The following is a 115,343-nucleotide window of genomic DNA, read 5'->3' on the forward strand; positions in this document are numbered from 1 at the left end:
AAACCTTCTGTCACACAGTTTCTTGAAGGATTTGGAGAAATTAGCCAACATTGCAGGTGGTCCGGTTGCAGACCCCATTAGTAGAGACTTTAAGAAAAAGTACCAGCGAAGATTTACCCAAAAAGAAAGCCCAGAGCTCCCATTATCAAAGATTTACGAGATGTACGGCTGTGGTTACCTGAACAAGAAGAAGCCAGAGAAATAATTTGCACAGCTACATGTGTATGTTTTGGTGTGTATGTTTTCACCAAAATATACACACTGTATTACATGGGTTGATCAAAAGTAAATCGAAGAAGGCTATCGGCGTATTAAGCAGCAGGGGCAGCACCTCACAGTTAAGACTAATTCAACTCTTTTATGAAGACTGATATCTTCGATTTATGGTTCATAAAGCGTTTCCAGGAAACAACAAAATACGAACTAAACAGGATAAAGATAATTCCATAAACGAAACCATTTAGTACCACTTCCTTCTCACCAGGCTGGCCTAACAGTTGTAATGCAATATAAAAAACTAAAACACCTCCGACGAGATACAGGATGTGTAGGTCTAATAACATCGAAGTATAGGGATTTCTTCGTTGATAATTGGTACGCCAAGACAGCAAAATGTAAGCAGATACCTTTTTTAATTCTGGCAATAATTTTCTGTCCAGAGTCTTATGTCCTACAATGGGAAATGACGCGAAGCTAGGAACAAGCTTACCATTCACTTCCTGCACATCAATTGAGAAAGCGCAGCCAATCCCGTGATGGGTGTCGAAAGGATTGTGTATCTCTTCGATGACTAGTGGCTGGGACAACAATACCTGTTTCCTCCTAGACCTGATAAACACCGCAAAATCGCTAAACTTAAGCTGGCCATTAATGGCAACCTGCAGGTAATCATAACAGCGGTAAAGATTTCTAGCTAGGTGCAGGTTGACTTCATTTAGACCAATCATTTTCGAAACCGTATAAGGCGCTCCGAAAACATGCGAATTGGTAGTAACCCTACCTAAGTCACACCTGAAAATCTCTGTTAATTTTTGAAGAATAATCATTACCTCTGTGGCATTAAATAACTTCCGCCTCGCTTTAAGCTGACATGACTTTCCCGAATCTGATAAAAACTCAAGTCCATAATATTTAGAAACAATAATGAACATCACCAGTAGTATATCATAAGTCCATAATGGTGATGGTATGGTCGCTGGTCGTTCCAGCCAGACCTTAATACGGTTTTCCAGGTCGGGCAAATTTTCTTTAAACACTGCACACGATTCCCTGATTAATGGGGCATCAGAAACGGACTTCACAATAAACGTGTGTCCAGTAGCAGTCTCCATAGCAAGAAATTCCGTCAACTTTTTCAGTTCATCTTCAACAGCTTTATCTTTCGCCAGTAAAAACATAGACCTTCTAAGTGCCTCGAGTTCGATGGTAGCAGAAGATATAAGTAACCATTTTGTGAAAGTGATGTCCTCTTTGATACCTAGGTTTTGACGATAAGTCACTACAAGGTCGTCAACCCGTTTGGAAATGGCAGTGGCCTGCACGGTTGCCAGGTGCCTGTCATAGTGCTCACCGTATCCGATCAGCTGCCAACTGTCAGTAAATGGTGCTGCCTGATGAACCTCCTTGTCAGCAAGCATATCAACTATCCRACGCTGCATTTTCAGCCCATAATTGAGTAAGCTCTCACTGGCGTGGTATTCTCTGGCTGCGATCCGGTTGATTTTGATTTCAATGCTCCAAAGCGTATTCACTAATTTTTTATCTGCCTCTAGTATATTTTGGTTTGCTAGGAAGGCAGTCTGAATTTGAGTCCAGATAGCGACATCTTTCAAAAAGTAATCGACCAGAGCATACCTGTTTGCGGGTGTAAATTGAGTCGCTTTATTAATTATAGACCAAAAAATTAGTCCATGACTATCTTGTAGCAATGACAAGTTTTCTTTCGCTATTTTCCCTGACCTGACAAGTTCCTGCACGGCGCACTTGGATGTATCTAATTCATACAATAACAAACCTAGTATTTCAACCAGCCAGCGGTCCGATTGCAGTTTATAGTCCATGTTTTGTTTACCTACAAATCTGCGTTCGGAACCTATCGTCAAGCTATTGAGGCCAAAAATCATTTTACCGCTTGTATGGATAAATACGGTGTGCAAGGTTGGAACCGGCACCAACACTGTTTCAGAAATTGGCGAGAGAATCTGCATACACTGTTTCACAAGTTCATTTATCTTTTGTAGCAGATCCCAAATTTGATTGGGAGACAAGGTTTGGGTACTTAAAAAATCATTCAGGCTTTGATACTCAGCTGGAACAATTGTGGCCATTAAAAGAAATCCCTCTTGCGTATTGATGGAAGTAAGGGATTGTAAAGTCAAGGAATGGGCCATCAGCGCATTCATAGCTTTAAGATAATCAGACACACTTTTACCTACCTTCATCAATTCATTATCATTGAGCTGTTCATGAAACAATGCCTTCCCGTCAGTATTACTCCCAAAATGAATGTATCTGTAGAATGGAAAAACAAGTTCTCCCAGAACAACCCCGGGGAGGCAAGGTTCAGTCTCTAACTGATATTTGATCGGATCATGCTCTTCAACGTTCCCAGGATTCGGAAGCGAAGTGTTTGCAGCAAGTAATCTGCCTGAACTGGCAAACAAGAATAATTCCCGGTAAAGTAACGTTTGATTTTCCCCAGAAAGAAACGTCAGCATTTGCTGTATTTTTACAGGGGCGTCCTGATCAGCGAAAATAAATTCGACAGTCTTTTCTGCAATGTAGTAACTGGATTTCTTTTTATCCTCGTCATTGAGTATTTCAAACAATTGTACTCCAGCAGCATTCTGGAACAAAATCGCCTTAAGTACAACTCTTGGCAAACATAAAATTGCAAAAGGAAGGATCTGAATTGCTTTAATTAGCTCCTGAAATATTCCACCGGAAGAAAAACGGAGCAAAGATCCCATCAACTCTATCTCAAACAAAGTTTCTGGCAGCGCTCTCGCCAAATAGGTCTCATTAACTAATTCCTGTCGGTCAAGCCAGGCTACCACACGCATTCTCAAAAATATCCCGGAACCGACTCCAATAGCCTTAAATTTGTTAATATTTTCTTCGTCTAATCGAAGTTCCTGTATTCTGATTAATGTATTTATCGCCGCAGCCGCAGCAACGGGAGCTGACCCATCAGCAGCCAATTGAATCAAAAGCTGGATAATTTCTTCACTAAGGTTTTGTAACTGAGACACCTCATACAATTTGCCTGCTTCTTGGGCAACAATAATCTTAAAATATTCATCTGTCCTATTGTCAAGCAATCCTTTAAACAACTGCCAGTTTGTTTTTTCAGGCTCGCTACAGGATTTGATCAGGGAGCTTACCGCAATGCAGGTAGCACTGTGTTTTGGTCTGTCTTCTTCCAGCAGGAAAGTAGCAATTTTGAAAACCTTATTTTCCAGTTCCGCATTTCTTAGGTGCTGCGAAAAACGTACATAAAAGCCCAGGGATTTTGTTAATGTACGGATATCCTGGTCTACGTTCCCGGCAACCTTATTCAAAGTCTCAAACAATTCTTCCTGTTCTTCCCTATTAAGGTCGGCTGTTGAAACGTTTGACCTTACAAAATCATACCGGATTTTATCCAAAAAATTATGTAGCTTCTCACTTTTGGTTACCGGATGTGGCCCTTCCTTTTTATCCAGGTTAAGGTTTAACCCGTACTCCTGGTTAAGAGCTTGTTCATATTCGGCAAGTGCGCCCTCAGCCATTTCAACATTTTCAAACAAGATCGCCAGATCGTCAACATATCGAACGAAGTCTATGCTATTTTCAGCAAGCCAGTAATCAAGTTCATTTAAATACAAATTTGCCAATAAAGCAGAAAGTGCTGGTCCTTGCGGTATTCCAACCGTTCTTCGATGACCTTCATACTCATGCTCGACGCGATCAAATGGAGCTTCAATATATTGTTGGATCAAATCTAAAATTACCTGGTCTTCTACGAACTGTCGAAGCAGGTTCATGAGCTTATCATGCCTGATAAATTCGTAAAACTTAGTTATATCCAGGAGCAAGTAATGATTGTGTGGTTCAAATAACGAGAAACTACTCTTTTTAAATTCTCTAATCCCATTCTGGATTTTCCAGTCCTGAAAAATCTGATTGTCCGATTTAGGTGAAATCGCCAGTCTGTTACCAAGTGAACGCTTATGAAACCGGGAATCAATTTTTGGGCCTACCACATTAAGTATTGCCATTTCAACAACCGCTTCACGAGGGCTTACAGAACAAAATGGGCGCAACGAAGTGTTTAATTTATCTTTTGGAATTTCTACCAGCAGAAAGTTGTTGTGTCTCCACTTACCTTCTAGTAGTTGCCGGCGTAGCATCACAAGATTATTCCAAAGATCAGATTCAAACAGGTCAAAGTTCATTTTATCTTGAAATACGTCACGTTCAACGACCTGCTGTTTCGCCTTTTTCCAGGCTAAAGATAAGTTTCTGAGCGATGCAACCTCCTGAATCGTGCCCTGAGTGACTTGATCTGTTTTTAAATCGATAGATGCAGTGTTAAGATCTGAAAACCAAACAGGTGAGGGATATTTGCCCGACAGTGCAGCCTCTTCCAGGGTTGAATTACACCATCCTTTACAAATACCATACTCTGTACTCTGCAGTTTTTTACAAGAGATTGAACAGGGATCAATCGTCGCGAGCTGCATGCTAGACTTCTCTAAGTCATAATTTTCGCAGGACGACAAAATTCCATGCAGGACTGGTTCACCATCCTGAAAGTTTTTCAAAAGTGCGGCCAATGCAAAGCGTTCATGGTGTTTCAAGTTCCTTTCATTCTTCGCCTTTACTGCAAGGCTATTAATTGCAGGGCAGCGTGAAATCAACTCCCCCACCTCACCGAGATTTTGCGGAATAACACCTTCATGTTTGAGTTTTTGACCTCTTTTTATAGCCTGTATCTCTTTTTCGCCTATGATAGCACCCAATCTAGCATTGGCTTCTTCAATCGCGCTTTCCGGTACAAACTCAACTAAGTCCAGGTGATCCAAAACCTGACTTAGAGTGATTCTTTCCAGCGATCCAGGGTGCAGAAAAACACTTCGGGAATTATTATATTTTCGATGCACACCCAATGGTAATCTGACCAGGGACTTACTAAAACCTTTTCTTCCATGAGATCCCTTAGGTGGAAAAATTTCAAGATCAGGATATCCGGCACCTTGCCGAATTTCATTTAAAAACCCCACCACTTTAAGCCCCGGCATAGGTTGCTCTAGAAACATCCAAATGTGATATCCCCTACCACCGGTATCTTCTATCAGTAAGCAATTCTCTGATAAATTATAAGAGGTAGTTATATAATCCATCAAGCTGCGCACCACCGGAAGAAATTTATCTCTTTTCACCTCTTCCCGAAGATTTGCACTGTCAGGAATATCCATTTTAGGAATATCTATATCCAGACAAAACGTAGAACAATAAGAGTTTTGATCCAAAAGATATATCGCATTACTTACACTTCCACTTAGATGATTGGCCAGATCATTTAAATTTAAGGGGCCGGAATGCGAATCTACGTAGGCATTTTGCGTCTGCCTCATTACCCGTCTGTTATCGCCTTTGAATAACGTTAATAATTTATCACTTATAGTTGAAAGCATGAGTCTGTTTGGTTGCTATAAAATTAAACTATTTTATGTTATGTATGCAAATACCATATTTTGAATGACTTTCGTTAATTTCGTGTTATGTACAGAAGCATTGAATACTTCATTAAGGATTTGGAGGCTGAATCGATGGAACGGCTAACAGTGATGCGCGGAAATGAAATGCTGGTCCCAGCATAATGTTATAATCTGACCCGTGGCTCTCAAGAAAAAACAACATTTCGTGTCCCAGTTCCTGATCAAGAAATTTGCCATCGACCAGGAGCGCAAATTTGTACACCTGTACAACAGGAAAACCGATACGGTCGTCAACCATGCGCTGATCAAAACTCAGGCGCAGGAAAATTACTATTACGGAAATGATCTCACCTTTGAAGAATTCTTGAGTGTTACGGAGGAAAGGGCAGCACCGGTAATCGCAGAAATCTTGGAAAGCGGTTTGATCCCAAAGATCGGCGATAAACGATACAGCTACCTGTTACATTTTGTCATGCTATACCACTCCAGGACAAAAGCGCAGGTAGACCATACTGAAGAAAACCTGAATGCTACGCTCAAAGCCTTATCGAAATACGATTCGAGTTTGCAGCAGCTCAACTTGGATGAACTCAGGCTCAAGCATCCTGAACCGGCAGCTTTTAACTTGGCTTGCTTTATGGATGATTGGGTAGTGACTGCAGATCTCCACGCCTTTCTGTTGACCAATCATACCGGGAAAGATTTCTTCCTATCAGATAATCCCCTGATCACATTTAACCCGTTCATGCAAAAGCGAAAATACTACTGGGCCGCCAACAGCCATTTGAGCAAGGGCCTAATCCTGCTATTCCCGCTTTCTCCTGATCATTACCTGATGCTGATCGATCCTTATAGCTACGATGTCAAATGCACTGCTGAAAACCGGATTCATGTGGACAAAGCTTCAGACCTTTACAACATCAACTTATTGCAATCGGTTTCTGCCGATAAAAACCTGTACTACCGGATCGCCCAGGAAGAAGCCTATATAAAAAGCCTGGCCATGGAAGGTTTAAGGAACAAAAAATCCAAACTCATCAGTGAACTCGTCCCATGTCCGGGAAAACCTGAAGCCAAATGCCTTTTCAGTTATCATCTGGCACACACCTTAAACCTTTCTTTTTCTTTTATCCGCGAAAGCGAGGAAGCAAAAGCTTATGATGTCACTAAGCAGCGGGATCACCCAAGGAACCAGGAAATCGTAGACTGGATGAAACAGGTAAGACTAAAAAGAAAACAGGATGTGGCAGATAGCTAACCTACCGCTTCATCACTACTACCTGGTATAGGTTATTCAAATTTAGATTCACTCCGTTCAAAGGTTTATACGTTTTCACCTCATAGCCGGAAAAACGGTACCGGTAGCCAATTTCGCTGGTACCTGTATCAAATTTCACAGGCTTTGCCTGCTTTTTCAGCTCCGACAGCACACGCTCCCAGCTTGTTTTGTCTGCGGTGGCAAAGGTAATATTGGAATAACTGCCAAGCTGGTTCACGTGCAGCCAGTGCTTTGGTTTTTTCGGCGTGAGCATCGTGTTGGAAATGTATATGCCGTTGAACTTTCTGTGGTAGCCCATTGCGCTTAATTTAGTTTCAATGAGAGATGTTTGGTCGATGTTAGCCAAGAACTGCTGAAGGTCTTTAAAGCCCATTGGTTTTTCTGATTGTGCCAGTGTATTCGTTGAGATTACAAACAAGAGGAGTACTACGTTAAGAAACAGTTTTGTCATTCTATTCATCATTAGATATGTTTTTTGTAATGGTTTTTATTCAGCCACKCAATAAGCCCAGTAATGAGGCGACAGAAAATGATTCATTCTTTTTTTTCAAGTTGCATTTGAATTTCCAAGATTGCAAGTTTGCTAGCAAAGTATCAGTGAGCAACGCATCCTTACCTGGAATATTAAAATAGAATTCATTGAGCTTAAACTGGTCGAATATGGATTTTAAATAATCCACTAAAAGAGAAATCATTTCCCTTGCGTCCTTATCTTTAATACTCCAGGGCAACGAAACCCGACTATTCACATCTATCCCTCTTTTCATCCTATCAAGTCCCACGTAAATGGATTTTTGCTTTTTAAGTTCAAGGCTCCCACTTTTTATGAACTCAATAAAATCAGGTGCGTAGTCACGCTCCAAGCCCCAGCCGAAAAAAGCACTTTGCTTCTTAGGATGCAAATACAATAGGGACAGCCATTTTTGCTCGAAGGTTTTATCTGGAAAACCAGTATTTGTAATCGATGCATAGTAATAATGTTCAACCCAGTAAGACTTACTAAACTCTTCCAGCGCAAGTACAGAGAGTTGAAATGCCGATGGGTATGAGCCGTTGTTATACAGCAATGAAGCATCCAACAATAACCGGGCACCATTCTTAAATGACTCAATCGAAATTTTTTTGAACTTATACTTGGAGAGTTTATCGCGCATACATGGCAATTTAATCTAATTTCATTATAAAATTCTTCCAATCGGAGCTAAATCCGTTTTTTAAATCCCTAAAACTATAGAGAAATAAACACTTTATCACTTTTAAGATCAGCAACTGCATAAACCGGAAGCGGCGTATCCTTAATGTACCGGGTGGGAAGGATATGTTTGGTCAGCACGAAGGACTTTATCCTGTAATCGTCAGAAAGCCCCAGCTTTTGTCTCACCACTGTACTGTTTTCTTTTAGCCACAAGTCTCTTTGGACATGTTTCTCTATCATCCCCGGCTTGCCCTTCAGCCCGATATAATTACTGATCTCAGTGTAGATATCGTAAGCAATCTTCGCCTGAGAAGTATTTTTGCATTCAATCGCGTAAAGCACCTGGTTTTTATGGTCTAGGCAAAGGATGTCCACATCTCCTTTATCCACCTGGGCAGGAAAGAAACCCCTGGGCTTGATTTTTACCTCAAAGCCCACCACCTCAAAATCCGTGTGTTCTACCAGCCATTTGCACACGAAATTCCTGAAGTTCGTTCCTTTGATGTGGTTGCGCTCTGCCAAAAGGTTATTGATCTTCAAATGATTTACGGCAACTTTCAGCGTTCCGTCCATAAAACGGGATAAAATATTTTCAGCCGCAGTCATCAGGTGTCTGGCACTGATCAGGTAATATGTCTTACCCAGTCTTTCGATTTTCAGGAGCGGCCGGAGCATGTACGATATCCGCCGGTTATACCGCCATGGATAGGTTTCATGGATGTCCTTAGGATCGATATTCATTACGCCAGCCCTATTCACAAAAGTAAGCAACTGTAAAAAAGCCAGGGTTTCAGCCTCCGGCTGGGCTGTCCGGTCCGCAAATAATTTTAACAAGYCTTCTTCAGTGATCATCAGAACAGATTTTTCTAGGGCATATAGCTCCAAGCACAGAAACTTAGCTGAACCCAGCATATCCCATAAAGTGATCCCCCACTCTTCCATGAAAATATCATCGACCCGGTCATAATAAGGGTCATCACCGCGCTTCGCTTTCGGCTTTCTGGGTTCCTCATTAAAGTAACGGCCAAAGGAAGACTTATTTTCCTCATATTCTTCCCGGTGAATGTCCTGCTGAAAACTCGTCATGGAGGCATCATTGAAAGTACGGTCAATACCAATCCTTCCTGAAGCAAGCATCCCCATGTTGGGGTCAGCGATTCCAAAACGGATCATATCAGACAATGCGCCGTAATTGATCAGCTCGGACATATGCGCCAGCATCAAATCTGCATCTGCATCATTGACCGGCTCCATTCCAGTGGACTTCTCGCAGGCCACAAACTCAATCAGCGTCCTCATCGAAAGATTTGCCGTGACCATATCCGCTTCCTTTTTACTGAACTCGACAAATACATCGTAATAATGTCCAAAACAGGCCTCCAGTGCCGGGTAAGACAGTTTTCCCATTGCCCTGGACTGGATCATGCTTTCATGCCGCTGCATGAGCAAGACCAGCAAGTCGGCGGTCGGAAAACGCGAAATCAACTCAATCAGCCGGTCAAAATGAACCTTCACCAAATCGTTGAGCAAGGTTGTTTTTTCTTTAGCTGTAGCAATCTTCTCCGGAATAGATATATTATATTTCAACCAAGTTACCTGTTTACTCAGCACATAGGAAATATCCGCCAGAGGTATAGACCGCGGCTTTTCTATGTCTATATTGGAAAATACCGGGTGCTGGGTAGAGTCACTGATCAGGATCATCTTTTGCATCCCTTGAGGCATACACATGCTCAACAGTTCATCGAGTTCCACAGCCGTTATTTTTCGTCCCGCACCTGTCAATTCTATAAAGTCTCCAATCGCATCAATCAGACCTGTCATTAAGAATTTCTCTCCCCCATTGCCGGCATTGGTCAGGTGGCTGACCAGCTGTACTGGTACGCTCAGTTCTATACCTCGGCTTTCAGGAACCAGTTTGCTGGTAAACTTAAATTCCTCTGTACTGCCTTCCAGATCCCAGGTTTGCTGATCTTTAAAATCCTTATCCATCATCAATGTAATCACCAGGGGTTCCGTTCCTAACTGATCAAGATAGGTTTGAAGATAAGAATGGCAGTGGTTCAGCCAGTAAAGGACTCCATTCATATAGACACTTGCTGTAAAATCCCTCAGTGTGTCACTCTGCACCCATATCGGGCAACTGTACCGCAGCAGGCAGTGTCGGAAATAACCTTTTTTGACTTCATCTGAGAGGTATACAGGCATGTGTTCTTCCTGTTTATGGCAGCTAACTTGTATTGTGCCCCTTTCGGCTGGAAAAGGGATACCAATGCGGTCTTCTTTAAGTTTGGCAGCCCGGTTGACATTTCCCTCAATCTCAAATTCGAAAAATAAGCCATTCATTGGGGCGCGGTCAGATTCAAAATTCCACTCATGGTTGTCTTTATACCATTTGAAACGGGATAAATGGGAGTTACTGGGCATAAATTGAACCTGGTGTTTGGTGTCTTCGATGTGCCGGGCATATTTCCAAAGGGTCAGGGTATCGAATTCCCAGTGTACTCGCAGTACATTCAGTTCTTTCATGGTCAGTACCAACTGATAATTCATGCCACGGAATTTGCCCGTATCAATCCTTCCTGCTTCAAATATATCTGCTTTGTTGTATAAAACCAGCAGCAATAGTTTGCTCCTGCTGTACTGCGCTTTGAGCTCGGCGCACCGATCTGATGCCTGCCGGGTAATGAGCATGCTTAGTGCGTCGATATCAGTTTGGTACTTTCTTTTTCCAGAAGGAATAGGGGTAACATGGAATACATAGACCAGTTTATCCGAATCACACTGGTAAAGGCCTTCGCTGAATATAGCCCGGCCCGAATGCTGTGGCTCATGGAATGTATACTTGATCCGCTCCCACCCCATACTTCTGAACCGGGTGTCAGCTTCAGTCATGGAGTGTTCGGCCTGAATACCACTGAAATCCAATAATTGACCTCCGCTTTTTAATTTCTCCAGAATGAAATCGTTCAGGGCACCTAATTGTGCACTTGGCATCGCTAGAATGTAAGTTTCTTCCAGCAGCACAAATGGCTTCTGCAACAGCGGATTATCATCCAAGTTCTTGATTCCGATCCGTTTTCCTTTAAAAGGGTAAACAAAGGCATCGATCACCTGCTCCGGCACTATCAGATGTTCACAAATCCGGCTGAGTTCTTGCTGGCTGAAGGCCACCAGTTTCTGCTGATCCTTCATCTCCTTAGCATCAGGCAAGTACAGTTCATCGGGTAGGTCTKGTATCGCCATGCGCCGGGAGTGCCCCAACTTGAATGCAATTTCCTGATGGATGTATAACATAAACAATATCCCCTCATAAATCTCTTTCCTCAGGGACAGACGCAAGCTCTGCATTGCCGCCATTGCATTGACCTGGCTTTGCAGGATCTCCTGGGCCWCTATAAAAATTCCGGGATAGACGGTATTGTTCCCATTGACAAACAGGATGTTTTCGGTGAAAAAGTCTTCCACCGGATCTTCATGCACGTGCCGTGGGCAAAATTTTAATATATCTGCCTTTAATGTATGGTAATCCAGTTTTTCGGATTTATTGTATTGGTTGAGTGCAGAGATCACCAATGATTCCAGCCTGATGTTTTTACCGTGGTTTTCAGGTTGCAGTTGCATGACTGAAAAGATTTGCAGCAATTCTGCTGTATTGTACTTCCGGGTAAAGTTCTCATAATTTGGCAGTTCAGGGCTGTAAGCATGGGATGGTAAAATGCTTTCTTCCGCCTGTTCTTTGTGGATACAGCATTTTTTGTATTTCTTGCCGCTACCGCAATAACAAGGGTCGTTTCTATTTAGTTTTGTCATGGAGTGAGCAAGCTAAGGATTTGATTGAGCCTGTTTAACCAGCATTTTTTTTGCATTTTTATAAAAGGTAGAGATCCGTCCTCCAGGCTCGATATGGATGGTATAAAAATCTCCTTCAAAGTAAACACTCTCCCGTCCGTACCTGCTGTACTCAACCCCAGGATTTTTCTCGAAGAATTCCTGCACTTCCTCGTCAATACTAAGGATCATTTCTGTCATCACCAGAAGGACGTCAGACTCCTCCCATTGAGAATCATCTTTATGCTGAAAATGGCCATTGAACTTCAACTCTTTGACATGGCGCATGTAGATGTGCAGGTAACCTTCAAGATCCAGGTATACAGGAATTTTTCCCATTGCATTTAAGCGCCTTTCCTTGAATTTCTCGACTTTATACATCAGCTTGGCCAGCTGGTTAATATCATGCCTACCCAATCTAACGAAGCTGCTGCCCGCTTCCTTCAGGTATTGGTCCAGAACATTCTTTTTGGCATTRATGCGATCCTGAATGAGCTGGGCAGCGTCAAGGTTTTCTTCGTCAGTGAGCTCCTCGCTACGAACAATTTTGATCTGTAAGAAATGAAAACGTATTTCCGGCCTGAAGCTATCTCTGACACCCTTCATCTCTAAAAGCTCTTCCTCAGTGAGTTCATTGGGTTCAAAATAGTATTTCTGGGCTAAATAAGATTCACGTTCTTTAGGAGTCAAGCCTATGCCCTCCCTAACCATTTTTGCATTAAAACCATACATCCACTCTAAATCACCACCATTGGCCTTCGGTTTGGCATCAATCTCTATTTTCTTTATGGTGCGGGTATCCTGTGAATGATATGTATTGACTGGATCTGCTACAAAATAACTGATGTCTAAAATATCATCCGAGCAAATTCCGGTTTTTAACAACTCTTGTTCAACCTTCTTGTCAAAAGTCAGCAGGTCTTTTGCCTTCAAATATCCGTTTCGGCTAAAGGGTTTGGTTTTCACTGCCTCATCCATTTCTTGCCGCTCATATTGGTTATATACAAAAACAACGGATAAACTCAGCCCATAATTTTGGTAGGCCTCACTGCCAGGAATAAATGTAAGGTGTGCGGTTTTATCCTTTTTGCCCACCAACTCATAAATCTCTTCTGAAGTATATTTTTCCATAAGCAAGATTAAATGAAGTTGATATCATAAATCCATTTTCCCTGATCTGAAAAATGATAGCATTTGGTAAAATTAAAAGCATTCCAGACTTCATCAAACAAAGGCTGCAATAGCTCAGGAACGTTTTGATCAAAATCACTGATCCGGAGCACAGGGAACTCCAGAACATCCCTATCCAAGTTATTTTGCTCATTAAGTCCGTATAAAACCTTTTCTGAATAAAGGTGATACCCCCTTACACCGGAAAGCACTAGCCTTATATATACAGGTAATTGCACCTCCAATCCTTTTAAAAATTTAAGGTAGTTCATCAGTTCCCGCATTACATAACCTTCCAGAAGCCGAGCGTTGAGCATGTCTTGTCGATATAAAATCGTATGGTTTAGTGTTTCCATTATGCCATTCTTATACACCTGCAGGTAATTGGGCGCAAAACTAAATCCAGGCATATTGACAGCAATTCTTACTCCTTCGAAGTTTGCCTTCGGTGTGCGGCTTCCACCACCCAAAGGCGCCAGATCAAACGCTCCATATTGAGCATCCAGTATAGGGTAACGAACGTCCGGGTTTGAGACTGAACCGGGAATCATTTGCAAAACCGCAACCGGTAGCTCTTTGAATGTAGCGTCGTTTAGCATGCGTTCCAAATGTTGCTCAGAAAGTTTGTTTACCATTGTTCGCAGCTCATTTTTCTGTCTCAACATGGCTTCGATCTCCTGAATATCCAGTTGATATTTACGATTGGAGGTCCTGGAATAACAAACTTTGCTCTTATCGATCTGGACCTGGTGAGGCTTGTCAGCACTTTCTTTGACGGCAATCATCAGCAGATAATTTCCGGTATCCAATTTCCATATCCGGATCTCCACTGGCATTCTCGGACTAATGCTGTCCAGGATCAGGCTGTCTATCTGCCTGAGGGTTTGATCGAGATTGTCAATAGGAAAGCCGTCAGCCGAAGTAGGCACGCCCTTAGTCTCCCCTATCCCATAAATGATGATTCCTCCTTTGCAGTTCGCAAAGGACGAAACGTCCTGCAAGAATTCCTTCTTCTCGCTTGCAATTTTTAACGACAATAAACTTTTGTATTCCAGGTTTTGGTCTTCAGGCACCTGATTTGTCACCAAGGCAATTAGATCTTCTACAGTGATTTGAGCTGGCTTGGGTAATTTCATATCCATTAAATGCTTTAATTATGTCTCATTTTACTAAGCAACTATCAGACAGCGTGTTAAAAACTGAAAGACAGCGCATGATCAATTTATTTGCGGAACTTGATGTGATGCTCCAGACTGAAACTGGGCACCTCCTTTAGAATCTGGTCAACATGCGACTTGGATAGCCATATGTTTCTTGTGAACTCAAAATAATCTGCGTCACCATGGAGGTAATAATACCAGTAATATCTTCCACCACCTGAATTCTGTGCAGAAATGGTGTTGTGAATAAGCTCATTGGACACCACCACCCAAGTGCTCCTTTCTTCATGAACAAACTCAGTCGCATCGATGTCTTTTAATATTACCGTCTGAAAGATGGGATTCTCCAAACCAATCTGGTCAGGTGCTAAAAACTTGAGAGCGTAGGTCTGATCAGCCTTTTGTTCGTACCGCACTGTCTGCTCAGCCATTTTAAATTTAACTGAATAATTATGTTTTGGAACATCTGAAGGAAGAAGTTCGCGCCCTTCTGCGCTGAGTGGCGTTCCATCCTCGTCCTCATGCCATTCGGGGTTTCTGACTTTAATGCTAATGACTATATCCATGGTTTAATTGGTTGGCCTTAAAGATAATTTTTTATTTTTGGATGCCCTATGTCAAACCCAATCCCCTTTGAAACGACAATTACCTAATCCGTTCGTTTTGGGCGCATATGGACCCGTTATCAGACAACCACTGTAATCCTTTAATTACTATATTAGCCTAAACTAAATATCTAATGGCAAAATTTAAAGGCGGGCTCTCAGCGCTGCAATCTCTCCTAGGAGAACATAAAATTGATGGTACATGGTCTGAAATTCCTAATGGCTATAAATTCATTACCCCTGATGGTGCAGTTTTATCACTATATAATACAGAAACCATATTAAGTCAGGGTAAAGGAACTTCAAAAGGAAAAATCGACGCCTTAATCAGAAATCCGGGAGCTGGAGAGGCTAAGTTGATCCCGACTGAAAGCAAACCAGAAGTTGCAAAATCACCACAACTGTTTGTAGTGTATGGTCATGATCAAACCAGCCGTGATCAGTTGGAACTTATCCTCAGCAAATTAGGAATAGAACCTTTTATACTAGCAAAATCAAGTGGAGAAGGATTGACAATCATTGAGGCCTTAGAAAGGCATCTGGGCACAGAAGGGACGGCAAACGTTGGCATCGTTTTATTGACACCTGATGATTTGGGATATGCAAAAAGAGATGGGGAGGGAGCCATCAAAGAGCGGGCAAGGCAAAATGTCATTCTTGAAATGGGCATGTTAATTTCAAAATTAGGGCGGCAGAACACCTTGATTCTTGTGAAAGGCCGATTAGAAAGACCTTCCGATACAGATGGGATTATCTACCACTCCTTTACTGACCATGTAAAAGAAGTTGGCCTCGCACTTGTGGAGAGACTGGAGAGATCAGGATTTCCAATCGATCATAAACGTGCACTGGATGCTATAAGATAGTGTACGATGGCAAAAGAAAAGCAAAAGTATTATACGGTATGGGTAGGTCGTAAGCCAGGCGTGTACCTCTCATGGGAAGATTGTAAAGCACAGATACATCAATTTGAAGGTGCGGTATATAAAAGCTTTTCCAGCTTAAACCAAGCTAAGGAAGCATTTGCGAGAGATAGTGCAACATTCATTGGTAAGACCAAAGGCCCAAATCATTCTTCAGATCTTTCCAAACATTCAGCTCTTCCGGAAGAGAATAGCCTTTGCGTGGACGGAGCCTGGAACACAAAGACCAATGCGATGGAATATCAAGGCGTCCTTTTTCCTGATGGCGAAAGAGCTTTTCACGCAGGACCATTTCTTACCGGGACTAATAATATCGCCGAATTTCTGGGTATTGTACATGCACTGACCTATTGCAAAGAGCATCCTGAAATTACACTTATCTATTCGGATAGCCAGACCGCAATAACTTGGGTAAAAAACAAAATGGCTAAAACTAAAATCGCCACAACTGATATAAACTTGCCCATTATCGCTATAGTACGCAGAGCTGAAAACTGGCTCGTGAATAATAGCTATGCTACCAAAATAAAAAAGTGGCAAACCAAGGAATGGGGCGAGAACCCAGCTGATTTCGGCAGGAAATAGATATTACCAGCACACCAATCCAACGTGTTGATGCAGTACCTACGAATTTTGAATATAGACTCGATGAAACTTTCCAAATTCGTGCAGGTCATCCCGGTTTTTTCTTAAAACTGCTACAAAATAACCTGAGTGGAAAATCCAAAATGATTAACTCCTCTTTGCCAATTTCAAAAACTAAGATAACAACTTGATATCTAACAGAAAAAGGGGGTATCCTAATTTTGGCAAGTGGGGTCAGTATACCTTGGTTTATCCAATTATTCATCCTAATCGGAAATATTGAGTTGGAATATCTCTTTTAGGTCATAATAGATTTGCTCTTGGGGCAGAGTGAATGCCCCAAATTTATCAATGGCATACTGGTCAAAGCTGGTCATCGATCTGATCAGGTTCTGCGAAGTACCGTCTTTTTTAAACCGTTGCTTTTCGCGCTTCAGGAAATAGTGGTACTCGTTGATAAGTTTTTTAAGCATCGTCTTGTCCTTGGACAGCAACGAAATATTATCCACGAAGAAATCAGCCTGGATCATCGTTAGCGGCATTACCTTTTTAAAATCTGCCTCGAACTTCGAAAATACCTCATCTGCCTTTTGGCCGACATAATCATTGATCCCATAGGTGGCCGCCTTCGGGTCGGTGCAAATAATGACCGGATAGATATTGAGTTTATGAGAACTATTGCGGATCTGCAATAGCTTTTTATCGTCCTGTTTGATGTAAGTTATATACCTATCAAGTTGTGATATCCCCTTTTTGCCTTCCACATAATTTTTATCTACATGCTTTTGGAGTTCTTCAGCACTTTGCTCATCAAAAATACGATAGTGCTGTGCCACCGATTTTATCTCAAAGACAAAGACTTCAGTCTCATTAACAATTAGGGTAAAGTCAGCCAAAAAAATATCGTCGGATTCAAGCAGCCTTACCCCTTGCTTCTCCAACGACCTCAATAGGGTTCCCATGAGAAACTCTTCATAGTACTTCTTGCCAAAATGCGCTAGCAGTCCATTCATATTCTTAAAACCTGCTAATTTCTGATAATTGGTTTTATAAAACAGCAGGTACATAAACGCACGTTCGGAAATCAGGGAAAAGTTACGATGGTCAATAACGTATATGGTACCTGCTGAAGTTTCAAAGAACGGCTTTGACAGCATCATCCCCATGTTGAAATTCTCTTCGCTCGCCACCTTTTTATTAATAAGTAGTTCCATTGGTTCCAGATAGGACAGCGAGGAATCCTGCCGTTGAAGCTGAGGAACCAATGCCCCACTCCTTTCCAGGAAATCGAAGATGTGCCTTAGGGACATGATGAAAAAATAAATGGTTTCAAGACCTGTCCTTTCTCTAAAGCTTTTTTGTAGCGCTATGAAATCAGCGCCCAGTGATTTTTGCAAGAAATCCAACATCAAGAGGTGCTTGATCAAGCCAGTCCGGACAAAATCAACTTTGGATACACGGCTTACACCCTGCATCATCACCAGTGTCCACATCAATTCATGGTTCGTAAAAGATCTGTCCAAGATCCCGTTATCGTAATAGTGCTCATTATAACTGAGCAGTACGTCAAATATGCGCTGCTCGTACTGCCCGTCATTGAGTTCCCTGGTAATCTGGTTGTCCTTGAGACTTTTAAATAGATCCAGCACAATCTTATCGATCACAGCGGATTGAACAAAAGTAAAGCTGTGACCACTTCCAAGAAATGCTTTGAGTCTTCTGGCCTTTTCTGGTGGAAGGTTTCCGATGATATTTTCTACGGCCCCATCTTTTTGATGCTGGTACCGGTTCCTGTCCAAAGAGTTCCTAAGTCCTATCATAGTTAGGACCACCATTTCAAGATCATATCCTTTGATTATCTCTAGTGGTTCTTTTGGAGTTTGATGACCCGGATAAAAGGTGCTGTAGTCGAGAACAGGTGTCAGTCTTTTCATCTTGATTAGAATTTTAGGCCATCTTTAACCTTTTAATTTCATTTAAACTTAAAGAAATAAAAATTTAACCATACCCTCACTCACCTTATCCATCACTTGCCGTCGGCTAGTAAGTTGTTGCAATTAGGATTATTGTTACCCCTGCTTCATTGGTTCAGCAAAGATGATTTTCAGATTTTCGAAATAAATTCTCATGTATCCGTAATCATCTGGGATTTTTATTTAGGTTTTCTTAAGTTCAGGGAACTGGTTTATAAATAGCTAAAAACAACTGTACATCAGTCAAATAGCTCATCGAACTGGGTGCCATTTTTAAATAGTTAAAGTTTTGGAAATCCTAACAATAATCCACTAACCTATACATGAAGTGAAGTATTATATGTAATTTTACTGATCGCAAATAACAATAATTTTATTCACCAGTGTATAGAGGATGTGTGTATGTTTTCACTAAAAACTATACACTGGTGATTTTTGAATCGATGTCTTAGGATAGTAAATATCTCAAAAACAAAAGTAACACAATTGACGTGGATATGATAGCGAGTAAAGAATACTGATTCGTCCTCACGATCTTCTTACCCCATAATTCTATTTCATGTGGCGGCTTTTTTGTGATTTCCGATTCAAACCGACTCTTTTCCATCATTTTATATTCGATGTAGAGCAATACCACAAGATTTGCGATTGGAATAAGAATTGTTGCTAGGGAAATTTCCTTTTCTAACTTGGAAAGTGCAAAATATCCTGCGATTAGTATATTATTAAAGTTGAATAGCTTATCATGGATTCTATCAAAATGCTTCAACATATTTTTCAGAGCTTCCTCTTCGGTTTTTTTCCATCTCTGATCCATATCTGCCAGTTCTTTGTCAGTCATTAAGCCGTGCTCCTTTGCAAATTCGTCGTCCATTCTAATTATTTATTTTAATAAATTTAACTATTCCACAATACCGCCAGTAAGGCGATCTACAAATGAATTATAAATTCGCTCACCTAGTTCATCATTATACTCATCCGTAATATATTCAGAAGGGTCAATATTTCTAAGTTCCAGATTTACTGTAATATGACCGCTTTGCGCACCAATTTCCCGAAAGGTTAAATCAATATATCCCTGAAAGGCTTTTAACATAGTTTCCGCAATAGCGATGTCACTATATTCATCTTCCGGAATTAAAAAGTGGACTAATTTTGGCATATAAGCTAGCATTACTTCTAATATTGTCTTTGGTACTGCTAGGTCTTCATTAGTCTTTCCGTAAGCTACAATGGCTCTGTTAAAAGCGATACCGAAAATCAAATCTAATAAATTGAAGAAACTGGAGCCGATTGAGAAATGCTGCGAGATAATATGGTCCAAATATCGTGTGGTTGGATATTTGACACGAAAATCCATATAGTAATCCAGTTGCAAAAGCATAACCAATAAATCATCGAGCGTAATACCGATGATCTGCAGTTCCTCGTACACCAGTCCTTTATATAAATTTGACTTATCCTTTACCAGATTCAAAGCCGCTGCTAAGTCATGTTCCTGAATAATAATCAAATGATATAAACTTCGGAAATCATTCTGTAGTTCGATCCGGTACTCAAAGAACTCTATTGCCTTTTCTTTTAATTCAGGATTGAGGCGCCAGTTCTTTCCCAATAAATTAGATTTAAAATTCAAAAAATACGGATTTGAGCCCTCGTGGTTTAATCCCCTGTCTACCCAAAATAAAGCTTTGGTCAAATCACCAATTTGTTCATAGCAGTATGCAACCCAAAACAGACCATTTACATATTCAGCAAACAAACTATTGTCTACATCCAAAACATGATGAAACAAAGCAAGTGACTCCTGATATTTTTTATAGTGTTGTGCCAGTGTGATGCCTTTGCTAAATAGTGCTTGCGGTAAGTCCGGATCGATTTCAAGCGCCTTATCATAGCAACAAATTTCCTGGTCATGCTGACCTAAGTTACAATAGGTTGTTCCCAAATTCTTCCAACACTGCGCATGGTTCGGTTCCTTAGCCAAACTAAATTTATACTGCTCAATCGCTTCATTAAAGTTGCCAAGTGCATTTAGTGTATTTCCGTAATTAAAAAGCATCAAAGCACTATCTCCGCCCGTCGAAAATCTTTTGAAGAGATTTCGGGCCTGAATAATTTTTCCTTTGTCATTCTCTCTGAAACCTGCCTCAGCAAGTATGCAGGCTTTTGTTTTTAAACCATTGTCTGTTTCTCGAAAATCAAGCAACAGATTGATTGTATTTAACGCTTCATTATACTGATAAGTCTGATATAAACTCCAAGCTAACGCCTGATAGAGATTGTATTCGGTATTTCCACTGCTAATTAACCTCCTGAAAAGATAGATTGCTTGTTCATAATCGCCTTCGTAATATGTTTTCCAAGCGGCCAGTTCTATGTTGTCTTCAATTTTCAAAATATCAAAGTCACTTATAAAAGACTTTGCATTGAAAATGCGCTGTACATGGCCRGTTACCTCCGCCCAGTTTATTTCACTTAGTTTATTGGTTTTTGAAATCGAAAACTGAAATGTTTTATTGTTCTTGGCATAGTCTATATCATGATCATTAATCCACGACCAATATGCCTCATTAGCATCTGCATCGTAGATAATCAACATTACGGGCTCCAAGCGAACCCTATAATAATTTAGCGTTGTTCTCTTCAGTGCGACTTTAGCAAAGTTACCTACCTCTGTATTTTCTGTACTCTTTAATTGGATTGAAAAATTTAGACCCGTTACCTGCTCATTTAAGGAAATTTCAACCTGATAATCAATTCCGTAATCATTATTAGGTACATTATAATGCCAATCATTCGGGATATGTCCTTCCAGAAATTTTGAAGATTTTGTAGCTAGAACATGACTTACTGGGCGTTTTGGATTATTCATTCAGAAAGGGCTTAATCAATATTTTAGGGGTATTTTTTTCAGTTGCATTGTCTCGCCATCGATAGTCATCTGAGAAAGCAGTATACCTTTATATCGCAATTTCTTTAATGCTTTAATAGTTACTACTATTTCTGACTGCTTAACATTACATCCGAAAATCACTTCTCTTACCGCATCCTTCGGATAGACTATTATGGATTTTCCATTTTTAGAAACTGCTCTTATTTCTCTTTCATATGACCAGCGGGCTGCTTTAAACGTAGCCCAATAATAAAAGACATATGGTGTGTTCGCCATACCATCAATCTTCTGAACTTCATCAATATAATTTACCGGATACAGTACATAATCAGGACAAATGAGATTTAAATCAAACCCGATACACATTCCTTTATGTTTATCAGCATAATGTGACCACATCAAAACATCATCAGAAATTTCCGAAAAACAGCTAACCTTGAAGTCCTTCTTTTTCTCCTTAAGTACCTTATGATAATGAGAATTACCACCAATCTTATTGAAATGTTTACGGATTTCCTTTCTTGGAAGTCCATGTTTTGCGCCTGCTTCTAGAATAAATTGTTTTTCAATTTGCGGTGAAATGACCACATCTATCATCTTTTCATTACAGTCAAAAGGATCATTAAATTCGCCTGGATGGGTAAATTTAAAGGTGTTTGTCTTTAACACGTATTCTAAGCCATCGTGCAAATTGACGTATTTGAAATGACGGTCAGCTGATAACACTTTTTTCAGACCCTCATCCCCTAACTGTTTAAATTCAGTATCAGTTAGCATCTTTATTTTTTTCTTTTATTGAATAGCTATACCCCATCTTTTATAAGCTTCATCGCTATAAATGCCGACTGATCCACCTTTTGGAGGATTATTGTGCGTAAAATAGCTTGCCGCGTCATGGATTGGCTCTTTTTTGAAAGGGATATGAATTAACATAGCCGTCCCGTTATCAATTCTCTTTGTTAAAGCAGGTGGCCATTTACTGGACATTGCACGTACATTCCTGATACCCTCAGCGCCCAGATAAGCAACAATTATTGGGATTTTGCAAATGTCCACTGCATATTCGATTTCGAAAGGTACCCAGTCCAGGTCGTCATTGGTCGTATCTCCGATAATCAAAATCATGTTTTTACTATTGTTTAAACGCACTTTAAGGCTAGCTCTTAAAGTTTCCTTTGAACTGCTATCCCGAACTGCCGCAGTTTTATCATGGCTATTTACAATACTAAAACAGTCATCATCCTTACCGCACCATGCTTTAATCAGGTTATAATATTTAATGTCCGATTCTATCGGCACATTCGTTCCATTTGCATGGAAGGCAACGTATGTTCCGTTTCTATATGCCATAATTTGTATTGTGGTTTATTGGTTTAAGCTAAATAGTGATTTAAAAGGTCTTTTACTTCAAACAAATTAATATCGAAGTTCTCGACATCCGTAGGATGAATCACAACGATTAATTTATTACTGAAAATATTTTGTTCTGAAGCTTTAATAAACGATTGGGAAATTTGGGCTATTAAATTCTTCCTGTTCGTAGATATCCGGCCTCGGCCAGTTCCGATTAAAGGCAAAACAATAGGCTCGTTTTCACCTTTTGCAATGATAAATTGCCAAAGTTCATTTGTAGAAAGGAGTACGTTATCCAGCGTAGTTTGGGCGGTATTATTAAAATTCAAATCCGACATAGCTAGCAAATAAAATATCTCTGTGCCAATATTTATTCTTACAGTCGTCCCCATAGGATATTTTTTGTCCTTTCCACTTATTTTAGGATAGTGGGTACTTGCAATATTCACTAATGAATTGTCCAAAATCTGATCCAAAGCCTGAATCTGTTGCGGATAAAATGTATTGGTAAATTGACCCTGTAAACTGCCGGCAGCAATTACACCATTTGCGATATCTGTATCGAAAGTTGTGTTCGTACTGATAACTTTTTGACCTTTATAATCAAAGAGGTTTCCGATTCTAACTTCAATTTGCAAATCTTTACCCGAGACTTTGTATCTTATCCTTGAGATAGGCCTCCTGGTGCAAATAACTAATACCAATGAAACAAAAATCAAAATAAAAAAACTGTAGACTGGTAATTTTTCAGGATCAAAAAGCTTGAAAAAATCCATCATTTCAAACAACAGCCAAACTGCACCTAAAACAGCAAAAAAAGTTTTAACTGCATCGGTAGATAACAACGCATATTTCCAATAAGAACGCGTCTTGATGGATTGCCAGAAATAATTCATATTAATTCCAAGTGTTTGATTTTAGATAATGCCCGTTAACAATTGGAATATATCACTTCGATAGATAGAAATCACGATACCAACAGTACAAATATACTAAGTATTTCGCTTAACAACATGTTGTATCGTGCACTTACAAAACACTTAACGCCCCGTATCGATAAAATACATTACCTCTTTCAAGTCCAAAATATCTGCGTACCGAGCGTCAGCAAAAAAAAATACTTAAAACAGCACTTTCAGCTATTGCAAATCCCGCGGTAACACTAGCAATAATGCCTGAATTGGCAACAAAACCCACCAAGAACTTCTGAGGCTGAGTAACATGATCACGCATCCTTCAAATAATCAAACTCTATCCCTATCCTACTATTCAAAATTATTTAAGGATATTTTTTACCGAAAGAAACCGTTAAGTATAACAATAACTCATAATATTTGGAAAAACAAGGGAAGCGTTCAAATGACAAGAGCTTACTTATATATCCGCGTAAGCACGGATGAACAAAAAAGAAAAGGATACTCCCTTCCTGAGCAGGAAGACCATTTGCTGAAGCACTGTAAGTTTAATAACATTGAGGTTGCTGGCATCTATCAGGAAGATTTTTCAGCGAAGAATTTCAACCGCCCAGAGTGGAAAAAATTATTGACAGCAGTCAAGAAAGATTCGAAAAAAAAAGAGACCAACATTCTTTTCGTAAAATGGGACCGATTTAGCAGGAATATTGAATATGCCTACGAAATGATCGGCATACTCCGGAATTTCAATACAACTGCAATGGCAATCGACCAACCTATAGATTTCACTGTACCTGAGAGTACGGTAATGCTTGCCATATATCTATCAATTCCTGAAGCTGAAAATAACAGAAGATCATTGAATACATCAAATGGCATTAAAAGGGCAAAAATGATGGGAAGATACCCAAATAAGGCGCCTTTGGGGTTCATAAACTGCACGGCTTTTGACGGAAAAAAAGAAATTGTACATGTCCAACCTGCAGCTGATATCATAAAATGGGCTTTTAAACAACTGGCAAAAAATTCCTTCACTATAGAAACTGTCAGAAGAATGGCCTTTGCAAAGGGATTGAAATCTTCAAGATCTGCCTTCTGGAAGCTGGTACGAAACCCCGTGTACTGTGGACTAATCCCTATATCAGCAAAAGATCGGCCACAKGAACTAATTAAGGGAATACATGAACCATTGATTTCCGAATCGTTATTTAATGAGGTTCAAGCAATCATCAATACCCGAAGGAAAATCACATGCAAATCCGATGAGCTGAACAATTTTTTCTTCCTAAAGGGTTTCTTGGTTTGTCCATCCTGCGGTAGAAAATTACGCGCTAGTTTTTCAAGAGGTTCCACAAAAGCATATCCATACTATCATTGCTCGGACGACTGTAAAATGAGGATAAAAGCGGAACTTTTAAATGATAGCTATTGCAAGAGACTGCAAGAACTACAGCTTTCAGATGAGACAACAGAATTGTTTGGGCTTATTATGGAAGATTTAAATATCCGTGTACAGAAGATCGAGTATTTAAACAACAGAAGATTATTAACCAGGCAGCTCGAAGAGCAGCAATCAGCACTCTCAAAGGTTCGGAAATTGTTCGCCGAAGACAGGCTAGATTTTGATGACTTTAAAGAATTAAAAAAAGAGTATCAGACAATCAGCAATAATATCGGAATAGAGTTAAATAGTAATTCGGGGAAACTAAGGTTACTTGAAAAACAATTCCAAGTAGCAGATAGATCCTTCACTAAGATATTCCACAGTTATTCTGAACTCGATATCGTTGACAAAAAATATATTCTAAATCTGATTACTCCCACTATCAGCGATTTCAGGAAGGGTACAGTTTCTATACAGTTAAACAGAGCATTATTAAACATACTATCTTTCAAAATGCCGGTGAATACATTTGAGGCATTGAGCTTAAATACTGAACTAAAGAGCTTTACAGAGAAAAAAGTTCCAGTAAAACTCGCAATTGCAACAATGGCAAAGAACAATATCCAGATAAGTGAAACATACGCTGTAATAATTTTGGACTTTCTATATCGTATCGCAAAAACATACGATTTTAGAAGTACGGAAAACAGCAGAACCATAAGTAGAAATCGAACTAATACAAAACTTCGCAGAGACCACCATAAACCACCATTCTAGACCATATCTAAAAGAATCTAAGTCTTATCCGCAGTAAAAATCGAACTAATAATGGCCAGACACTAATAATCTGTCTTACAGATGTTTATTGCCATAAAAAAAGGAAACAACTCAATAGAGCTGTTTCCTTAAGTACCCGAGAGCAGATTCGAACTGCCACGCCGTTGCCAGCACCAGCCCCTCAAGCTGGCGCGTCTACCAATTTCGCCACCCGGGTATCTTGCTGCAAATATATATTTATTCGCAATATAATGTTAACCCATCATAGGCTAATTTAATATTATCTGGCAATTCTTTTTMAACAACCTGATGAAGCCCCATATTATGGCTTATATGCGTAAAATAGGTTTCCTTTGCCCCTATCTTCCGGGCAAAGTCAATTGCTTCATCTAATGTAAAATGAGATATATGCTGCTCTTTTTGCAAAGCATTTACAACTAGTATTTTAGCGCCTTCAATTTTAGAAATAGTTTCTTCAGAAATAGTTTTTGCATCCGTGACATAAACAAAATCATTTATCCGGAATCCCAAAATAGGAAGCTTATAATGCATTATATCAAGAGGGATTATCGTTGTCTCGCCAACAGAGAAAGCATCGTTAGCTATAGTATTTAAATCAATTTGTGGTAACCCCGGATAGTGTGCTTCAGCGAAAATGTAAGAAAATTCCTTTTTTAAAGCATGCTGAACACGTTCTGTTGCATATATCTCTATATTCTTTTTCAGCAGATAATTAAATGGTCTGATGTCGTCTAAGCCAGCAACATGATCTTTATGTTCGTGGGTAAACAAAATAGCATCCAGATCTTTAACATTTGCCCTAAGCATCTGGTATCTGAAATCCGGTCCACTATCAATAACAATGGTTCTATCCCCCGTTTCTATCAGAACTGATACCCTTAAACGCTTATCCTTATGATCGGCAGACCGACAAACTATGCAATTACATGCGATAACAGGAATACCCTGCGAAGTACCTGTTCCTAAAATCGTGATCTTCAAAATAGAGGAGTTACTGTCATACCACCAAACTTAGAAAAAATTGTTAAAAAAATACAATCTTACCTCAAGTCTACCACCTCTACACCCGGATACTTCTTAGCATCAAAAGCAAATGTAGATTCGGGGACCTTAACATTAGGCACAAAAGATTTTATAGAATAAGCATACTTGCTTCCATTCTTATCAAAGATCAGCACATTGGAAATCTGCTTAGCTACCTTATCAATACTTAATCGGATCTTGAAAAAAGACTTTTTAGTATCTATAGGCGATAGGTCGATCATTTGATAAACCTTGCCACCAACCTTACTATCTCCTGTATATAAGTACTTATACCCTTTTTCGTAAAGTGTAAAAATCTTTGCGGGGTTTATCACATCATCACTGTTGTCAACATTCGTAAGTTGTACTTCTTTATCATCCTTCAAATAAGTCCACTGGCTTTTACCATCACTTATTAAATCCTGGCTAGTCATGGCAACCTTGTATTTATTGGCACTGGCCTTTGCATACAATGTGCCTTGCTGCGTTTCTTTAATTTTTGCTTGCTGATTATCTACAGTAAAAGTGAAATCGGCTTTAACAACATCGTATAAACGATATTTTTTACTTACCTCTGCCAATATGGCTTTCGCCTTGGCATCGGTTTGAGCGTAAGAGGACAAGGTAACTCCCAACACAAACATCAACAACACTATCTTCTTCATCATGTTCTTTAATTATTTATTAAGCTCATTCAAGAACTGTTCCAAAGCGTAATCATCAGGTATTAAAACTTCTCTTGCCTTACTTCCTTCAAATGGGCCAACCACTCCTGCAGCCTCTAGTTGGTCAATAATACGGCCTGCTCTATTATAACCAAGCTTTAATTTTCTTTGTATTAAAGATGTAGAACCTTGCTGATGCATAACAATTAATCTGGCGGCATCTTCGAACATAGAATCCCTATCGTTCGGATCAAAATCAAGCTTAGCTGACTCTGCTGCCTCATCGATATATTCTGGCAGCTGATAAGCTTCCGGATAACCACGCTGAACACCGATAAATTCAGAGATCCTATCAACCTCCGGTGTATCAACAAATGCACACTGCAACCTGATCAGGTCATTTCCGGTAGACAATAGCATATCCCCCCTACCAATTAGCTGATCTGCACCACCGCTATCCAAAATAGTTCTTGAATCTATCTTAGACAATACCCTGAACGCCAAACGTGCCGGGAAGTTGGCTTTTATGGTACCTGTAATAATGTTTACTGAAGGACGCTGGGTTGCAAGTACAAGGTGAATACCAACCGCACGTGCAAGTTGCGCCAATCGGGCAATAGGCGTCTCTACCTCTTTACCAGCGGTCATCATCAAATCTGCAAACTMATCAACTATCAGCACTATATATGGCAAAAATCTGTGCGAGTTATTCGGATTTAATTTCCTTTTAATGAATTTCTCATTGTATTCCTTTAAATTCCTAACCTGTGCATCTTTTAACAGATCATAACGCTGATCCATTTCAATACAAAGAGAATTTAAGGTATTAATTACCTTTTTGGTATCCGTAATAATGGCATCAGCCTCACCAGGCAGCTTCGCCAAAAAGTGACGCTCAATTTTGTTAAATAAGGTTAACTCAACCTTTTTTGGGTCGACCAACACAAACTTAAGTTGCGAAGGGTGCTTTTTATAAAGTAACGACACCAAAATTGAGTTAATACCTACCGATTTACCCTGCCCGGTAGCCCCGGCAACAAGCAAGTGAGGCATTTTGGAAAGGTCAGCAATATAAACCTCATTAGAGATGGTTTTACCCAGTGCAATAGGTAAATCCATTGTAGTTTGCTGAAACTTCTCTGTAGCCAGAATACTTCTCATTGAAACCATTTCCGGGTGCATATTAGGCACCTCAATTCCAATGGTACCTTTACCAGGCATTGGTGCAATAATACGTATACCCAAAGCAGCTAAACTTAAAGCAATATCATCCTCCAGATTTTTGATCTTCGAAATACGGACACCAGGTGCCGGGATAATTTCATAAAGTGTAACCGTTGGTCCTATTGTAGCCTTAATCTTATCAATCTCTATATTATAATGATTTAGGGTCTCAACAATCTTATTCTTATTGGCTTCCAACTCATCTGCATTAACAGATATTTTATTAGAACCATAGTTTTCCAATAAGTCCAGATGAGGATATTTATAACTGGCCAGATCTAGCGTAGGGTCGTAATTACCGAATTGTTCAACAAGCTCTTCTGATTTCTTATCTTCTTCAGTTTTTTCAATAGTTAATTCTGGCTCTGCCTTGGGAACCTCCAGAATAGGGGATTTAGGTCGTTCATCAACTGATGGCGAAAGCACAATTGGTGGATGCATAACATTTACCGCCTGAGTAAATACTGGTGGTTTTTCCTCTTCAACTTCCCTTTCTTCAAATCTTGACGGAGTAACTACTATATTCTGCTCCTTTTTACGCTGATTACCTAGTTTATCATTAAGTGTAAACTCAACAGGCTCAGAGGGCATTTCGTTTTCCAGTTCAATATTATCAGGTGTTTCAGGAACAATTCCGCCATCCTGTTTACGCAGGGGTAGTTTAAAATCTATGTTATAGGCAATTATTAAAATCGTTAACCCTAAAAAAGCAATTAGCACCCCTACTCCTGCAGTCCCAATCTGGGCGGTCAGCAGTTTGTTAGTCCAATAGCCAAACTCACCTTCTAAAAAATGAGGGGCATTGGAAAAGAAAGCGTGGCAAAACCCGAAAGTTAAAGAGATAAACAGCAAAAAGAAAAGGCTATAACCCAATGTTTTTTCAAGGGCGAATATTTTTACCTTAAACAGCAATCGGTATCCAATAACAAAGAATACAAATACAAAAAGAAAAGAGGCCACACCAAACCATTCGTAAATAAATTGATGAGATAGCAATGCACCTATCTTGCCAAGCCAGTTCTGCACTACTGGAGGGATATTTACCTGCTGCAGTTCCTCGTAAGTTTTAAACAAATTACTCCAGCCACCATTAGCATCAATTACATAGCTGTGATCTTCTTGCCAGGTAAATAAGTATGAAGTAAAAGCTATAAGAAAGTATAGTGAAAGAATGACAAAAAACAAGCCTATGATCTTAATCGCCCGTCCATTCTGAAAATCCAGACGGGGCAATATTTCTGATCTCTCCCTGAATTTCTTTGTGCCTTGCGATCTGGAGCCCTGCTTATCAGCTTGATCATTTTTAAAAGAATTGGACTTAAATTGGTTTCCCCTTACCGACATTTTTCTTACGAATATTAATAATCAACAAACTTAAATAATATTATTGCCATCTATGCTAAGATATTACAAATACCGCTAAACATCGTCTAATTCAACAAATTTATTCAATGTAAAAACGTTTATTTCTTCAAAAACTTTTACAAAACAAGTATCTTCTTAAAATAAGTTCCTCGAGTATTTTAAACCTTCTCGCTTAATTAAAGTCATAGATACAAAGCGTTTAAGTTTTGATTTTTTAGATATAGTTTTGTTTTAGGGTGATCCCGTTTAGTATTCCGCTAGGCGGGATTCTTTTTTAGATAAAACATTTTTAGCTAAGTTTGTTAATTTTATTAAGCATTTTTAATTTAAATTTAACAATGGACATTGCTCATCTTGAAAGTTTAATCGAAGCCGATAAGAAACAAGAGATATCAGATCTTTTAACCAAACAGCCGCAGCTTGCCAGTCAAAAAACAAGCCACGGGATATCCCCTGCATTATTGGCATGCTATTACAGAAAACCTGGAATTGCCTTATTAATTGCAAGTTTTGTGGCAAACCTTACCATATTTGAAGCCTGCGCACTAGGCAAATATGAGCTTACTACCAAATTGGTTGCTCAAAACCCGGATTCAGTAAATTCTTTATCGGCTGATGGCTTTACGCCTTTGGGTTTAGCCACTTATTTTGCCAATGAGGAGATATGCAAATTCCTGATAGAAAGCGGAGCAGATGTAAATATCCCTGCAAACAATGGCTTTAATGTATATCCTATACACTCGTCAGTAGCTATTAAAAGTTATAACATCACCAAGATGCTGATCGATGCCGGGGCAATAATAAACGTAAAACAACAAGCGGGTTTCACACCTCTTCATGCAGCTGCCCAACAGGGAGACATTGAAATAATTATTCTATTGCTAGAGCATAATGCTGAAGTAAACAGCAGAATGGAAGGGGGCAAACTACCTGCTGACCTGGCTGAGGAAAAGGGTTTCTCTGAGATCGCAGAAATTCTGCGGGTTTAGCTTTTAAAAGTTCAAGGTCGTCTATACGTCCCAAATACGCAGGCGAATCCTTTTGATATAGTGTCTTACATCTAGAACAAGTGCCGCCAGAATATAAAACACAATAGGAAAACCTACCGCTAAAAAGGAAGAGTAAATAAAGAACAGCCGGATTTTACTAATCGACATATTTAAACGCTCTGCAAGGTAAGTACACACCCCGAAACTTTGCTTTTCAAAAAAGGTAACAATGCGCTGGAACATATTATTTTTTTAAAATTTTAATTCCTATACCACAATTTAAGCATTTTTTTTGAGTACAGTAATATTTATTTAGTTGTAACAACGCCTGAGACGTAAAAGCATTGTGTGCTTTTATCCCGGAATTAAAATATTTAGCATTTATTAGTATATCCTGCTATTATTATTATCCCGCTAAATTATATTTTTTGCTTTTTATAATTTGTGATGAATACACCCAGGATAATTAAGATTGTAGCAATAATAATGTCAAACGTAACAATTTCATCAAGGATTAACCAACCTAAAAACAATGCAATAACGGTATTGAAATAAGAAAGTACAGACACTTCGGTAGCAGTAACCTTCTTTAAAGCATAATGGTAACAGAAATACCCAACTACAGATCCAAAAATGGCCAGATAACCTACCGCCATTAAGCTCTTTAAACTCCAGGTCGCTATATGTGTATCTCCAGAGAAAACAAATGCAAGTCCGAGCTGAATTATAGCGGAGAATACAAATTGATAAAACAGATCAAGAAATATATTATCTGTTTTAAGGGTATATTTTTTAGTGTAAATAGTTCCTGAGGCCCAACCGGTAACCGCAAAACATAAAAACATAATCCCTGTTTTATAGTTAGGGTCTAACAGATCACCTAAACCTGCCCTAAAAATAAAAGCTACTCCCAAAAAGCCAATAATTACACCTGCAAAGCCTTTTAAACTGGGTCTTTGTAAACCAAACAATACACTTCCCAGAAACACAACCAATGGGCTCAGCGCATTAATCAGCGATGTTAATCCGCTAGGTATGGTTTCTTCTGCTACAGTAGTCATTCCATTAGCAACAACAATCATTAAAACAGATACCAGCAACTGCCTTCTCAAATAAGGCCAGCTTTTCCATTTCAATTCATTTTTGCTCAGCAGTATCCCCATCAAAATTAAGGACGCAAATCCTTGTCTTATTGCGGCAACAAACCAGGCAGGGATGGTTTCCACTGCAACACGAATCCCAAGGTATGTTGTTCCCCAAACAACAGCAACACCTATTAAAGCAAATATTAGTTTAAAATCCGTTTTAGCGGTCATATCAATTTCGCAGATAACAATATCTGCTCCATCTCTTTTTGTACACTTATGGCTTCTTCCCTTGCTTTTTCAGCAAAGTCTTCGCCTTTGCTTGCATATATGATAGCTCTTGCAGAATTTACGAGTAGGCCACATTCTTTATTTAAGCCATAATTACAAACATCGGCAAGGCTGCCCCCCTGTGCACCAATACCCGGTACCAATAAGAAATTATCGGGAGCGAGTCTCCTTATATTTTCAAATTCAGAACCCCGTGTAGCACCTACAACATACATCAACTGTTCACTACCTGCCCACTGAGATGAAATTCGAATCACTTCTTCATACAATTTACCATCCGGCGTTTCATGCAACTGAAAGTCGCTATGACCTGCATTTGATGTTAAGGCCAAAAGGATTACCCACTTATCTTTATATTCCAGAAACGGACCAACAGAATCCTTTCCCATATAAGGAGCAACGGTTATAGCATCAAAACTCATCTCAGACTTGGCCTCATTAAAAAAGGCATCTGCATACATGGCCGAAGTGTTCCCGATATCTCCTCTTTTTGCGTCAGCAATTGTAAAAATATCATTAGGAATATATTGCCATGTTTTAATTAAAGTTTCCCAACCCTTTAATCCCATCGACTCATAAAAAGCAGTGTTAGGTTTGTAAGCTACACACAGATCTTTAGTTGCGTCAATTATCTGCTTATTAAATTCTAACACAGGGTTTTCGTATTTTAATAAGTGTTTTGGGATATTTTCCAGAACCGGATCAAGGCCAACACATAAAAAAGATTTCTTACTTTTGATTTGTTCAAATAACTGCTTCTTATTCATCAGAGGGTAAATTTTGTGTGCAAAGATGCCAAATTTAACAGTGATTTAATGCCTATTTAAAAACTTTTGAATGAAATTATTTTAAACAATTTTAAGTTTTTCTTGGAGATTAGTTTACAAATACATACAATTGCAACATAATTCTCTAAAAGTTTATCTGATCATTCCAGAAAATCCAATAAAATTTTGTCTTCTACTATCTTTTATAGCCGTATTTTCTGCTCTGTTCAATTGGTAAATTCTATTTTTAAAAATTTCTCTACACCCATATAATGTTTAATAAAACAGAATTAAATGAAAAACTCACAGCCGAATTGCGTGAGATTGCAAAAACTCAAGGTATACTAAATGCTGATGAGTTACGTAAGGCTGAACTGGTTGAAATTATTGCACAAATAACAGAACAAGAAACAGGCGCTCCTGTAGCTGAGGTGACTGAGGTAGCAGCACCAGCTAAAATCAGTAAAGCGAAAACTGTAAAAGATACTGGTACTGCTGAAAAACCAACCCGTAAAAGAATCCGGATTCCTGCAAAGGAAGAAGAAGGCCCAACAACTAAACCTTTCAATAGGGCATCGTTGTTTGATCCGCTTCCCGGCTCGGAACAAAGGTATGCTGAGGAAGCTGCTGAAGAATTATCCGTTCCGGATGCTGAGCCTCAGATTGAAGCTACTGAAGCTCCTTCAGAGGTCGCCGAAACAGCTCAACCCGCTCCTGTAGTGGCGCCTATCCAAAACGTTCCTTCAGGCGAAAACAAAAAAGGCAATAAACCTCAAAGAGACGAGAACAGACCTAAAGGACCTAATACTGGCGGTCATCAAAAACAAAATGAGAATAGCTATTCAAATCTTGATTTTGATAATACCATCACCAACGAAGGTGTTCTGGAAATTATGCCTGATGGCTATGGCTTCCTTAGATCTGCTGATTACAATTATCTTTCATCTCCTGATGATATTTATGTATCTCAGTCGCAAATCAAACTATTTGGTTTAAAAACAGGTGATACGGTAAAAGGAAGCATCCGCCCTCCAAAAGAAGGCGAAAAGTATTTCCCCTTAGTAAGAGTAGAAACTATTAACGGACGCTTACCAGCTGATGTTAGGGACCGTGTTCCATTTGACTACCTTACTCCTTTGTTTCCTACTGAAAGGTTAAATCTTTTCACAGAAACCAACAACTACTCTACCAGGATCATTGACTTGTTTACCCCAATAGGTAAAGGGCAACGTGGTTTAATTGTAGCGCAGCCTAAAACAGGTAAAACCAATTTACTCAAAGAGGTAGCCAATGCAATTGCGAAAAATCACCCTGAGGTTTATTTGATCATATTACTGATAGATGAGCGGCCGGAAGAGGTTACTGATATGGCAAGAAGTGTAAGAGCTGAAGTTATTGCTTCAACTTTTGATGAGCCGGCAGAACGTCACGTTAAAATTGCCAACATCGTTTTAGAAAAAGCTAAACGTCTTGTAGAATGTGGTCATGATGTAGTAATCTTGCTAGACTCTATCACCAGGTTAGCCAGAGCTTATAACACAACTGCTCCTGCATCGGGTAAAATCCTTTCTGGTGGTGTTGATGCAAATGCATTACACAAACCGAAACGTTTCTTTGGTGCCGCACGTAACATAGAAAAAGGTGGCTCTTTAACCATCCTTGCAACTGCGTTAACAGATACCGGTTCTAAAATGGATGAGGTGATCTTCGAAGAATTTAAAGGTACCGGTAACATGGAGCTACAGTTAGATCGTAAACTATCTAACAAACGTATCTTCCCTGCTATCGATATTACTGCTTCGAGCACACGTAGAGATGACCTGTTACATGACAGAGACACTTTACAACGTGTATGGATCTTACGTAACCACCTGGCTGATATGAATGCTCAGGAAGCCATGGAATTTGTACAGGCACAAATAAAAGGCACAAAATCGAACGAAGAGTTTTTAATTTCGATGAATAGCTAATAAATGATAAAGAAGCATATCCCTAATGCAATTACCTGTGCAAATCTGTTCTCAGGCTGCATCGGAATAGTTTATGCTTTTAACGGAGCTCTGGAGACAGCAGCATATTTTGTGCTGCTGTCCGGAATCTTTGACTTCTTTGATGGCTTTGCAGCCAGATTATTAAACGTAAAATCAAACATCGGAAAAGATCTGGATTCTTTGGCCGACATGGTAAGCTTCGGTTTTCTGCCAGGAGTAGTAATGTACCAACTACTTTCGCAAAGCGACTATGCATCGCCTTACCTGCCTTATCTGGCCTTTATTATTACGGTATTCTCTGCATTAAGATTAGCCAAATTTAATAACGACACCAGGCAAACGGAAGATTTCATCGGTTTAAATACCCCAATGAATACTTTGTTTATAGTCTCCCTGCCGTTTATTCAAAAAGACTATCCCTCGGTTATCAATTCTACCTTACTGCTTATTGGATTAACGGCACTATTAAGCTGGCTACTGGTAAGTGAGATTAGAATCTTCTCTTTAAAATTCAGTTCAACGAGCTGGGCTCAGAATAAAATAAAGTATATTTTTCTGATCATATCAGCACTGCTACTGCCTTTTCTGAAATTTGCCGCTATTCCTTTTATACTGGTGTTGTATATCGGATTGTCAATTTTACATTTCAGACGTATTCCTGCAGCTTAAAGATCTTTTTCAAGATCCGCTTTTGCACGATCTAGTTGCTTATATAAGATTGGCACAAACTCAGCAATTTCAGCAAATGCCTGAGGCAATGCTTCTACATCAATAAGCTCGCGGGCATTATGTTCAATCATTTGCATGTGCAGTTTAGCATCTTCCCTTCCAATATAAGCAAAGGTAGGTTTCATTCTATGTGCACAGGTTGATACCAATGGCCAGTTTCTAGCGGCTACTGCACTTTCGAGCTCAGAAAGGTATACCGGCGTTTGAACTTTAAAAAGATCTATCATCTCTATGATAAACTCCGCATTATCTGCAGACATCTCTCTTAAGTAAGAAAGATCTAAAGGCTCATCATTTTTATTTACGTTAATCATTGGAACAAAAATATAATTAAATTTTAGATACAGATAAATTATCACGTAATCTTTCTAATACTTCGCGAACGGTTATTTTTAAACCCGGATGTATATAATCAGGAGCTATCTCAGCCAAAGGCTCTAAAACGAACTTTCTATATTGCATCTGAGGGTGAGGTATTTGTAATTCAGCTCCCATGTCTACCACAATGTCATCATAAAAAATGAGATCAATATCAATTAAACGAGAACCCCATTTTTCATGCCTAACCCTTCCAAGTTCAAGTTCAATTTCCAAAGCTTTATTTAGCACATCAATGGGTGTAAGTTTAGTTTTAACACCTAATGCGATATTTAAAAAAGAAGGCTGATCTTCATTTCCCCAGGCCTCAGTCTCGTAAACTGACGATCTTATAAACACCTCTCCTATTTCATTAGCAATTTGTTTAATGGCATCTTCAATCAACTGTTCCCTATCGCCAAGGTTGCTACCCAGTAACAAATAAACTTTTTTAGTATCAAATATCATATAAAAGCCTCAGGCTATTTTTTTACTTATATTTACAAAATAAATATTAAACCACCACATGAGAGAATTTTTCAAGTATGTTTTTGCAACCGTTGTTGGAGTTATCATTTCACTTGTCCTTTTTACCCTGTTATTTGTAGTAGTTATTGTTGGTGTTGTTTCATCTCTCGAGAGTGATAAAACTGTTAGTGTAAGCAGCAATTCGGTACTTTATTTAAATATGGATCAGGCAATTAAAGAGCGAACTCCGGATGATACTTTTTCAAATCTACCAATTGTAGGTGGAGATGGCGAGAAAAGTATAGGATTTAATGATATTCTTAAGTCTCTTAAAAAAGCAAAAACAGATGATGATATTAAATGCATTTATCTTAATGTAACTTCTCCAAATGCGGGCTTCGCAACATTACGCGAGGTAAGAAATGCTTTAATTGATTTCAAAACCAGCAAAAAGAAAATTATAGCTTATAGCGAGGTTTATACGCAGAGTGCTTATTATCTGGCCTCTGTGGCCGATAAAGTTTATCTGAATCCTGAAGGTGCACTTGAATTTAAAGGTTTGAGCTCTCAGGTCATGTTCTTTAAAGGAGCACTGGATAAATTAGGTATTGAGGCACAAATTATAAGAGTAGGCTCTTATAAGAGTGCAATTGAGCCATTTATTAACGATAAAATGAGCGATAAAAATCGTGAGCAGGTTACCGCTTATTTAACCGGGATGTACAATACATTTCTTGAAGGAATCGCTGAAAGCAGACACATCAGTACCCCGACCTTACATCAGATTGCAGACGATTATAAAATTCAGCAGCCAAAAGACGCACTTGCTTATAAGCTGATTGATGGTCTTAAATTTAAAGATGAAATTCTTGACGAGCTTAAATCTTTAAGCGGTAAAGACAAGAAAAGCAATATCAGCAGCATAACTATAAACGATTATGCCAAAAATATAAACGCCGATAAAAGTGAAAGCGGTAAAAACAAAGTAGCTGTAATTTATGCTGATGGAGATATTGTTGGTGGAGAAGGCTCTAATGCACAGATTGGTTCTGAGCGCCTTTCCAGAACCATCAGAAAGGCCAGATTAGATTCAAGCATCAAAGCTATTGTATTGAGGGTAAACTCACCAGGCGGCAGCGCACTTGCTTCTGATGTAATCTGGAGAGAAATTATTCTTACGAAAAAAGTTAAACCGGTAATTGCCTCATTTGGTGATGTGGCAGCATCCGGAGGTTACTATATTGCTTGTGCAGCGGATTCAATTTTTGTACAGCCAAACACAATAACTGGATCTATTGGCGTATTTGGTGTGATTCCTAATTTCCAGAAATTACTGAACTCCAAACTTGGAATTACATTTGATGGTGTTAAAACCGGAAAATATGCCGATATCATGAGTACTAACCGCCCTCTAACTGATGGCGAAAGGCTAATTATTCAAACTGATGTAAACAGAGTTTACGATACCTTTATTACTCATGTATCTGAAGGACGTAAAAAGTCTAAAGCATATATTGATAGCATTGGTGGTGGCCGTGTTTGGATAGGTACAGATGCGGTAAAAATAGGACTTGCAGATAGAACCGGAAGCTTTAATGATGCTATTGTTTCGGCAGCAAAAAAAGCAAAGGTAAAAGAGTACAGAGTAGTGGAATATCCTGAAATGATAAGCCCCCTAAAGTCATTTATGGAAAACAGTACCGATAAAGTAAAAACATATTATGCCAAGCAAGAACTTGGCGATAGCTATCCAATTTATCAGCAAATAAAATCAGCCATTTCAAAATCAGGCGTACAAACACGCATGCCATTTGAAATTAAAGTAAATTAAAAGATCTTAACTTTTATTCTTTAGAACGCATCGTCATACTTTAGAACGCACCGTCATCTCCTTTGGTTAATCAAAGGAGATGACGAAAGCCTCAAAACGACAGCCCTAAAATCAGCAGCGTCAAACAATCTTTCTTTATTGAACTTTATTCCAACCCGGATGTATCGTTAAATATGTACTATTTACCGATACTTTTTTAGGATGTACTGTAATGGCAGTAGTAAAAAAATGATCTCCTTTATTCCTTACATCAAAAGCTATCCCCTCATCCTCTGCATCATAAACAACTAAAGTATCTTTTTTAACAGTGCTCACATAAATCTCGGCCTTTTTTACATTCGGAAAAACTGCCTTTATCTCATCAAGAGATACTCCAATCCTTAAACCCTTATCAGTTCTGTAATTCGAAGCACTCACCACAATCTGCTTAACGTCTTTAGTAACCATCGTGCTATCCTTATAAGATGAATAAACCGACAGCATTCCTTTTTTGGTATCAGTTGAATCTCTGAGGTACCATATCCCCCACGCCTTTCCCATCGCGGCATCACCGTCATTTGGATTCCCTAAAATCTTAAAAACCTCTTGCATGTCTTGCCCTAAAAACACATTATCAATCGACTTGCCCGGAACAATCATCAGATCTCCGGAATACTCTGGAAATGCACCGGCAGGAAGACGGGCCTCTTTGTCCTCCTCTGTCGTCTTTTTATTTGGTTCATTGCAGCCCAAAACCAGAGCCAGCAAAAAAACACTTAAAATATTGAATTGTCTCATAGCAACATAAGGTAAAAAAACCATGCCAATAATAGTTTAATCAAAAAACCGAGCGTTTTTATTTAATTTAGCAACGATGGAATTATCCTAAAAAATAGCTCCATTACTGTTAAGGTAAAAAATAACTCAATGGAAAACAAGACCATCGCCCGTACCCTCCGTCTCCTGTCTCAATTGATGGAACTACATAATGAAAATCCTTTTAAAATAAAATCAGTGGCTAATGCCGCTTTTAAAGTAGATAAACTGCCATTTGCCATTAAAGATAAAACGCTCGAAGAAATCGCACTCATAGATGGCCTTGGCAAAAGTATATCGGCAAAAGTATGGGAGTTACTGCAGACAGGCTCCATGGTTGAACTTCAGACCATCCTGACCGAAACACCCGAAGGAATTGTAGAAATGCTGGGCATTAAAGGTATTGGCCCTAAAAAAATATCAGTTATCTGGAAAGATCTCGCTATCGAAAACATTGGCGAACTTTATTACGCCTGCAATGAAAACAGACTTATTGAAGCAAAAGGCTTTGGTCTGAAAACACAGGAAGAGATCAAGAAAGTTATTGAATTTCAGATGGCAGCACATGGCAAATTCCTGTATGCCCAGGCAGAAGGATTTGTTAACACACTATTTGGAGACCTTGCCATATGGCTTAGGGGCATCAGCGGAGAGCCGCTTTTAGGTGTTGCCGGAGCATACCGCCGCTGTMTGGAAATTATCGAAGAAATAGAACTCGTAATTGGTGCCGAGCGCATCGAAGAAGTAGTTACAAGAATATCAGAATTTGAGCCTTTACAATTTGAAGCGCAGGGCGATGATGCACTTATAGCACACAGTCCTACAGGTCTTAAAATCAAACTTTATGTGGTAGCCAAACACGATTTCTACCTCAATTGGTTTAAATTAACCGGCAATGAAAAACATGTTACCGATGTTTTAACTTTAGCAGGCAATGGCCCCTTTAATGATGAGCAATCTATTTATCAAAAAGCCGGATTAGCATTTGTTGAACCGGAGCTTAGAGAGGGATTAAATGAAATAGAATTGGCAAAGGCAAACAAACTGCCTCAGTTAATTACCTACAATGACCTAAAAGGAAGTTTACATAACCACTCTACCTGGAGTGATGGCGTGCATACCCTGGAACAGATGGCGCTTTATTGTAAAGACAACCTGCAATTAGAATACCTGGGAATTTGCGATCATTCAAAATCCGCATTTTATGCCAATGGCCTAAACGAACAACGCGTTTACGCACAGCATCAGGAAATTGAAGCATTAAATGCTAAACTTGCTCCATTTAAAATATTTAAAGGAATAGAAAGCGACATCCTTTTTGATGGTTCATTGGATTACAGCGACGACATCCTTAAAACGTTTGATTTTGTAGTTGCATCTGTACACAGCATCCTGCGTATGGACGAAGAAAAAGCTACTTCAAGATTAATAAAAGCGATAGAAAACCCATATACTACCATACTAGGACACCCTACCGGCAGATTACTGCTTAGCAGAAAAGGTTACCCAATAGATTATGCCAAAGTAATTGATGCCTGTGCTGCAAATAATGTAGTTATAGAAATCAATGCCAACCCTTTGCGCTTAGATCTGGATTGGCGCTGGCATCGCTATGCGCTTGAAAAAGGCGTTATTTTATCTATAAATCCGGATGCCCACAGAACAGAAGGCTTCCATGATATGAAGTATGGCGTGTTAGTGGGCAGAAAAGGAGGCCTGGAGGCCAAACAATGCTTAAATAGTTATTCTGTAAATGAAATAGCAGATCATTTTAAAAACAGGTTCAACAATATTTAATCATTATAAAAGCCATTATGCTTACCTTTGACCTATAATAGAGCATGCTAAAAGAAAAACTACATAATGCACATCACAATAATCCCGCTCCGGATATATTAGTTATAGGCGATCTCATGTTAGATCACTACATCTTCGGGTCGGCCACCAGATTATCACCAGAAGCACCAGTACCAATCCTAAATGCACATAGAGAATCAAAAATTATTGGTGGTGCGGCAAACGTAGCCAGCAACCTGATTGATCTTGGGGCTAAAGTTCATCTTGCCGGAATTGTTGGTAATGATCTGTTTGCGGCCGACGTAATAGAGATATTAACAACAAAAGGCATAGATAATCGATTGATTTTAAAAGATGACAGCAGAGTAACTACCGTAAAAACCCGGGTTATTGCCGGAAATCATCAAATTGTTAGAATAGACAAAGAGGATATCCACAACATCTCTGCTGAACTGGAAGAATCTTTTTTTGCTTTCATTGCCCCCTATATAGAAAAAGCAGATATTGTAGTCCTTTCAGATTACAATAAAGGATTACTTACTCCAACCCTATCCTTAAAAGTCATTGGTTACTGCCAATCGCTTGGTAAAAAAACCCTTGTAGATCCAAAAGGAATGGATTATAGTAAATATGAAGGTGCTTTTCTTATTAAACCGAACAAGAAGGAACTGGCAGAAGCTGCCAAAGCAGAAAAAATCAATTCTGATGAGGATTTAATTAAAGCTGCTCACGTTATTCTGGACTCCACCAAGGCAACCTATCTGATTGTAACACTTTCAGAAGCAGGAATTGCTATTATTACTAAAGAAGATTATAAAATCATACCTGTTGCCGCTACCGAAGTTTACGATGTAACCGGCGCCGGAGATACCGTAATAGCCACTTTAGCGTATTGCCTATCACTAGACTTTAGTGTTGAAGAAGCGGCAACTATCTCTAATTACGCGGCATCAATTGTGATTAAACATATTGGCAGTGCAACTACCAGCATTGAAGAAATCATTGCATCTTTAAAAACCAATTAACATTCATGGTATTAGACGAATTAAATCATCATAAGGCAACCATTGAGAAAGTCATTTCGAACCTTGTACCTCAAATAGAGAGCAGCTGTAAACTAATTACAGATACCTTGCTTTCGGGTGCTAAAGTACTGTTGGCCGGAAATGGGGGAAGCGCTGCCGATGCACAGCATATTGCCGCAGAACTTACCGGTAGGTTTGTTAAAGAGCGCAAGGCACTACCTGCAATTGCACTTACGGTTGATACTTCGGCACTAACCGCAATAAGCAATGATTATGGTTACCATAGCGTATTCGAGCGTCAGTTGCACGCGCTAGCCAATCCTTCAGATCTATTTATTGCGATATCTACAAGCGGCAACAGCGCAAACATTATAAACGCCTTAAAAGCAGCAAAAGAAATTGGTTGTAAAACACTAGGTCTCTCTGGCAGAGACGGTGGCCAGATGAATAAACTTTGCGATATAAATATTGTAATCCCTGAAGACAATACTGCCAGAATACAAGAAATGCACATCCTGATTGGGCACATTCTTTGCACCGCAGTAGATCAATCATATTAATTATGGCAAAAGATTCAAAACAGACTCTTGTACAAAAAATAGTATCCAGAGATACGCTAATTGATAAGGCCCGTAAGTGGAAGGCTGAAGGTAAAAAGATAGTATTTACAAATGGCTGTTTTGACATCATACACCCTGGCCATATCGCCTACCTTGGCGAAGCTGCAGATCTGGGAGACATACTTGTTGTTGGTTTAAATACCGACAATTCTGTATGCCAACTTAAAGGCGAGAACAGGCCAATAAATAATGAGTTTAGTCGCACACAACTTATTGCATCTATGTTTTTTGTTGATGCTGTTGTCCTTTTTAGTGAAGATACTCCCCTTGATTTAATCAACGCAGTTCAACCTGATGTATTGGTTAAAGGTGGAGATTACAACCTCGATAATATTGTGGGCGCAAAAGAAACAATTGCCAATGGAGGTGAGGTTAAAGTACTTAACTTCTTGCCGGGTTATTCATCAACAAGTATTATAGAAAAAATAAAAGGTTCACAATAAGAAATTATTGATTTGAAAACACCTAAAAAGATTATTGTAATAAGGTTTAGTTCCATGGGGGATATCATTTACACAACCCCGGTAGTGAGATGCCTCAAAGAACAATTACCTGATTGCGAAATACATTTCCTTACCAAACCCGCATTCAAATACATTTACCAGAATAACCCCTATTTAACTAAACTTCATACGCTTAAACCAAGGTTATCTGATACCATTAAGGATATTAAAGCTGAGAATTTTGACCTGATTATAGACCTGCACAATAACCTGCGTACTTCTATTATCAAATTCAAAACCGGACTACCCTCTTCTACTTATAAAAAAGATAGAATAAGTAAATGGCTGGCATTAAAATTCAAATGGAATAAACTCATTTCTGGAAAACATCTGGTAGACAGATATCTTGAAACCGTGAAGTTTCTTGGTGTAAAAAATGATGACAAGCCTATTGATTATTATATCTCTAAAGAATATCATTTATCAGAATTTTTACCTCCATCTCATCAGCAAAAGTTCGTTGCCTTTGTTATTGGAGCCACTCATTTTACCAAAAGGCTGCCTAATGATAAGATCATAGAAATATGTAATAAAATAGATCTTCCTGTTGTTTTATTGGGGGGGAATGATGTAAAAGAGAATGCCGATATAATTAAGGAAGCTACTGGCGATAATGTATTCAGTACCTGTGGGATTACAAACCTGGATCAATCTGTTTTTCTGATCTCTAAAGCCCATAAGGTAATTGGATTTGATACCGGACTGACGCATATTTCAGAAGCTTTTGACAAGCCATTAGCGTCTGTATGGGGCGGCACCACACCTGATTTGCTAGGGGTACATCCTTATAAAATATCACAATCATTAATTGTTGGAGAAGACCTGGCGTGTAGACCGTGTTCAAAGTTTGGTTTAGAGAGATGTCCCTTAGGACATTTTAAATGTATGAAAAACATTCATACCGATAAGATTGTTAGTTTTATAAACTCATAAGAACGCTTATATGAAGCAATTGCTATTAGTAAGACACGGTAAATCAGATTGGGCCAATTCCCATCTTTCAGATTTCGACAGGCCATTAAATCCAAGGGGACACAGAAATGCACCAGAAATGGCGTCAAGGATACTTCAAAAAAACCTTGTTCCGCAATTATTGGTAAGCAGCCCTGCTTTAAGAGCAATTACTACCGCCAAACATTTTTCGCAAGTATGGCACAAATCTCCTGATCAGATCAAAGAAGAAACTGCTATTTATGAAGCTGATGTGAACACCCTTTTAAAGGTTGTAAACAAGCTGAATAATAAATATGACAGAGTAGCCATATTTGGGCACAACCCGGGATTTACAGATTTTGCAAACTACTTAAGTGATGCAAGTATCTATAATATCCCTACCTGTGGAATTGTTATGATAGAATYTCCTACAGATGACTGGGCTGAAGTTAGCCACTTTGGCGGAACGCTGATTGAATTCGATTCCCCCAAAAGTACTGATGGTGACTAAAAATGAAGGTGCTTAACTGTAAGTCCGTTATTAATTAGTTGCATTAACGAATCTACCCCTATTCTTAAATGAGTTTCCACATAATTAGTGGTTACACTGCTATCGCTTTCGGCAGTTTTTACGCCTTCAGGAATCATTGGCTGATCAGAAACCAGCAGTAAAGCTCCGGTAGGTATTTTATTGGCAAATCCAGTGGTAAAAATAGTTGCGGTTTCCATATCTACTGCCATTGCACGTAAGCCTTTCAGGTATTTCTTAAAGTTCTTGTCGTGCTCCCAAACCCTGCGGTTGGTGGTATAGCAAGTTCCTGTCCAATAATCTCTCGAGTGATCTCTTATTGTTGTTGATATCGCTTTCTGCAAAGCGAAGGCAGGTAATGCCGGTACTTCTGCAGGCAGGTAATCATTTGATGTCCCCTCGCCTCTTATCGCTGCTATAGGCAAAATCAAATCGCCCAATTGGTTTTTCTTCTTTAACCCTCCGCATTTGCCTAAAAACAAAACTGCTTTAGGAGAAATTGCGGTTAGCAGATCCATCATAGTAGCCGCCATCGGGCTTCCCATACCAAAATTGATAATGGTAATTCCATTTGCAGTTACGCTTTGCATCGGCTTATCTAATCCTAAAATAGGTGCATTGCCGTTCCACTCAGAGAACATTTGCACATATTTACTAAAATTTGTTAGCAAGATGTATTGTCCAAATTCTTCTAATGGTCTGCCGGTATATCTTGGCAACCAGTTCTTAACAATCTCTGATTTAGATTTTAAACCACCTTTTACAGGAGATTCAATTTCTTTAGTTCTTTTTGCTTTCGCTACTGCTTTTTCATCTTTTTTTACGTCTTTTTCTTCGTTCATATATTTATCCTTTCTTTATTATTCTTTTTTTGAGGTGTATGCTAAACTTCTGTTATCCAATTAAGTATGAGCCCGTCATCCTAAATCTTGTAGTCTTCGGCTACTTCTTCGTCATCTCGACGATAGGAGAGATGACGGCTTGGCGTGCCTACAACCTTAACCAATATATTAAAAAAAAATCCCCGGTAAAACCGGGGATTTAAATTTCTAAGCAGCTTTTAACTTTTTAAAGTCGGCCTTCTCAAATTTCTCCACGGCATAGTCGAGTGAAATACTCAATTCCTGGACACTCGCGTCCGATGGTATTTCAAACATCGCATCAAGCATAATCGCTTCGCAAATAGAGCGTAAGCCCCTTGCACCAAGTTTATATTCCATTGCCTTATCAACAATGAAATCTAAAACCTCATCTTCAAATACAAGCTTTACATTCTCATATTCGAATAGTTTCACATACTGACGCAACAATGAGTTCTTAGGCTCAGTAAGAATGTTGCGTAAAGCCTGCTTATCTAATGGGTTAAGGTGCGTTAAAACCGGCACACGACCAATAAGCTCTGGTATTAATCCAAATGATTTTAAATCCTGAGGAGTGATATACTTGTACAGGTTTTTAAGATCCAACTCTTCGTCGTCCTTTTTAACTTTGTAACCTACAGCCTGTGTACGCAATCTGTTCGCTATTTTACGTTCAATACCATCAAATGCACCCCCGCAAATAAACAAGATGTTATTCGTGTTCACAGGGATCATCTTCTGATCAGGGTGCTTACGACCACCCTGAGGCGGAACGTTTACTACAGTACCTTCTAAGATCTTCAACAAGGCCTGTTGTACACCTTCTCCCGATACATCTCTGGTGATTGAAGGGTTATCACTTTTACGTGCCACCTTGTCAACCTCATCGATATAAACGATACCACGTTCTGCCGAAGCCACATCATAATCAGCCGCCTGCAATAAACGTGTTAATATGCTTTCAACATCCTCTCCTACATAACCTGCTTCGGTAAGCACCGTTGCATCGCATATACAAAAAGGCACATGCAATATCTTTGCAATGGTTTTAGCCAGTAAAGTTTTACCTGTTCCTGTTTCGCCTACCAGCATGATGTTGGATTTTTCAATCTCAATCTCGTCAGCTTTATCAATCTTCTGACTCAACCTTTTATAGTGGTTATACACTGCCACAGAAAGTACTTTTTTAGCATCATCCTGACCAATAACATACTGATCAATATGCGCTTTAATTTCCTGTGGTTTTAACAAGGTGATCGAAGGATCTAAAGCTTTACCTTTTTTGCTGCCCAGCTCCTGTACCAGAAGCTGATTCGCCTGAGCAACACATTTATCACAAATGTATGCATCAAGCCCTTCGATAAGCATTAAAGTATCCTGCTTACCTGAGCCACAAAAAGAGCAACGCGATTCTTTATTTTGTTTAGCCATTTTTAATCTTTCTTACTACTGGCAACCAGTACTTCATCAATCATTCCAAAACCTTTCGCCTCCTCAGCTTTCATCCAGTAATCACGGTCTGAAGCTTTTTCTACCCACTCATAAGATTGTCCGGAATGATTAGAAATGATATCGTACAATTCCTTTTTTAATTTTAGCATCTCCCTAAGGTTGATCTCCATATCTGAAGCCACACCCTGAGCACCACCAGAAGGTTGGTGAATCATTACACGTGAGTGAGGTAATGCAGCACGTTTTCCTTTAGCTCCTGCTACCAATAAAACCGCTCCCATTGAAGCCGCCATACCGGTACAAATTGTAGCCACATCAGGAGTGATGTACTGCATGGTGTCGTATATACCTAAACCGGCATAAACTGAACCACCTGGTGAATTGATATAAATTTGAATGTCTCTATTGTTATCTGTCGACTGTAAAAACAACAATTGAGCTTGTATAATGTTTGCATTTCCGTCATAAATAGCATCACCTAAAAAGATAATCCTATCCATCATCAAACGAGAGAAAACGTCCATTTGCGCTACATTAAGCTGGCGTTCTTCAATGATATAAGGTGTCATGCTTTTTGGAGAGTTGTTTGTTGCTCCAATAAAACGATCAACATTTAAACCGTTTATACGGTGATGTTTAACTGCATATTTTCTAAACTCGTCTTTATCTATTTTCATAAGTTCCTATTTTTCTTTTATCTGTTATGAAGCTTCCTCAGGAGGTTTCAGAAGTTCCTATTTTCTAATATTTGTCACCAAAGTAGCTAAACTAAATTGGTAATTTATTGTGGCATTGTAAAATTTGAATATCTTTTATATAAATAAGGCGGCCTTAATAAAGCCGCCTTATTCTTAAAACTATAAAATTAATTGTGTTTGCTGTTACCAGCCTTTCTTATTTTAATTMTATAAATTTATTATAAGCTATTTCTTTTTGGTCTAAAGTAGCAACTGATTGAATGTGTTCGAAAACTTTAATCGCTTTTACTTCATCAAAAATACGGTTAGCGTTGTCTTTCTCTTTAAGGAAAGTAGCAGTGTACTGAGCCAATTGATCTTCCGGCATCGGAGCTGGACTGTACATTCTAAATTGTGCGTCTAAACGTTGTTTTGCTGTTTGGAAAACATCTTCGTATTTAATCTCGATGTTATTGTCTTTCATCAATTTGTTTTCGATTAAAGTCCATTTCAAGTTTTTAGCGAAATCATCATAACCTTCAGCTAATTCTTCGTCAGTTAGTTTTTCGTTAGTAGCTTTTAACCATTTACGTAAAAACTCATCTGGCAAATCAATTTTAACACTGTCAGTAAGTTTAGTATACATATCGTTTTGTAATTTACGATCTGCATCTTGCTTAAACATGCTTTCGATTTCTTCTGTAATTCTGGCAGTAAAACCAGCCTCATCAGTTACTTCACCTGCACCAAATAATTTATCAAAGAACTCTTGATTTAAATCAGCTTCCTCTAAACGGTTTACATTTTTAACCGTTGCCTGGAATTTTGATTGTAGGTCTTTGGCATCTTCTTCGCTGATGTTTAATAATTTGGCTATTATAACCTCATTTTTATCAAAAGCTTTTTGAACGTCAAGCGTAACTACATCATCCTTTTTTAAACCAATTAAAGATTTTAAAATCTTTTTATCAGTAACCTGATCTAAACGAATAGACCCTGTTTGTGTAATGCCACCTTCAAAAACTGAACCATCGGCAGAAAGTTGTGCTAATTCGGCATAAAGTACGTCTTCTTCTGCCGAAACTTCAGGGTTTGTCATTTTGCCATAGCTTTTGCGGATGTTTTTGATACGTGCAGCTAAAGTTTCTTCGTCAGCTTTAACAACATATTGAGTAAACTTGTCTTTAGAAGAAAGGTTTAAATCAATAGCAGGTGCTAATCCTAATTCATAATCAAATTCAAATTCGTCTGTATAATCCCATTTGAATTCTTTAGAATCATCCATCACAGGCAAAGGCTGACCAAGAATTTCTACTTTATTATCAGTTAAGTGCTTATTTAAAGTTTCGCTTAACAGATTGTTGATTTCTTCTACAAGAATACTTCTGCCATACATTTTTTTGATGTGAGCAGGAGGAACCATTCCTTTACGGAACCCAGGAAGGTTTGCTTTTTTAGCTTGTTCTTTTATAGTCTTATCAACCTTTTCAGTATAATCTTCAGGTGCAATTTTAATTTTTACAACTGCGTTTAAGTCGTTAATTTTTTCCTGTGTAATGTTCATCTTTCTGAATCAATATTTTTATAACCGTCTTTATATAAAAATTCCCCCGTGTTGCGGGGGAATTTTTGTGTGCGGAAGAAGGGACTCGAACCCCCACGCCGTGAAGCGCCAGATCCTAAGTCTGGTGCGGCTACCAATTACGCCACTTCCGCAGTTAGGATTGTTTTAGGACTGCAAAGATAGAGATAGTTTTCAATTCTCAAAACCCTTTTTAAAATATTTTCAATAAATATTTAATACCCCTCTGCCCTATTCTCATTACTTACTCACCATCAAAATTTCACCCTTCTGATAACCAGCAAAATACATTTGAAATTTTTAATGCATCAATAAATTTCATGAATAAAAAAAAATTAAAATATTTTTTCATTTAACTGTTTTCCGGTAGAGTCGTCGCTAGTTTTCAATCAAAAAGCCATGAAGACATACTCGTTATCCTGAAATCGTGCTATAGCACATGCTGTCGTCGAGATGACGAGCGTATTAGAATGACGCTTAGTACTAACTAATCACCTCCTGTATAGCCAGAGCAGGAGGCGACATTGCTTATCAGGACGTGACATTCTTTTATTGCCCCACCCCTCTTACCATCCGAGAAACCCAGGAGTTGTGGGTGCATCTCTTCTTTCAGTTACCTATATCCCAAGCCCATATTGTAGAATAGAAAGGCCCATTTGTCGGCAATCTCTTCAATAGCTTTATCTGTCGGTTTACCGGCACCATGCCCGGCGTTGGTCTGTATACTGATCAGCACCGGTTCATCACCTCCCTGCCGCTCCTGCAAGGTTGCCGCAAACTTAAAAGAGTGCGCAGGCACAACTCTGTCGTCATGATCGGCAGTAGTAACCAATGTTGCGGGATATTTCCCTCCTGCTTTTAAAGCATGCACGGGCGAATACTTATGTAAATACTCAAACATCTCTTTTGAATCTTCCGACGTTCCATAATCATAGCTCCAGCCTGCTCCTGCCGTAAATTTATGGTAGCGCAACATATCCATTACCCCAACGGCCGGAAATGCTACCTTAAACAGCTCTGGTCGCTGCGCCATGGTAGCTCCAACCAACAACCCGCCATTTGAACCACCCATTATTGCCAGGTAATCTTTAGAAGTATACTTAGTTGAAATCAAATACTCCGCCGCAGCAATAAAGTCGTCAAATACATTTTGCTTTTGGAGTTTAGTTCCTGCAAGATGCCATTTTTCGCCATACTCGCCACCACCACGCAGATTAGGGACTGCATAAACACCTCCCTGCTCCAGTAAAACAACTATAGAAGTACTAAACGCAGGAGTTAAACTAATATTAAAACCTCCGTAACCATATAACACAGTAGGATTTTTGCCATTTAGCACTAGTCCTTTTTTATAGGTAATGATCATTGGCACCTTAGTGCCGTCTTTAGAAGTATAAAATATCTGTTTAGACTCGTATTTTGATGGATCGAAATCGATACCCGGCTTTTTATAGACTTCCGATTGGCCTGTAGTTACCGAATATTTAAAAATTGTAGTTGGATAAACATAGGATGTAAAGGTATAAAATAGCTCTAGCTCCTTCTTTTTACTGCCAAAGCCAACAGCTGTACCTATCCCGGGCAACTTAATTTCATGTTCCAGTTTACCGTCCATATCATACTGCAATACCATCGAAACTGCATCCTTAATGTAATTAGCAAATAGCTTACCTCCACCGGTTGATGGGCTTAATACATTTTCTGTTTCTTTGATCAGGTCTTTCCAGTTTGCAGGTTTGGGATCGGCAGCATCCACAGTAACGATGCGTCCATTTGGCGCGTCAAGGTTTGTATATATGTACAACTTGCTGCCAATATTATCAATGATGCTATGGTTTTGTTCAAAATTATCGACCACAGGGATAATGGCAGAATTGGCCACAGAAAGATCCTTTATGTACAACTCATTACCTGATGTAGAATTAGCAGCAGAGATAATCAAATAGCGTTCATCTTCTGTTAAGCCTGCACCAATATACCTGCGTGGAGTTTTTGCACCTCCAAATACCAGCTGATCGTCTTTTTGCGGCGTTCCCAGTTTATGGAAAAACAATTTATGTTGTTCTGTTAACCCTGATAGCTGGCTTCCCTCTTTAGGTTTATCGTAGCTGCTGTAATAGAAGCCGGTATTGCCTTGCCAGGCTATACCAGAGAATTTTACGTCAATAAGTGTATCGCCAATAATTGACTTATCGGCTGCGTGCATCACAACAACGCTGGTCCAGTCTGAACCTCCTGCCGAAAGCTGATATGCTACCAAACTTCCATCTTTAGAAAAACTGATGTCGGCCAATGAGGTGGTTGCATCTTTAGAAAACGTATTTGGATCCAGAAATACTTCAGGCTCTCCGCCTTCCTTTTGACGATACAGAAGGCTTTGGTTTTGCAAACCCGTGTTTTTATAGAAATAAGTATAATCGCCTTCTTTAAATGGCTGAGAATACTTTTCGTAATTCATCAACTTTGTTAATCGTTCTTTTATGACTTTTCTGAAAGGAATTTGGGCCAGGTACTTTTGGGTTACTGCATTTTCTGCTTTTACCCATGCTTTGGTATCCTCTGCACGATCATCTTCCAGCCAACGGTACGGATCTTCTACTACAGTTCCAAAATAGGTGTCTTTTATGTTTTCTTTCTTTGTTTCCGGATAAGTTATTGCCATTTTTTGTAATGTATTGTTTTTTTGAGCCTGAGCAAAAATAGGGAACATAATGACAAGTGCGATCAGGCTGTTTTTAAATGTTGTTTTCATAGCCAAAATTGTTTTACCTAAAATTTAATATTGAGATTATGTTCATAAAATTAAACAAAAAATACGCACACAACACTGTTACTTTTCTTTATTACTACGAATACGTAACTTGGGCGCTTTAATTAACTTTAATGAAGAACTTATTTTGCAAATCGGCCAGGGTTGGACTGGCACTCATGTTAACTTCCATCGGTGTTTGGGCTCAGGCCCCTTACCATGCATCATCTACAAAAATAAATGCATTAGTGCACACAAAATTAGATGTAAAGTTCGACTACTCAAAACGCCATCTAATTGGTAAAGAGTGGGTAACATTAAAGCCTTACGCCTACCCAACAGATTCGCTAACCCTAGATGCTCAGGGCATGGATATCAGAACTATTGCATTAGTAAATGGGAAAAACCTGCAAACGTTAAAATACACTTACGATGAAGAGCAGCTAAAAATACAGCTGGGAAAGAAATTCTTACCAGGCGAAGCCTACACCATTTTTATTGATTATACAGCAAAACCTGATGAATTAAAAGTAAAGGGCAGCGCTGCCATAACAGATGCAAAAGGTCTTTATTTTATTAATCCAGACAGTGCGGTTAAAGGGAAGCCGGTACAGATCTGGACGCAGGGCGAAACAGAAGCGTCTTCTGCTTGGTTCCCCACTATAGATAAACCAAATCAAAAAACTACAGCCGAAATTAGCATTACTGCGCCGGCTAAATACGTAACCTTATCAAACGGAAAACTGGTAAGTCAGCTAAAAAATGCCAATGGAACCCGTACAGATACCTGGAAAATGGATCTGCCACATTCTCCTTATCTATTTATGATGGCAGTTGGCGATTTCAAAATCTATCGTGATAAATGGAACAGTAAAGAAGTAGACTATTATCTGGAACCTGCTTACGCGCCTTATGCCAAACAAATTTTTGGGCTTACCCCAGAAATGATAGACTTCTATTCTAAAACACTTGGTGTTGACTATCCCTGGAATAAATATAGCCAGATTGTAGTTCGTGATTACGTAAGCGGTGCAATGGAAAATACCACTGCCACCTTACACGGTGCTTACGTACAACGCACACCAAGAGAAATGCTTGATGAAAATTTCGGACAGGCAGAAAGCACTATCGCGCACGAATTGTTCCATCAATGGTTTGGCGATTATGTTACGGCTGAAAGTTGGAGCAACTTAACTGTAAATGAATCTTTTGCCAACTATAGCGAATATTTATGGGCAGAACATAAGTATGGAAAAGATGCTGCCGATGCGCACAATTATGAAGACATGAGCCAGTATCTAGGTTCTAAAAAAGAAGCTTTAAAGAACCTGGTACGCTTTCATTATGCCGATAAAGAAGAGGTTTTTGATGCGGTATCTTACCAAAAAGGCGGTCGCATTTTAAACATGATGCGCAACTATTTGGGCGATAAGGTTTTCTTTAAAGGCTTAAATATCTATCTGAAACAAAACGCTTTTAAAAATGGTGAAGCTCATCAATTACGCCTGGCCATGGAGGAAGCTAGTGGACAGGACATGAACTGGTTCTTTAACCAATGGTATTTTAATGCCGGTCATCCGAAAATAAGTATAGACTATGCATGGGATGAAAGCGCGAAAACTCAAAAAGTAACACTTAAACAAACTCAGGCGGGAGATCCTTTTACCTTACCTATGGCCATAGATGTGTATACCGGGGCCAATAAAAAGCGTTATCAGGTAACATTTAAAGATGCAGTACAGACTTTTACATTTGCCAGTGCAACTAAGCCCGACCTTGTGAATGTTGATGCCGATAAAGTTTTATTAGCTGAAAAAGACGACCATAAATCCTTAGCCGAGTTTGCATTTCAATATGCACACGCTCCTTTATTTATGGACAGACTTGAAGCGATAGAAGCCGCTGGAAAAAACAAAAAAGATGCAGAAGGTGCAAAGGTTTTACTTTCGGCATTAAACGACAAGTATTATACGTTAAGAATGCAGGCAATAGATTCAATTGCGGCAGATGATTCAGAACTTTTTAAAACTGCAATGCCTGCAATTCAAAAACTGGCCACTTCTGATCCGAATACCCTTGTGCAGGCACAGGCAATTTCCATTATAGGTGGCAATAAAAATGCTGCTGATTTAGCATTGTTCAAAAAAGGGCTTGAAAGTAAATCGTATGCCGTTCAGGGATCGTCATTAATGGCTCTTGCTTTACAACAACCTGAAGAAGCCCTAACTGTCGCTAGAGCGCTTGAGAAAGACAACAAAGCATCACTTACACAAGCAATTGCATTTGTTTATTCAAAATTTGGTTCAGAGAAAGAATTACCTTTCATTACTGAGAAATTTACAGCAATGTCTGCTCAGGAACAAATAGAGATGATTCCTGCTTATGTAAACATATTAGGCAAGGTTAGCGACATTAATGAGCTAAAAAAGGGAGTTGATCTTGTTAAAGCCATCGGATTGAAATACAAAAGCTATGGCTACAATAAATATGTTACTAACTTCCTGCTGCAACTTAAAAAGCAAAAACAAGGAGACCAGGCTGCTTTGAGCTATACTGACAGCGCAATTGATGAATTGAAATAACAAACAACAAATTGAATTAACACAAACTTTATATACAAACCACACAAATGACAAAGAAAACCATCTTATTTTTGGCGCTTTTAGTTAGCGTAACACTCTCGTGTAAAACCGTTAAAAAAGTTATTCAAGCCCCTCCTTCTCCGGCAGAGAAACCAGCGGGTGATGCTGAGCTAGACAACATTAAGAAAGACCTTCCTGAAAGTCAGGTAGAGCGTACTGATGCCGGAATTAAATTCACATTTAGTTCAGAGATATTGTTCCCTACCAACTCTTCGTATTTAAATGAAGGTTCAAAAAAGAGTATTGCTGATGTTGCTAAAGTTTTAAAACAGAAGGACGCCAACCGTCAAATTCTTATCGAAGGACATTCGGATAAAACTGGGACCGCAAAATACAATCAGTGGTTATCAGAAAAACGTGCAGTATCTGTTAAAACTTACCTGGTTAGTTTAGGTATTAACGGAGATAGAATTCAAACTTCAGGTTTAGGTGATACACAGCCTATTGCAGATAACAAAACTAAAGAAGGACGTTTAAAAAACAGAAGAGTTGAGGTTACCTTGTTGAAGTAAGAACAACTGTTAAAGATAAATAATTCAACCCAGCCGGCCGGTTAATAAAGTTCCTTTTGAAGCTGAAACAGATACTGAACTGCTTTAACCAGTCGGCTACCATACCAGGAGAACATTTCTCCATCAACCAACATTACTTTAGCTTCAGGTACTACAGCCCTGATTTCTTCAAGGTGTGCTTCTTTGAAGGGATAGGGCTCTGAGGATAAAAATATAAGATCGGGCTTTAATTTAGCCAGTTCATTTAGTTCAATTTCAGGATACCGCTTCTCTTTAATTACATTGCTAAGGCCATTTAATGCCAATATATTATCTATAAAGGTATCTCTGCCAGCCAACATATATGGTTTTTTCCAGATCAGATAGGCAACTTTTTTATTGATTMCGTTTTGAACGGCCAAGGTTTGAAGATCATTAAAGCCTGCACTGATCAGGTGATTTAAATAGGAGGCTTCTGGTTGCCTGTCAACCAGTTCACCTATTTGGGCAATGGTCTTCTTTGCATCTTCCAGCGTATAAATATCGCTCATCCAAACAGGATAATCCTCCATCAGTTCTTCGATCTGCGATTGCTCATTCTCTTCTTTATTACCGATGATGAGGTCGGGATTTAAATCCCTTATTAGCTGGATATTTAGTTTCTTAGTCCCTCCTATTTTGGTACGCTCTGCAAACTTTTCAATGGGATGAATGCAAAATTTAGTAAGTCCGATGATTTCCTGATCAAGCCCAAGCTCGAGCAACAGTTCTGTTTGAGAAGGCACTAAAGAGACGATCCGCTTTGGCGGATAATTGATTAAAATTTCTCTGTTCAGCTGATCGGTAAAACTGCGTTGCATGATGCAAAGATAGTTGCATTATGCGTAATTTAAAGCAATCGTCGAGGACGAGACGGCGGCAAAATGACTTATTCATATTTCAATGCATCCACAGGATTTGACTTTGCAGCACGATAAGCCTGCCAACTCACAGTAAACAACGCAATCAAAATGCTCGATACTCCGGTAAGAATGAATACGGCAGGGCCAATTGAAATGTGGTAATCAAACTGCATCAGCCAATTATTCATAATCAGATACCCAATTGGCATGGCCAACACCATAGCTATCATAACTGTTTTAACAAAGCTTACTGACAACAGGGTAATGATACCAGTAATGGTTGCGCCCAATACTTTACGTATGCCAATCTCTTTTGTGCGTTGCTCGGCACTAAAGGCCGACAGCCCAAATAAGCCAAGACAGGAAACAAATATAGAAAGGCCTGCAAAGAGGTTCGATATTATAGACAGCATTTGTTCATGTTCAAATTTCTCGGCAACCAGGCTATCAACAAACTTGATTTCTACAGGGAAATCAGGATTTAATTCTTTTGTGATCTTTGTGATCTGATCAATGCTTTCCCGTACATTCCTTGTAGTGTTTAACCGCATCGTGATTACATCACTGTTTTCAGCATTGAATACGATGGCCATTGGGTGCAGCGTTCTGGTAGGTTCATCCCACAGTACATCGGCAAATACGCCCACCACCGGTCTTTGTTTACCGTTGAAAAGAACTTGCTGACCAAGGGGTTCTTTAAACCCCATTTGTTTTACAGCAGTTTCACTGAGCATCAGTGCCGACGAGTCTGAGGCACGGCCTTTACTAAAATCGCGTCCGGCAATTAATCTGATGTTATTCGTTTTCAGGAAATCATAAGTGGTCTGAATAAGGTCAAATGAAATTTTCTTATCTCCATCTCTCATGCCATGCCATTCAAGCCCGCTGGTATTTGAATTTTGAAAGGCGATGCTTCCTGATGACTGCGTTACCGCAGTTACTGCCCCTGAGTTGAGCAATCTGTCCTTGAACAAGTCAAATTTAGGATATAAGTTGCCTTCATGAGGCATTTCGATCAGTGCATTGCTATCATATCCCAGAGGTCTGTTCTTTAAATATTGTAATTGCTGATAAAGGATGAGTGTTGCCACGATTAGAACAATTGCAAAGCCGAACTGGATGATAACGAGCACCTGTCTAAAGCTGAGACTAAAATTGCTTTTAAATGCTATGGTCTTCTTTAAAGCCTGAACCGGGTTAAATGAAGAAAGGAAAAATGCTGGGTAACTACCAGCAATCAAACCGGTAAACAGAATCAGGCCGGTCACTGCCAGCCAGTTTCCGGGATGGTCATAACTGATCTGCAGTTTGGTATTCAGCAGGCCATTGAATGCTGGCAGGAATAGTTCAACCAAGACTATTGCTAGTACCACACTAACTATGGTCAGGATAAATGATTCGAGCAGGAACTGCATTATTAATGATGTGCGGCTGGCACCAATTGTTTTTCTGATACCCACTTCTTTAGCACGTTTTTGAGATCTGGCAGTAGAGAGGTTCATAAAATTGATGCAGGCTATTGCAAGAATACCCAAGGCAAGTATAATGAAAATGCGTACTTGTTCGATCTGGCCGCCATCGGCTATACCATTAGTAAAATGGCCATATAGATGGTATTTTTCGAGGGGATATACAAAGGGGGCTGCTTCAAGAGTTTTTGTTCCGGTATTTCTGGCAATGGTGTTTTTTATTTTTTGGTTGAATGCATTAGGTTCGGTCCCATTCTTTAGTGTAAGCAACGTAAAGAAAGAATAATTGCCCCAGTTAGATTCGGCTGGCCATCCGTTCAGGTTCTCATAAAGTTTCCAGGATGTCAGACATTCAAATCCATAGGTAAAATTTGGCGGAAGATCCTTTATTACCGCAGTAACCTTCAGGTTGGCCTGGTTTTCAAATCGAACAGTTTTATTGAGTACATCAACAGTGCCGAATAACCGTTTTGCAATGGTTTCTGTAAGCACAATGGAGTTCGGATCGTCAAAGGCTTTCTCCGGATTACCGCTTAGATAGTCAAACTTAAATATTCGCAACAGATCAGGATCAGCATAGCGTCCTTCTACCTTAAAAGAATTCTGCCCATTAGCCACTAATCTTCTGCTGGCCCATAACACCCTGCTGATGTTTTCTATTTCTGGGCTTTCTTCTTTTAGCACCAATGGAAGCACATTGGAAACCTGTGGCGTGGTTCCGGTAATGCTCTTATCGGTACCGTAAAAATTAACCATCAAGTGATAAGTGTTTTCACTATTCCCAAATTGCTTATCGTAGCTCCACTGGTATTGCACATACAGCAACAACAATAGGCTTGCTGCAAGACCAATGGCGAGCCCGCTGATATTGATCAGCGAAGCAGTCTTGTGCTTTAGTAAATTCCGAAAAGCAATTTTAAGATCTAGTTTAAACATCGTTTAGGGCTTAATTATTCATATTTCAATGCCTTTACTGGGGGGCTAACCGCAGCTTTTCTTGCCTGTATGCTGATAGTAAATACTGCTATTATTAAAGATATTATGGTTGCAAATACAAATGGAGCGAACGGCATATCAACACGATAGGCAAACCCCTGGAGCCACTTATTCATAACTATGTAAGCAATGGGCCAACTGATTACATTTGCTGCTACAATCAGTACCAGGAAGGAACGATTAAGCATATTGATTATTTGGAAATTAGAAGCGCCCAACACTTTACGAACAGCAATTTCTTTTGTTCTTCGTTTTGAAACGAATGCTGATAAAGCAAATAAACCAAGCAAAGAAAGCAATATTGAAAAGGCACTAAAAAGCGTGATCATTTCCATGAAACGTTTGTCTGAAAGTATCTGGGCTTGAAAGGCCGCCTCCCCAGAGGTATATATCATTGGAAATTCGGGGTAAATCTTCATCCACTCCAGCCTTACTGACTCTATCATATGTTGGTAATTATCCGTGTTGAAACGGACTAAAAGGTTATTGGTACTAGACATACCACCTAAATGGGTAACTTTATAAATTGTAGGCAAAACAGTCTTATCAAAACTTTCATTATGATAATCCTTGATCACTCCGACGATGCGAAAAGTATATTTTCTCTTTTCGTCTAGCACATCATAGTCCTGTCCAACAATATTTTTACCAAGTAGTTTTGCTGCTGCTTCATTTAAAACAACCGTATTTACTGTATCCTGTTTATACTCTTTAGAGAACAGCCTACCGCTAACCAGATGTACACCTAAAGCTGGCAATGTTTCCATGGTAACTGTTACAGTATTGAAATCAAAGGTGTTACTTTTATACACTACTTTTTCAGAAACGTTAAACGTATTACCCATTACCTGGGTTGTAGTAGCTACGTATTGCACTCCTGGTATTTTTTTTATCCTTTCAGCAAACCGGTCATCATAATTGGTTGATATATTGATGAGATGGGAACGATCAAAACCAAGATCCTTGTTTACTAAGAAATTTGTTTGTGATTGCATTACACCAATAGAGATTACAAATGTTGCAGCAATTGCAAATTGGACAATAACTAATCCGTTTCTTAAAGCAATACCTTTAAAACTATGTTCATAATTTCCTTTTAATACAGCAATAGGATTATAGTTAGAGAGTACAGCCGCAGGGTACAAACCAGCCAACAACGTAACAATAATAAATACAGCAAATAGCTGGAATAATATGGACACTAGCTTTGCATTGTGCCAAAAGCTAAGCTGTGCATCAAAATTAGTGCTAAAGGCGGGCAGTAACAGTTCAACAAGTGCAATACTAATAAATAATGCAAATAAACTTTGAATGGCCACTTCAAAAAGAAACTGCCATACAAGTTGTTTCTTGCTTGTTCCCAACACCTTTTTGACACCAACTTCTCTAGCTCTTTGTACAGATTGTGCTGTGGCAAGATTAATAAAATTGATGACAGATATGAGCAATAAAAATATAGATAGTGCTACTACAGGCTTAATTTTATCTACCCAGTTTTTTGCAAAGGGAGGATTCCTATGTACATCCTTTAAAGGGATAATTTTTAAAATCGGAGCGCTTGTACTTCTAGAAACATCCTTATTTTTTGCTTCACCATAGAGTTTATTTTTATAATCAAAATGAGCGATGTTAATGGTTTTATTTAGTGCATTTGTATCTATTGCCGTATTTACTAACCCGTATATTTTACAAGGGGTAGTGACATTCAAATTCTCAGGATCTTTTTCTCTTTCTCCGTTATGCAATATTGCATTAAACTTAAGGCTTTCTGAAGCCAAGGGATCTTCAACCACACCTGTTACAGTATAAGATGTACCAGGATCGCCCTTCCACATAAATATCTTAATGGTTTTTCCTAAAGCCTCATCAGTACCAAATAGCAACTTTGCAACACTACGCTTCAGCACTACTGAATTAGGAGATTGCAATGCATTATTTTGGTTGCCCTGCAGAAACTGATAAGGAAATACCTTAAAAAACAGAGAATCAGCATTAACAAATCCTTTTAATACTAAAGGGTCGGCAAGCCCGGCTTTTATGGAAAGAACATCCCCCCAATCATTATCTATCTTAGTAACATATTTAAACTGGGGAATGCTTTTTTTTAGCATTTCTGCATTTCTGGAATTATTAAGCTCCTGCCAATGCGGCCTATTATCAGGAGTGGAAAGATTGAGAAATTCTCTGACCTGATAAACATTTTCTAGTTTCGAGTCCCATTTATCATAATTATTTTCATGGTTAATAAATAACAACAAGAGCACAAAACCTGTAAGTCCAAGTGCCAATCCTCCAATATTAATTGCAGCATAAACCCTGTTTTTAATCAGATTCCGAAAAGCAATTTTAAGATTTAGTTTAAACATGTTCAGCCGCTATTCTTTAAACAGTTTGTTGAACCACAACGTCTTCCTTAATAACCCCATCCAATAAATGCAGAATACGACTTCCATACGCAGCATTAACTTCAGAATGGGTAACCTGAACAATGGTAATTCCCTCCTCTTCATTTAGCTTTTTAAACAGATCCATAATCTGTAAAGCCTGAGTAGATTGCAGGTTACCTGTAGGCTCATCAGCTAAAATTATAGACGGTTGTGCCACCAAAGCGCGTGCAATACCCACCAATTGCTGCTGGCCTCCAGATAATTGATTCGGGAAAAGATCACTCTTGGCCACCATATTAAATCTGTCCAGAATATCAGCTACCCGACTTTTACGCTCAGAGCCCGGAACTTTTTTATACAATAATGGTGCTTCAATATTTTCGGCTACCGTCATCTCATCAATAAGATGATAAGCCTGAAATACAAAACCAATATGGTTACGGTATAGCTCAATACGCTTACGCTCGTTTAGTGAAACTACATCTTCGCCCATAAACTCATACTGTCCGTAGGTAGGTTCCTCCAGCATTCCCAATATATTAAGCAGCGTTGATTTTCCTGCGCCAGATGGTCCCATTATGGAAACAAATTCACCTTGTTTTATACTTGTAGTTACGTGACGAAGGATGTAACTTTTTACCCCTTTGTTAGCGTAATATTTCTCTATATTTCTTAATTCTATCATGAGATTATGTTTTTATGTTTTAATTCTATTCGTATTTCAAGGCATCAATTGGGTTGGTACTGGCAGCTTTGTAGGACCTAAGGCTTACAGTGATCAGGGTAATGACAATGGAAAGCAGCATGGCGATCATAAAGGGCCAAACACTGAGTGGTGCTCTGTATTCAAAACCTTGAAGCCACTTGGAAACAAATATATAAGAAACTGGCCAGGCGATGAGGTTGGCGATCAGCACCATCCAGAGGAATGAACTGTTCAGCATCCTGATGAGTTCTGCAGTGGATGCTCCAAGTACTTTTCGGATGGCTATTTCTTTGGTCCGCTGTGTAGCGATGAAGGAGATCAATCCAAACAGGCCTATGAAGGAGATGAAGATAACCACCCCTGCAAATACTTTAAAAAGTACGCTCATAACCCGCTCCGTCTCATAAAATGAGCTGATCTGATCGTCCATAAAGCTGGAGTTGTACACATAATCAGGAAATGTCCCGTTCCAATCGCTTTCAATGGCTTTCATGGCCTGAAGAAGCTGGCCTGGTTCCATTTTCACGGCCATAAGATTGTAGACACCCTTGTAGGAGAACAATGCTGTAGGCTCTATTTTATCATGCAGAGAAAAATTGTTAAAGTCTTTAACCACACCAACAACCGGCATCTTACGGCCTTGAGTTTCTATAAATTTTCCAAGAATTTCATTGGGGTTGCTGATGTTGAGTTTTTTTAGCAGGGTTTCATTGACAACGGTTTCTTTAAGGGTGTCTGTTTTAGACAGGGTTCTCCCTGCGATCAGTTTCAATGAAAAGGTGTTGATGTAGTCACGGTCTGTTGATTTCACGCTCAGCTGGAAGTTTTCATCTTTGGTACTGTTGTATTTAAAGCTGGAGGTGTTGTTGTTGTTGGATGAAGGGGCTGCATTGCTAAAACTGACTGCTTTCACGCCATTGATATGAAGTATTTTCTCCTTTAAGGTGTTGAATTTTAGTTGGCTCAGACTATCGGATGGTACATCCACCAGGGCAATGGCATTGGTATCAAACCCTAAAGATTTGGCCCTCATGTAACTCATTTGATTGATCACTACCAGAGTGCCTACGATCAGTACGGATGTGATGGCAAATTGAATAACCACGAGCGCCCTTCTGAGTCCGATTGCTCCTGCGTTTGCGGCGCTGATCTTATTTTTTATCGCAAGCGCAGGACTGAAACCTGACACGATCATTGCGGGATAAAAGCCAGCCAGGAAACTCACTACCAAAACCAACAGGGTCATGAAGATGAATATCACGGGATGCCCAAAGAGGCTAAAAGAAATATCCCCACTGAACAGATTTCTCATTCCCGGAAGGGCTAATTCTGTAAGCACACTTGCAATAAGCAATGCAATGATGGTGATCAGTGCGGTTTCGCTTAAAAACTGCCATACCAATTGTTTGCGCCTGCTTCCCATTACCTTGCGGATACCAACTTCCTTAGATCTGCTTACGGCTTGGGCGGTGGCCAGGTTAATAAAATTGATACAGGCAGTGAGCAATAAAAATGAACCAATAACGATCAAACCGATGATCTGACCCTCCGGCATGACTTTATTATTAAAGTTGCTGAATTTTTCGTTATAGTGGATATCACTTAAGGGCTGAAAATAGTGGTGCTCCTTGCCTACGCTTCCTTTTTCATAGTATTTATCGATAAGTTTCAATACAGGAGCTTTAAGCGCTGATGCGTCGGCACCTTTTTTTAACAGCACATAGCATTCGGAACTCGAGCTTACAGATTGCCAGCTATTCAGGCTTTCGTCTTTGTAGGTCAGGTAGGAAATGACTACATTGAAAGGGAAACTGCTGTTATCCGGAAAATCTTCAAAAACGCCGGTGACTTTGAGGTCTAACCTGTTTGAAAACCTGATGTTCTTGCCAACGGCATCCTGCCATTTTCCAAAATATTTATCTGCCGTTTTTTTTGACAGGGTAACGGTGTTCGGGACTGACAGCGCCTTGCGTGGCTCTCCTTCAAGCCACTTGATCTTAATGATATCGAAAAACTGGGGTTCAATATAATAAACGCTTGATGCTTCTTTAACTTCAGGTCTTGTGGTGGTGGCCGCAACCTTGATGATCCCTCCTGATTCCTGAACAGCAGCAACCTGCTCTGCCTGAGGAAAGTCGTTACGCACTGCCGCAGCGAGCGGTCGCGGCACTCCTTTACTATAAAATTCATTTTCGCCCGGATAGGTCCAGGAGGATACGACCCGGTAGATCCGGTCGTTATTTTCATATCCCTTGTCAAAGCTCAGCTGGTATCTTAAAAAGATAAAAATAAGCAGGCATGCGGCCAGTCCGATAGATAATCCTGTGATATTTATGAAGGTGTATCCTTTATATTTCCAAAGGTTTCGTAAGGCGATTTTTAAGTTCAGTTTAAACATCTCAATTCTTATTAATCTGGTTATTCGTATTTAAGTGCATTAATTGGATTTGATTTAGCTGTTCGATAAGCCTTATAGCTTACAGTAAGCAAGGTTATTGTTATGGTACCAAGGGCAGCCAATGCAATTATCCACCATGAGATTGTGGTATGAAATTCAAAATTATCCAGCCATTTAAGCATCACATAGTAAGCTATAGGTGCCGCTAATACGGTTGCAACAAGAATCATCTTCACAAACGACAGCGATAATAGCTGCATTAAGCTTACTACCGAAGCACCCAAAACTTTTCTTATTCCAAACTCTTTGGTACGCTGCTCGGCACTATAAGATAATAAGCCGAACAACCCTAAACAAGATATAAAAATAGCCAAACCTCCAAACAGATTAGATAACAATCCCAGAGTTTTTTCCTTAGTAAGTTTTTCAGCATATATAGAATTCATAAACTTGATCTCTACAGGATATGCCGGGTTTATTTCTTTAGTGATGCTTGTAATTGTCTCTATGTTTTGTTGCAGGTTATTGTTCTCATTTAAGCGCATGGTAATTGCCCCTGTACCACCTTTATTAAAATAAACGATCATCGGATTATTTGATTGGTATGGCGAGTCCCATACATAATCATCAAAAACGCCAATGATGGTGCAGTTGCTATCAAACATTTTAACAATTTCGCCAACTGGTTTTTTTAATCCCATTACTTTAACCGCAGAGGCACTAACCAAAATCGCGGAAGAATCAGAAGCGTATTTCTTATTAAAATCGCGACCACTGATCAGTTTAATTCCATTAGTACTAATATAATCGTAAGTAGTTCCAACTCTGTTAAACAACACTTTATTTTCGGGATTTGGCATCCCCCGCCATTCTATTCCGGTAAAATTAGACCCGTGATGTGATAAGTTAACCGATGACTGATACATGTTTGTAACGGCACCAGATTTTAACAATCTTGTTTTAAGCAACTCAAATTTCTCATTCAATTGCCCATCTTGCGGCATTTCAACCAGTGCATTTACATCAAACCCAACTGGTTTATTTTTTATGAACTGAATCTGCTTATAAATAACCAGCGTTGAGATGATCAGGATAATTGTGAAACAAAACTGTCCAATTACCAACAGCTTTCTTAAGCTTAGCGAAAAGAAGCTTCTGCCCTCTACATTTCTTTTGAGCGATTGTGTAGGGTTAAAAGACGACAAATAAAATGCAGGATAACTACCGGCAATTAGCCCGGTAAGTAAAATAACAGACAAAAGCCCTAACCAGATGTAAGAATTAAAATAAGGGATGCTCATTTTAATATTCAGCAGGTTATTGAATATTGGCATAAACGCTTCTATTAATGCAATAGCAATGATTACACTAATTAATGTAAGCACCATTGATTCGGCCAGAAACTGCATAATTAAGGACCTCCTGTTTGCCCCTATCGTTTTCTTTATACCAACTTCTTTTGCACGTTTTTCGGACTTTGCCGTTGCCATGTTCATGAAGTTAATACAGGCAATTAAGAGTATACCTATGGCCAAAGCTGTAAAAAGCCAGATCTGTTCAATGTCTCCACCTACACTTTTACCCTCTTCAAACTTTCCGTACAGGTGCATTTTACTTAACGGGAAAAGGAAGTTGGGTTGAGAAACCTCTCTGTTGTTTCTTTTAATGGCCTCATAAATTTTCTTATTAACCAAATCAAGATTTGCATCCGGCCTTAGGGTAACCAATGTTACAAAGCTGAAATTGCTCCAGTTTAAATCTCTGGCGCCCTCATCTAGTATTTCGTACAGAGACCAGGGCATTAAATAATCAAATCTATTTGAGCTGTTCTCTGGAAGATCTTTTATAACTGCTGTAACGGTCAAATTCTCTTTCTCCTGATATTTGACCGTTTTATTTAATACGTCAGTTGATCCGAATAAAGTTTTAGCCGTGCTTTCTGTAAGTATTACTGATCTGGGGTCTTTTAAAGCTGTCTTAGGATCACCATGCATGAACTTATAATCATACATCTTTAAAATGTCTGGTTCGGCAAATTTAGACTTCTTTTTAAAGCCGTTAATTCCATTTGCAATTAATCCGGTGTTACCATAGTCCATCCGGCTTATGTATTTTACCTCAGGAATTTCCCGTTTAATTACCGGAGCAAATGCAGTTGTCGACCCATTAAAGGTTACAAAGATCTTTCCTTTGTCATCAAGAACGTTAGTCATCACTACATGTACATTTTCGGAATCTTTTGACTGTTTATCAAAGTTCAGCTCATACATTACATATAGCAACAGCATTAAACATGCTGCAAGGCCAATGGCTAAGCCCACAACATTTATTATGGAAGACACTTTGTTCTTCCAAATGCTTCGCAATATGATTTTAAAATTCAGTTTGAACATTTCGTCATGATTTCCTTTCTGGTTGCTAATCGTATGCCAAATTAAAAAAACCTCACACAAGCCTTATAATCAATAAATTAACATCTAAAAATAAGCACCACATGTTCATTATCGAACAGGCTTCGTACAATAACGAACAATATTCAATTATTCATATTTCAAGGCATCTACGGGATTAGATTTAGCCACCTTAACGGATTGTATGCTCACTGTTAAAATTGCAATCAGAAATGATAGTCCAACGGCAATAGCAAATGGCAATACAGATATGGCCACTCTAAAACTATAAGCAGACAACCAGTGACTTATAATGATATAGGCAAGTGGAAAAGCTATGAGATTTGCAATAGCAACCAGCTTGATAAAGTCCTTATTTAATAGCGTAAGGATGTTTGCTGTACTGGCGCCTAAAACCTTACGAATGCTGATTTCTTTTTTACGCTGTTCGGCCATAAATAAGGCAAGACCTAATAAACCCAGGCAAGAAATAAATACTGCAAAGCCACCAAACCAGTTAGATAGGGTTCCTAGCAATTTCTCGTTTTGAAGTTTTGATTCGAAATCATCGTTAACAAATCTGTGGTCTACCGGAAAATCAGGGTTAAACTTCTTAATGATATTGTCTATAGTACTAACGGAAGAACTCAGATTCTGATCCGGATTTAGCCTTGCGATGATGTAATTATAATTGCTTGTTGGGTTATACATCACTAGTGGATTAACTTTTTGATAAGGAGATTCCATTACAAAATCTTTCATTACACCAACAATTGTTACCGGCGTATCATCCCATTTTATTATCGTGCCAACAGGTTGTTTTAGTCCCATTATTTTTACTGCGGTTTCGTTAACCAGAACATTTACAGTATCTACAAAGCGAGACGAAAATTCTCTGCCGGCAATAATTTTGGCACCGGTTGTTTCAGTAAAATCATAGCCCGTCCCTCTGTAATTAAATAAGATCAGTTCTTTTGGATTTTTACCTGGCCAGCTAAAATCAAAAGTTGCATCTCCAAACTGATTTAAACTATGACTAAAATAGGTAACTGAGGTTGCAGCACCTGATTTTAAAAGCTGATCTTTTACAAGATCCAGTTTTTCTTTTCCTTTTAGATTGCCTTGAACCGGTATTTCTATAAGGCCATTTCTATCGTAACCTATTGGCTTGTTCTTAATGAAATTTAACTGCTGATATATTACTCCGGTACAAACAATTAAGCATGCTGCAAATACAAACTGAAACACAACCAACACTCTTCTTACCGAAAGTGATGAGCCGCCAATGGCTGCAAAGCCCTTTAATACTTTTACAGGTTCAAATGAAGAAAGATAGAAGGCGGGGTAACTTCCGGCAATAAAACCGGTAATTATGGTTAAACCTAGCAGCGTACTCCAAAACTTCCAGTCTTGATAATTAATAACCAGTTGAATATTTAGAAGGTTATTAAAATATGGCAAGCTTATCTCTATCAAAGTAAAAGCAACCAGCATTCCTATAAGGGAAAGCACCATAGATTCCATAAGGAACTGCCCAATAAGTGATTTTCTTGAAGATCCAATAGCCTTACGTACACCAACTTCTCTTGATCTTTTCTCGGACCTTGCCGTAGACAGATTCATAAAATTAACACAGGCGATCAGAAGAATGCAAAAAGCCAGAACAATAAAAATTCTGATCTGATCTATTTTGCCACCGGTTGATTTTCCGTTTTCAAACTTATCATACAAATGCCATTTAGATAATGGATGCATTAATCCCTCATTTTCAGAATTCTTCCAGTTGCGTTTATAAATGCCTTTTATCTGACCACTAACATTATCCAGGTATTTATTATCCTTCAATTGCATTAAAGTAAGAAACGCATTGCTTCCCCATGTGGCATTTTTCACCCAGATATTTAATTTCTCATTCAATGACCAGGGCATCAGATAGTCAAACTGAATAGTTGAATTTTTAGGAACGTCTTCAATTACCGCTTCAACTTTTAATGGCTCACTGTTTTGAAATTTTACGGTCTTATTAATCGGGTCTTCATCACCAAATAAATTTCTTGCCATTGTTTGGGTCAGTATAACTGAATTTGTCTCCTGCAACACTTTCATTGGATTGCCTTTGATAAACTTATAATCCAGTATTTTAAGAAATGAGGGATCTGCAAAAATAGCAGCCTTTTTAAAGTTGTTTTGCTTATAGCTTAATAATTCATTAGTGGGGGTTGAAGAATGTGATGCGTAAGCTACGCCTTGAATTTTCTCGCTGATTTCCTTTGCCATTGGTGCCGGGGTAACACCGTAACTAACTATATCAGTACTGCTTACCGAATTAAGATACACTACATATGTTTTATCATAGTTCTTAAACTGCTTGTCGTAGCTCCATTCATACGCAACATACAGTAGCAGCACCATGCAACTGGCTAAACCAATTGCTAACCCGCCCACGTTAATTAATGTATACCCCTTGTTTTTCCAAAGGTTACGTAGTGCTATTTTTAAGTTTAATCTGAACATGACTTTAGCAGTTAAAAGTTATTCGTATTTCAAAGCATCAATAGGATTGGATTTAGCCACCTTAACGGATTGTACACTTACAGTTAGAATAGCTATAATAAGCGATAGCACCGCTGCTATTGCAAAAGGTAAAGCCGAAATACTCACTCTAAATTCATAAGCAGACAACCACTTGTTAATGACAATATAAGCAAGTGGAAAAGCAATGAGGTTAGCAATACTTACCAGTTTAACAAAGTCTTTATTTAGCAACGTTAAAATATTTGCAGTACTTGCACCCAGAACTTTACGGATGCTGATTTCTTTTTTGCGTTGTTCGGCAATGAATAATGCTAAACCTAATAAACCCAAACAAGAGATAAATATGGCAAAACCGCCAAACCAATTGGACAAAGTACCAAGGAGTTTTTCATTTTGAAACTTATATTCATAAGTATCAGCTACAAACCTCCTGTCTATAGGAAAATCAGGATTTAAAGCTTTAACAATTTCATCAATCCTATCAACAGAGGCACTTAAATTTTGTGAAGGATTTAATCTGATGATAATGTTACTAAACTCTTCAGCTCTATTGTAAATGATCATTGGCTTAGATGTTTGATAAGGCGATTCGGTCACAACATTTTTCATCACCCCAATAATGGTAACTTTAGCTCCCTCAAAATCGATCTTTGCCCCTATTGGTTGTTTTAATCCCATTACTTTTATTGCTGCCTCATTAACGATCACATTTAGTGAATCTGCCTTTCTTAAGAATTCCCTGCCGCTGACCATCTGTGCTCCAAGCGTTTTAGTAAAATCATAACCAGCACTGCGATAATTGAACAGCACCTTATCATTTACATTTTTGCCAGGCCACCCAACACTGAATGTATTATTTCCCTCATCACCTAATGGCGTGCTGAAATAGGTTATGCTTGTGGTCGCACCAGATTTTACCAACTGATCTTTCAGAAGATCCAGTTTCTCGCTGTTAACGAAATTGCCCTGTGCGGGCATCTCTATTAATCCACCATTATTATAACCAATTGGTTTATTTTTAATGTAGTTTAACTGCTGATAGATCACTGCAGTACATATGATTAAACAGGTTGCAAAGCTGAACTGAAAAACGACCAATATTTTACGAACAGAAAGTGAAGAGCTTCCAATATTACTAGCTCCTTTTAACACCTTAACCGGCTCAAAAGAGGACAGATAAAAGGCCGGATAGCTTCCGGCAATAAAACCTGTTGTTAAAGTTAAGCTGAGTAACGCTACCCAAAACTTCCAGTCGTGATAATTTATAGCTAGTTGAATATTTAAAAGTCCATTAAAATAGGGCAAACTGACCTCTATTAAAACAAAGGAGATAACCATACCCATTATTGCAAGCAACATAGACTCCGTCATAAACTGGCCAATGAGCGATTTCCTGGACGAACCTATTGCTTTGCGTACGCCAACTTCTTTCCCTCTTTTCTCTGATCTGGCGGTAGAAAGATTCATAAAATTGACGCATGCAATTAAAAGAATGCAGAATGCAAGAATAAAAAAGATTTTGATCTGATCAATTTTGCCACCTACCGATTTTCCATTGTCAAAATCACTATATAAATGCCATTTTGCTAATGGATGAAGCAGTGCCTCACCCATAGCGTCCTTTGAATTCCGGGAATAAATCCCCTTCATTAGCCCATTCGCTTTTTCGAAAAAACTGTTGTCTTGTAATTGTACCAGTGTTAAACAGAAATTGCCACCCCAACCTGCATTTTTCACCCATGGGTTTTGATCGGCATACAGCGCCCATGGCATTAAAAAATCGAATCTGATGCTATTATTTGCTGGAATATCTTCAATAACTGCTTCTACTTTTAGTATGTATTTGTTGTTAAATTTTACGCTTCTATTAATTGGATCTTCGTCGCCAAATAGATTCTTTGCCATAGTTTCTGTAAGGACCACCGAATTGACCTCTCTTAACACCTTATCAGGATTCCCCTTTATAAATTTATAATCTAATATTTTTAGGAAAGAAGGCTCACTGTAAACTGCACTTTTTTTGAACTTCTTTTCCCCATTACTAATTAATTGATCATTAGGATATGTAGAATGCGAAGCATAAGCAACTCCAGGTATTTTTTCTTTCACCTCATTGGCCATAAGACCTGGTGTCCACGCCCAGCTAAATACCTGCGTATTTGCTTTGGAATTATTATATACCACATAGGTTTTATCATAGTTCTTAAACTGCTTGTCGTAACTCCACTCGTAAGCAATGTAAATCAGCAATACCATACAACTTGCCAAACCAATTGCCAGGCCACCCACATTAATCAATGTGTAAACTTTGTTTTTCCAAAGGTTTCTTAATGCGATTTTGAGATTGAGTTTAAACATTTTGATCGAGTTTAGGTTATTCGTACTTCAAGGCATCAATTGGGTTTGCTTTTGCCACTTTTACCGACTGTGCACTTACAGTTAGAACGGCTATAATAAGTGATAGAATTGCTGCTATTGCAAAAGGTAAAGGGKAAATAGACACTTTAAATTCATATCCAGACAGCCACTTATTAATAATGATATAGGCTAGCGGAAACGCAATTACATTGGCTATGGCCACCAACTTTATAAAATCTTTATTTAAGAGTGTAAGAATATTAAGATTACTGGCACCTAAAACTTTACGGATGCTGATTTCTTTTTTACGCTGTTCTGCCATATAAAGAGCCAACCCTAATAAGCCCAGGCAAGAAATAAACACGGCAAAACCACCAAACCAATTAGATAAAGTGCCTAKTAATTTCTCATTGGCAAACTTACCTTCAAAAGAATCATCTACAAATGTTCTGTCTACAGGGTATTCAGGGTTAAGTTTCTTTACGGTATTATCTATAGTGGCCACCGAGGTACTAACATTTTGATCCGGATTTAAACGCACTATAATATATCTTGCCGGATTATCATTCATGGCAATCAAAACAGGGTTTGCCTTTTGATATGGAGATTCCATCACATAATCCTTAAGCACTCCAATAATAGTTATGTCAGTATTTCCCCATTTTATCTTACTGCCAACAGGCTTAGTCATCCCCATAATTTTAGCAAGAGCCTCATTAATCAAAACATTTGTTGAGTCGGCAAACTGAGGGCTAAAATCTCGGCCATCAACCAGCTCCATACCTGTTGTTTTAACCAGGTCATAGTTTGTAAACCTAAAATTTATCAGGATCTTATCATTTAGATTTTTACCTGGCCACCTTACATCATATCCATTATTGCCACCAGCTGTTAGCCTTTGCGAGAAACTAGTTACTGATGTTACGGCACCCGATTTCAGCAATTGGTCTTTAAGTATTTCTCTTTTAGCCGGAGTTTTCAAATTCCCCTGTATAGGAATTTCTATCAGGTTATTTTTATTGTATCCAATTGGCTTATTTTTAATGTAATTCAATTGTTGATAGATAACGATGGTGCAAACAATTAAACAGGCTGCAAATACAAACTGGAAAACCACCAATCCCTTGCGAACAGACAATGAAGAACTTCCTGATAAGGTAAATCCCTTAAGCACTTTAATTGGGKCAAAAGATGAAAGATAAAATGCTGGATAACTGCCCGACAGCAAACCGGTTAAAACTGTTAAACTGAATAGCGTACCCCAAAATTGCCAATTGCTGTAATCAATTGACAATTGAATACCTATTATGCTGTTAAAATAAGGCAAACTAATCTCTATCAATACAAAGGCTATAAGCATACTCATTAAGGCCATAAGCATTGATTCCATCATAAATTGCCCTACCAGGGCCTTCCTGCTCGAACCAATGGCTTTACGTACCCCAACCTCTTTAGCTCTTTTCTCAGAGCGGGCAGTAGATAGATTCATAAAGTTTACACAGGCAATTAGGAGGATGCAAAAGGCAAGTAAAAAGAAGATTTTCAGCTGGTCAATTTTACCACCAACAGGCAAGCCATTTTCAAATGTGCTATACAAATGCCATTTAGATAGTGGGTATAAAAAAAGCTCACCATTGCTGGTTTTATCATGAGATTTGATCATTCCATGAAACTGTTTATTGGCATTTTCGAAGAAAGAATTGTCTTTAAACTGAACAAACGTTAAACAAAAATTAGTACCCCAGGATGCATCTTTTGTCCACTGATTTAGTTTTTCGTACAATGCCCATGGCATCAGAAATTCATATTGAATGCTGCTGTTCTTTGGCACATCAGCAACAACCCCTTCTACTTTTAACTCTTCACTATTATCAAGCTTCAGAGTCTTATTCAAAGGATCCTCATCTCCAAAAAGACTTTTTGCAAGTGTTTCTGTAAGCACTATGGAATTAGGATTCTTCAAAAATTCTGAAGGGTTTCCTTTAAGCACCTTCAGATCGAATATCTTGGTGAAGTCTGCATCTACAAAGACACTTCCTTTTTTAAAGCTGTTTTGTTTATAAGTGATTAACCTATCAGTTGGATAATCTAACCTTGCAATCTTTTCTATCCCAGGAACCGTTTGTTTTGCCTCGACAGCTAATACTCCGGGAGTAGCCGCAAAACTGAAAGTTTCTGTAGGCGTTTTCTGATTGTTATAAACAACATAGGTTTTGTCGAAATCAGTGAATTGCTTATCATAGCTCCATTCATAGGCAACATACAGCAATAAGATCATACAACTGGCCAACCCAATACCCAGGCCACCAATATTTATAAGTGTAAACCCCTTATTTTTCCAAAGGTTGCGTAATGCAATTTTTAAATTCAGTTTAAACATTATGATTGAGTTTAAGGTTATTCGTATTTTAATGCATCAACAGGATTAGCTTTTGCAGCTTTATAAGCCTGAAAACTTACTGTTAAAAAGGCGACTGCACTTGTACCAAATATTGCGGCTACTATAATCCACCAGGAAATTACAGTGCGGAACTCAAAATGCCCTAGCCATTTATTCATCAAATAATAGGCAACGGGTACGCCAATTATAATTGCTACCAAAATCATTTTCATAAACGATACAGATAGCAGCTGCATGATACTGGCTACCGAGGCACCCAGAACTTTACGTACACCAAACTCTTTAGTACGCTGCTCTGCGCTGTAAGCAGCCAAACCAAATAACCCTAAGCAGGATATAAATATGGCCAATCCACCAAACAAGTTTGATAAAATACCGAGAACCTTCTCTCCCTGTAGCTTTTTGGCATACAGATCGTTAACAAACTTCAAATCAACCGGATAAGCTGGATTTATTTGTTTGGTTATCTGCGTTATCAACTCAACATTTTTGGTTAAACTATTATCTGGGTTAAGACGCATGGTGATCTGACCACCCCATCCCTGACTAAAAGCAACTACCATTGGTCGGTCGGTATAATATGGAGAGCCCCAAATGAAATCCTTGAATACCCCAACTACAGTAAAATCATTACCATGATATTTTACTGGTGTACCAATTGGATTTTTAAGTCCCATCAGTTTCACTGCAGTGCTGCTCAACATTAGCGCTGCAGTATCTGAAGCAAATGATTTAGAAAAATCACGTCCCGAAACCAGTTGTATTCCATTTGTTTTGGTAAAGTCATAGGTAGTAGCAATTTGATTAAAAATTACATCCTTATCTGCCTTGGTCATTCCAGGCCATTCAAAATTCCAAAAACTAGAACCACTGTTAGATAAACTTCCCGATGACTGGCATAAAGCTGTAACTGCACCTGATTTTAATAGCTCTGTTTTAAAAAGATCAAACTTCCCTCCAAGCTCACCTTCCTGGGGCATCTCGGCCAAAAGGTTAAGGTCATAACCTACCGGTCTGTCTTTGATAAATTGGACCTGTTTATAAATAACCAGGGTAGCAATAATGAGTATAATAGCAAAACTAAACTGACCAATAACCAGTACCTGCCTCAAACTAACAGGGATAATTTTTGTTCTTGCAATTTTTCTTTTTAGGGTTTGTATAGGATTAAAGGATGAAAGATATAATGCAGGATAACTCCCAGACAACAATCCTGTTAATAGAATTATAGTTGTAATACCAACCCAATAGCCGGCACTGTAATAATCAATACTAAGTTTTATATTAAGCAGGTTATTAAATGTTGGGAGTAAGATTTCGACCAATACAATGGCCACCAATACACTAATAACAGTTAGTAAAATCGATTCTGTTAGGAATTGAGAAATTAAGGAAGCCCTGCTTGCTCCTATTGTTTTTTTAATGCCAACTTCTTTTGCCCTTCTTTCAGATTTGGCTGTTGCCATATTCATAAAATTAATACAGGCAATAAACAGAATGCCTAATGCTAAGGCAACAAATAAATAGATGCGTTCAATATCCCCACCCACACTTTTCCCATTCTCAAATTTGCCGAACAAATGTCTATCGGATAACTTAAATATAAAGGATTCATCTGTTGAATAACTACTGTTCTTTTTTATAATTCCTTTCATCTTTGAATTTATCAAAGGAATGTTTGCCTGCTCATTTACCCGAACTACGGTTTGCCAGTTGTAATTGCCCCAATCGGGCCTTTTTACCCAATCAGATAGTGCTTCAAATAAAGACCATGGCATCAGAAAATCGAATGTATTTGTGCTATTGCCAGGCAAGTCCTTAATAATACCTGTAACTGTTAAATCTGCCTCGTTGTTATAACGTACTGATTTGTTAAGTGCATCACCATCTTTAAATAACAACTTTGCCATTCCTTCGGTTAAAACCACCGATTTAGGTGTATTTAAAGCAGTAAGCGGATTGCCTGCTATAAACTCATAATTAAATATTTTAAGAATATCCGGATCAGCATATTTAGATTCTTTTTTAAAACTATTTTCACCATTAGCTATTAACTGTTGACCATTATTACTGATACGACTAATCGCCTCAACATCTGGAATTTCTTGTTTTATAACCTGGGCTATTGCATTGCTTGTTAGATCAACAGTTCCCTTAATGTTACCTTTAGCATCTACAAAATTGGTCATTACCTGATAAACATTTTCCGAGCGCTTAAATTGCTTATCAAAACTCCATTCATAGGATACATATAGCAGCAACAAAAGGCATGATGCAAGTCCTATTGCTAAACCAATAACATTAATTATTGATGAAGTTTTATGGTTCCACAGGTTTCTTAAAGCTATTTTTAAATTGAGTCTGAACATTGTATGTTATTTTAGGTTATTCATATTTTAATGCATCGGCAGGATTTGTTTTCACCGCCTTTCGGGCCTGAATACTCACCGTAAGCACGGTAAGAACCGTGGAAAATAATGCTGCAATAACGAAAGGAAAAAGAGGGATGTCTATTCTATAAGCAAAGGTTTCTAACCATTTCTTTGCCAATACATAAGCAAGGGGCCAGGCAATAAGATTAGCAATCAATACTATTCCAATGAAAAAGGTATTTAGCATTTTAAACATCTGAAAATCTGTAGCTCCAAGTATTTTCCTGATAGATATTTCTTTAATTCTATTGTTGGTTGTAAATGCAGAAAATGCAAAGAGCCCCAATACTGCAATAAATATGGTTAGCATTGCTGCAAAGAAAAATACCGACTGAAGCTGTTCCTGTTTTTTAAACAGCTTACCATACAACTCATCCAAAAATTCATACCTGAAATCTTCGCCATCAAGTGTATTAATATCAGACCATTGCGACTTAAGTGCTGCAAGCGCTGAAGTCATACTACTTTGGTCAATATTTACCATTATCTTTATTTTCTTTTCATTGCATGGATTCTTTATCGCATATATTGTTGGTGCTACAGTCGCTTCAAAACCCTGAGCTTTAAAGTCCTTTACCACACCAACTATTTTATAATCCATATTGCAACCTCTAATTACCTTACCTACAGGATTAGTTACTCCGTAACGTGCCACTGCAGTCTCATTCAAAATTGCCGAAACGGCTGTATCAGCAATAAAATCTCTGGAAAAAAAGCGCCCGCTTTTTAACTTAATACCCAGCGTTTCAAAGTAATCAAAGTTCACATCCAGAAAGTCCATTGATAATTCCTTACTTTCTAATTTGTAATTATTAGTGCCGGGCTTAGATCCATCTGGTATGTCTGAAGCTACAGTTACGTTGTTCACTCCAGGTATTTTCATTATTTTGTTTCTTGCACTTTCAAAATCTTTAGGCTTATTGTAAAACTGGATATTTTTAATAAAAACCACTTGTGATGGTTTAAACCCTTTATCCTCAGCCTGCATATATTTTAGCTGATTGTTTACAATCAGTAAACCTGCAATAAAGATGATAGCGATTACAAACTGACCTGCCAAAAGAGAATTCCGCAACCAAAGTGTTTTGTAACTGGTTTGCATATTGCCCTTTAAAACTGATGCTGGTTTATAACCGGAAAGTACCAGTGCCGGATAAATACCGGAGATAACTGTAACTCCTAATAGGATTAATATAAGTTGACCAAAAAGAGCCGTATTTCCATGCCATATAGACAATGGGATACCAAATAAATTATTAAACAAAGGAAGCATCATTTCGGCCAGAATAAGCCCTAATATTAAGGCTAGCAAACATTGCATAAATATCTCTGCAAGGAACTGGAACGTCAGGTTAAAGCGATAAGCCCCCAGTACCTTTTTCACCCMAACTTCCTTTGCCCGTTTGGTAGCCTGAGCAATGGTAAGATTTGTAAAGTTGATACAGGCAATAATGATAATCAGGGTACCTAAGCCAAACAATGCAACTACAATCTTATAATTAGTATCGTTGCCTGCCATTGGCCTTAAGTGCAGGTTCTTTAATGGATCCAGAAAAATAACAGAACGTCCTGCAATTCTTCGGTCATTTGCAGTCATACCGCCTTTAATAAGCTCCGTCTTGTACAGCTGATCTATTTTTTGCTGGAGTGCCTCGATATTTGCTCCATCTTTAACCTGTATAAAGGTTCTAAAATTATTTGTACCGTAATCCTTATTATCTAAACCTATATCCTTTGAGAGCGATACAATATCAAACTTTATATTAGAATGCTCATCTGTCCTTTCAATTGTGCCAAATAATTTAACGGGCTGTGCATCTTTTTTTGGCCCGAGGCCAACCATTGTGGGAAATACTACTTTCTTGTCTGAAAACAGCTCTTTAATAAATAATTTAGGGACATACATCTGAAATCCCGGGTCTTTTTCATCAACTGACTTTGCATCCGGCCAAATATTAAGCATTCTAGCAACTTTAAAATCCATCAACAAAGCTTTGTTTGAATAAACCCTGCCTTTTTCTGTATTGATTGGAAATTCAAACCAAGTAGGAGTCATTTTACCCGCTACCTCTACTTCCGGAAAATTATCCTTAATTAATTTGGCCAGCGGTGCAGGTGTATATTCCGTTTTAAAATCCGGCAAGCTTCTCCCTACCTGATAAATTCTGTCGTAATTCGGCACATCTTTATCATAGCTGGTTTCGTAAGTAACATACAGGATTACTAATATAAAAGCCGCCAAAGCAATGGCAAGTCCACCAATATTAATTGCTGTATAAGCCTTGTTTTTCCAAAGGTTGCGTAGGGCTATTTTGAGGTTCAGTTTAAACATGCTGATTATTCGTATTTAAGTGCGTCAATAGTATTTGCAACTGCAGCCTTATATGATCTTAAACTCACAGTAATTAGGGTAGTGAGCATCGAGATACCCATAGCCAATACAAAAGGCCATATCGTTAAATCCATACGGTAGGCAAAACCAGACAGCCATTTATTGACAAATAAATAAGCCAGTGGCCAGGCAATTAGATTTGCAATGAAAACCATAATCAAAAAAGAGCCGTTCAACATTTTCACTAATTCTATGGTTGAAGCACCTAATACTTTTCTGATTGCTACTTCGCGAGTTCTTTGCGTAGCTACGAAGGAAATTAAGCCAAACAAACCGATAAATGAAATGAAAATAATTACGCCGGCAAAAACTTTAAACAATGCACCGGTTATTTGTTCGCTCTCATAATAACCGTTTATTCTGTCGTTAACAAAATTTGCCTGATAAATACCGTTTGGAAAAGTGCTGTTCCAAATTCTTTCTACCTGTTTCATTGCAGGCATAATTTGTTTAGCATCTATTTTAATAGCGACATTCCAGTATTCTTGTTTCCCAGGAAAAATTGCAATTCCTGAAATACTTTCTTTTAATGATTTATCATTATAATCTTTAACTACGCCGGTAATTGGTAGGATGTTGCCACTTGCATCTATAACTTTCCCTATCACATCCTGAGGATTTGTGACATTAATTTTTTTCAGAAACGTTTCATTCACCACACATCCATTAGCCGTATCGCTTTTCAGAAAAATCTTACCTGCAATTAACTTAAGGTCAAAAAGCTCGAAATAATTTTCATCTGCTCTTACAGTTCTTAATTCAAAATCTTTATTTTTTATTCCGTTATAAGTGAAATCGGTCGAATTTACATCGTTTGATAATGGGGCTGACTGGCAAAAACTAAGGGACTCAATCCCAGGAACCTGCAATATCTGTTCTTTAAACGTATTATATTTAGTCTTGCTTGTGCTATCGGTCAAAATGCCAACCATTGCAACTGCGTTCGGGTCAAAGCCTAAAGATTTCTTTTGCACATATTCCATTTGCCTGATGATTACCAATGTTCCGATAATCAAAACCACAGTTATTGAAAATTGAACCACAACCAAAAATTTACGAAGGCTTAAACTGCCACCATTTAAAGAAATTTTATTTTTTATGGCCAACACAGGGTTTAATCTGGAAATGATAAGTGCAGGATAAAAGCCAGCAAGAAAACCTACAAAAACAACCAAAAGCACCATGAATACTAAAATGCTCATGTGGCTGAAGAGACTAAATTCAATTTGTCCTTTAAAAAGATTTTGCATTGGCGGTATTGCCAGTTCGGCAATAACACAGGCAATTAACAGTGCGATTAAGCTTTGAGCAAAAGTTTCGGTTAAAAACTGTGCGATAAGTTGTTTCCGCTTGCTACCCATAACCTTGCGAACACCAATTTCTTTTGAGCGATTTACAGATTGAGCAGTGCTTAAATTTATAAAATTGATGCATGCTGTTAGAATAAGGAACAGGCCTATTATTGCTAACCCATAGATTTCGCTTTTACCAATTGTCGATTCAAGGAAATTATCGTACTGTGTACTAAAGTGAATATCTCTTAATGCCTGAAGTTGATTGTTTTGATTACCAGCAATTTTCTGAATCGGATAATACTTTTTATTAAACTTATCTAAAGGCACCTGCATATCAGCAAGGGCCACTCCGGCTTTTAAAAGAACATAGCTTGATGAGCTCGAATTAACAGAATCCCAGTTCGTGATATTCCGGCCATAGTATGTCTGATAACTGATAACGATCCCAAGCGGAAAACTGCTATTTTGAGGCATGTCCTGTATTACGCCTGTTACCTCAAGGTTTGTTTTGGCACCTAATGTAATGGTTTTGCCAATAGCATGTTCTGCTGTCCCGAAAAACTTAATTGCAAATGCTTCGGATAAAACGACGGTATTAGGCTTAGATAGTGCTTGCTGAGGATTGCCATATTGCCATCTGATATCATTAAAAACTTCAAAAAAATCAGGGTCGGCATAATATACCGCTTCCTGTGTTTTAATGATCTCTCTTCCTGTCTGGTCTTTCACATGCAAAATACCACCACGTTTTACTATCGAGCCAACCTTTTCAAATCCTGCAATTTCATTTCGTGCCGCGGCTGCAAAAGGAACAGGAACTCCTGCAGAGTAATCATCAAAGGCATTGTACTTCCAATTGGTTACTACTCTGAAAATCCTTTCTTCATTTTTATATCCCTCATCAAAACTCAGCTGAAAACGGATGAACATAAAAATAAGGATACAGCTGGCCATTCCAATTGAAAGACCAAGCACGTTTATAAAGGTATATCCCTTGTTTTTCCAGAGGTTCCGCAATGCTATTTTAAGATTCAGTTTAAACATAGTAACCTAGTTATTAAGGGAATTAGATCAATTCCTCTGTACGCCCCTTATTAATTTTTTCAGAAATAACATGTCCATCCTTTAGGTTGATGATCCTGTTAGAGAAACTGGCATCATGTGAAGAGTGCGTTACCATTACAATGGTAGTTCCTGTTTCGTTCAGCTCACACAATAACTCCATTACTTCATTACCATGTGAACTGTCCAAATTACCGGTAGGCTCATCGGCCAGTACCAGTTTAGGTTTGGTTACCAAAGCTCTGGCAACAGCAACACGCTGTTGCTGTCCTCCAGAGAGTTGTTGTGGGAAGTGTCCGCTTCGGTTTACAATATTCATCCGTTCTATAATCTCATTTACAAGGCGCTTGCGTTCGCCCGCGGCAACTTTGTTATAGATCAGCGGCAGTTCAATGTTTTCAAAAACTGTCAGTTCATCAATCAGGTTAAAGTTCTGGAATACGAATCCCATATTACGTTTTCTAAAGTTAGAACGCTCTCTATCGTTCAGTTTCAGAAGCTCAGTATCAATAAATTTATAACTACCACTTTCAGGTTTATCCAGCAAACCCATTACATTTAATAAGGTAGACTTGCCGCAACCGGAAGGCCCCATTATAGAAACAAACTCTCCTTCTTTTACATGAAGATTAATACCATTTAAGGCAGTTGTTTCTATTTCTTCAGTTTTGTAAACTTTTTCCAGATTCTCAATTTTTATCATGGTTATATTTTTATGGTGTTAATCTATTTTATATATGCTATTTTTTTATTTTAGTAATAGGAAAGTTTCTCTGCTCCTCGCACAGATACAGAGAAGGCCTTTCCTATCTAACTAAACTAAAACTAAACTAATTTCTATTTACTAACTTCAATTATATCATACTGATTGAACTGATCATAAGATGAAGTAATTACTTCCTCATTCTTTTGTAAACCTTCCAGTACTTCATAATACAGATGGTTTTTACGTCCAATCTTTATATTTCTTTTTGTTGCTTTCCCGTCTTTAAGTACAAACGCCCATGACCCGCCAGTGCTTTGAAAAAACTGTCCCTGTGCCAGAAGTAACGATTTACTGTTATCAGACAAGGTTAGTTTTACCTGCAACGATAAACCTCTTCTTAAGCCATCCGGCGATGCACCATCAAATGTCAATTCTATTTGGAACTGACCGGCAGTTACCTCAGGGATTACCTTTTTAACCGTTAAACGATAGGTTTTACCGTTAAATTCACAGTTTGCCGACTGGCCTTCTTTTACCCTGTTAATGTAATATTCATCAACACCAGCCTGTAATTTATAACCTTGTAACACATCAATTTTACCAAGCATTTCATTAGCATTATATGATTTACCTGTTACCGGATCATATGATGATAAGCGGCCTGCAACGGGAGCTTTAATGGTCATATTTTCAATATTCTGTCTAATGGTTTCTAAACTTTTGTTCATTCTGCTTATAGAGAAATCTATTTGTTGCAATTGCATCGTACGACTCTGGTTTTCTTGCTTTACAGCTTCTCTCAGGATTTTTTTACGACCTTGATAATATTCATAGTCCTGACTTGATATGTTAAACTCCTGCAAAGTGATTACCTTTTTTGAATACAATACACTGTCTATTTTATATTTACGTGTTGCCGTTCTTAAACTATTCTCAATATCCATCATATCCTGGCTCATCACCCTTTGGTTTTGTTCAAGATCTAACCTAAGCTTACGCAGCTGATTGATCTGTTCGATTATACTGGTCTCACTAGAGGTATAACTAGATAAAGCATTGGGATTTGTAATTCTTAAAAGAGGTGTTCCTTTTACTACACTGGCTCCATTTTCAGTAAAGATCTCTGCAACAGTACCACCTTCAGGAGAACTGACAATTACAGAAGTTAACGGAACAACACTGGTATTTAATAAAACTACATCTTCAAAATCTCCATAAAGTACTTTATTGATGGTGATTTTATCCGGATCGGCATTGTAAACTTTGTTTAATGACAAACTGTACCCATATGCAACAAGACCCACAAAGATCACTCCTCCTACCAGCATAAGGATGGTTTTCTTATTGAATCTTTTTTTCTCTATTTTCTTATCCATTTTATTTTCTACGCTTAACACTTACCGCTAAGCCAAGTATATGCCAACTGCTCAAATAACTTTTAGACATCTGTAAATCAACTGATTAAATATAACACAAAACAAAACATGTTCAAAATCGGACACTCGATGTACATCATCGAACACTTTTAGTATTTTTGGTTAACAAATTTTTTATTACAATGATAGATGCAACCGTTTTAGTCATTGATGATGATGATGATATCCTTTTAAGTGCAAGATTATTTTTAAAGCAGCATTTTAGTCAGGTAATCACTTGTAAATCACCAAAAGAGATTAATGTATTACTAAGCCGTAATGAAGTAGATATCATTCTGCTTGATATGAATTACCAAAAGGGAGCAAGTGATGGACGAGAAGGGATTTACTGGCTGGAACATATTCTTTCCATAGATAAAGACTATGTAGTAATATTAATGACAGCTTATGGCAATGTTGAACTTGCAGTGCAGGCAATTAAAAAAGGCGCTACAGACTTCATATTAAAGCCATGGGAGAATGAAAAACTATTTGCCACACTGTCTGCCGCTTCACGATTAAGGCAGTCTAACAAAAAAGTAAAAAAGCTCGAAAGAATTCATTCTTCTTTGCAAAAGGACATCAACAGGCAGTTTGAAAACATTGTAGGAAACTCAGAACCTATAAAGCATTTACAAAACACGCTTATAAAAGTAGCACCAACCGATGCCAATGTATTGATTCTGGGAGAGAATGGTACCGGCAAGCAAGTGTTTGCTTATGAATTACACAAACTCTCGCACAGAAAGAACCAGATATTTATGCATGTAGATCTTGGTTCTTTGAATGAAAACCTGTTCGAAAGTGAATTATTTGGCTATGCTAAAGGTGCCTTTACTGATGCAAAAGACGATAAGCCGGGAAGATTTGAAATGGCCGAAGGTGGAACAATATTTCTGGATGAGATTGGCAACCTATCCATGCCGTTACAGGCAAAGCTCCTAAGTGTAATTCAGAACCGTACGGTTAACCGTTTGGGCGAAAGCAAAGAGCGTAAGATCAATGTACGCCTGATCACAGCAACCAATATGCCGCTTAATGAAATGGTCTCCAAAGGTACATTCCGTCAGGATTTACTTTTCAGAATAAATACAGTTGAGCTGCTTTTACCAGGATTAGCACAACGTGGAGATGATATCCTACTTCTAGCAGGCCATTTCTTAAATACTTTTAGTACCAAATACCATAAAAGCATTCTGGATTTCGAACCTAAGGCCGAAGCTATGTTATTAACTTACCACTGGCCGGGGAATGTTCGTGAGTTGCAGCATGTAGTTGAGCGAGCTGTAATCATGTCAGATAGCCTTAAGATCGGGGTAAACGACCTGCAACTCAGTCCACAGAAATTTGGCAGTAGCACACCCATCCAATCTGATATGGGCTTGGAGGAAATGGAAAAACTAATGGTGCAAAAGGCAATAGATAAGCACAAAGGAAACATATCAAGAGCCGCAGCAGATCTTGGATTAACACGTGCAGCACTTTACAGGCGTATAGAAAAATTCGATTTATAATGTTTTACAACCGTTTTACCTTCCGTTTAATAAGTCGCCTGCTGGTCATCAATGCACTGGCTGTTCTGTTGTTTTTTCTCATCAAAAAAACGGAGCTATGGTTTACCATAATAGGTTTAAGCATCATATTGATTGGTACAATGCTAAGCCTCTACTATTACATTAACCAGATCAGGGACGACATCAATAGATTTATTCTGGCAGTAAAAACGCGCGACAATACTTTAAACTTCAAAAATAAAGCAACCAGAGGTAGTTTTCCGGAATTGTATGAATCATTTAACGATATTATACAGGTCCAAAAGGATATACAGCTTGAAAAGGATTCTATGTTTCAGCTTATAAAAACAATTCTGGAACAGGTTCCTGTAGGTGTGATTGTAATAAAAGACGAAAGAGAAGATACAAAACATGAAGAAATTGTATTCTTTAATCAGGCTGCTGCCCAATTATTAAATGTACCTGCATATAAATACTGGCATAGGCTAGGACAACATATTCCCCAATTTGCTACCGAGATAGAATCTATTGGCAAAGGAGGTAAACGGTTTATGGAGCTTAAAATACAAGATAAACTAATCCAGCTATCTACAGAAGTAATCCCACTAAACCTTTACAATACAGACTATACCATCATATCCTTCCAAAACATTAAGGACGAGATTGAGCAAAAAGAATCAGAAGCATGGAACAGGCTCATTGGGGTTATCTCACATGAAATATTGAATTCCATTACCCCTATCAGTTCCCTTTCTAACACGGTAGACGGTATGATTGCCGATAAGCAGAGTTTAAATTTTGAAGAACTTGAAGACTTAAAACCTGCAATAAAAACCATAAGAAGAAGATCGGAAGGTTTGCTGGACTTTGTAAAAGATTACCGTTTAATAGCCGAGCTACCAACACCAGACTTACATTACCATACCATTGGCGAGATTTTGCAGCATATTAAAGTGCTAATGCAGCCCTTTGCCAGCGGCCGAAACATCATACTAAAAGTAGAGCAAACATCCTCAAAAATCAGTATAAACATAGACTTAAAACTGGTAGAGCAAGCATTGATCAACCTGGTTACCAATAGCATATATGCACTTGAGGGCACAACAGAGCATCCTGTTATCGAGATTAACTACAGGTTAGATCAGAACAAGCTATATTTTGAGGTTAGTGATAATGGTAAGGGCATTGAACCTGAGCTATTAGAAAAGATCTTCGTACCATTCTTTACCACCAGAAAAAATGGTTCGGGTATTGGCTTAACCATTACCCGAAACATTATGAAAATGCACCAGGGAAGTTTGGAAGTAGCATCAGTTCCTTTCGAAAAAACTACTTTTTCTCTGGTGTTTAAATATCAATAATTAAATGACTGTACCATCTGGTATAATAGCACCCTTTTTCACTACTACAATACCATCCTTAACGGTATAAAGCGCATGATCGCCATCAGGTAAATGTGCACCCCCAATAATCGTCACATTGTCGCCTATTCTGCTGTTTTTGTCAATTATTGCGTTTACAATTTTACAGTTGTCGCCAATACCTATCAGTGGCTTAGTGCCTTTTTCCTTCTCTATTTCAATCAGGGTCTGGTACTTATCGCTACCCATTATGTAACAGCTTTCTATATGAGTACCCACTCCAATTCTTGAGCGGATACCAATAACAGCATGTTTTATACATTTAGCCTGTAAAATACAGCCTTCGGCAATAATGGTTTTATCTAAAGTTGTTCCTAATATCTTTGATGGTGGCAACATACGGGCACGCGTAAAAATACTATGGCTGCTATCAAATAAGTTGAATTTAGGAATATCATCAGTTAAGCCAAGATTAGCCTCAAAAAACGAAGATATATTACCTATATCAGTCCAGTAACCATCGTATTGATAGCTTAACACATCATATTCAGTAAGCATTCTTGGAATAATCTCTTTTCCGAAATCTTTCTCATCTTCATTCTCTGCAAAAATCTTGATTAAAAGATCCTTATTAAAGATATAGATACCCATAGAAGCCAGATAATCCCGACCCTCTGCATGCATCTCCGGGCCAGTATCTGAAATCCAGTCGCCCAGATTAGTTTTAGGTTTTTCAATAAATGAAGTGATGATATTCTGTTCATTTGCCTTAAGAATCCCGAAATCAGGAGCGTCTTTAGCATTTACAGGTATGGTTGCAAGTGTAACCTGTACCCCACTATCAATATGTGCCTGCACCATCTCTTTAAAGTCCATCTGATACAACTGATCTCCTGATAAGATCAGTACATATTCAAAGTCATGGTTCAACAAGTGATGCATCGTTTGTCTTACCGCATCGGCAGTTCCCTGAAACCAAGTCGGATTCTCGGGCGTTTGCTCGGCTGCCAGAATATCAACAAAAGCCAGACTAAAGTGGCTAAAGTGGTAAGTATTTTTAATGTGCTTATTTAAAGATGCAGAGTTGAACTGCGTTAAAACAAACATGCGGTGTATACCGGAATTTAGGCAATTGGAGATTGGAATATCAACCAATCTGTATTTCCCTGCAATAGGCACAGCAGGTTTTGAGCGAGTTTGTGTAAGAGGGGCTAACCTAGAGCCCTGGCCGCCGCCAAGAATTACACCCAATACTTTGTCAGTCATGTTCATTCATATTTAAATTTGGTAAAGATCAATATACTGTTGTGCCGCATTATCCCAGGAATGATCGAGCTGCATCATAAACTTACGAATTTCTTTCACTTTTTTCTTATCCAAATATAATTCATAGGCACGCCCCATTGCATGGTTCACATCCCATACGCTGGTTTGGTCGTGGCATATTCCAAAACCGGCATCACCAATATCAATTACCGTGTCTTTAAGCCCTCCAATACGCCTTACAATAGGTATTGTACCATATCTTAAAGCATACATCTGGTTTAAGCCACAAGGCTCTACCCTACTTGGCATAAGCAAAAAATCTGCTCCCGCATATATTTGATGAGAAAGTTGTTCATTATATCCTATATAAGCATTGTAATTTCCGGGAAAAACATCTTTTAAATGATTCAGTCTCCCCTCCACCTGCGGATCACCGGAGCCTAGCACCAGTACATTTATATCGCCATTTGCCTGATGCAAAGCGTTGTAAAATATATCCGGTAGCAGGTCTGCTCCTTTTTCTCCAACCAATCTACCAATAAAGGTGTACAAAGGTTTTTCGGGATTCAGGTTAAAAACACTGCAAAGTGCTGCTTTGTTTGCCTTTTTACCAGCCTCAACTGTTTTAATAGAAAATTGCTTTTCGAGCATGGCATCTGCCGAGGGATTCCAGACATCATTGTCAATCCCATTTAAGATCCCTACAGACTTCCCACGCTCCTGCGCCAGCAAATCCTCCAGTCCGTTTGCCCTAAAGCTTATTTCGTCAAGGTAACTTGGAGAAACGGTAGTTACCCTCCAGGCACACTTAATTGCTGATGCAAGTGGATTGATGGAGCCTCTCCAGTCAAGCTGGCCCGATTTCCATAAGTCGAATGGCGGAATATAGTGAAGTTTGTCCCAGCCGAACTGCCCCTGATATTGGGCGTTATGAATGGTTAATATGGTAGGTACGTTGCTAATATTTCTAAACTGCTGGCAGTATGCCATCATAAAAGGCACTAAACCGGTATGATGATCATGACAATGAACAACATCAGGACGATGCTCCCATTGTGAAATCCAATCTAAAACGGATATCTGGTAAGCTAAAAAGCGTTCTGTATCATCATCATAACCGTAAACCTTTTCCCGGTCCATAAGTCCTGAAATGTGCACCAGATAAAGATCAAACCCAAGCTTATTGGTTTTCTCTCTGAAAATTCTTACAGGAAAGTTATGGAAGCCCAGTTTACTCCAGCCATCATACACCACCTCAAACTCATTCTCTTGCATAAATTTGGTCTGATAGGCAGGCATAACAACCTTAGCCACATGTCCAAGTTTATTTTGATACTTAGGCAAAGCACCAACAACGTCCCCCAAACCACCTACTTTAGCAATAGGATAGCATTCGGCACTAAGGTGTATAATTTCCATAATTTGAGGTTTTATAAATCACTCTCAAATTAGCGATTACAATAGGGAAAGCAAATAATTAAAGGAAAAAAATTTAATAAAAATGAAGTTGGTTAGTTTTTTAAAAAATGGCATACTATTCAGCGTCTGGAATCAGTTACGCTGAAGAAGCTAAACAATTCCCAGGTCTCTTCATCGCATATCCATTTTTTTCTAAGCGCAAAAACTAGCCAACTTCATTTTTATTGAATTTATAGAGGGAGACGTAAAGGGATGGAGGAGAGAAGGGAACTATCGTCACCCTGAATTTATTTTGCTGGCCAGCTACTTCGTGGTCAGGGTCCCGGACTAGGAAAACCACTTTATCAGACTAGCACAACAGGTCAAATCTACCTTGACGGCTCCTTATCGGCCGTTTAGCAGAACATTTTCCAGATTAAGCGTCTAACAAAAAATCAATTGTATTGCAAAGAGACCTAGGAACTTTTGCCCTTTTTCAGGGCAAAAGGTTCCAGACTCTGAGTAGTATATTGATTTTTTCAAAAGCAATTAAGAAAACTAATCTGCAATTGCTCTGAACATCAAAGCAGCAACAGTTAAATTAGTTCTGCTGTCAATTAAAATGGCTGCGCCATTGGCTTTGTTATCCGTGTAAAAGTCAAAGGCAAGGGCATCAGCAGTTTTGATTACAATACGGCCTATGTCGTTTAATTTAAAGTCATAAGCTTCCTGTTTTTCAAGCGTATTGATATCAACTTTGTGTATGATCTCCCGAATTTTACACTTAGTAACTTGACTATTGTGCTGCAATAAATAAGTAATGCTCTCATCAAGAGGACGTTTATCCATCCAGCATACATCCGCTTCGATCAGCTGAGAGTTTTGAGGTAAGTGATCAGCGTTTACCAATACATCACCACGACTAATATCTATATTATCTTTCAGGTGAAGTGTTACCGACTGACCTGCGTGCACTTCAGAAGGAGTTTGATCAAATATCTCTATACGTTCAATTACTGAACTGGTACCCGAAGGCAATACTGTTACTTTATCATTTACATTAAATGATCCACTAAGCACACGGCCCGCATAACCTCTGTAATCATGAAGCTCATCAGTCTGAGGTCTAACCACCCACTGCACAGGCATACGGGCAAGGTTATAATCAGGTCCGGTCTCTACATCAACATTCTCCAGGAAATGAAGCAGGCTTTGCCCTTTATACCAAGGCATATGTTCTGATTCATTGACTACATTATCGCCTTTTAAAGCACTAATAGGAATAAAAGTAACATCCTTTAGGCTTAAGTCAGCAGCAAGTGTTTTGTACCTGTCAGTAATCGTGTTAAATACCTCTTCGCTAAAATCAACCATGTCCATTTTGTTTAGGCATACCACAACATGCTCAATACCCAATAAAGAAACCAGGTAAGAGTGTCTGATGGTTTGCTCAATCACACCATTACGTGCATCAATTAAAATGATGGCAAGTTTGGCGGTAGATGCACCGGTAATCATGTTACGGGTATACTGAATATGGCCAGGGGTATCAGCTATGATAAACTTACGTTTCTCAGTCTGAAAATATTTATAAGCCACATCAATGGTAATTCCCTGCTCTCTTTCAGCTCTTAGGCCGTCGGTTAAAATAGCAAGGTCAATTGATCCATCATCGTTTTTACGGTTAGACTGCTGTAAAGCCTCTAACTGATCAGCCAAAATGGAATCTGTATCATATAACAACCGTCCAATAAGTGTGCTTTTACCATCATCAACACTACCGGCTGTAAAAAATTTAAGTAAATTCATTAAAAGTATCCTCCTTTTTTGCGGTCTTCCATTGCAGCTTCCGATACCTTATCGTCCATGCGGGCCCCGCGTTCACTAATCTTTGATGCGCTGATTTCAGCAATGATATCTTCCAGTTGATCTGCGTCAGACTCAACCGCGGCAGTGCAGCTCATATCGCCAACCGTACGGAAACGCACTTTCTTGTGCTCAACAATGTCCTCTTCATCCATATTCAGAAACGGAGAAGCAGCCATTAGCTGACCATTACGGGTAATTACATCTCTTTCATGAGCAAAATAAATAGAAGGTAATTCAATGTTCTCCCGACGAATGTAATTCCAAACGTCAAGCTCAGTCCAGTTACTGATAGGGAAAACACGAACGTTCTCACCTTTGTGGATCTTTCCATTATAAATGTTCCACAGCTCCGGACGCTGACGTTTCGGATCCCATTGCCCGAACTCATCCCTTACCGAGAAGATACGTTCTTTAGCGCGGGCTTTTTCCTCATCTCTGCGGGCCCCACCAATACAAGCATCAAAACCGTGTGCAGCAATAGTATCTAAAAGTGTAACCGTTTGCAGAGAATTTCTGCTGGCGTTTTTACCTTTTTGCTCTACCACTTTACCCTGGTCAATAGAATCCTGAACCGAACCAACAATCAGCTTTTCGCCAATGCGTTCAATCATTTTGTCCCTATAGGTAATGGTTTCCTCAAAGTTGTGTCCGGTGTCAATATGCACCAAAGGGAAAGGAAATTTACCTGGTCTGAAAGCCTTTTCAGCTAAACGCACCAATGTAATTGAATCCTTACCTCCCGAAAACAACAAGGCAGGTTTTTCAAATTGCCCCGCAACTTCACGTAAAATGTGAATTGCCTCGGCCTCTAATTCGTCTAAATAATCTAAATTATACTTACTCATTTTCTTTGTTGCAATTACGAAGTGGCGTGTAAACCACATTCTTTTTTTGATTGATCTTCCCACCACCAACGGCCGGCTCTAAAATCCTCGCCTTCCCTTACTGCTCTTGTACAAGGAGYACATCCTATACTAGGGAAACCCTTATCGTGTAATGTGTTGTAAACAATATTATTCGTTTTAATGTATTCCTTCACCTCATCAAGCGACCAGAAAAAGATCGGGTGAAACTTGATCAACTGATTTTGCTCATCCCACTCCAGGTTGGTCATATCGTGCCTGTTTACAGATTGCTCAGATCTGATACCGGTAATCCATAGCTGATTACCGTTTAAAGCACGTCTTAAAGGTTCTAGTTTACGAATTCCGCAGCATTCTTTTCTGTTCTCTACCGATTCATAAAAGCTGCTCGGGCCCTTTTTATTCACCATTTCCTGTACAGCCTCTGCCTGTGGGAAATAAGCCAATATTGGTTTCTTATAAATTTCTAAAGTACGGTTCCACACGTAATACGTTTCTGGAAACAACCTTCCGGTTTCCAATGTAAAAACCTCAATAGGAATATCATTTGCAAAGATCATGTGTGTAATCACCTGATCTTCCCAGCCAAAGCTGGTAGAAAAAACAATCTTACCGGGATACTCACTTGCAAAGAATTTAAGTGCATCAACCKGATCAAGTCCTTTTATTTTTTCTGCTATTTCTTCTAATTTTTCCTTCATGACTAAACTAATTTGAGGATAAAGTTGATGATGCTTCTTAAGCTTACCAGAATGACAAGAATACCTACCGAAACCATAATAGTTTTAGCAGAGATCTTGTTGGATACCCTTGCCGCAATTGGCGATGCAAGTGCACTACCGATAACCAAACCTCCTACCGCCTCCCAATGTGCCCCATTTAACATGGTTATAAAGGTCAGCGAGCTCATCAACGCAATAAAAAAGCGCGTTATCTTTACTGTTCCTAATGAAAACCGGGCATTTCTTCCGCCGGCTATTAAGCTCGACAAAACAATAGAACCCCAGCCTCCGCCACCAACAGCATCAATAAAACCACCAAACAAACCCAGCAATGAAACTTTCTTTATCTTTTTCTTTGGGCCTGTTGTTTTGGCGTTTGCTTTATACGCTTTAGAAAGGATTACAAATCCCAGTATTAAAGTATATAAAGAAACAACCGGCTTGGTATAATTACTATAATGCTCTAATGATGATAACAGGTATGCTCCTGTTACCGCACCCACAATTCCGGGGATAAGCAATAACCTGAACAATTTCCAGTTTACATTACCAAAGCGATAGTGCATCCAGCCAGCTATACCGTTACTCAAAATCTCAGAAAGATGAACACCCATACTGGCCGAAGCCGGTGGAACACCCATTGCCAAAGAGAATGAGGTGGTAGTAACACCGTACGACATTCCAATCGCACCATCAATCATTGCAAAAATAAAACCGCCCAGCAAGAACCAGTAAAACATCGGGTTCAGATTTTCAATGTAAGCCTGAAATTCCGGTTCTTTATGCMAAAATGCAGTAACAACAATTACAAAAGAAAATACGATTGCCAGCCATATCAGCCACTTCATCTTACCTCTTTTGCTTTTCTCTTCCTTATCTTTAACTAAAGAAGATTCTTCATCTTCAGTTGAAGCCAATTTTTCAGTAACCAATAATGAGGTTACTTCATTCAGTCTTTTAACCTTCGAAGCAAAATCACCATTAAGTGTATTTCTAAGTGCCTCCATTTGCTGCAAAGTATCATTCAACTCGTCAGGCAAACTATCATTTAACACTTCTTTCAACCGTTTTGCAATGGTTGGCGATTTACCGTTGGTAGATATTGCTATTTTAAGATCACCCTTTTTAACAATAGACCCCAGGTAAAAGTTACACAGGTCAGGTTTATCAGCAAAGTTAACCAGCAAATTGCGCTGGTCGGCCTGTATTCTGATTTCCTGATTCAGCAATTCATTATTTGTAGCTGCCACAACCAAATCTGCACCATCCAGATCGGCAGCAACAAACTCTTTTTGAAGTACTGTTACACCCTCATGCTTGTCAGCCAGTTCCTGCAGTTCCGGTAAAATCTCAAGCCCTATAACGGTAACCCTGGCATCAGGGCTATTACCTAATATTGCTGTTAACTTTTCCAAACCAACCGGGCCAGCGCCAACAAGTATGGTATGTATGGTATTCAATTTTATGAAGACAGGAAATAACTGATTGCCTTCCATAAAAACTACAATTCTTCTTTTAAAGCCTGGTAAAAATTCTTGATTGGCTGAAAAGAAGGATGTAAAGAAACCACCTGACCAAATATCAACAATGCCGGTGCCTCAATACCTTTTTCTTCAACCAGTTCCACAATCGTATCTACAGTACCCACGGCTAGTTTCTCATTCTCTGTTGATCCGCTTTGAATAGCAGCAACAGGCAATAAATTCTTACCCTCGTTCTGAAACAGTTTCACAATCTCTTTAAGCTTACCCAATCCCATCAACACCACTACGGTAGCTTTTGATCGTGCAGCCTCATAAAGGTCATTAGATATTTTTCCGGAAGAGGTAGTACCTGTTACCACCCAGAAGCTTTCGCTAAGTCCGCGGTGTGTAACCGGGATTTGCTGCAAACCAGGTACAGATATAGAGCTGGATAAACCGGGAACAACCGTTACAGGCACACTATAACCCACAGCAAAGTCCAATTCCTCATATCCCCTGCCAAACACAAACGGATCACCACCTTTTAAACGAACCACGTGGCCGTAATTAAGGGCGTAATCGATCATCAGTTTGTTTATTGCATCCTGACCATACGAATGTTCACCAGATCTTTTACCAACATATACCTTAATGGCATCAGGGTTGGCATAATCCAAAACTCCTTCATTAACCAATGCATCATACAAAACTACATCAGCAGTTTTAAGTGCATTGGCACCTTTCATTGTGATCAGTTCAGGATCACCGGGACCCGCGCCCACAAGCGTGATCCTTGGCTCTCTGTTATATATATTTTTGTGAGTGATCATTAGGTTACTCCCCTCTTGTTCCTTTAATTGAGTTATAAAAACGCTCAACATCAGCTAAGTAAGCAGTTGCAAACGCTTCTGTAGGCTCGTTTTTGTTAATTTGAAGTACCAGGTCATTAAATGAACCTTCAAGTACAACTTCTCCGGTTTCAACGTAGTTTTTATCGAACTCTCTGATCACACCAATCTGAGTGCTGCTGTTCACACCTTTATCAAGCAATAAAGCTTTGGCTGAACCAACAAATACTGCGTAAGTATGATAAATGGCATCAGACCATGCCCCAGCCTCGTACGAAGCTTTAGCCCAACCTAATTTCTCTTCAGATTCTAATAACAAAGTAGCCACAAGATCTATTACCACACCCGCACATTCACCAACACCAATAGCAGTTTCAAAAGTTTCTTCATGGCCCCAATCTACATACTCTTCGTCTTTAAGATTAGTAAGATCAGCAAGTGGTTTCAACAATTGGTAAAAATAGTCTTTACCGTTTCTGTCATAATACTTGTTAAAGCCTTCTTCTTTTTCGGCTTTAGCGCCAAAGTCATTTAATAATGTTCTTAAAACATCGGTAGCACGTTTAGATGGCGCTTTAATTACACGCTCAGCTACCCTGCCTTCTCCGTTACCAACTGTACCACCGCCAAGCATTACCTGTACTGCAGGTACAACTTTACCATTAGCCTTTACAGAGCTACCATGAAAACCAATGTGAGCCAAACCATGCTGTCCGCAAGAGTTCATACATCCACTGATCTTTATTTTAAGGTCTTTGTCGTAAATCAATTCCGGATATTCCTCGTAGATCACGTCTTCCAAAGCAACCGAAAGCGACATGCTGTTTGATATACCAAGGTTACAAGTATCTGTACCCGGGCAGGTAGTTACGTCGCCAACACTATCAAACCCAGGTTTAGCAAAACCTAAAGCTTTAAGTTCAACATATAATGAAGGTAAAGCACCTTCTCTAACATATTTCAATAATAAGCCCTGATTCTGGGTAACACGAATCTCGTCAGCCGCAAAAGGACTAATTGCATCAACCAGTTTACGGGCGAGATCGGTTGGGATATCACCTTTAGTTACTTTGATGTACACACCATAAAAACCCTCTTGTTTTTGAACAAAAGCGTTAGTAGCGCGCCAGTGTTTATAGTCCAGTGAATTTACCACATCATCCAAAGCAGGATAATCCAATAATTCAGGCACCTGAGGATCAGGTACAGCATCACGGTCTATTTTAAAAGATTTTGATTTATTGGCAACACGCTCTTCTTCAATAAGCCTAACAACTTCTTCTAAGCCAAGTTTCTGAACCAGGTATTTTAAACGCGCTTTATTTCTATTGGTTCTTTCCCCGTAACGATCAAACACCCTTAGCATTGCTTCAGCATAAGGAATGATCTGGTCTTCGTGCAGAAAATCGTGAACAGGTTCAGCTAAAAATGGCTGAGCCCCTAAACCACCACCTAAAACAACTTTAAAACCACGCTCGCCCTGCTCGTTAATTTTCGGAATAAAACCAAGGTCGTGGATATAACTAAATGCCGTATCTGTTTCATCAGAAGAGAAAGAAAATTTAATCTTTCTGCCCATCTCCTGGCAAATAGGGTTACGTAAAAAATATTTAAAAAATGCATGCGCATACGGCGATACATCAAATGGTTCGTTTGGATTTATACCTGAATCCGGAGAAGAGGTTACATTACGAACAGTGTTTCCACAAGCTTCGCGAATGGTTACATCGTCACGTTGAAGTTCTTCCCAAAGCTGGGGAGTCCTGTCTAAGCTTACATAGTGAATTTGAATATCCTGGCGGGTTGTCAGGTGTAAGTTCCCGCTTGCATATTCATCAGATACATCTGCAATACGTAAAAGCTGATTGAAAGTTACTTTACCAAATGGCAGTTTAATACGTACCATTTGAACGCCGGGCTGTCTTTGGCCATAAACACCACGCGCCAAACGCAAGCTTCTAAATTTCTCATCATGGATTTTACCCTCGCGGAATTCCCTGATCTTCTTTTCAAGATCGATTATATCTTTTTCGACAATAGGATTTTCTAACTCTGTTCTAAAGCTCTGCATCTTTTGTTAGGTCTAATTTAAAAAAAGCTTCTTTGTCGGGGAGACTGAAGAAGCTTTTAAAAGTTTTGTTCCAAACAGTCCGTAGTCTTACCCTTTCATGCATTGCATGATCATGTACTTAACGCTACAATTCACTGTTTTCATAAAGCAAATATATAAAGTATATAGGTTTGGTAGTACATAGAATTGTAAAAAAAGAATTAATGCACTAATTATCAATCAGTTATTTTGCAATTTAAAACCATTCAAGATTAGCTAAGTTCGTGCTTAATAAAAGGTTACGATGCTTTAAACAAATACACCGAGCTTTACTTCGTGTTAAGCAGCGAACAAATGTTAACATAATGATAATATGAAATTTACACTATCTTTATGTTGTTTTGTAATTCTTAAAAAAATATGTCATGAAAGATAAAAAAAAGGGATCAGCTATCAAATCTGCAATCAAGGAACTTCGTAAATCATTAAACACTCAAATAGCCACAGGAATTGAAGCAGTAGTTACAGGATTGGACTACAACCCGAAAGATGCCAAAAAAGAAATCAATAAAGCAGCAGCTAAATTAGCAAAAAAACTATCTAAAAAACTTAAAGTAAGCAGCTCTGATCTAATTGAAGCAAGCACTGTAACTAAGAAAGCAGAGGCTCCAGTTAAAGAAGCCGCTGCCACTGCTAAAGTTAAAAAAGTAGCTACCAAAGAGCCCGCTAAAAAATAACGCTGTATTAAGCATTATTTAAGAAAGGAAACAGACTCAACTCTCTCTCCTACCGGGTGGTTGGCAGTAAACTTAAAGCCAAGAAAATGAGCTAAGGTTTGCGCAAACTGTTCCTGATAAATCTGCCCTTCAGTTTTCATTTCTCCTTTGGGCGGTGTATCAGGGCCTAGAACAGCGAACCATGTTTCGTTAGAGTGAGCCGTCTCTGATCCATGACTAACCCAGCCTTTATCTATACCACGACCATGATCCGGGCAAATCATAATAGTTGTATTATCCTTATAGAAAGGATCGGCCTGAAGGCTTGCCCAAAGACTTGCAATCATTTTATCCAGATAATTAGCGGCATCAAGAAAAGAATCATATTGCCCGGCGTGCCCGAACTCATCAGTATCTATGAAATCTATGTAAACCAGTCGTGGGTGATTCGCTGCTATATAGGTTTTAGCCAGCGCATAAGTTGTTAAATCGAAACGCTCTGAAGTACCGAACGTATTGGGTAAAAAGTACTGTAATTCATTGGCCAGCTTTTGAGCCTCGGTTAAGTTTGCACCTTTTACATCCTCGTAAGGGTTATACAAAGGCATTTTATTCCTATTACGGTTCACTATGTTTCCTACTGCAGCCCAACCTGCAAAAGTTACCACCTTATTTTGATAGCCTTTTTGTTTATTGATAAACTCAAGTACGTTTTCGTTCGGATTATCCGGATAGCTATTCGAATTAATGGCCGGATCATAGTAACCACAAACTGTTTCACTCCTACCAGGATAAGAGAACCAATATTTGTTTTTAACATTCACATAATTCTTTAGGTCGCGGTTACCATATAGCTGCCCATGTTTCGCAATAGTATTCCAAAAAAAAGGCATCAGTTTTTGTCGGCGCTCATTTGCAGTTGGCGCCCAATACTTTTTAACCAACTCTGTTGAATCCTGCCTGCGATATTTTTTTTGGAACAATAATGAAGAATCTGCACCCTTGAAAATTTCCTGCCAGCGATACCCGTCAATAGAAATAAGGATTACGTTTTTTGTCTTACCTTTTTGGGCAAAGGAAGAGACAGCTGCCGCCATAAAAACCAAGGCAAACACAAGTAATTTTGTTTTCATAATTTTTAGTATATATAAACTTTAAGATTTAATAACAATAATTTAACAATTAGATATTTTTAAGTTAAAACAAGTCAAAAGACACTATATTAACTATATACACGAACAACAACAAACCTACTTCTATCTTCAAATGTTTACAAATATTAAAAATATACTTCATTTATTGCAATTTTTATTTTACAATTGTATTCTAAAAAAACGGCTCCAAACTTCGACTTACAGGTATGAAAAGACGCAACTTTTTAATCAGCACATTGATTGGCACCGGCAGCCTTTCAGGAATACAAAATCTATACGCAAAAACAGAAGCCTCCGCAGCCTTATCCGGCAAAAAACCTTTAATGCGTATTGGTATTTGCACAGACCTTCATCAGGACCTGATAAAGGACGGCGAAAAAAGACTGCAGTCGTTCATCAACGAAATGAACCAGCGTAAACCCGACTTCATTATTCAAATGGGAGACTTTTGCATCCCTAAGGAAAAGAACAAAAACTTAATGGGAATCTGGAATCAATTTACCGGACCAAAATATCATGTAATAGGAAATCATGATACAGATGGTGGTTTTACACATGACCAGGTTGTTGATTTCTGGAATGCCAAAGGAAAATATTACTCGTTTGACACCAATGGCTATCATTTTGTGGTGCTAAACGGCAATGAAAGACCAGAAGGAGATACTTCCAAAGGATATCCAAGATCTATGAATCCAGCACAGATAAAATGGATGAAACAAGATTTGGAAGCAACGAATTTACCTACAATTGTATTTTGTCATCAGGGTATAGATAATGATCAGGATGGCTTAAAAGAAGGAGCCTTGATCCGTTTAATATTTGAAAGAATAAACAAGAAAGCAGGGTTTAATAAAATTCAGTTCGTTTTTAGTGGCCACCATCATGAAGACTATCATAATGTTTACAACGGCATTAATTATGTACAGATCAATAGCATTTCCTATCAGTTTACCCATCCGGTTACAGGTTACGATTTTGCACACACTAAAGAACCCCTGTGGGCATTTTTAACAATTTACACCAATGGCACTGCAGAAATCAAAGGCCGTAAATCGGAATATATGGGGCAAGAAGCCACACAAAACGACCCCGATTATAACGGATACCCCAATGTACCCTATATTTCGGACAGAGCAATTAAGATTTAATTTGCGTTATCATCCTTTAAAGCGGACATTCTTTAAAACTGACGTCATTCAAGAACCGACCTCATTCGAGAACCGAGGTCATTCAAGAACTGGCCTCATTCGAGATGACGTGCATTATGTCGAGATGACGTGTATTATACTATTACACCCCCAACAATACACAGTAATGTCATATTGAGTAACATACCAAACACTTTGCCATCCAAGCTGTAATTTTAATTCGTTTATAAAACTACATGAAGAGAAGAATCAGTGTTTTACCACTTGCTATAATAGCAATACTACTTTTTGTTTTGAACTGGTACGTGCTTTCGGGCATCAGAACAATAAGTTCAAATTCACTTACCACCCCACTTTTCTGGGGTTTTATCGTGCTCACCACCGCCACCCTAATTTATTCCATAATAAGAATGCGCGACAATGGAATGGACCTGCTCTTTAAAATAACCACTCATGTTTTTCTGATCCTGTTTGTTACAGAGGTGATATTTTCGGCATTCCTGCTGCTGGGCGATACATACAGATTGATAACGCAAGGCGCCAGAAATGTATATTGGGTTGAATTTGCCCTCCTGGTCGTCCTACTCGTAATCCTAATATTTATCTACGGCATGATTAAAGGAAAATATGCCTACAGGGTAATTAAGCATACCTTATTTTTTGATGATCTGCCGTCAAATTTTGATGGCTTTACCATCACACAAATCTCTGATGTACATGCCGGAAGCTTTAAAAATCCAACAGCAGTACAAAAAGGCATCGACCTGATCAAAGCGCAAAATTCTGACCTCTTTGTATTTACCGGCGACCTGGTAAACAACAAAGCAGAGGAGATTACACCCTGGATTGATCATTTCAAACAGGTAAAGGCACCATACGGACAGTTTTCTGTTTTAGGAAACCATGATTACGGCGACTATGTACCATGGAGAAGTGAATCAGAAAAGAACGCAAATCTACAACGACTAAAAGAATACCATGAAGAGCTGGGCTACAAATTATTACTCGACGAAGAGGTAACCTTACACAAAGACGGGCAAAAAATAGTGTTGGCCGGAGTAGAAAACTGGGGAATAGGTTTTGGCGAAAGAGGAGACTTAAACAAAGCTTTAGCAGGCACCAGTCTCAATGACTTTAAAATATTACTTTCACATGATCCATCACACTGGGACGCAGAAGTAGTAAAACACCCCTCAAAAGTTCACCTTACCTTAAGCGGACACACACATGGCATGCAATTTGGCATAGAAGCATTTGGGATCAAATGGAGCCCTGTAAAGTATCGCTACGCACATTGGGCAGGCATAACAAGCAGGAATGGTCGATATTTAAACATCAACAGAGGCTTTGGTTTTCTTGGATTTTCTGGCAGGATTGGTATATGGCCAGAGATAACTGTAATAGAATTGAAAAAATCGCCTGAAATAAGTTAAAATACCTACTTTTGTACCTCGTTATAAAAAGCATATTTGCAACCCCTGAATGGAAGAAACACAAGATCTGAAAAGGATATTTCAAGACAGAAAAAGAACTAACATCCTAAGAAGTGCCGAACAAAACACCATTTCTTACCTCGTAAAACGAGTTCCTTCGTCCATCAGCTCAGATATGCTAACCTTTACAGGTACTTTTGGATCGCTTCTGGTTCTTGCAGGTTTTATTTTAGCTACATACGACAACCGCAGCTTTCTATTGCTTGGTATATTAGGCTTAGCAATTAACTGGTTCGGCGACTCACTTGACGGAAGAATAGCTTACTACAGAAACATTCCAAGAAAATGGTACGGCTTTTCTTTAGATATCATAATGGATTGGGTAAGCACGGTACTTATTGGATTGGGCTATATGGTATATGCCAGAAACGAATACGAACTTATCGCATTCGTTTTTGTGGTTTTATACGGATGGGCAATGATCATTTCTCAGTTACGCTATAAGATAACTGACATCTACAGCATCGACTCGGGCATTGTAGGCCCTACCGAAATCAGAATTATTCTGGCCCTGATACTTATCGCTGAGGTTCTTTTCGGACACTTAATAGAATATTTTGCGGCAGCGATCTGCATCACCTTGTTTATCATTAACTTTTTAGATACCAGAAAACTGCTAAAACTTGGCGATATTCGTGACAATGCAGAGCGAGAAGCTCGTTTAGCCAAAAAAGACAGTGTTTAATGAGTAAAAAAAATGCCGTATTTGTTTTTGCCAAAGCCCAGCTTTCTGCCTTTACCGGCGGAATAGTTGACTATCTGGTAATGATATTATGCACTGAATTACTAAACATTCATTACACCATTTCTATTGCCATCGGCGGAATCGTTGGCGCAGTAGTTAACTTCTCTGTAAACCGCTACTGGACTTTTACCACTGCAAATGCAAATAAGGCCCCGGTTGGACAACAACTCATTAAATTTATATTTGTAGTTGGCGGCAGTATTTTATTAAAATCATCGGGTACCTATTTGCTCACTACCTGGCTAAAGATAGACTACAAAATAACCAGAATCATGGTTGACATCATTGTATCTCTGGGCTTTAACTACGTTTTACAGAAATACTGGGTATTCAGAAGAAAGTCTCTTTAGTCGGCTTAAATCAACCTTATCTTATTATTGAATATTTGTAATATTTTTATTTGTTTAGTTTTACTAAACAAAAATATACATATATTTAACTCCTGAAAGAAAAAAACAGCCGTGCTGTACGCGCCCATAATCCTGGTGCCTAGGCACAAATGCGTTCGAGATAACGAAGAGAACGACGGCAGCTTTAAGACGACAGATTGTTTTAGTAAAATTTTAAACCACAAATAACAAACAAATGAAAAGATTAATTATTGCCTCCTGCTTATTGTGCTTTACTATGCAGCTTAATGCGCAGGTAAAAAAAGTAAAACATGTTGTTCTAATTGGATGCGACGGATTTGGAGCCTATGCAGTACCTGATGCTAAAATGCCCAACCTAAGAAAGTTAATGGAAACAGGATCATGGTCGTTAAAAGCCAGATCCGTATTACCTTCTTCAAGCGCTGTGAACTGGGCGTCTATGCTTATGGGTGCCGGACCAACTGAGCATGGCTTTACAGAATGGGGCAGTAAAACTCCAGAAATTCCTTCGGCTACTACCACTAAATATGGTCTGTTCCCATCTATTTTTAGCGTAATCAGAGATCAGAAACCCAACGCTAAAACTGCAGTAATTTACAGCTGGCCGGGCATTGGACCACTAGTAGAGAAAGATGCGATCAGCATTGTAGTACCAGGCAATGATAACGACGATTTTTGTGCGGATACTGCCGCCACCATTATCAAAAGAGACAAACCTTATTTCACTTTTATCCACCTTGATGAGCCAGACGGAACAGGCCACGGCATTGGACACAGGACCCCTGCCTATTACGAGCAACTTCAAAAAGTTGACATAAGAATTGGAAAGATTGTACAGGCAGTTAAAGACGCAGGCATAGAGAACGAAACCATCATTATACTATCTGCTGATCATGGCGGAACGGGTAAAGGACATGGCGGAAAATCTTTAGACGAAGTACAAATTCCATGGGTAATAAATGGCGCAGGAGTTAAAAAGAACCACGAGATTAAGGATGTAATTATCACATATGACACTGGCGCAACCATTGCCTGGATACTTGGATTAAAAGCCCCTCAAAGCTGGAGAGGAAAAGCTGTAGCAGATAGCTTTTCAGGAATATAACATAGTTGCGTCCCGGCATATATAACACAAATATAAATACGGTAAAAAACGTAATGAATACATAATAAATAAAGGATTGAAATACCCTTGCTATACCGTTGATATACCCTTGAATTACCACCAGGGTATCCCAACGGTATAGCAAGGGCAGTAATAGTAACTTAATTATGTTCTTATATTGTATGCATATAGTTATTATTATATATTCAATAGCAACTCACAATAATTGATGGTAAGTTACACCCCTCCGAATTCCAAATTTTATTTACTTTTGGATAAAACGCGAAAACCATGGAAGACGATATTATCCTAAAGATCAGCTACAGAATAAAAGAAATACGAAAAGAAAAGAACATTACCATACAAGAGCTCGCTAATAGAGCCGGAGTAAGCAAGGGCTTGATCTCCCAGATTGAAAATAACCGTACCATCCCATCGCTACCTGTTCTAATGAACATTGTACACTCCCTAAATCTTGATCTGACTGGTTTCTTTAAAGACATCTCCCCTGCCAATCATCAGGAAAAGGTTTTTGTAATCCGCGCCAGCGAATATAAACCACTAAAAAAAGAAGCAGCCAAAGGATTTAATTACCAGCGCATACTTGCCCGCAACATCCATGGAGGTCCTGTAGACTTTGTATTACTGGAACTTAAAAAAGGTGCACGTCGCAATAAAATGGTAACCACCGATGCGTTTGAATACAAATACCTGATAAAAGGAAAAATTGAATACCTGATAGAAGATAAGAACTATATTCTGGAAGAAGGAGATTCTATTTTCTTCGATGGAAGGTTAGGCCACAACCTATCTAATATTGGCGACTCTGACGTACTCATGTTAGTTGTTTACTACTTCATCACAAACGACTAATTAATACTTCCTTTCTTAAAAATAGTTTACAAATACTAAATAGTAAATCGTCGGATTTAAGCTATTGTGAACTATTTATCTTAAAATATGTCGTTTAAATACAAAAAATGACATATACAGTAACTATTATATAATTTTTTGCCTAAAATTATATATTTAAAAGTTTAGCATTTCTTAACATATTGTTTACATAAAGTGTTTACATTTGTATAAATACTAAACAATAGTATAGCCAAACTAAACTTTTAAAATATGAAAATTTGTTACTTATTAAAAAAGACAAGTCTGCTCACGGTAGTGATGTGGCTATTAACTTTCGGCATTACTTATGCCCAAAGTACAATTACAGGTTCTGTAGTTGATGAGAACAACCTGCCACTGGCGGGAGCTTCTGTAAAGATTAAAGGCAATAAAAGTGGAACGACCACAAACACCGAGGGTAAGTTTAGCATTTCTGCGCCCTCAAACACCATTCTTGTAATTAGCTTTATTGGTTACGCACCAAAAGAAGTTAATATTGGTTCACAAAACTCACTAAATGTAAAGCTTGATCCTGACCAGAGCGCTTTAGACGAAGTAGTAGTAACTGCACTGGGTATTAAAAAAGAGAAAAAACGTGTTGGTTATGCCGTACAGGAAGTTAAAGGTGAATCGTTACAGAAAGCGATTGCACCGAATGTGCTGGAGTCGCTTACGGGAAAGGTAGCTGGCTTAACCATCACCAACAATGGTGGCGACTTTTTCTCTGATCCGGGTATTTATTTAAGGGGGCGTAAACCACTATTGGTGGTTGATGGGGTTCCTAACGATACCGATATGTGGAACATAAGTTCGGACGATATAGAAAACGTTACTGTGTTAAAATCTGCGGCAGCTTCGGCACTTTATGGTTCCCGCGGAATCAATGGTGCAATTCAGATCACCTTAAAATCCGGAAAATCAATAGATAATGGCACAACAGTTTCTATCAACTCTTCTACAACCTTTCAGGGCGATTTCATCCGTATCCCCAAAGCACAAAGTCAGTACGGACCGGGAAATGCCGGCCAATACTCATTTGGTACAGGAGCAGCAGGCGGTGGCGGCACAAATGATTTCGATTATTCCATCTGGGGGCCAAAGTTCGACGGCAGATTAATTGCTCAATATGATTCACCAATTGATCCTAAAACAGGTAAAAGAATTCCTACACCTTGGGTTGCCAGATCAACTGATAATCTGGGTAATTTCATGGAAACAGGAATAGTAACATCAAATAACTTCTCGGTACAAAATCAGGGTGAGCATGGTAACTTTGTAATCTCTAACACGTACAAGTATTCAAAAGCTTCTCAACCAGGATCTAAATTAAATATTAACATTACCCGTTTACGTGGTGAATTTAAAATATCTAAATTAATTAGTCTTGAAGGTTCATTACAATATGACTACCAAAACTCAAATAATCGCTTACGCGCTGTATACGGACCCACATCAATCATCTACAACCTGGCTATTTGGGGCGGAGCTCATTTTGATGTAAGAGACTTTAAAAACTACTGGGTGCCAGGAAAAGAAGAGGTTCAGCAATACTTTGTGGAGAATTGGAGATACAATAATCCTTACGCTTTAGCTTATGCATGGCAAAAACCTTATGAAAAGAATGACATACTTGGAAATTTAAAACTAAATTTCAACATAAACAGTAAGCTTAACGCATTTATTAGAACCACATTAAATACGTATTCATTAACTGATGAGGAAAAGATAGCAGTAAGTATTTACAACTATGATATTGGTGACCGAGGCGGTMGTTATCGTTATAGCCACGACAAGATAGCGGAATCTAACACTGACCTTTTACTTAGCTACTCAGATAACTTCCTTAACAAAGATTTTAGTGTAGAAGCTACCTTAGGTGCAAATCAACGCTTTCACAATGCAGACTTCTATAGTGCTTCTACTACGCAATTAGTAGTGCCTGGAATCTATAAATTAAGCAATTCTGTTGATCAGGTTACACCAACCAGTTCAAAGTATAAAAAAGGTGTTTACAGCGGTTATGGCTCAGTTGATTTAGCCTATAAAAATTGGGTTTTCTTTGGTTTTACCGGCAGGGTTGACAATTCCTCTACACTACCTAAGAAAAATAGCACGTTCTTTTATCCATCGCTTTCACTTAGCACCGTGCTGACTGATGTTTTCACTTTTCCTAAAGCTATCAGTTTCTTAAAGCTCAGGGCTTCATATGCTAAAGTGGGCGGCGATTATGACATCAGTAACGGTACTTATCAATTCTATAATGCAACCAATGCCTACACCACAGGAAGCCGGTATCGTAATCTGCCAACGGCAACATATCCAAGCATATTGGATAATCCTGATATTTCGCCCGAATTTAACAAAAGCTACGAGTATGGAGCTGAAGCGCGCTTTTTCAATAACAGATTTGGTTTTGAATTCTCTTATTATGAGAACAATTATGGCCCACAGATCTTTACACAGCGCTTTTCTGAAACTTCTGGATATACCGGAATTCAATTAAACGGAAGAACTACTCAAAGAAGAGGAACCGAGGTTTCTATAAATGCTATACCTGTTAGAACAGACAATTTCACCTGGTCGACGCTTGTAAACTTTGACATGGGGAAAAATTATCTGACCTCTTTACCGCCCCTACCTGATGGTTCCCCTCAAACTCAGGAAGGAAGAACTAAGGTAGGTGCACGATTAGATGATTACTGGTATAATGAATGGGAAAGATCTCCGGACGGTCAGTTGGTTATTCAGCCTAATGGCTTACCAAGAAGAACAGATGTAGTGCGTTTGGTAGGAAACACACAAGCCAACTTTACATTGAGTATGGGCAACACATTTACTTATAAGGATTTTTCCCTTAACTTTTTAGTTGACGGCAGGTTTGGCGGGATAACTTACGATAGTTATGAAAGAGATTTATGGAGATCGGGCTCACACCCTGATGCTATACATCCTGAAAGGGAGCTTTCGAATATTGCGTATGCAAACGGTGGCGACCCTAAAACCATGCAAATACCGGGTGTAAAAATAGTAAGCGGAGAAATTACTTATGATCCGGAAGGAAAAGTTTTGACCGATACCAGAAAATTTGAAGCCAGTACTTATAAAGTAGATTATCAAAACTGGGCAGGTAGCTACAAAGGTGCCTGGGAAAATAATGTTATCGAAAAAACTTTTGTTAAACTAAGGGAGCTAACATTAACCTATAGCTTGCCAGCCAAGTTCTTAAAACAACGCTTTATCAAAAAAGCATCATTATCACTTGTAGGCAGAAACTTACTATACTGGACCAAGGATAAGACTTATGGCGACATGGACACCTATACGTTGAGCACGGGAGATACTGCTTTACAACATCCGGCACAACGGACATATGGTTTCAATTTAAACTTTAATTTCTAAAACTTTTGATGATGAAAAATTATATAGCAAAATCAATAGTAGTATTGATAATCATAAGCCTGACAAGTGGTTGCAAGAATTTCGACGACCTAAGGGACAATCCTAACAACCCCAACAAGGTTCCACCAAGTCTGTTGTTTACAGCAGTTATACCAACACCCGTATCGTCATTTTCTGATGAATACATAAATGCGCAGTACCATCTTTGGTCGGCTGTTGACAATGCATCGGCAGTAAGTTACCGTTTTGGCAGTGGCACTTTTAGCTATGCTACCCTTCGTAACATTGACAAGATGGAAAAGGAAGCGGCAACAACAAATGCACCGGTTTATAGCATTATGGCCAAGTTTCTACGCGCTTACAACTATGTAGAAATGACAACGAGACTTGGAGACATTCCGCTTTCGGAAGCCATGAAGGGCGCTGAAATACCACAGCCAAAATACGACACACAGAAGTCGGTATACATTCAATGCCTGAACTGGTTAACAGAGGCGAATAACGAATTAGGTGCATATATCAGCACCCATCCGGGAGAAAAAATAGCCGGCGATTTTTACTATAATGGCGATTTAAAGAGCTGGCAAAAAGCAATAAATGCGTATACAATAAGGGTATTGATATCGCTGAGCAAAAAAGCAGATGATGCAGATTTGAAGATTAAAGATCGCTTTTCAGCTATCATCAACAACCCGGCTCAATATCCGTTAATGGCTGGTTTGGGAGATAATATGCAGATTACTCATAGAGATGAAGATGGTTTTAGAGGAAATTACAATCCAAATGCCGCAGTGTATCGCGTAAGTGTGGTATTGGTTGATACTTATGTAAACTTGCTAAAAACTTATATGGATCCGCGTTTACAAAAAGTAGCAGATCCAACACCTAAGGCATTGGCCGCAAATCCAACAAACGAAACAGCTGTAAGGGAAGATTTTAACTCGTATGTGGGTGCTGATATCTCTGCAAGTGGAGCAACGAATGTTTCCAGAAAGCTGAATGGAGAAATATCTTATCCTAACGAGAGGCGCTTTTGGAATTTTATAGGCCAGCCATCTATTTTGATTGGCTATCCTGAACAGGAATTAAATATTGCCGAAGCCGCACATTTGGGATGGATTGGTACTGGCGCAAAAACCCATTACGACAATGGCATAAAAGCATCAATGGATTTTTATGGTGTTGATGGCAGCGTAACCGCTACTTATCTAACAAACAACGCTCCATATCTATTAGGTGCTGCAGGTTTAAAAAGAATACATGAACAAATGTATTTGGCCCTTGCAGAAAACTCAGGCTGGGAATCATTCTTTATGACCCATAGAACAGGAGTACCTACATATAAATTCTCTACTGAGAATAGTGTTACTAAAATTCCGGTTCGATGGGCTTACCCTACTGCGGAAGATACAGACAACAGAGCGCATTACCGAGCAGCACTAAGGTCGCAATTTGGGACAGAAATAGATGACAGAGACCAGATCATGTGGTTATTAAAATAAAGGTTAGTTTATATTAGCTGAGGGCCGTTTAAAAGCGGCTCTTTTCACTAATTTTATATGATCCAACACACACCTAAACAATACAACTACCTGAAAAACAATTTAAAGCAATAAAAACAACGTAATAATGAATAATATATCAACTCAACCCTTTTCAGCTAATGGTAAAACGTATACACCACCTGCAAAACCTATTGTGGTAATTTGCATGGATGGTTCTGCAGATGAATATCTGGATACCACAATGGCACACGATCGTATGCCTAACCTTAAAAAAATGGCTTTGCAAGGCTACAGAGGTATGGTGCGTGGTGCATTGCCGTCATTTACCAATGTAAACAACTCATCCATAGTTACAGGCGTTAGCCCTGCTGTACATGGCATCTGCGGTAACTTCTTTTATGATACTGCAAAGGATCAGGAAGTGATGATGAACTCATCGGAATATCTTAGAGCCGAAACACTTCTTGCCGCAGCTGCAAATGCTGGTCGTAAGGTTGCAGTGGTTACTGCAAAGGAAAAACTGCGCGACATCCTTTCTTACAAACTAAACGGCATTGCTTTCTCTGCAGAAAAAGCAGATCAGGCAAAACTGGATACCCATGGTATTGAAAATGCAGAACAGGTTATTGGTCACAAAACCCCTGCTATTTATAGTGCCGAAGCCAGCTTATTTGTGTTGCGCGCCGGTGTTGCATTGATAGCCAACGGCATGGCCGATTTCCTATACTTATCCTTAACTGATTATATGCAGCATACTTATGCGCCTGATACGGAAGAATCATTGGCATTTTATGAGGCACAGGATGTTGAACTAGGCAAAATGCTTGAGCTTGGTGCCATTATTGGTGCCACCGCAGATCATGGCATGAATGCAAAGGTTAAAGCCGATGGCACGCCTAATGTATTGTTTATTGAAACCATGCTTACCGAGAAATTTGGCTATGGCTTTAGGGTGATTTGCCCAATTACAGATCCTTATGTAAAACACCATGGTGCTTTGGGTTCTTACGTGGCTGTGCACATGGACGACACATCGAAGGTTAATGAAGTGAAAAACTGGCTTGCTGTACAACCAGGAGTTACCGAGGTATACGACAAAGAAACTGGATGCCGCATACTTGAGCAACCTTCAGATAGAACCGGAGATCTGTTTGTATTGTCAGCCCGCGATGTGGTTGTTGGTAAAACTGCAGCCCATCATGATTTAAAAGCATTAGATGGTACGCTGCGCTCACATGGTGGCAGGTACGAGGAAATGGTACCATTGGTAATTTCTCATCCGCTAAATGCGACCTACAAAATGAAAACACAGGGCGATCCCCGCAATTTCGATGTGTTCGATTTTACCGTTAACGGAACCCACTAAATACCCGCAGTTACAGTTTGAATTTATAGAAGGAAAATGAAAGAAGAAGATATTAATAACGCCCGCAATATTTTAAAACTGGCATCACTAATTGCCGGCAAGCCTGTTTCGTCAGGCAATCAATTGGCTGTACACAATCCTTACAATGGCGAACTGGTAGGAACTGTGGAAACAGCTGACTTAAACGATACCAATAATGCTATTGAAACCGCCCTTAAAGGTGGTGTTGCAATGACCCGCTTTGAAAGATACACTGTGCTTGATAAAGCCAGAACATTGCTTTTAGAAAGAAAGGAAGAATTTGCTCAGCTGATCACTTCCGAATCTGGCCTGTGCATTTCTGAAAGCACTTATGAAATTGGAAGGGCACATGATGTGCTTTTGTTTGCTGCTATTGAATGCCTTAAGGATAATGGACAGATCTATTCATGTGACATATCGCCCAACGGCAAACAACGCAAAATATTTACGACTTACGAGCCCCTAAAACTTGCGGTAGCCATCACCCCTTTTAATCACCCGCTAAACCAGGTTGCACACAAGATTGCTCCTGCCCTTGCGGCCGGAACTCCGGTGATTTTAAAGCCATCAGAAAAAACACCTTTAACGGCCATTCGCTTTGTAGAGTTATTGTATGAAGCGGGCTTACCTCCGTATATGTTGAGTGTTCTTTTAGGAGACACCAAAGTGGTTTCAGAAATACTGGTACAAGATCCAAGGATTGATGTGGTTTCTTTTACTGGCAGCGTTGCTGTGGGTAAACTGATTGCCAAAACGGCCGGCTACAAAAAGGTAATCCTGGAGCTGGGCGGAAATGACCCGCTGATAGTTCTTGAAGATGCCGACCTTGATTTGGCAGTAGAACTGGCCGCTGAAGGATCATTTAGAAACTCAGGTCAACGCTGCACTGCCGTAAAACGGATTCTGGTACACGAAAGCGTATCTGAAGAGTTCACCAAACGTTTTGTCGAAAAAGCTAAAGGATACACCTGTGGTGATCCTTCTAGCTCCGCAACCAGAGTTGGGACAGTTATAGATGAACAATCGGCCGTGTACCTGGAGGATGTTGTAAACAAAGCAGTTGCGCAAGGTGCAAAAGTGCTGCTTGGTGGTAAACGTACTGGTGCCCTATTGGAACCAACTGTGATTACCAATGTACCAAGAGACGCTCAAATGGTAGTCCAGGAGTCTTTCGGCCCACTTGCTCCTATTTTAACTTTCAAAAACATAGCCGATGCAATTGAACTTTCAAATTCTACTGCCTTCGGCTTATCATCAGGAGTGGTTACCACAAACATGGAACATGCCATCCGTTTTGTAAAGGAACTTAAAGTAGGTACGGTAAATATTAATGAAGTACCCGGATACCGCATAGAAAATTCTCCATTTGGAGGAATTAAGGATTCGGGTTTAGGTATAAAAGAAGGAGTAATTGAGGCCATTAAGTGCTTCTCTTATGTAAAAACATTTTCAATGCCCTGGTAATTATGACAAAGAATATTCAATATGATTTAATAGTGGTGGGCTCAGGTATACTGGGTACTTTTCACGCGTTACATGCTTTGAGGTTAGGTAAAACAGTACTGCTTACAGAAAAAGATCAATATCCTGTAAATGCTACGGTACGGAATTTTGGACAGGCAGTAGTATCTGGTATGTCGTCTGACTGGTTTGATTACGCGAGGAGATCAACCGAACTGTATCAGGAAATACAGCAGGAAGCCGACATCAGTGTACGTAACAACGGCACTGTTTATCTTTCTTCTGATGATGATGAAACTCAGTTACTGCACGAGCTAAAAGAAAGGATGGATGCCATAGATTATGAAGCTAATTTGTTATCTGTAGATGATTGTTTAGCGAAATGGCCATCATTAAAAAGAGAATACTGTAAAGGTGGGCTGTTCTTTCCACAGGAAGTAAGTGTGGAGCCAAGCAAGCTGATTTACCAGTTAATTGAATATGCTGTTGCTAAATACCCTAAACTTACTTACATGCCTTCAACGGCAGTTTTAGATTGCGTTGTGGCAGGTGATCATGTTGAAATTACAACTGCTACCCGGCAAACATTTACTGCAGAAAAGGCTATCATTTGCAATGGAGGGGAGTTTAAACTGCTGTTTGCAGACCTGTTTAAACAAAGCGGGATCATATTAAGCAAACTCCAGATGATGAAAACTGTACCAATGCCTGAAGTACAATTGGAAGGAAATATCCTAACAGGCTTGTCTATCCGCAGGTATGAGTCATTTCAGGAATGTCCATCGTTCTCCGGAATTTCTACTCCTGAACATTATAAAGAATGCCAGAAATGGGGAATTCATATTCTGTTTAAGAAGGCAGTAGACGGTTCCATTATAATTGGCGATTCGCATGAATATGCAGACGTAAACCATACAGATGATCTTGGTTTTGGCATTAACAGCCATATTAACGAACTGATGTTAACCGCAGCACAAGAGATTGTAAGCTTTGATGTACGTAAAATAGCATCGACCTGGGCTGGCTTTTACCCTCAGCACAACAGCAAGCATATTGTGGAATACGATATTGAAGACCGGATACATATCCGAACTGCAATTGGAGGCAAGGGCATGACGTCATCGGCCGGATATGCAGAAGCAAGTATAAAAAAGATTTACAACTAGGCAGACTCAGATAAACTCTACGATCAATCCTTATGAAGCGAATAAACCATTTAATGGCCAACTCGAAACTCTTCTTTATTATCTGGTGTATGCTTGCCGCCTTTGGCACTTACTTTTGCATGTATGCTTTTAGAAAACCTTTTACCAATGGAACCTATACAGGGATAACACTCTGGGATCTTGATTACAAAGCGATCTTAATAATTGCGCAGCTTATGGGCTATATGCTTTCTAAGGTAATGGGCATAAAGGTAATTTCGGAGCTTAAGGCATCTGGCAGAAAAAAACTAATCATTTTTCTTATTCTTTTTGCGGAGGCGGCACTCCTTCTTTTTGGAGCAGTACCGCAGCCCTACAATTTCTTTTTTCTGTTTTTAAATGGCCTTCCACTCGGCATGGTTTGGGGAATTGTGTTTAGCTATCTGGAAGGCAGGCGCTTTACAGAAACACTGGCCATGGGATTAAGCATTAGCCTGATCTTTTCATCGGGGATGATCAAAACAATCTATTTTACCGTACATGAATGGGTACCACTAGTTTCAGAATTCTGGATGCCTGCATTGATAGGCGTACTTTTCTTACCGCTGTTTCTCACTTTTGTCTGGATGCTTTCGGTGATTCCCGAACCCACTGAAACCGACAAGCTATTGCGTGTTGAACGTTTACYGATGAATGCTGAGGATAAACGTTCGGTGATGGCAGAATTTGGCTTCGCGATTTTTGGCATTGGTTTGATCTATATGATGCTGACCACCATGAGGGATTTTAGGGATAATTTTTCTGTCGAGATCTGGAATGAAATAGATATTCATTGGGATAAGGGTGTATTATCATTAACAGAAACGATTTCCGGAATTATCGTTTTAATTGCCATAGGTAGTCTTTCGATGATACGCAACAACATACGCGGTTTTTGGGCTACGCAATATCTGATTGCCCTTGGCCTTGTACTTAGTGGTGGTAGTACCCTGTTTTTCCAACTGCATCTGATAAGTCCTTTTTGGTGGATGTTACTGGTAGGAATGGGGATGTTTTTAGCTTACACTCCTATTCAGGTAGTGCTGTTCGATAGGATGATCGCTTTATTTAAGATCAAGGCCAATGCGGGATTTTTTGTTTACATCTGTGACTCGGCAGGATACCTGGGCAGCGTATTCTTACTGCTTTACAAAGAATTTTTCATGAAGGATTTAAGCTGGTGCAAGGTATTGATTCGGTTCAGCTATACACTTACAGTGGTTTGCCTGATCCTATTGGTTATGGTATCTGTATTTTTTAACCGTAAAATTGGCATTAAAGGTCCGATTACCGGGGTATTAGACAGAAAGGTTTAAAACTGGATCATAACTCCTCATTCCTAGAAACCGAATGATCTCTTGGTTATGCTAATTGCGTAGTAGCTAATTCATAGTCAAGAGGTCTCTACTGTTCTCGAGATGAAGACAGGTTATTTAAAACTGGCCAGATAAAGAAAAGCCGTAAGCCTTGTTTTGATACATGGGCACCACACTAAAATTAGAAGCTTGCTTACCCATGATCAGCTTTTTTAAATGTGGGTATACCAGGTAACTTATTTTGGTTGACAAAATACCGAAGCCTGCTCCTGCTACCACATCACTAACCCAATGCCTGTTGTTGTATAATCTAAAAACACCTGTAGCACCGGCAACGGCATATCCGGCATACCCTATCCACGGCGATACATCTTTATATTCCTGTTTTAAAAACTCCGCTGCCGCAAATGATGTTGCGGTATGCCCCGAAGGGAATGAGTTGTTGGTACTGCCATCAGGACGAAGCCTGTTTGTAGTAGATTTAACAATAAGTGTAGAGGCTTTCATTAATCCAAAAGAGATTGCATAAATACCTGTAGCATCTGCAAGATTATGTCGGCCTTTTACACCCGATAGATTTAAGGCATAAACCGCCGCTGCGGGAGCATATTGCATAAAATTATCGGCATGTACGGAAAAGAAAGGGTGATCTTCCTGTAATTCATTACGGGTACTTACATCCAGGTCGTGTACAAAATTATTACCACCTCCCATTGCTCCGTATGCAAGAAACACCGCCGGAATGATAAAAGGTGCAACTTTAAAGGTATTCTTTTTTTGAGGCAGTGAGTCTGTTTGACCGGAGTACTGCGCGAAACTGCAAAAAGGTAAACAAAGGACAATTACAAAGCCGTACTTCATCTTAAACATCTTCTTATTTATTAAATTCTTAATCAAAACTAAACACCAAATTTGGAGTAACTCTGAAGTTCCCCTTCTAAAAAACTCACCGTAAAAATGTGTTGTGAATTCTGATAAGCATAATTTAACTTAAAATGATATAAGTTGCAAATTTGATTGGATATAGCAAGGCCTAAGCCCATTCCTTCTGAGGCAGTA

Annotated in this window: 84 protein-coding genes and 2 tRNA genes (2 of these 86 only partly in view); 32 read left to right on the top strand and 54 right to left on the bottom strand. The window is 38.9% G+C overall.

Features of this window, described 5'->3' with window-relative positions; all coding sequences use genetic code 11:
* On the top strand, positions 1-205 hold the 3' portion of the coding sequence (locus AC1DDK_RS01855) for a hypothetical protein (RefSeq protein ID WP_337715269.1). Its footprint begins 5 nt before the window's first position; 205 of the gene's 210 nt are visible here — the last part of the coding sequence; its start codon lies off the left edge, out of view; the stop codon is at positions 203-205.
* A gap of 139 nt (positions 206-344) precedes the next feature.
* On the opposite strand, the gene AC1DDK_RS01860 is transcribed toward AC1DDK_RS01855, so the two are convergent.
* A complete protein-coding gene (locus AC1DDK_RS01860; protein ID WP_477633782.1) occupies positions 345-5,618 on the bottom strand; it encodes a reverse transcriptase domain-containing protein in 5,274 nt (1,757 codons plus the stop codon).
* Between the two features lie 262 nt (positions 5,619-5,880).
* Here AC1DDK_RS01860 and AC1DDK_RS01865 point away from each other — a divergent pair, with 262 nt between their 5' ends.
* A complete protein-coding gene (locus AC1DDK_RS01865; protein WP_337715274.1) occupies positions 5,881-6,960 on the top strand; it encodes a DUF4238 domain-containing protein in 1,080 nt (359 codons plus the stop codon).
* A 1-nt stretch (position 6,961) separates the two neighbouring features.
* Here AC1DDK_RS01865 and AC1DDK_RS01870 read toward each other — a convergent pair whose 3' ends face one another.
* The 6 genes from AC1DDK_RS01870 to AC1DDK_RS01895 all read right to left on the bottom strand — a co-directional run bounded on the left by AC1DDK_RS01870 (position 6,962) and on the right by AC1DDK_RS01895 (position 14,903).
* Complete coding sequence (locus AC1DDK_RS01870) at positions 6,962-7,444, bottom strand: hypothetical protein (RefSeq protein ID WP_337715276.1); 483 nt, start codon at positions 7,442-7,444, stop codon at positions 6,962-6,964.
* 28 nt (positions 7,445-7,472) lie between these two features.
* A complete protein-coding gene (locus AC1DDK_RS01875; protein WP_477633783.1) occupies positions 7,473-8,135 on the bottom strand; it encodes an AbiV family abortive infection protein in 663 nt (220 codons plus the stop codon).
* Positions 8,136-8,209: 74 nt separating this feature from the next.
* On the bottom strand, positions 8,210-11,989 hold the full coding sequence (locus tag AC1DDK_RS01880) for an SEC-C metal-binding domain-containing protein (protein WP_477633784.1): 3,780 nt from the start codon (positions 11,987-11,989) through the stop codon (positions 8,210-8,212).
* Between the two features lie 12 nt (positions 11,990-12,001).
* Positions 12,002-13,138 (bottom strand): hypothetical protein, encoded by a 1,137-nt coding sequence (locus AC1DDK_RS01885; protein ID WP_337715281.1) that lies wholly within the window; start codon positions 13,136-13,138, stop codon positions 12,002-12,004.
* 8 nt (positions 13,139-13,146) lie between these two features.
* Entirely contained in the window at positions 13,147-14,313 is a 1,167-nt protein-coding gene (locus AC1DDK_RS01890) for an AlbA family DNA-binding domain-containing protein (protein WP_337715283.1), read from the bottom strand.
* Positions 14,314-14,399: 86 nt separating this feature from the next.
* Positions 14,400-14,903: a hypothetical protein gene (locus AC1DDK_RS01895; protein ID WP_337715285.1), complete on the bottom strand. Its 504-nt coding sequence runs from the start codon at positions 14,901-14,903 to the stop codon at positions 14,400-14,402.
* 173 nt (positions 14,904-15,076) lie between these two features.
* Here AC1DDK_RS01895 and AC1DDK_RS01900 point away from each other — a divergent pair, with 173 nt between their 5' ends.
* Together AC1DDK_RS01900 and AC1DDK_RS01905 are read left to right on the top strand one after the other, a co-directional pair.
* Entirely contained in the window at positions 15,077-15,808 is a 732-nt protein-coding gene (locus AC1DDK_RS01900; protein ID WP_337715288.1) for a nucleotide-binding protein, read from the top strand.
* Positions 15,809-15,814: 6 nt separating this feature from the next.
* Entirely contained in the window at positions 15,815-16,450 is a 636-nt protein-coding gene (locus AC1DDK_RS01905; RefSeq protein WP_337715290.1) for a ribonuclease H family protein, read from the top strand.
* A 266-nt stretch (positions 16,451-16,716) separates the two neighbouring features.
* Here the strand turns inward: AC1DDK_RS01905 and AC1DDK_RS01910 are convergent, their stop codons facing one another.
* The 6 genes from AC1DDK_RS01910 to AC1DDK_RS01935 form a co-directional block, all read right to left on the bottom strand.
* Positions 16,717-18,270 carry a P-loop NTPase family protein gene (locus tag AC1DDK_RS01910; protein WP_477611742.1) on the bottom strand — a complete coding sequence of 518 codons (1,554 nt, stop codon included), beginning with the start codon at positions 18,268-18,270 and terminating at the stop codon, positions 16,717-16,719.
* A 601-nt stretch (positions 18,271-18,871) separates the two neighbouring features.
* Positions 18,872-19,297 (bottom strand): hypothetical protein, encoded by a 426-nt coding sequence (locus tag AC1DDK_RS01915; RefSeq protein ID WP_337715294.1) that lies wholly within the window; start codon positions 19,295-19,297, stop codon positions 18,872-18,874.
* A gap of 27 nt (positions 19,298-19,324) precedes the next feature.
* A complete protein-coding gene (locus AC1DDK_RS01920; protein ID WP_337715296.1) occupies positions 19,325-21,298 on the bottom strand; it encodes a DUF4365 domain-containing protein in 1,974 nt (657 codons plus the stop codon).
* A gap of 15 nt (positions 21,299-21,313) precedes the next feature.
* Positions 21,314-22,096, bottom strand: coding sequence for a DUF2971 domain-containing protein (locus AC1DDK_RS01925; protein ID WP_337715297.1), 783 nt, complete (start codon positions 22,094-22,096; stop codon positions 21,314-21,316).
* Positions 22,097-22,111: 15 nt separating this feature from the next.
* Positions 22,112-22,669 (bottom strand): TIR domain-containing protein, encoded by a 558-nt coding sequence (locus AC1DDK_RS01930; protein ID WP_477611743.1) that lies wholly within the window; start codon positions 22,667-22,669, stop codon positions 22,112-22,114.
* A gap of 23 nt (positions 22,670-22,692) precedes the next feature.
* Positions 22,693-23,568, bottom strand: a complete 876-nt coding sequence (locus AC1DDK_RS01935) for a macro domain-containing protein (RefSeq protein ID WP_337715302.1) — start codon at positions 23,566-23,568, stop codon at positions 22,693-22,695.
* A 463-nt stretch (positions 23,569-24,031) separates the two neighbouring features.
* Here AC1DDK_RS01935 and AC1DDK_RS01940 point away from each other — a divergent pair, with 463 nt between their 5' ends.
* Complete coding sequence (locus AC1DDK_RS01940; protein WP_477633785.1) at positions 24,032-25,747, top strand: recombinase family protein; 1,716 nt, start codon at positions 24,032-24,034, stop codon at positions 25,745-25,747.
* A 133-nt stretch (positions 25,748-25,880) separates the two neighbouring features.
* Here the strand turns inward: AC1DDK_RS01940 and AC1DDK_RS01945 are convergent.
* From AC1DDK_RS01945 to AC1DDK_RS01960, 4 genes are all read right to left on the bottom strand, one after another.
* Positions 25,881-25,964 (bottom strand) — tRNA-Leu (locus AC1DDK_RS01945).
* A gap of 20 nt (positions 25,965-25,984) precedes the next feature.
* On the bottom strand, positions 25,985-26,749 hold the full coding sequence (locus AC1DDK_RS01950; RefSeq protein ID WP_477633786.1) for an MBL fold metallo-hydrolase: 765 nt from the start codon (positions 26,747-26,749) through the stop codon (positions 25,985-25,987).
* Between the two features lie 59 nt (positions 26,750-26,808).
* Positions 26,809-27,459 (bottom strand): outer membrane lipoprotein periplasmic chaperone LolA1, encoded by a 651-nt coding sequence (gene lolA1, locus AC1DDK_RS01955; protein ID WP_337715308.1) that lies wholly within the window; start codon positions 27,457-27,459, stop codon positions 26,809-26,811.
* 9 nt (positions 27,460-27,468) lie between these two features.
* A complete protein-coding gene (locus AC1DDK_RS01960; protein ID WP_477633787.1) occupies positions 27,469-30,024 on the bottom strand; it encodes an FtsK/SpoIIIE family DNA translocase in 2,556 nt (851 codons plus the stop codon).
* 359 nt (positions 30,025-30,383) lie between these two features.
* Here AC1DDK_RS01960 and AC1DDK_RS01965 point away from each other — a divergent pair, with 359 nt between their 5' ends.
* The gene (locus AC1DDK_RS01965; RefSeq protein WP_172660600.1) at positions 30,384-31,034 is read left to right on the top strand and encodes an ankyrin repeat domain-containing protein; all 651 of its coding nucleotides are present in this window, start codon (positions 30,384-30,386) and stop codon (positions 31,032-31,034) included.
* Between the two features lie 21 nt (positions 31,035-31,055).
* Here the strand turns inward: AC1DDK_RS01965 and AC1DDK_RS01970 are convergent, their stop codons facing one another.
* The 3 genes from AC1DDK_RS01970 to pyrF form a co-directional block, all read right to left on the bottom strand.
* A complete protein-coding gene (locus AC1DDK_RS01970; protein WP_048904402.1) occupies positions 31,056-31,277 on the bottom strand; it encodes a PspC domain-containing protein in 222 nt (73 codons plus the stop codon).
* A gap of 176 nt (positions 31,278-31,453) precedes the next feature.
* Positions 31,454-32,350, bottom strand: coding sequence for a DMT family transporter (locus tag AC1DDK_RS01975; protein ID WP_172660601.1), 897 nt, complete (start codon positions 32,348-32,350; stop codon positions 31,454-31,456).
* Positions 32,347-33,177: an orotidine-5'-phosphate decarboxylase gene (gene pyrF, locus AC1DDK_RS01980; RefSeq protein ID WP_337715312.1), complete on the bottom strand. Its 831-nt coding sequence runs from the start codon at positions 33,175-33,177 to the stop codon at positions 32,347-32,349. The genes AC1DDK_RS01975 and pyrF overlap by 4 nt, the downstream gene beginning before the upstream one ends.
* A 272-nt stretch (positions 33,178-33,449) precedes the next feature.
* On the opposite strand from pyrF, the gene rho reads away from it, so the two are divergent.
* Positions 33,450-35,147 (top strand): transcription termination factor Rho, encoded by a 1,698-nt coding sequence (gene rho / locus AC1DDK_RS01985; RefSeq protein ID WP_172660603.1) that lies wholly within the window; start codon positions 33,450-33,452, stop codon positions 35,145-35,147.
* Positions 35,148-35,150: 3 nt separating this feature from the next.
* A complete protein-coding gene (gene pssA / locus AC1DDK_RS01990; protein WP_172660604.1) occupies positions 35,151-35,837 on the top strand; it encodes a CDP-diacylglycerol--serine O-phosphatidyltransferase in 687 nt (228 codons plus the stop codon).
* On the opposite strand, the gene AC1DDK_RS01995 is transcribed toward pssA, so the two are convergent.
* Positions 35,834-36,211: a histidine phosphotransferase gene (locus tag AC1DDK_RS01995; RefSeq protein ID WP_048904397.1), complete on the bottom strand. Its 378-nt coding sequence runs from the start codon at positions 36,209-36,211 to the stop codon at positions 35,834-35,836. The genes pssA and AC1DDK_RS01995 overlap by 4 nt on opposite strands.
* Positions 36,212-36,227: 16 nt before the next feature.
* Positions 36,228-36,722 (bottom strand): 2-amino-4-hydroxy-6-hydroxymethyldihydropteridine diphosphokinase, encoded by a 495-nt coding sequence (gene folK, locus AC1DDK_RS02000; protein WP_172660605.1) that lies wholly within the window; start codon positions 36,720-36,722, stop codon positions 36,228-36,230.
* Positions 36,723-36,780: 58 nt separating this feature from the next.
* On the opposite strand from folK, the gene sppA reads away from it, so the two are divergent.
* The gene (gene sppA / locus AC1DDK_RS02005; protein ID WP_172660606.1) at positions 36,781-38,553 is read left to right on the top strand and encodes a signal peptide peptidase SppA; all 1,773 of its coding nucleotides are present in this window, start codon (positions 36,781-36,783) and stop codon (positions 38,551-38,553) included.
* A gap of 135 nt (positions 38,554-38,688) precedes the next feature.
* On the opposite strand, the gene AC1DDK_RS02010 is transcribed toward sppA, so the two are convergent.
* Complete coding sequence (locus AC1DDK_RS02010; protein WP_337715313.1) at positions 38,689-39,330, bottom strand: hypothetical protein; 642 nt, start codon at positions 39,328-39,330, stop codon at positions 38,689-38,691.
* A gap of 129 nt (positions 39,331-39,459) precedes the next feature.
* Here AC1DDK_RS02010 and AC1DDK_RS02015 point away from each other — a divergent pair, with 129 nt between their 5' ends.
* Genes AC1DDK_RS02015 through AC1DDK_RS02040 form a run of 6 tightly spaced genes read left to right on the top strand, consistent with a single transcriptional unit; the run spans position 39,460 to position 44,737 of the window.
* The gene (locus AC1DDK_RS02015; protein WP_477633788.1) at positions 39,460-41,145 is read left to right on the top strand and encodes a DNA polymerase/3'-5' exonuclease PolX; all 1,686 of its coding nucleotides are present in this window, start codon (positions 39,460-39,462) and stop codon (positions 41,143-41,145) included.
* A 44-nt stretch (positions 41,146-41,189) separates the two neighbouring features.
* Positions 41,190-42,170, top strand: a complete 981-nt coding sequence (gene rfaE1 / locus AC1DDK_RS02020; RefSeq protein WP_337715318.1) for a D-glycero-beta-D-manno-heptose-7-phosphate kinase — start codon at positions 41,190-41,192, stop codon at positions 42,168-42,170.
* A 5-nt stretch (positions 42,171-42,175) separates the two neighbouring features.
* Complete coding sequence (locus tag AC1DDK_RS02025) at positions 42,176-42,730, top strand: D-sedoheptulose 7-phosphate isomerase (protein WP_337715320.1); 555 nt, start codon at positions 42,176-42,178, stop codon at positions 42,728-42,730.
* Between the two features lie 2 nt (positions 42,731-42,732).
* Entirely contained in the window at positions 42,733-43,233 is a 501-nt protein-coding gene (gene rfaE2, locus AC1DDK_RS02030; RefSeq protein ID WP_172660611.1) for a D-glycero-beta-D-manno-heptose 1-phosphate adenylyltransferase, read from the top strand.
* Between the two features lie 12 nt (positions 43,234-43,245).
* Positions 43,246-44,226 carry a glycosyltransferase family 9 protein gene (locus AC1DDK_RS02035; RefSeq protein WP_246269520.1) on the top strand — a complete coding sequence of 327 codons (981 nt, stop codon included), beginning with the start codon at positions 43,246-43,248 and terminating at the stop codon, positions 44,224-44,226.
* Between the two features lie 10 nt (positions 44,227-44,236).
* Positions 44,237-44,737 carry a SixA phosphatase family protein gene (locus AC1DDK_RS02040; protein ID WP_477633789.1) on the top strand — a complete coding sequence of 167 codons (501 nt, stop codon included), beginning with the start codon at positions 44,237-44,239 and terminating at the stop codon, positions 44,735-44,737.
* Here the strand turns inward: AC1DDK_RS02040 and AC1DDK_RS02045 are convergent.
* From AC1DDK_RS02045 to AC1DDK_RS02070, 6 genes are all read right to left on the bottom strand, one after another.
* Positions 44,734-45,597 (bottom strand): AMP nucleosidase, encoded by an 864-nt coding sequence (locus AC1DDK_RS02045; protein WP_337715322.1) that lies wholly within the window; start codon positions 45,595-45,597, stop codon positions 44,734-44,736. The genes AC1DDK_RS02040 and AC1DDK_RS02045 overlap by 4 nt on opposite strands.
* A gap of 207 nt (positions 45,598-45,804) precedes the next feature.
* A complete protein-coding gene (gene clpX / locus AC1DDK_RS02050; RefSeq protein ID WP_172660614.1) occupies positions 45,805-47,046 on the bottom strand; it encodes an ATP-dependent Clp protease ATP-binding subunit ClpX in 1,242 nt (413 codons plus the stop codon).
* Between the two features lie 2 nt (positions 47,047-47,048).
* A complete protein-coding gene (clpP, locus tag AC1DDK_RS02055; protein ID WP_068890234.1) occupies positions 47,049-47,744 on the bottom strand; it encodes an ATP-dependent Clp endopeptidase proteolytic subunit ClpP in 696 nt (231 codons plus the stop codon).
* A gap of 217 nt (positions 47,745-47,961) precedes the next feature.
* Complete coding sequence (gene tig / locus AC1DDK_RS02060) at positions 47,962-49,308, bottom strand: trigger factor (protein WP_477633790.1); 1,347 nt, start codon at positions 49,306-49,308, stop codon at positions 47,962-47,964.
* Positions 49,309-49,378: 70 nt separating this feature from the next.
* Positions 49,379-49,460, bottom strand: a tRNA-Leu gene (locus AC1DDK_RS02065).
* A gap of 479 nt (positions 49,461-49,939) precedes the next feature.
* Positions 49,940-52,078, bottom strand: coding sequence for a prolyl oligopeptidase family serine peptidase (locus tag AC1DDK_RS02070; RefSeq protein WP_430709519.1), 2,139 nt, complete (start codon positions 52,076-52,078; stop codon positions 49,940-49,942).
* 131 nt (positions 52,079-52,209) lie between these two features.
* Here AC1DDK_RS02070 and AC1DDK_RS02075 point away from each other — a divergent pair, with 131 nt between their 5' ends.
* The gene (locus tag AC1DDK_RS02075; protein WP_337715326.1) at positions 52,210-54,657 is read left to right on the top strand and encodes a M1 family metallopeptidase; all 2,448 of its coding nucleotides are present in this window, start codon (positions 52,210-52,212) and stop codon (positions 54,655-54,657) included.
* 47 nt (positions 54,658-54,704) lie between these two features.
* Complete coding sequence (locus tag AC1DDK_RS02080; RefSeq protein WP_337715328.1) at positions 54,705-55,229, top strand: OmpA family protein; 525 nt, start codon at positions 54,705-54,707, stop codon at positions 55,227-55,229.
* A gap of 41 nt (positions 55,230-55,270) precedes the next feature.
* On the opposite strand, the gene AC1DDK_RS02085 is transcribed toward AC1DDK_RS02080, so the two are convergent.
* The 14 genes from AC1DDK_RS02085 to AC1DDK_RS02150 all read right to left on the bottom strand — a co-directional run bounded on the left by AC1DDK_RS02085 (position 55,271) and on the right by AC1DDK_RS02150 (position 83,013).
* The gene (locus tag AC1DDK_RS02085; RefSeq protein WP_477633791.1) at positions 55,271-56,068 is read right to left on the bottom strand and encodes an ABC transporter substrate-binding protein; all 798 of its coding nucleotides are present in this window, start codon (positions 56,066-56,068) and stop codon (positions 55,271-55,273) included.
* 68 nt (positions 56,069-56,136) lie between these two features.
* On the bottom strand, positions 56,137-58,515 hold the full coding sequence (locus tag AC1DDK_RS02090; RefSeq protein ID WP_337715331.1) for an ABC transporter permease: 2,379 nt from the start codon (positions 58,513-58,515) through the stop codon (positions 56,137-56,139).
* A 14-nt stretch (positions 58,516-58,529) separates the two neighbouring features.
* Entirely contained in the window at positions 58,530-60,941 is a 2,412-nt protein-coding gene (locus AC1DDK_RS02095; RefSeq protein ID WP_337715333.1) for an ABC transporter permease, read from the bottom strand.
* 16 nt (positions 60,942-60,957) lie between these two features.
* Complete coding sequence (locus AC1DDK_RS02100) at positions 60,958-61,647, bottom strand: ABC transporter ATP-binding protein (protein ID WP_337715335.1); 690 nt, start codon at positions 61,645-61,647, stop codon at positions 60,958-60,960.
* 25 nt (positions 61,648-61,672) lie between these two features.
* Entirely contained in the window at positions 61,673-64,066 is a 2,394-nt protein-coding gene (locus AC1DDK_RS02105; RefSeq protein ID WP_337715337.1) for an ABC transporter permease, read from the bottom strand.
* Positions 64,067-64,086: 20 nt separating this feature from the next.
* Positions 64,087-66,459: an ABC transporter permease gene (locus AC1DDK_RS02110; RefSeq protein ID WP_337715339.1), complete on the bottom strand. Its 2,373-nt coding sequence runs from the start codon at positions 66,457-66,459 to the stop codon at positions 64,087-64,089.
* A gap of 147 nt (positions 66,460-66,606) precedes the next feature.
* Positions 66,607-68,970, bottom strand: a complete 2,364-nt coding sequence (locus AC1DDK_RS02115; protein WP_172660624.1) for an ABC transporter permease — start codon at positions 68,968-68,970, stop codon at positions 66,607-66,609.
* An 18-nt stretch (positions 68,971-68,988) separates the two neighbouring features.
* Positions 68,989-71,349, bottom strand: a complete 2,361-nt coding sequence (locus tag AC1DDK_RS02120) for an ABC transporter permease (RefSeq protein WP_337715341.1) — start codon at positions 71,347-71,349, stop codon at positions 68,989-68,991.
* Positions 71,350-71,365: 16 nt separating this feature from the next.
* The gene (locus AC1DDK_RS02125; protein ID WP_477633792.1) at positions 71,366-73,729 is read right to left on the bottom strand and encodes an ABC transporter permease; all 2,364 of its coding nucleotides are present in this window, start codon (positions 73,727-73,729) and stop codon (positions 71,366-71,368) included.
* 17 nt (positions 73,730-73,746) lie between these two features.
* Positions 73,747-76,119 carry an ABC transporter permease gene (locus tag AC1DDK_RS02130; protein ID WP_337715345.1) on the bottom strand — a complete coding sequence of 791 codons (2,373 nt, stop codon included), beginning with the start codon at positions 76,117-76,119 and terminating at the stop codon, positions 73,747-73,749.
* 16 nt (positions 76,120-76,135) lie between these two features.
* Positions 76,136-78,514 (bottom strand): ABC transporter permease, encoded by a 2,379-nt coding sequence (locus AC1DDK_RS02135; RefSeq protein WP_477633793.1) that lies wholly within the window; start codon positions 78,512-78,514, stop codon positions 76,136-76,138.
* 5 nt (positions 78,515-78,519) lie between these two features.
* Complete coding sequence (locus AC1DDK_RS02140; RefSeq protein WP_337715347.1) at positions 78,520-80,913, bottom strand: ABC transporter permease; 2,394 nt, start codon at positions 80,911-80,913, stop codon at positions 78,520-78,522.
* A gap of 22 nt (positions 80,914-80,935) precedes the next feature.
* On the bottom strand, positions 80,936-81,634 hold the full coding sequence (locus tag AC1DDK_RS02145; protein WP_068890251.1) for an ABC transporter ATP-binding protein: 699 nt from the start codon (positions 81,632-81,634) through the stop codon (positions 80,936-80,938).
* A 134-nt stretch (positions 81,635-81,768) separates the two neighbouring features.
* Positions 81,769-83,013, bottom strand: coding sequence for an efflux RND transporter periplasmic adaptor subunit (locus tag AC1DDK_RS02150; RefSeq protein ID WP_477611747.1), 1,245 nt, complete (start codon positions 83,011-83,013; stop codon positions 81,769-81,771).
* Between the two features lie 182 nt (positions 83,014-83,195).
* Between AC1DDK_RS02150 and AC1DDK_RS02155 the strand changes: the two genes are divergently transcribed.
* Both AC1DDK_RS02155 and AC1DDK_RS02160 read left to right on the top strand, forming a co-directional pair.
* Positions 83,196-84,566: a sigma-54-dependent transcriptional regulator gene (locus AC1DDK_RS02155; RefSeq protein ID WP_337715349.1), complete on the top strand. Its 1,371-nt coding sequence runs from the start codon at positions 83,196-83,198 to the stop codon at positions 84,564-84,566.
* Positions 84,566-85,927, top strand: coding sequence for a sensor histidine kinase (locus AC1DDK_RS02160; RefSeq protein WP_172660632.1), 1,362 nt, complete (start codon positions 84,566-84,568; stop codon positions 85,925-85,927). Before AC1DDK_RS02155 ends, AC1DDK_RS02160 begins: the two co-directional genes overlap by 1 nt.
* Here AC1DDK_RS02160 and AC1DDK_RS02165 read toward each other — a convergent pair whose 3' ends face one another.
* The 8 genes from AC1DDK_RS02165 to AC1DDK_RS02200 form a co-directional block, all read right to left on the bottom strand.
* Positions 85,928-87,193 carry a glucose-1-phosphate adenylyltransferase gene (locus AC1DDK_RS02165; RefSeq protein WP_172660633.1) on the bottom strand — a complete coding sequence of 422 codons (1,266 nt, stop codon included), beginning with the start codon at positions 87,191-87,193 and terminating at the stop codon, positions 85,928-85,930.
* Between the two features lie 12 nt (positions 87,194-87,205).
* Positions 87,206-88,612 carry a glycogen synthase gene (locus tag AC1DDK_RS02170; RefSeq protein WP_172660634.1) on the bottom strand — a complete coding sequence of 469 codons (1,407 nt, stop codon included), beginning with the start codon at positions 88,610-88,612 and terminating at the stop codon, positions 87,206-87,208.
* Between the two features lie 537 nt (positions 88,613-89,149).
* Entirely contained in the window at positions 89,150-90,400 is a 1,251-nt protein-coding gene (locus AC1DDK_RS02175) for a sulfate adenylyltransferase subunit 1 (protein ID WP_337715351.1), read from the bottom strand.
* Positions 90,400-91,305, bottom strand: coding sequence for a sulfate adenylyltransferase subunit CysD (gene cysD / locus AC1DDK_RS02180; RefSeq protein WP_048904366.1), 906 nt, complete (start codon positions 91,303-91,305; stop codon positions 90,400-90,402). The genes AC1DDK_RS02175 and cysD overlap by 1 nt, the downstream gene beginning before the upstream one ends.
* 14 nt (positions 91,306-91,319) lie before the next feature.
* Positions 91,320-92,024: a phosphoadenylyl-sulfate reductase gene (locus AC1DDK_RS02185; RefSeq protein WP_477633794.1), complete on the bottom strand. Its 705-nt coding sequence runs from the start codon at positions 92,022-92,024 to the stop codon at positions 91,320-91,322.
* Between the two features lie 2 nt (positions 92,025-92,026).
* Positions 92,027-93,541, bottom strand: coding sequence for a TSUP family transporter (locus AC1DDK_RS02190; RefSeq protein WP_477633795.1), 1,515 nt, complete (start codon positions 93,539-93,541; stop codon positions 92,027-92,029).
* A gap of 5 nt (positions 93,542-93,546) precedes the next feature.
* Positions 93,547-94,338 (bottom strand): uroporphyrinogen-III C-methyltransferase, encoded by a 792-nt coding sequence (gene cobA / locus AC1DDK_RS02195; RefSeq protein ID WP_048904363.1) that lies wholly within the window; start codon positions 94,336-94,338, stop codon positions 93,547-93,549.
* Between the two features lie 4 nt (positions 94,339-94,342).
* Positions 94,343-96,427, bottom strand: a complete 2,085-nt coding sequence (locus tag AC1DDK_RS02200; protein ID WP_172660638.1) for a HEPN domain-containing protein — start codon at positions 96,425-96,427, stop codon at positions 94,343-94,345.
* A 404-nt stretch (positions 96,428-96,831) separates the two neighbouring features.
* Here AC1DDK_RS02200 and AC1DDK_RS02205 point away from each other — a divergent pair, with 404 nt between their 5' ends.
* Positions 96,832-97,143, top strand: a complete 312-nt coding sequence (locus tag AC1DDK_RS02205) for a hypothetical protein (protein WP_172660639.1) — start codon at positions 96,832-96,834, stop codon at positions 97,141-97,143.
* 14 nt (positions 97,144-97,157) lie between these two features.
* On the opposite strand, the gene AC1DDK_RS02210 is transcribed toward AC1DDK_RS02205, so the two are convergent.
* Positions 97,158-98,255, bottom strand: a complete 1,098-nt coding sequence (locus AC1DDK_RS02210) for an alkaline phosphatase family protein (RefSeq protein ID WP_172660640.1) — start codon at positions 98,253-98,255, stop codon at positions 97,158-97,160.
* A 227-nt stretch (positions 98,256-98,482) separates the two neighbouring features.
* On the opposite strand from AC1DDK_RS02210, the gene AC1DDK_RS02215 reads away from it, so the two are divergent.
* The 12 genes from AC1DDK_RS02215 to AC1DDK_RS02270 all read left to right on the top strand — a co-directional run bounded on the left by AC1DDK_RS02215 (position 98,483) and on the right by AC1DDK_RS02270 (position 114,284).
* A complete protein-coding gene (locus AC1DDK_RS02215; RefSeq protein ID WP_337715353.1) occupies positions 98,483-99,424 on the top strand; it encodes a metallophosphoesterase family protein in 942 nt (313 codons plus the stop codon).
* Positions 99,425-99,660: 236 nt separating this feature from the next.
* Positions 99,661-100,857 carry a metallophosphoesterase gene (locus tag AC1DDK_RS02220; RefSeq protein WP_172660642.1) on the top strand — a complete coding sequence of 399 codons (1,197 nt, stop codon included), beginning with the start codon at positions 99,661-99,663 and terminating at the stop codon, positions 100,855-100,857.
* Between the two features lie 49 nt (positions 100,858-100,906).
* A complete protein-coding gene (locus AC1DDK_RS02225) occupies positions 100,907-101,602 on the top strand; it encodes a CDP-alcohol phosphatidyltransferase family protein (RefSeq protein WP_172660643.1) in 696 nt (231 codons plus the stop codon).
* Positions 101,602-102,012: a GtrA family protein gene (locus AC1DDK_RS02230; RefSeq protein WP_172660644.1), complete on the top strand. Its 411-nt coding sequence runs from the start codon at positions 101,602-101,604 to the stop codon at positions 102,010-102,012. Before AC1DDK_RS02225 ends, AC1DDK_RS02230 begins: the two co-directional genes overlap by 1 nt.
* A 235-nt stretch (positions 102,013-102,247) precedes the next feature.
* A complete protein-coding gene (locus AC1DDK_RS02235) occupies positions 102,248-103,138 on the top strand; it encodes an alkaline phosphatase family protein (protein ID WP_172660645.1) in 891 nt (296 codons plus the stop codon).
* Positions 103,139-103,429: 291 nt separating this feature from the next.
* Positions 103,430-104,011 (top strand): helix-turn-helix domain-containing protein, encoded by a 582-nt coding sequence (locus AC1DDK_RS02240; RefSeq protein ID WP_172660646.1) that lies wholly within the window; start codon positions 103,430-103,432, stop codon positions 104,009-104,011.
* Between the two features lie 252 nt (positions 104,012-104,263).
* Positions 104,264-107,431 carry a SusC/RagA family TonB-linked outer membrane protein gene (locus AC1DDK_RS02245; protein WP_477633796.1) on the top strand — a complete coding sequence of 1,056 codons (3,168 nt, stop codon included), beginning with the start codon at positions 104,264-104,266 and terminating at the stop codon, positions 107,429-107,431.
* 11 nt (positions 107,432-107,442) lie between these two features.
* Complete coding sequence (locus tag AC1DDK_RS02250; protein ID WP_477611748.1) at positions 107,443-108,933, top strand: SusD/RagB family nutrient-binding outer membrane lipoprotein; 1,491 nt, start codon at positions 107,443-107,445, stop codon at positions 108,931-108,933.
* A gap of 127 nt (positions 108,934-109,060) precedes the next feature.
* Positions 109,061-110,302, top strand: a complete 1,242-nt coding sequence (phnA, locus tag AC1DDK_RS02255) for a phosphonoacetate hydrolase (RefSeq protein ID WP_172660649.1) — start codon at positions 109,061-109,063, stop codon at positions 110,300-110,302.
* Between the two features lie 36 nt (positions 110,303-110,338).
* Positions 110,339-111,787, top strand: a complete 1,449-nt coding sequence (gene phnY, locus AC1DDK_RS02260; RefSeq protein WP_337715355.1) for a phosphonoacetaldehyde dehydrogenase — start codon at positions 110,339-110,341, stop codon at positions 111,785-111,787.
* A 2-nt stretch (positions 111,788-111,789) separates the two neighbouring features.
* Positions 111,790-112,950 carry a TIGR03364 family FAD-dependent oxidoreductase gene (locus AC1DDK_RS02265; protein ID WP_172660651.1) on the top strand — a complete coding sequence of 387 codons (1,161 nt, stop codon included), beginning with the start codon at positions 111,790-111,792 and terminating at the stop codon, positions 112,948-112,950.
* A 32-nt stretch (positions 112,951-112,982) separates the two neighbouring features.
* Positions 112,983-114,284 (top strand): DUF5690 family protein, encoded by a 1,302-nt coding sequence (locus AC1DDK_RS02270; protein WP_477633797.1) that lies wholly within the window; start codon positions 112,983-112,985, stop codon positions 114,282-114,284.
* 117 nt (positions 114,285-114,401) lie between these two features.
* Here the strand turns inward: AC1DDK_RS02270 and AC1DDK_RS02275 are convergent, their stop codons facing one another.
* Positions 114,402-115,154 (bottom strand): phosphatase PAP2 family protein, encoded by a 753-nt coding sequence (locus AC1DDK_RS02275; protein ID WP_337715357.1) that lies wholly within the window; start codon positions 115,152-115,154, stop codon positions 114,402-114,404.
* A 29-nt stretch (positions 115,155-115,183) separates the two neighbouring features.
* A protein-coding gene (locus AC1DDK_RS02280) for a sensor histidine kinase (protein WP_337715359.1) crosses the window boundary here: on the bottom strand, positions 115,184-115,343 show its 3' end. The gene runs 1,133 nt beyond the window's last position; 160 of the gene's 1,293 nt are visible here — the last part of the coding sequence; the start codon falls outside the window, past its right edge; it ends in the stop codon at positions 115,184-115,186.

Source organism: Pedobacter sp. 05T44, assembly GCF_056395985.1.

Bases quoted from the DNA above. Each gene is read 5' to 3' on its own strand.
- lolA1 (WP_337715308.1), bottom strand. From the start codon at position 27,459: ATGATGAAGAAGATAGTGTTGTTGATGTTTGTGTTGGGAGTTACCTTG.
- AC1DDK_RS02045 (WP_337715322.1), bottom strand. From the start codon at position 45,597: ATGAACGAAGAAAAAGACGTAAAAAAAGATGAAAAAGCAGTAGCGAAA.
- AC1DDK_RS02110 (WP_337715339.1), bottom strand. From the start codon at position 66,459: ATGTTCAAACTGAATTTTAAAATCATATTGCGAAGCATTTGGAAGAAC.
- AC1DDK_RS01970 (WP_048904402.1), bottom strand. From the start codon at position 31,277: ATGTTCCAGCGCATTGTTACCTTTTTTGAAAAGCAAAGTTTCGGGGTG.
- AC1DDK_RS02265 (WP_172660651.1), top strand. From the start codon at position 111,790: ATGACAAAGAATATTCAATATGATTTAATAGTGGTGGGCTCAGGTATA.
- AC1DDK_RS02080 (WP_337715328.1), top strand. From the start codon at position 54,705: ATGACAAAGAAAACCATCTTATTTTTGGCGCTTTTAGTTAGCGTAACA.
- AC1DDK_RS02075 (WP_337715326.1), top strand. From the start codon at position 52,210: ATGAAGAACTTATTTTGCAAATCGGCCAGGGTTGGACTGGCACTCATG.
- AC1DDK_RS02140 (WP_337715347.1), bottom strand. From the start codon at position 80,913: ATGTTTAAACTGAATCTTAAAATAGCATTGCGGAACCTCTGGAAAAAC.
- sppA (WP_172660606.1), top strand. From the start codon at position 36,781: ATGAGAGAATTTTTCAAGTATGTTTTTGCAACCGTTGTTGGAGTTATC.
- AC1DDK_RS02130 (WP_337715345.1), bottom strand. From the start codon at position 76,119: ATGTTCAGACTCAATTTAAAAATAGCTTTAAGAAACCTGTGGAACCAT.
- AC1DDK_RS01870 (WP_337715276.1), bottom strand. From the start codon at position 7,444: ATGATGAATAGAATGACAAAACTGTTTCTTAACGTAGTACTCCTCTTG.
- clpP (WP_068890234.1), bottom strand. From the start codon at position 47,744: ATGAAAATAGATAAAGACGAGTTTAGAAAATATGCAGTTAAACATCAC.
- AC1DDK_RS02025 (WP_337715320.1), top strand. From the start codon at position 42,176: ATGGTATTAGACGAATTAAATCATCATAAGGCAACCATTGAGAAAGTC.
- AC1DDK_RS02120 (WP_337715341.1), bottom strand. From the start codon at position 71,349: ATGTTTAAACTCAATCTCAAAATCGCATTAAGAAACCTTTGGAAAAAC.
- AC1DDK_RS02205 (WP_172660639.1), top strand. From the start codon at position 96,832: ATGAAAGATAAAAAAAAGGGATCAGCTATCAAATCTGCAATCAAGGAA.
- clpX (WP_172660614.1), bottom strand. From the start codon at position 47,046: ATGGCTAAACAAAATAAAGAATCGCGTTGCTCTTTTTGTGGCTCAGGT.
- AC1DDK_RS02170 (WP_172660634.1), bottom strand. From the start codon at position 88,612: ATGGAAATTATACACCTTAGTGCCGAATGCTATCCTATTGCTAAAGTA.
- AC1DDK_RS02250 (WP_477611748.1), top strand. From the start codon at position 107,443: ATGAAAAATTATATAGCAAAATCAATAGTAGTATTGATAATCATAAGC.
- AC1DDK_RS02220 (WP_172660642.1), top strand. From the start codon at position 99,661: ATGAAGAGAAGAATCAGTGTTTTACCACTTGCTATAATAGCAATACTA.
- AC1DDK_RS02070 (WP_430709519.1), bottom strand. From the start codon at position 52,078: ATGAAAACAACATTTAAAAACAGCCTGATCGCACTTGTCATTATGTTC.
- rfaE1 (WP_337715318.1), top strand. From the start codon at position 41,190: ATGCTAAAAGAAAAACTACATAATGCACATCACAATAATCCCGCTCCG.
- AC1DDK_RS02240 (WP_172660646.1), top strand. From the start codon at position 103,430: ATGGAAGACGATATTATCCTAAAGATCAGCTACAGAATAAAAGAAATA.
- AC1DDK_RS01935 (WP_337715302.1), bottom strand. From the start codon at position 23,568: ATGAATTATTTCTGGCAATCCATCAAGACGCGTTCTTATTGGAAATAT.
- AC1DDK_RS02115 (WP_172660624.1), bottom strand. From the start codon at position 68,970: ATGTTCAGATTAAACTTAAAAATAGCACTACGTAACCTTTGGAAAAAC.
- AC1DDK_RS01975 (WP_172660601.1), bottom strand. From the start codon at position 32,350: ATGACCGCTAAAACGGATTTTAAACTAATATTTGCTTTAATAGGTGTT.
- AC1DDK_RS02175 (WP_337715351.1), bottom strand. From the start codon at position 90,400: ATGAATTTACTTAAATTTTTTACAGCCGGTAGTGTTGATGATGGTAAA.
- cysD (WP_048904366.1), bottom strand. From the start codon at position 91,305: ATGAGTAAGTATAATTTAGATTATTTAGACGAATTAGAGGCCGAGGCA.
- AC1DDK_RS02095 (WP_337715333.1), bottom strand. From the start codon at position 60,941: ATGTTTAAACTAAATCTTAAAATTGCTTTTCGGAATCTGATTAAAAAC.
- phnY (WP_337715355.1), top strand. From the start codon at position 110,339: ATGAAAGAAGAAGATATTAATAACGCCCGCAATATTTTAAAACTGGCA.
- AC1DDK_RS01905 (WP_337715290.1), top strand. From the start codon at position 15,815: ATGGCAAAAGAAAAGCAAAAGTATTATACGGTATGGGTAGGTCGTAAG.
- AC1DDK_RS02210 (WP_172660640.1), bottom strand. From the start codon at position 98,255: ATGAAAACAAAATTACTTGTGTTTGCCTTGGTTTTTATGGCGGCAGCT.
- AC1DDK_RS01910 (WP_477611742.1), bottom strand. From the start codon at position 18,270: ATGATAGGACTTAGGAACTCTTTGGACAGGAACCGGTACCAGCATCAA.
- AC1DDK_RS02090 (WP_337715331.1), bottom strand. From the start codon at position 58,515: ATGTTTAAACTAGATCTTAAAATTGCTTTTCGGAATTTACTAAAGCAC.
- AC1DDK_RS02225 (WP_172660643.1), top strand. From the start codon at position 100,907: ATGGAAGAAACACAAGATCTGAAAAGGATATTTCAAGACAGAAAAAGA.
- phnA (WP_172660649.1), top strand. From the start codon at position 109,061: ATGAATAATATATCAACTCAACCCTTTTCAGCTAATGGTAAAACGTAT.
- rfaE2 (WP_172660611.1), top strand. From the start codon at position 42,733: ATGGCAAAAGATTCAAAACAGACTCTTGTACAAAAAATAGTATCCAGA.
- AC1DDK_RS01900 (WP_337715288.1), top strand. From the start codon at position 15,077: ATGGCAAAATTTAAAGGCGGGCTCTCAGCGCTGCAATCTCTCCTAGGA.
- cobA (WP_048904363.1), bottom strand. From the start codon at position 94,338: ATGATCACTCACAAAAATATATATAACAGAGAGCCAAGGATCACGCTT.
- pssA (WP_172660604.1), top strand. From the start codon at position 35,151: ATGATAAAGAAGCATATCCCTAATGCAATTACCTGTGCAAATCTGTTC.
- AC1DDK_RS02235 (WP_172660645.1), top strand. From the start codon at position 102,248: ATGAAAAGATTAATTATTGCCTCCTGCTTATTGTGCTTTACTATGCAG.
- AC1DDK_RS02215 (WP_337715353.1), top strand. From the start codon at position 98,483: ATGAAAAGACGCAACTTTTTAATCAGCACATTGATTGGCACCGGCAGC.
- AC1DDK_RS02145 (WP_068890251.1), bottom strand. From the start codon at position 81,634: ATGATAAAAATTGAGAATCTGGAAAAAGTTTACAAAACTGAAGAAATA.
- rho (WP_172660603.1), top strand. From the start codon at position 33,450: ATGTTTAATAAAACAGAATTAAATGAAAAACTCACAGCCGAATTGCGT.
- folK (WP_172660605.1), bottom strand. From the start codon at position 36,722: ATGATATTTGATACTAAAAAAGTTTATTTGTTACTGGGTAGCAACCTT.
- AC1DDK_RS02165 (WP_172660633.1), bottom strand. From the start codon at position 87,193: ATGACTGACAAAGTATTGGGTGTAATTCTTGGCGGCGGCCAGGGCTCT.
- AC1DDK_RS02160 (WP_172660632.1), top strand. From the start codon at position 84,566: ATGTTTTACAACCGTTTTACCTTCCGTTTAATAAGTCGCCTGCTGGTC.
- AC1DDK_RS02275 (WP_337715357.1), bottom strand. From the start codon at position 115,154: ATGTTTAAGATGAAGTACGGCTTTGTAATTGTCCTTTGTTTACCTTTT.
- AC1DDK_RS01925 (WP_337715297.1), bottom strand. From the start codon at position 22,096: ATGCTAACTGATACTGAATTTAAACAGTTAGGGGATGAGGGTCTGAAA.
- AC1DDK_RS01890 (WP_337715283.1), bottom strand. From the start codon at position 14,313: ATGAAATTACCCAAGCCAGCTCAAATCACTGTAGAAGATCTAATTGCC.
- AC1DDK_RS02230 (WP_172660644.1), top strand. From the start codon at position 101,602: ATGAGTAAAAAAAATGCCGTATTTGTTTTTGCCAAAGCCCAGCTTTCT.
- AC1DDK_RS01995 (WP_048904397.1), bottom strand. From the start codon at position 36,211: ATGATTAACGTAAATAAAAATGATGAGCCTTTAGATCTTTCTTACTTA.
- AC1DDK_RS01915 (WP_337715294.1), bottom strand. From the start codon at position 19,297: ATGGACGACGAATTTGCAAAGGAGCACGGCTTAATGACTGACAAAGAA.
- AC1DDK_RS02155 (WP_337715349.1), top strand. From the start codon at position 83,196: ATGATAGATGCAACCGTTTTAGTCATTGATGATGATGATGATATCCTT.
- AC1DDK_RS01895 (WP_337715285.1), bottom strand. From the start codon at position 14,903: ATGGATATAGTCATTAGCATTAAAGTCAGAAACCCCGAATGGCATGAG.
- AC1DDK_RS01930 (WP_477611743.1), bottom strand. From the start codon at position 22,669: ATGGCATATAGAAACGGAACATACGTTGCCTTCCATGCAAATGGAACG.
- AC1DDK_RS01965 (WP_172660600.1), top strand. From the start codon at position 30,384: ATGGACATTGCTCATCTTGAAAGTTTAATCGAAGCCGATAAGAAACAA.
- AC1DDK_RS02100 (WP_337715335.1), bottom strand. From the start codon at position 61,647: ATGATAGAATTAAGAAATATAGAGAAATATTACGCTAACAAAGGGGTA.
- AC1DDK_RS02150 (WP_477611747.1), bottom strand. From the start codon at position 83,013: ATGGATAAGAAAATAGAGAAAAAAAGATTCAATAAGAAAACCATCCTT.
- AC1DDK_RS02105 (WP_337715337.1), bottom strand. From the start codon at position 64,066: ATGTTTAAACTGAACTTAAAAATCGCCTTACGAAACCTTTGGAAATAT.
- pyrF (WP_337715312.1), bottom strand. From the start codon at position 33,177: ATGAATAAGAAGCAGTTATTTGAACAAATCAAAAGTAAGAAATCTTTT.
- AC1DDK_RS02010 (WP_337715313.1), bottom strand. From the start codon at position 39,330: ATGAGACAATTCAATATTTTAAGTGTTTTTTTGCTGGCTCTGGTTTTG.
- AC1DDK_RS02200 (WP_172660638.1), bottom strand. From the start codon at position 96,427: ATGCAGAGCTTTAGAACAGAGTTAGAAAATCCTATTGTCGAAAAAGAT.